The 115,343-nt window shown below is 47.8% G+C and carries 97 protein-coding genes, 1 other RNA gene and 11 pseudogenes (1 of these 109 running past the window's edge); 55 read left to right on the top strand and 54 right to left on the bottom strand.

Annotated features, from left to right (window positions below; translation table 11 throughout):
* Positions 1 to 352 carry the 5' end (the start) of a nucleotidyltransferase domain-containing protein gene (locus tag Q3H59_RS20915; RefSeq protein WP_309836973.1) on the bottom strand. The gene continues 422 nt to the left of window position 1, outside the view, so 352 of the gene's 774 nt are visible here — the first part of the coding sequence; it begins with the start codon at positions 350 to 352; the stop codon falls past the left edge of the window.
* A 956-nt stretch (positions 353 to 1,308) separates the two neighbouring features.
* Here Q3H59_RS20915 and Q3H59_RS20910 point away from each other — a divergent pair.
* Positions 1,309 to 1,749, top strand: coding sequence for a GNAT family N-acetyltransferase (locus Q3H59_RS20910; RefSeq protein WP_309836971.1), 441 nt, complete (start codon positions 1,309 to 1,311; stop codon positions 1,747 to 1,749).
* A gap of 164 nt (positions 1,750 to 1,913) precedes the next feature.
* Here Q3H59_RS20910 and Q3H59_RS20905 read toward each other — a convergent pair whose 3' ends face one another.
* Positions 1,914 to 2,663, bottom strand: coding sequence for an alpha/beta hydrolase (locus tag Q3H59_RS20905; protein ID WP_309836969.1), 750 nt, complete (start codon positions 2,661 to 2,663; stop codon positions 1,914 to 1,916).
* A 330-nt stretch (positions 2,664 to 2,993) separates the two neighbouring features.
* Here Q3H59_RS20905 and Q3H59_RS20900 point away from each other — a divergent pair, with 330 nt between their 5' ends.
* From Q3H59_RS20900 to Q3H59_RS20870, 7 genes are all read left to right on the top strand, one after another.
* Positions 2,994 to 3,320 (top strand): gamma-glutamylcyclotransferase family protein, encoded by a 327-nt coding sequence (locus Q3H59_RS20900; RefSeq protein WP_309836967.1) that lies wholly within the window; start codon positions 2,994 to 2,996, stop codon positions 3,318 to 3,320.
* A 207-nt stretch (positions 3,321 to 3,527) separates the two neighbouring features.
* Positions 3,528 to 3,905 carry a RidA family protein gene (locus Q3H59_RS20895; protein ID WP_309836965.1) on the top strand — a complete coding sequence of 126 codons (378 nt, stop codon included), beginning with the start codon at positions 3,528 to 3,530 and terminating at the stop codon, positions 3,903 to 3,905.
* A 1,363-nt stretch (positions 3,906 to 5,268) separates the two neighbouring features.
* Positions 5,269 to 6,747 (top strand): alpha-amylase, encoded by a 1,479-nt coding sequence (gene amyA, locus Q3H59_RS20890; RefSeq protein WP_309836964.1) that lies wholly within the window; start codon positions 5,269 to 5,271, stop codon positions 6,745 to 6,747.
* Positions 6,748 to 6,829: 82 nt separating this feature from the next.
* Entirely contained in the window at positions 6,830 to 6,952 is a 123-nt protein-coding gene (locus Q3H59_RS20885; protein WP_309836962.1) for a hypothetical protein, read from the top strand.
* A 539-nt stretch (positions 6,953 to 7,491) separates the two neighbouring features.
* Entirely contained in the window at positions 7,492 to 7,734 is a 243-nt protein-coding gene (ycgZ, locus tag Q3H59_RS20880; protein ID WP_309836960.1) for a regulatory protein YcgZ, read from the top strand.
* 510 nt (positions 7,735 to 8,244) lie between these two features.
* Positions 8,245 to 8,499 carry a biofilm development regulator YmgB/AriR family protein gene (locus tag Q3H59_RS20875; RefSeq protein ID WP_309836958.1) on the top strand — a complete coding sequence of 85 codons (255 nt, stop codon included), beginning with the start codon at positions 8,245 to 8,247 and terminating at the stop codon, positions 8,497 to 8,499.
* A 1,060-nt stretch (positions 8,500 to 9,559) separates the two neighbouring features.
* Positions 9,560 to 9,862, top strand: a complete 303-nt coding sequence (locus Q3H59_RS20870) for a hypothetical protein (protein WP_309836956.1) — start codon at positions 9,560 to 9,562, stop codon at positions 9,860 to 9,862.
* A gap of 39 nt (positions 9,863 to 9,901) precedes the next feature.
* Here Q3H59_RS20870 and Q3H59_RS20865 read toward each other — a convergent pair whose 3' ends face one another.
* The gene (locus tag Q3H59_RS20865; RefSeq protein WP_309836954.1) at positions 9,902 to 11,068 is read right to left on the bottom strand and encodes a diguanylate phosphodiesterase; all 1,167 of its coding nucleotides are present in this window, start codon (positions 11,066 to 11,068) and stop codon (positions 9,902 to 9,904) included.
* Between the two features lie 274 nt (positions 11,069 to 11,342).
* On the opposite strand from Q3H59_RS20865, the gene Q3H59_RS20860 reads away from it, so the two are divergent.
* A complete protein-coding gene (locus Q3H59_RS20860; protein ID WP_309836952.1) occupies positions 11,343 to 11,603 on the top strand; it encodes a hypothetical protein in 261 nt (86 codons plus the stop codon).
* A gap of 893 nt (positions 11,604 to 12,496) precedes the next feature.
* On the opposite strand, the gene Q3H59_RS20855 is transcribed toward Q3H59_RS20860, so the two are convergent.
* Positions 12,497 to 12,808: a hypothetical protein gene (locus Q3H59_RS20855; protein WP_309836950.1), complete on the bottom strand. Its 312-nt coding sequence runs from the start codon at positions 12,806 to 12,808 to the stop codon at positions 12,497 to 12,499.
* Between the two features lie 544 nt (positions 12,809 to 13,352).
* Complete coding sequence (locus tag Q3H59_RS20850; RefSeq protein WP_309836948.1) at positions 13,353 to 13,592, bottom strand: hypothetical protein; 240 nt, start codon at positions 13,590 to 13,592, stop codon at positions 13,353 to 13,355.
* Positions 13,593 to 14,564: 972 nt separating this feature from the next.
* Between Q3H59_RS20850 and Q3H59_RS20845 the strand changes: the two genes are divergently transcribed.
* From Q3H59_RS20845 to Q3H59_RS20835, 3 genes are all read left to right on the top strand, one after another.
* The gene (locus Q3H59_RS20845; protein WP_309836945.1) at positions 14,565 to 14,822 is read left to right on the top strand and encodes a hypothetical protein; all 258 of its coding nucleotides are present in this window, start codon (positions 14,565 to 14,567) and stop codon (positions 14,820 to 14,822) included.
* A gap of 281 nt (positions 14,823 to 15,103) precedes the next feature.
* Complete coding sequence (gene ycgZ / locus Q3H59_RS20840) at positions 15,104 to 15,346, top strand: regulatory protein YcgZ (protein ID WP_309836944.1); 243 nt, start codon at positions 15,104 to 15,106, stop codon at positions 15,344 to 15,346.
* Between the two features lie 107 nt (positions 15,347 to 15,453).
* The gene (locus Q3H59_RS20835; RefSeq protein WP_309836942.1) at positions 15,454 to 15,726 is read left to right on the top strand and encodes a hypothetical protein; all 273 of its coding nucleotides are present in this window, start codon (positions 15,454 to 15,456) and stop codon (positions 15,724 to 15,726) included.
* Positions 15,727 to 16,224: 498 nt separating this feature from the next.
* Here Q3H59_RS20835 and Q3H59_RS20830 read toward each other — a convergent pair whose 3' ends face one another.
* The 4 genes from Q3H59_RS20830 to Q3H59_RS20815 all read right to left on the bottom strand — a co-directional run bounded on the left by Q3H59_RS20830 (position 16,225) and on the right by Q3H59_RS20815 (position 19,446).
* Positions 16,225 to 16,422, bottom strand: a complete 198-nt coding sequence (locus Q3H59_RS20830; protein ID WP_309836940.1) for a hypothetical protein — start codon at positions 16,420 to 16,422, stop codon at positions 16,225 to 16,227.
* A gap of 72 nt (positions 16,423 to 16,494) precedes the next feature.
* The gene (locus Q3H59_RS20825) at positions 16,495 to 16,755 is read right to left on the bottom strand and encodes a hypothetical protein (RefSeq protein WP_309836938.1); all 261 of its coding nucleotides are present in this window, start codon (positions 16,753 to 16,755) and stop codon (positions 16,495 to 16,497) included.
* A 268-nt stretch (positions 16,756 to 17,023) separates the two neighbouring features.
* A complete protein-coding gene (locus Q3H59_RS20820; RefSeq protein ID WP_309837037.1) occupies positions 17,024 to 18,052 on the bottom strand; it encodes a tyrosine-type recombinase/integrase in 1,029 nt (342 codons plus the stop codon).
* Between the two features lie 932 nt (positions 18,053 to 18,984).
* On the bottom strand, positions 18,985 to 19,446 hold the full coding sequence (locus Q3H59_RS20815) for a hypothetical protein (RefSeq protein ID WP_309836937.1): 462 nt from the start codon (positions 19,444 to 19,446) through the stop codon (positions 18,985 to 18,987).
* A 1,371-nt stretch (positions 19,447 to 20,817) separates the two neighbouring features.
* On the opposite strand from Q3H59_RS20815, the gene Q3H59_RS20810 reads away from it, so the two are divergent.
* The 3 genes from Q3H59_RS20810 (at position 20,818) to Q3H59_RS20800 (ending at position 23,145) form a co-directional block, all read left to right on the top strand.
* Complete coding sequence (locus tag Q3H59_RS20810) at positions 20,818 to 21,159, top strand: type II toxin-antitoxin system PrlF family antitoxin (protein WP_309836935.1); 342 nt, start codon at positions 20,818 to 20,820, stop codon at positions 21,157 to 21,159.
* A gap of 17 nt (positions 21,160 to 21,176) precedes the next feature.
* The gene (locus Q3H59_RS20805; protein ID WP_309836933.1) at positions 21,177 to 21,665 is read left to right on the top strand and encodes a type II toxin-antitoxin system YhaV family toxin; all 489 of its coding nucleotides are present in this window, start codon (positions 21,177 to 21,179) and stop codon (positions 21,663 to 21,665) included.
* Between the two features lie 841 nt (positions 21,666 to 22,506).
* A complete protein-coding gene (locus Q3H59_RS20800; protein ID WP_309836931.1) occupies positions 22,507 to 23,145 on the top strand; it encodes a DNA-binding protein in 639 nt (212 codons plus the stop codon).
* Between the two features lie 33 nt (positions 23,146 to 23,178).
* On the opposite strand, the gene Q3H59_RS20795 is transcribed toward Q3H59_RS20800, so the two are convergent.
* Positions 23,179 to 23,874: an RES domain-containing protein gene (locus tag Q3H59_RS20795; RefSeq protein ID WP_309836929.1), complete on the bottom strand. Its 696-nt coding sequence runs from the start codon at positions 23,872 to 23,874 to the stop codon at positions 23,179 to 23,181.
* A 392-nt stretch (positions 23,875 to 24,266) separates the two neighbouring features.
* Between Q3H59_RS20795 and Q3H59_RS20790 the strand changes: the two genes are divergently transcribed.
* Both Q3H59_RS20790 and Q3H59_RS20785 read left to right on the top strand, forming a co-directional pair.
* The gene (locus tag Q3H59_RS20790; protein ID WP_309836927.1) at positions 24,267 to 24,425 is read left to right on the top strand and encodes a hypothetical protein; all 159 of its coding nucleotides are present in this window, start codon (positions 24,267 to 24,269) and stop codon (positions 24,423 to 24,425) included.
* Between the two features lie 464 nt (positions 24,426 to 24,889).
* Positions 24,890 to 25,420 (top strand): annotated as a pseudogene (locus Q3H59_RS20785) (helix-turn-helix domain-containing protein); the annotation flags it as partial.
* 11 nt (positions 25,421 to 25,431) lie between these two features.
* On the opposite strand, the pseudogene Q3H59_RS20780 reads toward Q3H59_RS20785, so the two are convergent.
* Positions 25,432 to 25,818 (bottom strand): annotated as a pseudogene (locus tag Q3H59_RS20780) (hypothetical protein); the annotation flags it as partial.
* Positions 25,819 to 26,100: 282 nt separating this feature from the next.
* On the opposite strand from Q3H59_RS20780, the gene ssrA reads away from it, so the two are divergent.
* Positions 26,101 to 26,481: a transfer-messenger RNA gene (ssrA, locus tag Q3H59_RS20775) on the top strand.
* 457 nt (positions 26,482 to 26,938) lie between these two features.
* Here the strand turns inward: ssrA and Q3H59_RS20770 are convergent.
* From Q3H59_RS20770 to Q3H59_RS20675, 20 genes and pseudogenes are all read right to left on the bottom strand, one after another.
* On the bottom strand, positions 26,939 to 27,256 hold the full coding sequence (locus Q3H59_RS20770) for an acyl carrier protein (RefSeq protein ID WP_309836926.1): 318 nt from the start codon (positions 27,254 to 27,256) through the stop codon (positions 26,939 to 26,941).
* A gap of 81 nt (positions 27,257 to 27,337) precedes the next feature.
* Complete coding sequence (locus Q3H59_RS20765) at positions 27,338 to 29,053, bottom strand: hypothetical protein (protein ID WP_309836924.1); 1,716 nt, start codon at positions 29,051 to 29,053, stop codon at positions 27,338 to 27,340.
* Between the two features lie 229 nt (positions 29,054 to 29,282).
* A complete protein-coding gene (locus Q3H59_RS20760) occupies positions 29,283 to 30,326 on the bottom strand; it encodes an IpaD/SipD/SspD family type III secretion system needle tip protein (protein WP_309836922.1) in 1,044 nt (347 codons plus the stop codon).
* A 44-nt stretch (positions 30,327 to 30,370) separates the two neighbouring features.
* Positions 30,371 to 31,444, bottom strand: coding sequence for a hypothetical protein (locus Q3H59_RS20755; protein ID WP_309836920.1), 1,074 nt, complete (start codon positions 31,442 to 31,444; stop codon positions 30,371 to 30,373).
* A gap of 12 nt (positions 31,445 to 31,456) precedes the next feature.
* Positions 31,457 to 33,214, bottom strand: a complete 1,758-nt coding sequence (sctE, locus tag Q3H59_RS20750; protein WP_309836917.1) for a type III secretion system translocon subunit SctE — start codon at positions 33,212 to 33,214, stop codon at positions 31,457 to 31,459.
* A 30-nt stretch (positions 33,215 to 33,244) separates the two neighbouring features.
* The gene (sicA, locus tag Q3H59_RS20745; protein ID WP_309836915.1) at positions 33,245 to 33,769 is read right to left on the bottom strand and encodes a type III secretion system translocator chaperone SicA; all 525 of its coding nucleotides are present in this window, start codon (positions 33,767 to 33,769) and stop codon (positions 33,245 to 33,247) included.
* Between the two features lie 60 nt (positions 33,770 to 33,829).
* Positions 33,830 to 34,963 carry an EscU/YscU/HrcU family type III secretion system export apparatus switch protein gene (locus Q3H59_RS20740; protein WP_309836913.1) on the bottom strand — a complete coding sequence of 378 codons (1,134 nt, stop codon included), beginning with the start codon at positions 34,961 to 34,963 and terminating at the stop codon, positions 33,830 to 33,832.
* Positions 34,964 to 34,989: 26 nt separating this feature from the next.
* Positions 34,990 to 35,742, bottom strand: coding sequence for a type III secretion system export apparatus subunit SctT (sctT, locus tag Q3H59_RS20735; protein ID WP_309836912.1), 753 nt, complete (start codon positions 35,740 to 35,742; stop codon positions 34,990 to 34,992).
* A gap of 6 nt (positions 35,743 to 35,748) precedes the next feature.
* Positions 35,749 to 36,006: an EscS/YscS/HrcS family type III secretion system export apparatus protein gene (locus tag Q3H59_RS20730; protein ID WP_309836911.1), complete on the bottom strand. Its 258-nt coding sequence runs from the start codon at positions 36,004 to 36,006 to the stop codon at positions 35,749 to 35,751.
* Positions 36,007 to 36,016: 10 nt separating this feature from the next.
* On the bottom strand, positions 36,017 to 36,676 hold the full coding sequence (locus Q3H59_RS20725) for an EscR/YscR/HrcR family type III secretion system export apparatus protein (RefSeq protein ID WP_309836909.1): 660 nt from the start codon (positions 36,674 to 36,676) through the stop codon (positions 36,017 to 36,019).
* Positions 36,666 to 37,607 (bottom strand): FliM/FliN family flagellar motor switch protein, encoded by a 942-nt coding sequence (locus Q3H59_RS20720; RefSeq protein ID WP_309836908.1) that lies wholly within the window; start codon positions 37,605 to 37,607, stop codon positions 36,666 to 36,668. Before Q3H59_RS20720 ends, Q3H59_RS20725 begins: the two co-directional genes overlap by 11 nt.
* Positions 37,604 to 38,587 carry a hypothetical protein gene (locus Q3H59_RS20715; RefSeq protein WP_309836906.1) on the bottom strand — a complete coding sequence of 328 codons (984 nt, stop codon included), beginning with the start codon at positions 38,585 to 38,587 and terminating at the stop codon, positions 37,604 to 37,606. The genes Q3H59_RS20720 and Q3H59_RS20715 overlap by 4 nt, the downstream gene beginning before the upstream one ends.
* Entirely contained in the window at positions 38,566 to 39,027 is a 462-nt protein-coding gene (locus Q3H59_RS20710; RefSeq protein WP_309836904.1) for a hypothetical protein, read from the bottom strand. Before Q3H59_RS20710 ends, Q3H59_RS20715 begins: the two co-directional genes overlap by 22 nt.
* A pseudogene (sctN, locus tag Q3H59_RS20705) lies at positions 39,011 to 40,304 on the bottom strand (type III secretion system ATPase SctN). The gene Q3H59_RS20710 and the pseudogene sctN overlap by 17 nt, the downstream one beginning before the upstream one ends.
* Positions 40,304 to 40,696 (bottom strand): hypothetical protein, encoded by a 393-nt coding sequence (locus Q3H59_RS20700; RefSeq protein WP_309836903.1) that lies wholly within the window; start codon positions 40,694 to 40,696, stop codon positions 40,304 to 40,306. Before Q3H59_RS20700 ends, sctN begins: the two are co-directional and overlap by 1 nt.
* A gap of 6 nt (positions 40,697 to 40,702) precedes the next feature.
* A pseudogene (locus Q3H59_RS20695) lies at positions 40,703 to 42,785 on the bottom strand (EscV/YscV/HrcV family type III secretion system export apparatus protein).
* A 23-nt stretch (positions 42,786 to 42,808) separates the two neighbouring features.
* The gene (sctW, locus tag Q3H59_RS20690) at positions 42,809 to 43,936 is read right to left on the bottom strand and encodes a type III secretion system gatekeeper subunit SctW (protein WP_309836901.1); all 1,128 of its coding nucleotides are present in this window, start codon (positions 43,934 to 43,936) and stop codon (positions 42,809 to 42,811) included.
* A complete protein-coding gene (gene sctC, locus Q3H59_RS20685) occupies positions 43,933 to 45,594 on the bottom strand; it encodes a type III secretion system outer membrane ring subunit SctC (protein ID WP_309836899.1) in 1,662 nt (553 codons plus the stop codon). Before sctC ends, sctW begins: the two co-directional genes overlap by 4 nt.
* Complete coding sequence (locus Q3H59_RS20680; RefSeq protein WP_309836897.1) at positions 45,587 to 46,351, bottom strand: helix-turn-helix domain-containing protein; 765 nt, start codon at positions 46,349 to 46,351, stop codon at positions 45,587 to 45,589. Before Q3H59_RS20680 ends, sctC begins: the two co-directional genes overlap by 8 nt.
* Before the next feature lie 25 nt (positions 46,352 to 46,376).
* Positions 46,377 to 46,820, bottom strand: a complete 444-nt coding sequence (locus Q3H59_RS20675) for a lytic transglycosylase domain-containing protein (protein WP_309836896.1) — start codon at positions 46,818 to 46,820, stop codon at positions 46,377 to 46,379.
* Positions 46,821 to 47,148: 328 nt separating this feature from the next.
* On the opposite strand from Q3H59_RS20675, the gene Q3H59_RS20670 reads away from it, so the two are divergent.
* The 15 genes from Q3H59_RS20670 to Q3H59_RS20600 all read left to right on the top strand — a co-directional run bounded on the left by Q3H59_RS20670 (position 47,149) and on the right by Q3H59_RS20600 (position 59,693).
* Positions 47,149 to 47,808 carry a winged helix-turn-helix domain-containing protein gene (locus tag Q3H59_RS20670; RefSeq protein ID WP_309836894.1) on the top strand — a complete coding sequence of 220 codons (660 nt, stop codon included), beginning with the start codon at positions 47,149 to 47,151 and terminating at the stop codon, positions 47,806 to 47,808.
* Between the two features lie 656 nt (positions 47,809 to 48,464).
* A complete protein-coding gene (locus Q3H59_RS20665) occupies positions 48,465 to 49,067 on the top strand; it encodes a LuxR C-terminal-related transcriptional regulator (RefSeq protein WP_309836892.1) in 603 nt (200 codons plus the stop codon).
* A 226-nt stretch (positions 49,068 to 49,293) separates the two neighbouring features.
* Complete coding sequence (locus Q3H59_RS20660) at positions 49,294 to 49,926, top strand: DsbA family protein (protein WP_309836890.1); 633 nt, start codon at positions 49,294 to 49,296, stop codon at positions 49,924 to 49,926.
* A 100-nt stretch (positions 49,927 to 50,026) separates the two neighbouring features.
* Positions 50,027 to 51,262 (top strand): PrgH/EprH family type III secretion apparatus protein, encoded by a 1,236-nt coding sequence (locus tag Q3H59_RS20655; RefSeq protein ID WP_309836888.1) that lies wholly within the window; start codon positions 50,027 to 50,029, stop codon positions 51,260 to 51,262.
* Positions 51,263 to 51,547: 285 nt separating this feature from the next.
* Positions 51,548 to 51,805, top strand: a complete 258-nt coding sequence (gene sctF / locus Q3H59_RS20650; protein WP_309836886.1) for a type III secretion system needle filament subunit SctF — start codon at positions 51,548 to 51,550, stop codon at positions 51,803 to 51,805.
* Between the two features lie 16 nt (positions 51,806 to 51,821).
* A complete protein-coding gene (sctI, locus tag Q3H59_RS20645; RefSeq protein ID WP_309836884.1) occupies positions 51,822 to 52,112 on the top strand; it encodes a type III secretion system inner rod subunit SctI in 291 nt (96 codons plus the stop codon).
* A 1-nt stretch (position 52,113) separates the two neighbouring features.
* Positions 52,114 to 52,839 carry a type III secretion system inner membrane ring lipoprotein SctJ gene (gene sctJ, locus Q3H59_RS20640; RefSeq protein ID WP_309836883.1) on the top strand — a complete coding sequence of 242 codons (726 nt, stop codon included), beginning with the start codon at positions 52,114 to 52,116 and terminating at the stop codon, positions 52,837 to 52,839.
* Positions 52,836 to 53,381, top strand: coding sequence for a hypothetical protein (locus Q3H59_RS20635; protein WP_309836881.1), 546 nt, complete (start codon positions 52,836 to 52,838; stop codon positions 53,379 to 53,381). The genes sctJ and Q3H59_RS20635 overlap by 4 nt, the downstream gene beginning before the upstream one ends.
* Complete coding sequence (locus Q3H59_RS20630; protein ID WP_309836879.1) at positions 53,365 to 54,036, top strand: hypothetical protein; 672 nt, start codon at positions 53,365 to 53,367, stop codon at positions 54,034 to 54,036. The genes Q3H59_RS20635 and Q3H59_RS20630 overlap by 17 nt, the downstream gene beginning before the upstream one ends.
* Positions 54,037 to 54,278: 242 nt before the next feature.
* A complete protein-coding gene (locus tag Q3H59_RS20625; protein ID WP_309836877.1) occupies positions 54,279 to 54,803 on the top strand; it encodes a hypothetical protein in 525 nt (174 codons plus the stop codon).
* Positions 54,804 to 55,027: 224 nt separating this feature from the next.
* The gene (locus tag Q3H59_RS20620) at positions 55,028 to 56,563 is read left to right on the top strand and encodes a winged helix-turn-helix domain-containing protein (RefSeq protein ID WP_309836869.1); all 1,536 of its coding nucleotides are present in this window, start codon (positions 55,028 to 55,030) and stop codon (positions 56,561 to 56,563) included.
* A 166-nt stretch (positions 56,564 to 56,729) separates the two neighbouring features.
* Positions 56,730 to 57,533 (top strand): winged helix-turn-helix domain-containing protein, encoded by an 804-nt coding sequence (locus Q3H59_RS20615; RefSeq protein WP_309836867.1) that lies wholly within the window; start codon positions 56,730 to 56,732, stop codon positions 57,531 to 57,533.
* Positions 57,530 to 58,030: a hypothetical protein gene (locus Q3H59_RS20610; RefSeq protein ID WP_309836866.1), complete on the top strand. Its 501-nt coding sequence runs from the start codon at positions 57,530 to 57,532 to the stop codon at positions 58,028 to 58,030. The genes Q3H59_RS20615 and Q3H59_RS20610 overlap by 4 nt, the downstream gene beginning before the upstream one ends.
* 318 nt (positions 58,031 to 58,348) lie before the next feature.
* Positions 58,349 to 58,822, top strand: a complete 474-nt coding sequence (locus Q3H59_RS20605) for a hypothetical protein (RefSeq protein ID WP_309836864.1) — start codon at positions 58,349 to 58,351, stop codon at positions 58,820 to 58,822.
* Positions 58,823 to 59,219: 397 nt separating this feature from the next.
* Complete coding sequence (locus tag Q3H59_RS20600) at positions 59,220 to 59,693, top strand: hypothetical protein (protein WP_309836861.1); 474 nt, start codon at positions 59,220 to 59,222, stop codon at positions 59,691 to 59,693.
* Positions 59,694 to 60,688: 995 nt separating this feature from the next.
* Here Q3H59_RS20600 and gbpA read toward each other — a convergent pair.
* Complete coding sequence (gbpA, locus tag Q3H59_RS20595) at positions 60,689 to 62,104, bottom strand: N-acetylglucosamine-binding protein GbpA (protein ID WP_309836859.1); 1,416 nt, start codon at positions 62,102 to 62,104, stop codon at positions 60,689 to 60,691.
* Positions 62,105 to 62,424: 320 nt separating this feature from the next.
* Here gbpA and Q3H59_RS20590 point away from each other — a divergent pair, with 320 nt between their 5' ends.
* Positions 62,425 to 62,808, top strand: coding sequence for a hypothetical protein (locus tag Q3H59_RS20590; RefSeq protein WP_309836855.1), 384 nt, complete (start codon positions 62,425 to 62,427; stop codon positions 62,806 to 62,808).
* Here Q3H59_RS20590 and Q3H59_RS20585 read toward each other — a convergent pair.
* The 15 genes from Q3H59_RS20585 to Q3H59_RS20515 form a co-directional block, all read right to left on the bottom strand.
* On the bottom strand, positions 62,793 to 63,566 hold the full coding sequence (locus Q3H59_RS20585) for an A24 family peptidase (protein WP_309836853.1): 774 nt from the start codon (positions 63,564 to 63,566) through the stop codon (positions 62,793 to 62,795). The genes Q3H59_RS20590 and Q3H59_RS20585 overlap by 16 nt on opposite strands.
* A complete protein-coding gene (locus Q3H59_RS20580) occupies positions 63,556 to 63,996 on the bottom strand; it encodes a hypothetical protein (protein ID WP_309836851.1) in 441 nt (146 codons plus the stop codon). Before Q3H59_RS20580 ends, Q3H59_RS20585 begins: the two co-directional genes overlap by 11 nt.
* On the bottom strand, positions 63,996 to 65,042 hold the full coding sequence (gene gspL / locus Q3H59_RS20575) for a type II secretion system protein GspL (protein WP_309836849.1): 1,047 nt from the start codon (positions 65,040 to 65,042) through the stop codon (positions 63,996 to 63,998). The genes Q3H59_RS20580 and gspL overlap by 1 nt, the downstream gene beginning before the upstream one ends.
* Positions 65,043 to 65,048: 6 nt before the next feature.
* The gene (locus Q3H59_RS20570; RefSeq protein WP_309836847.1) at positions 65,049 to 65,939 is read right to left on the bottom strand and encodes a type II secretion system protein GspK; all 891 of its coding nucleotides are present in this window, start codon (positions 65,937 to 65,939) and stop codon (positions 65,049 to 65,051) included.
* Positions 65,936 to 66,502 (bottom strand): type II secretion system protein GspJ, encoded by a 567-nt coding sequence (locus Q3H59_RS20565; protein ID WP_309836845.1) that lies wholly within the window; start codon positions 66,500 to 66,502, stop codon positions 65,936 to 65,938. The genes Q3H59_RS20570 and Q3H59_RS20565 overlap by 4 nt, the downstream gene beginning before the upstream one ends.
* Positions 66,495 to 66,860, bottom strand: a complete 366-nt coding sequence (gene gspI / locus Q3H59_RS20560; protein ID WP_309836843.1) for a type II secretion system minor pseudopilin GspI — start codon at positions 66,858 to 66,860, stop codon at positions 66,495 to 66,497. The genes Q3H59_RS20565 and gspI overlap by 8 nt, the downstream gene beginning before the upstream one ends.
* Positions 66,857 to 67,342 (bottom strand): prepilin-type N-terminal cleavage/methylation domain-containing protein, encoded by a 486-nt coding sequence (locus Q3H59_RS20555; RefSeq protein WP_309836839.1) that lies wholly within the window; start codon positions 67,340 to 67,342, stop codon positions 66,857 to 66,859. Before Q3H59_RS20555 ends, gspI begins: the two co-directional genes overlap by 4 nt.
* Positions 67,339 to 67,779 (bottom strand): type II secretion system major pseudopilin GspG, encoded by a 441-nt coding sequence (gspG, locus tag Q3H59_RS20550; RefSeq protein WP_405042263.1) that lies wholly within the window; start codon positions 67,777 to 67,779, stop codon positions 67,339 to 67,341. The genes Q3H59_RS20555 and gspG overlap by 4 nt, the downstream gene beginning before the upstream one ends.
* Before the next feature lie 24 nt (positions 67,780 to 67,803).
* Complete coding sequence (gene gspF / locus Q3H59_RS20545) at positions 67,804 to 69,000, bottom strand: type II secretion system inner membrane protein GspF (protein ID WP_309836837.1); 1,197 nt, start codon at positions 68,998 to 69,000, stop codon at positions 67,804 to 67,806.
* Entirely contained in the window at positions 68,990 to 70,459 is a 1,470-nt protein-coding gene (gspE, locus tag Q3H59_RS20540; protein ID WP_309836835.1) for a type II secretion system ATPase GspE, read from the bottom strand. Before gspE ends, gspF begins: the two co-directional genes overlap by 11 nt.
* Complete coding sequence (gspD, locus tag Q3H59_RS20535) at positions 70,456 to 72,393, bottom strand: type II secretion system secretin GspD (protein ID WP_405042299.1); 1,938 nt, start codon at positions 72,391 to 72,393, stop codon at positions 70,456 to 70,458. Before gspD ends, gspE begins: the two co-directional genes overlap by 4 nt.
* A gap of 28 nt (positions 72,394 to 72,421) precedes the next feature.
* Positions 72,422 to 72,973 carry a type II secretion system protein N gene (locus Q3H59_RS20530; protein ID WP_309836831.1) on the bottom strand — a complete coding sequence of 184 codons (552 nt, stop codon included), beginning with the start codon at positions 72,971 to 72,973 and terminating at the stop codon, positions 72,422 to 72,424.
* Between the two features lie 831 nt (positions 72,974 to 73,804).
* Positions 73,805 to 74,680 carry a hypothetical protein gene (locus Q3H59_RS20525; RefSeq protein ID WP_309836828.1) on the bottom strand — a complete coding sequence of 292 codons (876 nt, stop codon included), beginning with the start codon at positions 74,678 to 74,680 and terminating at the stop codon, positions 73,805 to 73,807.
* Positions 74,681 to 74,953: 273 nt separating this feature from the next.
* Positions 74,954 to 75,472: a cytochrome b/b6 domain-containing protein gene (locus Q3H59_RS20520; protein WP_309836826.1), complete on the bottom strand. Its 519-nt coding sequence runs from the start codon at positions 75,470 to 75,472 to the stop codon at positions 74,954 to 74,956.
* Positions 75,473 to 75,939: 467 nt separating this feature from the next.
* Positions 75,940 to 77,901: a hypothetical protein gene (locus Q3H59_RS20515; protein WP_309836824.1), complete on the bottom strand. Its 1,962-nt coding sequence runs from the start codon at positions 77,899 to 77,901 to the stop codon at positions 75,940 to 75,942.
* A 206-nt stretch (positions 77,902 to 78,107) separates the two neighbouring features.
* Here Q3H59_RS20515 and Q3H59_RS20510 point away from each other — a divergent pair.
* From Q3H59_RS20510 to Q3H59_RS20490, 4 genes and pseudogenes are all read left to right on the top strand, one after another.
* A pseudogene (locus tag Q3H59_RS20510) lies at positions 78,108 to 78,449 on the top strand (IS110 family transposase); the annotation flags it as partial.
* 253 nt (positions 78,450 to 78,702) lie between these two features.
* Entirely contained in the window at positions 78,703 to 79,311 is a 609-nt protein-coding gene (locus Q3H59_RS20505) for a GNAT family N-acetyltransferase (protein ID WP_309836822.1), read from the top strand.
* Between the two features lie 197 nt (positions 79,312 to 79,508).
* Positions 79,509 to 79,776 (top strand): annotated as a pseudogene (locus Q3H59_RS20500) (IS3 family transposase); the annotation flags it as partial.
* Positions 79,777 to 80,444: 668 nt separating this feature from the next.
* On the top strand, positions 80,445 to 81,224 hold the full coding sequence (locus Q3H59_RS20490) for a hypothetical protein (RefSeq protein WP_309836820.1): 780 nt from the start codon (positions 80,445 to 80,447) through the stop codon (positions 81,222 to 81,224).
* A gap of 644 nt (positions 81,225 to 81,868) precedes the next feature.
* On the opposite strand, the gene Q3H59_RS20485 is transcribed toward Q3H59_RS20490, so the two are convergent.
* Positions 81,869 to 86,464 (bottom strand): dermonecrotic toxin domain-containing protein, encoded by a 4,596-nt coding sequence (locus Q3H59_RS20485; protein WP_309836818.1) that lies wholly within the window; start codon positions 86,462 to 86,464, stop codon positions 81,869 to 81,871.
* A gap of 557 nt (positions 86,465 to 87,021) precedes the next feature.
* Here Q3H59_RS20485 and Q3H59_RS20480 point away from each other — a divergent pair.
* Both Q3H59_RS20480 and Q3H59_RS20475 read left to right on the top strand, forming a co-directional pair.
* Positions 87,022 to 87,339: a transposase DNA-binding-containing protein gene (locus tag Q3H59_RS20480; protein ID WP_309836816.1), complete on the top strand. Its 318-nt coding sequence runs from the start codon at positions 87,022 to 87,024 to the stop codon at positions 87,337 to 87,339.
* Between the two features lie 995 nt (positions 87,340 to 88,334).
* Positions 88,335 to 88,550: a hypothetical protein gene (locus Q3H59_RS20475; RefSeq protein ID WP_309837043.1), complete on the top strand. Its 216-nt coding sequence runs from the start codon at positions 88,335 to 88,337 to the stop codon at positions 88,548 to 88,550.
* A 63-nt stretch (positions 88,551 to 88,613) separates the two neighbouring features.
* Here the strand turns inward: Q3H59_RS20475 and Q3H59_RS20470 are convergent, their stop codons facing one another.
* Positions 88,614 to 88,742, bottom strand: a complete 129-nt coding sequence (locus Q3H59_RS20470; RefSeq protein ID WP_309836813.1) for a hypothetical protein — start codon at positions 88,740 to 88,742, stop codon at positions 88,614 to 88,616.
* Between the two features lie 678 nt (positions 88,743 to 89,420).
* On the opposite strand from Q3H59_RS20470, the gene Q3H59_RS20465 reads away from it, so the two are divergent.
* From Q3H59_RS20465 to Q3H59_RS20440, 6 genes and pseudogenes are all read left to right on the top strand, one after another.
* Positions 89,421 to 89,714: a helix-turn-helix transcriptional regulator gene (locus Q3H59_RS20465; protein ID WP_309837033.1), complete on the top strand. Its 294-nt coding sequence runs from the start codon at positions 89,421 to 89,423 to the stop codon at positions 89,712 to 89,714.
* A 515-nt stretch (positions 89,715 to 90,229) separates the two neighbouring features.
* Positions 90,230 to 90,379, top strand: a pseudogene (locus Q3H59_RS24765) (transposase domain-containing protein); the annotation flags it as partial.
* A gap of 1,126 nt (positions 90,380 to 91,505) precedes the next feature.
* Positions 91,506 to 92,671 (top strand): annotated as a pseudogene (locus tag Q3H59_RS20455) (IS3 family transposase).
* Positions 92,672 to 93,533: 862 nt separating this feature from the next.
* The gene (locus Q3H59_RS20450) at positions 93,534 to 94,742 is read left to right on the top strand and encodes an AAA family ATPase (protein WP_309836811.1); all 1,209 of its coding nucleotides are present in this window, start codon (positions 93,534 to 93,536) and stop codon (positions 94,740 to 94,742) included.
* Positions 94,739 to 95,725, top strand: a complete 987-nt coding sequence (locus Q3H59_RS20445) for a ParB/RepB/Spo0J family partition protein (protein ID WP_309836809.1) — start codon at positions 94,739 to 94,741, stop codon at positions 95,723 to 95,725. The genes Q3H59_RS20450 and Q3H59_RS20445 overlap by 4 nt, the downstream gene beginning before the upstream one ends.
* Positions 95,726 to 96,235: 510 nt before the next feature.
* On the top strand, positions 96,236 to 96,394 hold the full coding sequence (locus tag Q3H59_RS20440) for a Hok/Gef family protein (RefSeq protein WP_309837031.1): 159 nt from the start codon (positions 96,236 to 96,238) through the stop codon (positions 96,392 to 96,394).
* Positions 96,395 to 97,212: 818 nt separating this feature from the next.
* Here Q3H59_RS20440 and Q3H59_RS20435 read toward each other — a convergent pair.
* Together Q3H59_RS20435 and Q3H59_RS20430 are read right to left on the bottom strand one after the other, a co-directional pair.
* Positions 97,213 to 99,183: an autotransporter outer membrane beta-barrel domain-containing protein gene (locus Q3H59_RS20435; protein WP_309836807.1), complete on the bottom strand. Its 1,971-nt coding sequence runs from the start codon at positions 99,181 to 99,183 to the stop codon at positions 97,213 to 97,215.
* A 1,065-nt stretch (positions 99,184 to 100,248) separates the two neighbouring features.
* Positions 100,249 to 100,623, bottom strand: a complete 375-nt coding sequence (locus tag Q3H59_RS20430) for a hypothetical protein (RefSeq protein ID WP_309836805.1) — start codon at positions 100,621 to 100,623, stop codon at positions 100,249 to 100,251.
* A gap of 1,170 nt (positions 100,624 to 101,793) precedes the next feature.
* On the opposite strand from Q3H59_RS20430, the pseudogene Q3H59_RS20425 reads away from it, so the two are divergent.
* A pseudogene (locus tag Q3H59_RS20425) lies at positions 101,794 to 102,333 on the top strand (transposase); the annotation flags it as partial.
* A gap of 12 nt (positions 102,334 to 102,345) precedes the next feature.
* Here the strand turns inward: Q3H59_RS20425 and Q3H59_RS24760 are convergent.
* Positions 102,346 to 102,417: pseudogene (locus tag Q3H59_RS24760) on the bottom strand (transposase); the annotation flags it as partial.
* Positions 102,418 to 102,996: 579 nt separating this feature from the next.
* On the opposite strand from Q3H59_RS24760, the gene Q3H59_RS20420 reads away from it, so the two are divergent.
* The 8 genes and pseudogenes from Q3H59_RS20420 to Q3H59_RS20385 all read left to right on the top strand — a co-directional run.
* Complete coding sequence (locus tag Q3H59_RS20420; protein WP_309836804.1) at positions 102,997 to 103,185, top strand: hypothetical protein; 189 nt, start codon at positions 102,997 to 102,999, stop codon at positions 103,183 to 103,185.
* Positions 103,170 to 104,099, top strand: coding sequence for a fimbrial protein (locus Q3H59_RS20415; protein WP_309836802.1), 930 nt, complete (start codon positions 103,170 to 103,172; stop codon positions 104,097 to 104,099). The genes Q3H59_RS20420 and Q3H59_RS20415 overlap by 16 nt, the downstream gene beginning before the upstream one ends.
* Before the next feature lie 1,017 nt (positions 104,100 to 105,116).
* On the top strand, positions 105,117 to 105,305 hold the full coding sequence (locus Q3H59_RS20410) for a hypothetical protein (RefSeq protein ID WP_309836800.1): 189 nt from the start codon (positions 105,117 to 105,119) through the stop codon (positions 105,303 to 105,305).
* On the top strand, positions 105,302 to 106,210 hold the full coding sequence (locus Q3H59_RS20405; RefSeq protein WP_309836798.1) for a fimbrial protein: 909 nt from the start codon (positions 105,302 to 105,304) through the stop codon (positions 106,208 to 106,210). Before Q3H59_RS20410 ends, Q3H59_RS20405 begins: the two co-directional genes overlap by 4 nt.
* A gap of 1,037 nt (positions 106,211 to 107,247) precedes the next feature.
* Positions 107,248 to 107,760, top strand: coding sequence for a fimbrial protein (locus Q3H59_RS20400; protein WP_309836797.1), 513 nt, complete (start codon positions 107,248 to 107,250; stop codon positions 107,758 to 107,760).
* A gap of 62 nt (positions 107,761 to 107,822) precedes the next feature.
* A complete protein-coding gene (locus Q3H59_RS20395; RefSeq protein ID WP_309836795.1) occupies positions 107,823 to 108,497 on the top strand; it encodes a molecular chaperone in 675 nt (224 codons plus the stop codon).
* Positions 108,498 to 108,532: 35 nt separating this feature from the next.
* On the top strand, positions 108,533 to 111,139 hold the full coding sequence (locus Q3H59_RS20390) for a fimbria/pilus outer membrane usher protein (RefSeq protein ID WP_309836793.1): 2,607 nt from the start codon (positions 108,533 to 108,535) through the stop codon (positions 111,137 to 111,139).
* Positions 111,140 to 111,655: 516 nt separating this feature from the next.
* Positions 111,656 to 111,975 (top strand): annotated as a pseudogene (locus Q3H59_RS20385) (DDE-type integrase/transposase/recombinase); the annotation flags it as partial.
* 706 nt (positions 111,976 to 112,681) lie between these two features.
* Here Q3H59_RS20385 and Q3H59_RS20380 read toward each other — a convergent pair.
* Both Q3H59_RS20380 and Q3H59_RS20375 read right to left on the bottom strand, forming a co-directional pair.
* Complete coding sequence (locus tag Q3H59_RS20380; protein WP_309836791.1) at positions 112,682 to 112,954, bottom strand: DUF3945 domain-containing protein; 273 nt, start codon at positions 112,952 to 112,954, stop codon at positions 112,682 to 112,684.
* A gap of 1,033 nt (positions 112,955 to 113,987) precedes the next feature.
* Positions 113,988 to 115,343 (bottom strand): Tn3 family transposase (locus tag Q3H59_RS20375; RefSeq protein ID WP_309836789.1); only part of this gene is annotated, 1,356 nt, incomplete at its 5' end.

The following is a 115,343-nucleotide window of genomic DNA, read 5'->3' as shown; positions in this document are numbered from 1 at the left end:
AATAGCCCCATCGCTCTCCATTAGCAGGCAGCATAACGGTATCCAGAACGCCAGGGTCGATATCAATCTTACTGATGATCGGGTAATGCTGCTCAAGGCTGGACACGATTGCCGTAATTTCATTGGTCGCTTGGTCATCCGGCTCACGGCTGTATATCACCGTGAGGTCGAGATCAGACACCGACTCCTTTGCTTTGCCTTCAGCCAGACTGCCATATACATAAACGCTGTGGATCAGGTCTGACATTGTGGAACCCAGTTTCTGCACTACGTCAGCTATCAGCGGTGAAAAAGCTGGCTGAAAGCCGGTAAAGGCAGGCAGCGGGATAAATCCGTTTTTATCGATGACCATATGTTTTCCTTCGCATCATGCATGATTTCATCAGGTTAATTCAGGCAGCCGCACAAAACACCTATGTTACAGCAGCAGGGGTACTCTTCCGTTTAGATACTCACCAGTCAGACACCGCAAACATGATCTGCGTGATGAATACACCTTTTCTGGCTTATATCCTGCGCGGCGCCGACGCGCGCGCTGTGGGCGCTCCAGCTGGCGTAACGCCCTTATAGGTTTCAGGGCGGGAAGTCTGGGCAGCATGCCGACTTGCCCGGAGCCAGATGTCTTCCAGGCTTGGCGCACTCATGGGCACAGTTGGGACCCCGTTCACCTTATTTAACCGGTAAACGGAGCAGAACAGGACGGCATCAGGCTCGTCAGTCAGGCCCGCCGCGCGGATCCACTCTACCAGCCGCTCTGAAGCGCGCGCGCTCAGCGCCTTGACGATTCCGCCGGACTGCAGGATGGTTTTGGTCCAGCCCACGTCAAGGATAACGCGGCCGTCACTTTAAGTTGTGAGGCCCCCTAAGCGTCAGCAGCAAGCTGCCGTCGCTAAGACCCCGGAAATTACGTCCTTCACGTCGCAAGCGCCATAAAGCCGTTAAAAGGGGTTACATGAACTTAATCCTTGCTGAAAGCTGGTTTCGGCTAATCAGGGCAGGGGATGGATTCGTAGTAAATATCGGTCAGAAACCGGCTACGCCGGGCGTACGGCGCCGATTTGCTTTTGATTCATAAATTACATTTGCCCCTGAATGCCGTTCACGCGGCATTCAGGGGCAGGCTGCGCACGCCCGCTAGAGTCACATCAAGCAGTTATTTGTCCGCTTTGTGCCAACAGCGGAAGTAGAGGTGCGGGTGGTGTATAAAAAAAGGAGAGTGAAATTTTCATATGAAAATACGCGACAAAAGTTGATTACCCGAAGCTATTAATTAGTATCAGGTATACTCACCGGAATCAGGAATACAGAATGGCCATTGAAGTCCGTGAAGTTAATGCCGAAGATTATGAAGGCTGGATGTTACTCTGGAAACAATACCTCGCGTATGCCGGATGTGAGCTTGATATCACTATCACTCAGTCAACCTGGAACCGGGCCCTGTCAGCAGAATCTCCACTGATGTGCAGGGTTGCTGAGATGAATGGAAAAATTGTCGGTTTTGCCATTATCGTTTTACACGAGGGTGCCTGGGTCACGCAGCCGCTATGTTACTTAGAAGATCTCTATGTGGATGAAAAAAATAGAGGTTTTGGGGCGGGGAAATCACTTATAGAAGCAATCCGCAAAGAAGCTGAGAAAAAATCCTGGGCAAAGGTTTACTGGGTTACACGTGAATCCAACCCAGCCCGTGCGCTTTACGATAGGCTGGCAGTACTGGAAGACTTTGTCCGTTATAGCATCAAATTATGAGTTTCCAGCAGTTTATAGGGCTGATGCCCACAACTCCCTCACAGCTGACCTTACCGAGCGCGCATTTCCGATCCGTGCCATGAACAGCCCTCCGTTATCGCCCGGCTCTGAGTATGGTGTTGGGCACCAAGCCGCGAAACTCAATTGAGTGCTGAATTTTACGGCTACTCACCGACAAAATTTGACAGTGCAAGAGAAAGATAACCCGGTTGTTCCCATGACATGCAATGCCCACAATCATCAAGGATTACCGTTGAAACCCCTGACTTGACTAAATAATCGACATCGTCGTCAGGTAATGACCATTCACCGAAGATCAGCTGTTTACGCACTGGCAATTTAATAAATCGCTCAAGCCAGTCACCGCCTGCTATCAGACTTGAAGCACCTCGCCAGACCGCCCAAGGGGCATCAACAGCGAGGCTTCCCGCCCAGGGGCCTGATTCGTTTTCAATCATTCGTTTCCAGTGTTTGTTTATGAACTCTTCTTCACTGTGACTGCATATCTGCCGACTGAAAAAACCGCCCCCGGGCCTAAAATTAGGTTCAGATACCACAAGTCCCTCCATGCGATTTGTGATTAAGCCTGCCGCTTCAATACTGATACTCCCCCCCATACTGTGCCCGTAAATAAAACATTTATTCAGCCCTAAATACCGTACTAACTCTGCTACCACACTGGCCTGGTCAGTGATTGAATAGCTGTAATCACGAGGCTTTTCACTGTAGCCACACCCTGGCAAATCTATAAGAATCGCACGTCTTTTATTTAAACGAGTGTCTGTGGCTATAAGTGGATATTCGTACGAGGAAGCACACCCTAGTCCGTGCACAAATATCAGGGGTGTTCCGCTGCCGGGCAGATCCTGCCAGCGGACGAGACAATTTGCAGTGGATGAAAAGAAAGATTCCATGGAGTCATCAATACTGGCTGAGTTTAAAGACGTCAGTATCTTTGCATTGAAGCCCGCAGACAAGGCTCAGATGTATAGGTTTCTGTTATTTAATGACCATCGATGGTCGTGTTTAGATCTGATCCCTTTTAATGAATACACGACTATTCAAGCAAATTCTCTCAGAGTAATGACAGCTTCGGATGTCCGCTTCTCGCTCATAGCGGACATTGGTCTGCTCAACGTCCGCTTTGTGCCAGAAGCGGACGTTGATGGATTTGCTACGCATCTACTCTGGAAGAAAAAGTTGATAGTGAGATATTCTGATTATTGCTTTTAACAGGAGGATGCATGGAAAGTCTGTTTGTTTACGGAACATTGGGGCCAGGTCGGCCTAACGCTCATATTCTCGAAAAGATAGGTGGTGCATGGTGCGAAGGGCATGTCGCAGGCTCTCTTATCAATGAGGGATGGGGAGCCGAAATGGGCTATCCCGGTATTATTTTGGATAACTCAGGCAATCGCGTGCAAGGATTTCTTTTTACGTCAGAGAATTTGCAGCGTCACTGGGATGTACTTGACGAATTTGAAGGTAGTCAATACGAGCGCGTGCCCGTCACAGTTACTACGGATGATGGGGATACCGTCAGTTCCTGCATATACATGTTAAAAAAATAATGGCCTTGAGCCCGCTAATTAGCGGGCTTACTACTCCAAAATACATATGATTAAGGTCCGCTTTTCGCTCATGGCAGACATAAGCCTTATGTCAGTCCGTTTTGTGACAGAAGCAGAGGTTGTGCGTTTCATTATCAAAAAGCAAGATTGAACATTCAAAGGAGGATGATAAGGTCATTGTTTGCTCATTACCAAAATGGATCTTATATGAACAATGTGTTACGGAAGAATTATCCCGAGTTAGGTGAAGTAATGGCTCCTTATGTTCATTCTGTAAAACATGGCGGTACGCTCTACATTTCCGGATTGACTGCTTTTGGCACGGTTGCTCAACATAAAGGCATTGCTGAGCAGGCTGAAGAAATATTTTGCCAAATCAGGAAAATAATCAGCACAGAAGGCTCAGATTTTTCAGCCCTGATCAAAGTGACGATATTCATTACCTCTTTTAAAGAGATAGACGAGCTACGCAAAGTATTGTACCGAAATTACGGTGATCACTTGCCAGCCAGTTCGCTTGTAGAAGTTAGCCGCCTTTTTTCACCTGACCTCTCGATTGAAATTGAGGCTATATTCGGCCTTTAATTTATTGCTCATAACCGGATAGCGATAACTGTTCGGTTCTTACGCCGTTTTATTAAACCCTCTCTAAGACATAGCGTCCGCTCCTCGCTCATAGCGGACCTTACTTCCGTGTCCGCTTCGTGCCTTAACCGGAGGTTTTCTCCATCAGCATGCACTAACCGGTGGAAAACAGATCTTACTGCAAAGCCATTCAGGCTCGCTGGAATCATCAGGGGCATTTTTTAGGGTATGAGCAGGGAATAAAGTGTCAGAAACTCCCCTGAGACATCAAAGTCGAGCTGAGCCCCCTGTAATGAATGGCCGCATGCTGAACTTCTGGAAGGGATGCGTGAACACTACCCGCACATCGAGATGGATCCCGAGGTAGTGGTCATCCACCATTTACCTCCGGAGGAGTAAGTCAGGGGCAGGGTTGTTACGTTTAATGCGGTAGAACCTCCCTGTGGCCATCATTTGACGTACGCTTATCACGCATAGCAGACCTTATTTCTGCGTCCACTTCATGCCATTAGCAGCCATTCTGACGTGAAAGCTGGATAAAATCGTGGAAAGGGTTTGTTTTCCTATTTCATCCAGAGTAATGGCATTCTGTCACGGCAAAAATTGCCCTAAAGCACGTGAATCCGAAGCTACTCCCGCGTTGCGGTCAAATTTAGAATCCGGATTTTGAACAGGCCGCATTGCGCTTTTTTGCTTCACGCCCATTTTATTTTTATAAGGAAATATCGCGGGCCGTTTTTTTTAAGGATATCACCTGGCAAAAATGGAAGAGACTGTGCGCGGAGTCTGCGCGCAGTTTGAGGTCGGATAAGCGAAAACTAACGGTGAATAAGATCGCATTTACATGCTGATAAAACTCCTGCAGAAAGTGGCGTCCCATAAAAAAGTTAGTAGCCTGAAAGGGGTTAACAGCCGCAAGATGAAATTATATTTATTCGAACTACCTTAACCCGCGTGTATATCAGACACGCTTCTGTCGTCGTCATATTTTGCTGGTAGCGTGGGCGGTGCGCCCCCTGAGGTGCTAAAGCGGTATATTGATCAACGTGTTCGCACTTATCAGTCCGCTTGCGCGGGCTTTGTTTTGTCTCCCCCTTCGAAAGGAAGAGGTCATCCGCAATAATAATGGTGAACAGGAGGGGAAATATCGGATGATGTGCGTTCCACATCAGCAAATTGCAGGACTCAGGGAGGGTCAACATATAAAAAAAGCGGCTGCAAAGCGGATGGCATTTTTTTAAGAGTAATACACATCCCTGCCGGTTCTGCTATCGCAGCAGCAAAAAGTGCGGTAGCTGCTTAATATCCGCGCGCTTTTCCATTCCCGCTCCATAATTCTTTTGACTATAAACGGAGCCCGCCGATGAAAAACCCAACCCTGTTACAGGCATTTCACTGGTATTACCCCGTAGGCGGCCAGCTCTGGCCTGAGCTGGCCGAGCGGGCAGCGCATATGAGCGAATCAGGTATCAATATGATCTGGCTGCCACCGGCCTATAAAGGCGCTTCAGGTGGCAGTTCAGTGGGCTATGACACTTACGATCTGTTTGACCTGGGGGAGTTTGATCAGAAAGGCAGCCTTGCCACAAAATATGGCGACAAAGCGCAACTGCATACGGCTATTGAAGCGTTACATCATCATCAGATTGCGGTACTGATGGATGTGGTCGTTAATCATAAAATGGGCGCGGATGAGAAAGAACGCATTCTTGTAAACCGGGTTGACGAGCAGGATCGCTCACTAATCCACGAAGAGGTGGTTGAGTGTGATGCCTGGACGCGCTACACCTTCCCGGCTCGCGCAGGACAGTATTCAGAGTTTATCTGGGACTATAAGTGCTTTAGCGGCGTTGATCACATCGAAAATCCCGATGAAGACGGCGTGTTCAAGATCGTGAACGATTATACCGGCGAGGGCTGGAACGACCAGGTTGATAACGAACTGGGTAATTTTGATTATCTGATGGGGTCCAATATAGATTTCCGCAATCGCTCGGCGACGGAAGAGATCAAGTACTGGGCACGCTGGATGATGGAAACCACCCAGTGCGACGGATTCCGCCTGGATGCGGTTAAACACATTCCGGCCTGGTTCTACAGAGAGTGGATTGACCATGTTCAGGAGGTCTCTGAAAAACCGCTGTTTATCGTGGCGGAGTACTGGTCGTTTGAGCTGGATAAGCTGCAGCAGTATATCAGTCAGGTTGAGGGCAAAACGCTGCTGTTCGATGCACCCCTGCATATGAAGTTTCACGAAGCCTCTAAACAGGGCAGCAGCTATGACATGAGCCAGATTTTCTCCGGCACGCTGGTAGAATCCGATCCGTTTCACGCCGTCACTATCGTTGCTAACCACGATACTCAGCCGCTGCAGGCGCTTGAAGCACCGGTTGAAGCCTGGTTTAAGCCGCTCGCCTACGCGCTGATTTTACTGCGCGAAAACGGTGTGCCGTGCGTGTTCTATCCGGATCTCTATGGTGCAAGCTATGAGGACATCGGCAGCGATGGTGAAACGCATAAGGTTGAGATGCCGGTAATTGATAAGCTAGATCGACTCATGGTTGCGCGCCAGCGTTTTGCACATGGGGTGCAGACGCTGTGGTTTGATCATTCCAGTTGCATCGCGTTCAGCCGCAGCGGCACGCAGGATGAGCCAGGCTGCGTCGTGGTCATGTCTAACGGCGAATACGGAGAGAAAACGCTGACGCTGGGAGAGAATTACGCTGGCAAAAACTGGCGCGATTTTCTTGAAAATCGCGACGAGACGATCACCACCAACGAACAGGGTGAAGCGGTATTCACTTGCAACGGCGGCAGCGTCAGCGTCTGGGTCATTGATTGATATCTGTGCGGGCGGCGCCTCTGGCAGCCCGCGTTTTGCACTCTGTAGCAACTGTTTTCTGAAGAGGGGTGCGCAGATCATAATGAAAGAGGCCACGCTGCTGGTATCTGATGTTTACGAAACGCTGCCCGACCTGAATAGTCTGAATGATTTTATGCCGGGCACGTCTGGCGATACGCAGGTGAACTGGCGGCTACCTCATTGAAAATGTTATCAACCGTCCGCAGTACAGCGCCCGCTTCAGCACACATAATACGCTTCACTGGGAGAAAGCGAAGTCACCAGTTCATCCACGGTGCCCGCGCCAGAAAAATTTGTGCTGCGGACGTTGAGAAGATGATCCCTGTGAAATTTTCCGTATCAATTACGCCGGATGCCGCACCTTCTTTTGCCCTGCCCGGTTAAAACCCGATTTAACCGGATGCGGCGCGCGGCGGCACTGAAGACTGCATGTTGTGCCTCAGTCAGAGGGGATACAGATACAACGTGCAACGGGCAGCCCGCGCCGGTTCACCTGCTGCGTCGACGGGTAAAACTCACCATGCTGACTGCGGTACAACCTTTTCACTATCGGACTCATCGTTCGCGCGCTGACATTAACCTGAGTCACTGTTTATTAACAACCAGCATTTTTTGCACAAAAAGATAAGTTGTACAACATCGCAATTGCTGTACAAGTTTTATTTAGTCGTATAACTTTACGACCAGACAGCGCGACTATCTTTTAACCATTGAGGACTTCCCATGCGTCAGCACGTTACGAAATTCCCGGACACCGCGAGCGACATTGCACACTACTTCAGCAAGGTGCCGGCGCCGACTCAGCAGGAAACCCTGGGGCAGATTGTCGTCGAAATCCTCCGCGCGGGCAGTCACCTCAACCGTAAGGCCATTTGCACCAGACTGCTGCGCCGCCTTGAGGTATCTTCGACTCCTGAGGAAGAGCGTCACTACCAGACGCTTATCGGCATGCTGTTTGAACGCTGAGTTACCCCGTCTTCATGAGCCCGAAGCGCGTACTCAGGGCGGCCCGGAACGGCCGTTCTGTCACCCTGCCCGGAGGGGCACGTTCCGGAAGATGCGGGCAGGAAGAACGCAGATTTAAAACGCTTCGCTGACGTTGTGCCGGGCACGTCCGTGGCCGCACTGCTGCGTAACGAAGACAGCATCAGTGCAGACAGCCCTGCGCAACACCTCCTCGCCCCGGTCGGCAGCGGTATAAATCCGGATAGACGCAAAGCCTCGCTCTGGCACCGTCGCCGCGTGAGGTGCGTTCAGCGTTCATTCAGTCCCGCGATGACCGCGAGGCAGCCGTGCCCGCGTCAGGTGCCATTACGCCCCCGGACAGCAATAATAAGAAATAAGATGAAGGACAAAATTTTCCTGCGCAGCTGAAAGCAGCAGGACGCCAGAAATATGCGGCGCTCACAGGGCGTCCGTTTGTAATTCAGGCAACAGGCCGACCACTTTTGCCCGCATGGCCTGACGGATAACATAATGCAGCTTAGCGAACCGCACGTTACCGCCGAAGCAGACATCATTAAGCACTTCCGCAGTCTCCGCGGCGCGCTTGCCGCGGAGACTGCCGTAATCCGGGACATTGTCGTACATGGCAAAAAGGTAACCCGCAAAGCGATTATTCTTTACCTGATTGCCGAGCTTGAAAGCACATCAGACGTGGCCGGGCCTGACGTGCTGCGCTGCGCGCCGGAAATTGTGGTGGGTAAAACGCCCGACGATGTAGGCTTCTGATCTCACTTCTGCTGCGCAGCCTGGGCGGCATTCAGCGCAGTCACATAATCAAATCCCCCCTGAGAAGCCCACACGGAGCAGCTGACTGCGGCGGTGAGGGTAATGGCAATCCAGACTTTCACAGGCATCTCCCGGCTAAAATGACTTCACTCTTCACAGTGTGGCACCTTACCGCCATGGCGCGAAGGAAATGCGTCAGAACGGGATAAATCCCAAGGTCAGTGCATCTGCGGAGCCGGCAGCCTGACCGCGCGCTCGCAATTTTCGCGCATAGCGGCAGCGCTGGCCGTCTCGCCCATGCTGTGCAGCGCGCTGGTGATTGAGGGTAGGGTGAGGTGCTGGTCCGTCATAAGGAGGCGCGCCACGACCGTTCCGGTAACGGCGTAGATATCTTCGGCGGTGATGTCATCGCTCAGCCGACTGCAGGCGATCCGTGAGGGCCTCCCGGCTGATGACCACGCCCTCGTCCGGCTACGCGGTTACGACCTCGCCAGTCATGATGTCGGCCTTTTTTTCGTCAACGTCATATTTATGGGGTTATCCGTTAACAGGTTTTGGGCGCAGAGCTTCCCGCAGCACAACTGATCGGAACATGAACGGGGAAGCTGTCCGGCATAAACTTTTCCGCCGCAGTGTAAATACGCGTCACGGTGGCACTGCCAGGGGAGAGGTATCATGCTTTCACAGTGGCGCGCTCCGCAAAACTTACCGGCCAGATCATGGCCGCATTTACGTCCTCCACGTACCGCTCGCCCGGCGACTGCACTACGGCCTTTGCGTCATGATTTTCCGGACTACAGGCGATTTGACTGAGCCTGTCTTCGCTGAGCATTGCTGCGCATCCTGCGCGTTATTGCCTGTTGCAGCGATAGCCCGCCGGCGGATTGCCGGACGCGTCCCGCTTGCGCATGCTGCGTTTACCTACGGCGCTGGAAACAGGGGGCTTACGCATTCTTTACGCTTAATGTCGTGCTGGTCACTTGAATAGTCCGCAACCAGTTCTACACTGGGCGGACCAGTGAAAAAAGTACCGGTTTTAAAACAATAAAAGGCGAAAAAAATGATTTTAAGTGAGTTTATGCTCAGGGTTAACCGCTGGCCTCAGATGCATTTCACAGCAATTGAAAGCGAGCAGCGCGACGCCATCATAGAAATTTACGCCATCGACTGCACAAACCAGACCAAAAGCCGGCTGCTGATATACCGCACGCCGGACGCGCAGCACGCGGCGACCATGATGACGCATTTCCGCACCTGGCTTGAAAAGGCCAACCGCGGCAGAACCCTGCGGCAGGAAAAGGCTGAAGCGCCGGCGGCCGTAATGGCCGCGCAGCACCCGCCTCAGCGTGCCGCAGCCTGTTAGTCATCCGGGGCCCGCGGGCCCTTTTTCTGTTCAGGTGCCTCAGACGGCTTCCCGTGTTTCCGGCCAGGCGACGGCCGCGCCTTCAGCGGTGAACAGCGCGCCCTGGAAATCAGTGACCCCCGCCGCCTCCAGCCACATCCACTCCTCCGGCTGCTCAATGCCCGCCGCGATCACGTTAATTTCCAGCGCCGAACAGCAGCGCAGCACGGCGTGTACCACCGCCTGACGGGGGCCGCTGCGGTGAATATTGCGAACGATCCCGGCGCCGATGCGCACGCGATCAGGCTGCACGTGCGCCAGCAGCGACAGTCCGGCTGAGCCGTCACCAAAGTTATCGATGGACAGGCTGATGCCGGCCTGCTTCAGCTGGCGCACCGCCTGAGAAAATGCTTCCAGCTGAGAGATAATCTCCGTCTCGCTGACGCCCAGGATTATCTGCTGCGGCACCATCCCGGCGCTGTCAATGGCGCTGATGAGCCGGCTGACGGCGTCCGGCACATAAACCAGCGTCATAGGCAGAATGCTGAGGTACAGCATGATGTCGTCAGGGCACGACCTGCCGGCCCTGTGCAGCGCCCCGGTAACCGCATTGAGATTGTGCTCGTACAGCGCCACGCCGGAGAGCCCCGCCGGCGCGTTATCGGGCAGGGCCTCTAGGGCCGTGACCTCACGGCCGAGCGGATCGACCACCGGGCGGAAGGTGACGCCCGCTGCCGCTGCCGGAGCCGGTGACCCGTTGTCGTCCGGCACGAAGTCCCAGTAGTCGGCGGGCAGGACCTCAAAGTAGTTTTCTTTCTCACGTGCTTCCACGAAGGTTCGCAGGAACTGCAGGCCGCGGTCGTCATAGGTCAGACGATATTTAGACGTGCCGCGGTCAAGCACCGCCTGCAGCACGCTGCCGCCGTCGTGATGGCGCAGGTCGAACAGCTCCATGCCGTGGTTGCCAAAGCGGCGCGACGGTGAATAGTCGCGCATCAGCTCAACCACGTTATGGTGGCGCCGGTCGGCGCAGATGCGGCCGTAAATGTCCAGTACGCCTTCCTCCGGTCCCTCCAGAATCTGAAAGAAGTGCGTGCCGTTAAACAGCAGGATCCCCGTGACCTGATGCCGGGCGTTCAGCTGGCTGGCCTTCTCCACCATGCCCGGCAGAACGCTGACGGGTACCTCATCGGCGAGGTGGCTCCGGTAAATTATTGTTGTAAGCATTTCAGGCTCCTTATTGCCGCAGATTGTCACGGGCACCATAGCAGCCAGCCGCCTTTTCTCAAACCGGACCGGCAACGGTCATGGTGACATGCCGAATGAACAACAAGGAATGCCTGAAACGATAAATTCTGACGCGCGCAGGGCCCTGTAATGATACTGGCTGAAATAATTATTACGGAATAAGGATTTTTCAGAACATCCTCCGGGCGCTTTCTTAAGCTGCGGCTACAGTGTGACGTGAGGCTCTCATCAACGTAAAACGGAGGTAGTAAATTTGTCTATTCAACACGACGGGAAAGGGCACGTCATTATTGGCGAAGCGGCACTGAGCCTGGCGCTGGGCGAAAAGGCAATAAGCGTGCGATCGCTTATTGCCGAGCTCGGACACATGGCGCAGGCCGGCGGCAGCGATAAACGGCTCGCAGAAATCTCTGAAGCCAGAAGCTGGCTGAAGAGCCTGCACGAGCCGGAGCAGGCCGTCCGGCGGGTGCCGTACCTGCGCACTCTGGCAGACCTGAACGACGAGAAGAACTGACGGCAAAGGACGTAGTCCGGCTCCGGCCGGAAGACGACGAAGATGACCTCACCGGTCGCGCGTAAGCGTGTACCGGCCGGAGAAACTGTCAGGGACGACACCCTCCGTAACCCCATTTAACCGCTCAGGCCTCCTCACTGAAATGTATAACGCCGCACACACTCCCGGCCGCTTCCGCCCGGCTGTCGTTTTTTTCAGGCGAGCCTGCGCCGCCCGGCATCACAGGGGAATTATCAGCGCCAGTCGGAGTCCATGTGCGGTGCCCCGGGCTCAGGCGTGAACTGCTCCGCGGTAAAAGAGAGACAGCTTTAAGCGAAGAGTTGATCGCGATATACTGTATGTATCCCCAATAAGCGGAGCGTATCCGATAAACGAAGAGAAAGCCGGGTCAGAGCTGGTTAATGAGGTACTGGGCAGGGTGGTGAAAGAACTCCTTCGTCCGGGAGAGAAACTCCACGTTCACGAACTCATCGCCAGGCTGTGGCGGCTGCAGCAGGCCAGCCCCGAGCCTGCGGTGCGTGACGCCTGCGGGCAGGCAATACGGCTGCTCGCGCGCAAGCTCAACTGACTGCAGTTTCAGGCGGTCTTCTCTGCGGGCATTGCGGCTGCCGCTTCGGCCATCACTGAAGCTGTGCCGGCGCGGCTTCGCTGCACAACCGTCCGGACGGGTTTGTGTCAGAGACGCATGGTCACGGCATCGTTGCCAGTCGCCTGACTGAAGCTTTTAGTCCGCTGGCGGTGCGCTCCACTCATGCGCCGGGCCCATTCCCCGTAGCCATTGTCAACCTGCCGCCAGTTTATTCCTGCCGGCGGCGCGGTCCGGCGCCGGCGCATGCCGTCGGATGCCCCCACGGCGTCAGGGGCATGCTTTATGATCCGCTCCGCCAGGGCGACTATCCTGGATCGTTTTCATTCTCATCCGGTCGCAGCCGGATAATGCCGTCACTGCCCGGGTCCTCAACTCCGGAGGACGCGCTCATCCAGCGCGGCATTTCTGCGTCCCGTTTGCTGAGCGGGCGAATGTCTTTCAGCCACCCGATGGCTGCGCTTAACATACGGACACGTTCCGGAAGACATTCTGATTGCAGCATGCTGCTGAGTTCGCTGGTCAGGTTATCTACAGTAATATCCTGCTTGCGAACGGCAAGATTAACTGCGGCTTCACCGATAATGGCGTGATCTGTCATACCTTCAGTGTGCAACACGCTATGACCTCCATCAGATAATGGTGTGCGGGTTTTCCTGAGTCTCTGAATTATAATAAACAGCGGGCGGCGCAGATAAATAAAAGGATTTGTTGATCCTATTAATGAAAGTGGAGAGGCCAGTTGAACTTTTTTCAGGTGCAGGGCTGCAGTATATTTTATTTAAATTAAAAAAATCTAAGTCTGTTGTTTTACGGTAAATATTCCGACGTAATTTTATCGCGTCAGGATAAGATAAAAATATCTCACGGCCAGAATTTATATACCGCGTGATTGTCACTGTCAGGAAAATATATCCTGTCGCAATTTCTGCAGGTATTAACGCCGGGGCTGCAGCCGTATAAGACGGTCCGTTGCTGTGGCAGGCACGGAGTCAGGCGCCGGGAGAAGCGGGGGCAGGGCAATATCGTTCACGTGAAGCGGGAAATTCAGGACAGGGCCGATGCGGGGAAACAGCTCTGCACCACGCTGACAGGAGCCGAACGGTAACAGGTCGGCGCTATGTTCCCCACGACCCGTCAGCCTGCGCCGTTTCCCTGTCTGCTCAGCGATTGAAAAGGATTTTTATCAGGGCCGTGATGTGTGCGGCTTCATCTTCATCATCGGTGGCATCGAGAAGGCCTATCAGCTTGAGGCACAGCGCTGTGCGCGTTACCCGTCGATCCTGTCTGATGATATCAACGGTGATCAAGCCCAGCAGCTCAATCTGACGGGGATGCGTTACCTGGCTGAAATAGCCTGTCAGCCCGCTGGATTTGTCTGGGGGGAGTCCGTTCTGACGCATGAAGTTACCTGCTTATATTTGAGGGCCGTGTGCAAAATAACCGATGCAGACAGGCGTGTATAGTGATGATGATTTAAGGGTGACAAATACAGCACCGCCCCCCAAGTGGGTTTACAGCCGGCCCGCGGTTACAGGCGTAAATAGGCACGCACCGCAATCCTGGAAAGTCCCCCCTGAATCGTCGGCTGATGAGCACCCGGCCTGATAGGTGCATAAAGGGATGGGGAGCGGGGCGCTGGCGCGGAACGACGCGGGTGCAGAACAGCTTCCCGGGGAGGATGTAACGCGCCGTTCCGCGCGCTAAGCATGGTACATATTACCGGTTATGCAACGAACTGATTTCATGTGGCTGCTATTTAACCGCGCTCAGGCGCATCTGCATGGTACATGCTGTGCCACGTCCACGCTGGCCTGATGAAGGCGGCAGTTGTTCAGACATCATCAGCCCGTGGCATTGTCACCCTTCATCACGGGCAACAGCATTTTCCACCGGCATACAGCCATGCCTGAAACCGGATCCCTGTGGGGTAATAAATATAGTAAATGAACCTTTCCTGTATCAGGTGCGTATGGAATTATTCTTTTCCCTTCTTCGCTGAAAAAATTCCCGCCTCAGGTTTCTTAAAATTCCTGCTCTGAACACTGTGATGAAATCAGACTTCATTTACGGCGTGTTAAATTTCCGGGCCTTTTAAAAAGCCCCGTGGTGTGACGCAGGCCCCGGGATACGCGCCAGCAGGGGGTGAAATCGATTTCACCTTAAATATAATTTTAATTTAGCATTTTTATGAACGGAAATGCTCTATCATCCGTAAGTGATATGCTTCAATCTTCTGAATTCAGATGTATCCAGCATTAATTAAAATATCAGGCAAACAGAAGATGAATGCTGGATTTGCCCTCAGGTTCAGTGCGCGTTCTGAAGGAAAATGAACCTCAGAACGACTGAACCTGCGCTACCGGAGAAGACACGTGCTGAACCAGAATGACGAAGAATGCCACAACATTATCGGCGAGGCCGTCCTGCATATTGCCCTGAATGACGGAGAAATCTGCGTAAGGTCGCTGCTTGATGAACTCAATAGTATGGCGAAGCAGGAAGAGAGCGCTGCTCGTCTGGCGCTGATTAACGAGGCGACGCTCTGGCTGAAAGGGTTTCTTAAGGCAGAGCACGCTCACCGCTCCGAGCTTCGCTGGATAGTTCATTCAGCCCGGGACTCTGAACACTGAAACCCGCCAGAAGCCACGCCGCGCAGAGGGGCGGGCGGGCAGTCTGCTGACGGAGTTGCCCGAAGCCGGCTTCCCCGATGTTATTGATGCGTTCTGAACCCCACCCGGCGGGCAATCAGCCTGTCCTGCCAGAGAACGCCTGCGCACGCCGTTAAAAACGGCACTTTTTGCACAAAAACCCAACCTGTACAATAAAATAATTGTTGTACAGGTTGGGTTTTTTTTTGTAAATTTGCGCACAGACCGGACCGGCCGCATTCAACCATTTTGTGAGGTTTGCCATGCGTCAGAACGTAAAAAAATATCCCGACAGCGAGAGCGGTATCTCTGCCTGTCTCAGTGAGGCTACTGCGACGACTCAGCAGGAAACGCTGGGGCTGATTGTCGTCGACATTCTGCGTGCGGGCAAGATCCTCAACCGAAAGTCTATCTGTGCCAGCCTGCTGCGTCGTATTGAAACAGCCGCTGACCCGGAAGAAAAGCGCCACTACCATACGCTCATTGGCCTGTTATCAGAAGCGTGACCTGTGCGGCGCGATGTAAGACGTAACTGCTGCGCTTGTACGCAGCCGCCCGGAGAGGCGGCGCTGCCATTCTGCCCGGAGGGGCTCAGGTACCGGATTGTAAGGGTATGAATAAAAGTAAAATTGAGCGCCTGGCCGACGTTGCGCTGGGTGAGGCTGTCGCCCGCCTGCTCGGCAGCAGCGACCACGTCAGCGCCGGCGATATCGTGCGGCAGCTTCGGGACATGGCTGAGGGCGAGCAGCACCCGGAGCGCCTTGAGGCTATCGCCATGGCTCTGGGGGAGGTGCAGTCAGAATTTACCCAGTCGCGTGAACGCCGGGAAGCTGACGTTCTTTCTTCTGCAGGGCGGAACGGTTCCGGAAGCAGCCGGAAGCAGTGACGATCTCAGCGAAAGGCCGGAGGCACAGCGCTGCACCTCTGCCATCACGCAGGGGTGATCCGGCCCCTGGCGGCCGTAATACCGGCGCCCGGCATTCCTGAATTACAGCCCCTCACGGGCATGTACCGGAAGTGTCACACACTCATCATCCCCGACGATCCACGTCTGAAGCAGGCCTCCTCTTCTGTCTTCATTACGGCGGTGAAAAGTCCGCGGCGGAGACGGCAATATTGCTGCGGTCATTCGCTCAATCCTCATCACCGGTAAAAAGGTGACTGCTGCGGCCATCCTTCTCTGGCTGATTGCCGGGATCAAGAGCATCTCCGGCCTGGTGATGCAGGAGGGGCTGCGTAACGGGCCGGAGACAGCGGTGGGGCGAAGGCCCGACGGGGAAAGATCCTGAGCGTTCATCGTTACCGGGCGTGCCGGGGAACGGCGTACTTCATCAGGGCAGGAGCACCGGTGCGCGGTCAGTCCGCCGGTTATCAGGCCCGTCAGCTAATGCATCTGCTGTGACAGCATCCTGATCGCGCGCGCGCAGCAGGCCCGGGTAGCCGGCGCATGCGGGTCTTCACCCATTGCGTGAAGCGCACTGATAATCTCATGAAGCGTGAGGTGCTGATCCGGCTTCAGGAGGCGCGCCACGATGATCCCGATAGCGGCGAAAATATCCTCAGCGGTGATGTCATCGTTCACACGACCTCCGTCCGACCGGGATCACCGTATAACATGGCAGGCGGGTGCGCTGAAACCTTCTGCTGATCGGGTTCAGTGGCGTGTTTCCTGATGCACGTGTACCTGTGAACCGCCGGTTTTGCCTTTATCCTTCTGCGCGTTCATCTCACGACGCACTTCCTCTACAGCGCGCATCCCGGCCCTGATCCGATCTTCATCCGTTTCACCCTCGATTGCAGCCATCAGACGCTGCGTCAGCGCGGTCCAGCTGATGGCCTCATCCTCATCCAGCAGCGCCGTCACGGCCTCACCGATCATGATTTCCGTCATTTTGTCGTCAAAGGTGTTTTTCATCAGGTCTTTCCGGCTTCATCGTCGGGGCTGAGCTTATCACACAGCAGCACGCCGGAAAATCAGGCGGGTGGGTAAAAAAATCCCCGCAGGAGCGGGGAGAAGGGAAACTTGCAGACTCCTGAGAAAAGAACAATCACTTTTCATAGTAGTCACCGTTCAGGCTTGCGGGGACGCTCATGATAAATTTAACTTACTGCCTGAGGTTCAGAATGCCGTACGGGGGACTGACGGGCCTGAACGCGGTGGCGTAAGGGCGCGCTGACGCGGCTCAGGTGCTGAGATGATTATCCATGAAATCGACCATAGCACCGGCATGCGCATCAACGTGCCGGATGTAGCGCATGACCGTCTCCGGCTTCTTCCAGGTACCTTCCTGCATAATCTGCGCAATGCTGTATTTTTTTGTGGCCATATCGACCGCCGCGCCAACGCGCGCGCTGTGCCCCGTCCATTCCCGGTAGCGATTTTTATTCGGCAGAGCCTGCTGGCAGGGACATGCCTCGCGCCACGCGCGGGCAAAAATATCCTCCAGGGCGCGCGTTGACATCGGCTTCAGCGTCACTGCCGCGGCCGTGTTGGTGCGGTGAACGGGTCCGAAGATAAAGGCATCCGGCTCGTCGATCAGGCCTGACTTTGTCAGCCATTCCGCCAGCCTCAGCGATGACAGGTCTCCAAGCGCCTTGATCAGGCCGCCGGTCATCACAATGGTTTTCGTCCAGGCCACGTCCAGAACGATCCGGCCATCCGGCGCGCGCGTAATATCCCGCACGCGTAGCCGTCCCAGTTCGCTCACCCGCAGCAGGGTGGCGTAGGCCACGTGTAAAAATGCCAGATCGCGAACCTGCTGCAGCCGGCCGGAGCCTGACCACCTGCCGTCGAGCGTCAGCAGATCGCCGATCCGGAAGGGAATGGCCTGGCCCGCACGTTCGCCGCCGATGACCGCCGAGCGGTTTATCTTTTTTAACGCCCTGAAAACCAGCGGTGACGCGTTGGGCGGCACCAGTCCGGCGTTACGGTGTAACATAGAGATAAGGGAGGCGTGCGCGGACACGGTTGAGGAGGCGCGCCCCGACGCCTGAAGCCACAGAAGATAATCCCGCAGGTCGGCCGCCGCCATGGGCAGAAAACGTCGACCGTTCTCTTCCGCCCACCGGCAGCCGATCCGCATCACGCTCAGCAGCTGGTCCCAGGTGTTTTGCGAAAACGCGTCCCGGTCACGCACGAATTCCCGCAGGCGTTCGGCGATGTCGCTGTTGTCAGCTGCCCGCAGCAGGGAAGAGGGCGAAATTTCAGTCATAGTGTCTGGTTTTTGTCCGTAAACGCGTCCGGCGCTGCTACGTGAATTCTGACCGATCGGCAGGGGGGCAACCCTGCAGAATTCACGTAGCGCCGCCTGATTTATGTACAGGTTTGGCATGATGGCTCAGGATCTGCATTGTACCCGGATACTTTCACGGATCCTAACTTCATATAACTCCCATTATATGAAGTTAGGATCCGTGATTTGCATTCAACCTATCTGGATGAAAACATCAAACCTACGCAGCTGAATACGGTATAAACATAATTATATAGGGTCATAAGTTAAGAAGAATTCGGTCAGCATGTTGTGCAAGAGTTTCGAGGCTAATATAGCTCCCATTGAATGAAGCTATAAATCTTAATTATCATAAATAACTGTCAGCCCATATAAAACTTAATTTCACTTGAGGGCTGATGCCATTAAAGCCTGACCCACTGACGTAATGGCGCATCATGAAGGGAAGACACGACAGCGGCTCTGCACTGAATGCTGAGAGCCGCGAAATACTCCTGACAGTATCGAATATACATGATCATCTGACGGCTTGGGTAATGTGTTTAACGTGAAATCAGCACATACGTTCACATCCGTATGGATGGTGCTTTACCGTGAAAAAACACTAAATATGTGCATGCCTCAATTAATAACGGCATGGCAATCATTGAAATTGCCACTGAGTTGATAGCGGGTGTGGAATAAATTCCTTTGTGTGATCGCGGAAATCAGTAGTGACGGATCTGAGCTAAACCGACAAGGCCGCCTGGAATTACCCGTTAAAAAATCTGCAGGGAAGTTTCTGGTGCGGCGTTGTTTCATGATAAGTGAAATTGACCGGATAAAGTCGCAAAGAACGTGTGGACTAAGGCTGACCGCACAACTTGCAGCAGAACGTCTGTGTATTTCAGGCAGGCGCTCTATATTGCCTTTTAATATGAAAAGATTAATGAATCGCTGTTTTCCGATTTTTCAGTGAATCCGACTTTACTGATAACGCGTCTGGCGACATGCATTTCAGGGTGAAGATGAATTTCACAACCATTTATCGGGCCTGAGGAAATACGCAGGATTTCCATCATCCGGCTGAAAATGTCATTTCCCCGCCATTCTGGCCATACACCTGCCAGGTATAGAATAAAGGGATTTAATGACACAGAACACGCCATAAACATGTACGGCTCATCATTATGAGACCTTGCCAGTAGCAGTTGCTGTTCAGTGCTGGTAAATGCATGCATCAGGCGGACTTTAAGGTCTGCTTCAACATCGGACGGAAATCGCTGTGAGGGATAAGGCACTAAATTTCGATTGGTAAATGCCCAGACGATAGAATCTATATCGTTGCAGGTTGCCTCTATAAAAGTATGACCCGGAAATGTAATTTTTGCCATCGCTTACGTACCAGAAAATATAACTCATACATAATGTATCTGAAATGATATTGATGTTCAGTATGAGAGGACCAGGAATGACCAGGCCAGCCATAAGTTCAGTTTATCATACAACATAAAAAAACTTCATTTTCAGACTGTATGGCAGATTAGTTATTCACGTACACATGCAATTCATAATTTCAAATTCACAGAAAAGATCCCCCGCGTTTCAGGATAGCCAGATAAACCATGACGCATCAGAGCTTAATAAGCTATAATATTTTTTTATCATGAATGATACCATTTAATAATCATCATTTTACTTACAATGAAATTTATATTATCCTCGTGCGATATGCAACATTGGAATTCATATTTTTTATATCTCCCCGTGGTAATCCTAGTAAGCACGGCTGAAAGATGCCTTTAAAATTCATTATTTATAACAGGCCACCGCGCCGTCACTTTTTATAAAATTTTTTCAAAAAACTTTTCTCTATAATTAAATGGCACTTTTATTATGTCATCAGATAACCTATGTTCTTGACAGCTTCAATATAAGAGCATTACTGAAATACTGGACCTGGAAATGACAGTTCGCCTCCATAAGGCTAAGAAATATGAAGAGCGCGCGCATCTCATACACATAAGAAATGATATTCTGTGGTTTGTGCCGCAGCGTATCCAGTGTTATTGCGGGTTACGAATTATTGGTGACGGAGGTAAAAGAAGGCAGGTGATGAGCGGATAATGGTTGAAGGGCGCAATGAGTTCGTTCATTTGGCATATTTAAGATGATTTGCCTCGGCATATTCGATTACTGCGGGGCACCTGCTGTTACCATGGAACGGTTGCTGCCTACCTTAAATCAGCATGGGCCATTTCCAGTTCGAGTTTGTGCTTCAGCCCATATAACTCATCAGTGCACGCCGGATATCGTAGCGGTTCACAGTTCGCCTTAATATCCGGCGCAGTAGATCCTGCCTGAAGCAATACGGCATGCTCACAAGTAGCGTCACATCGTTTGAGGCGCTGCGCGCATTGTGCAAAAACAATACCCTAAGCCATCCGCCTTGAAGGCCGCTGTTTAAACAGTGAAATGTTTAGATAGGCCAGCTGAGACGTATAAGCGCGACTGTAAATTGAACGTAGCTAAGCCTTTCTGTTTGTGGACCCGCACTCTGTTCACGTGAATTTCTGTTGCAATGCACTTGCATTGCATAATGCAAGTGCATTATTACTTTCCTGTTCGAACATAAAATCACCGACAATGTGTAAATCCTGGCGGATTGGTAATCCAGGCACTGTGCTGGGTAGCGATGGAATAAATCTTCCGGCGAAGCATATTCGCCCCCTCACGCTGAGGGATGGAAGAAAAGAGGTACACCGATGGCGACTAACTTAAATATGGCGGACGTATCACTGCGCGCTGAGTCACGGCTCACCGAACGCAGCCAGACCACGATCCCGGCAGCAATACGCGATGCCCTGCATCTTAAGCCAGGTGAGTATATCCACTACACACTCCTGGCTGGCGGAAAAGTCATCATGTCCCGGCAAGAAGAAGAGCAGGACGATGCTGTAATCTCACAGTTTCTCACTTTTCTTGAAAACGACATGAAAAAAAATCCGCAGAATATTCATCAGGTGCCGAAAGCGTTCTGGGCGGGTATTAAAGCGCTGACTGCCGGAGTTGAAGTCGATTTAGATGCGCCGCTTACAGACGACTAAAGTGTAAGTGAGGTTGCATGGATGTTTTAGAGATTAACGGCTGGAAAATATGCTTTCATAACTGCTTTCTAGAGCAAATTGGTCAGCTTGCGCAAATTGTGACCGAGCTAAAGGCATCTAAACCGGATGAGTATCAGCGGAAGAAAGAAACAAAGCTCCTGAAAGCTATCGGGCAAGTCATTGAAGAGCGTATCGTTGCCGATCCTCTTCACGCGCAGTTCCGTCAGGGTAGTACGCTTGGTAATGAGTACAAACACTGGTTTCATGCAAAATTTTTGCAGCAATTTCGCCTGTTTTATCGCTGCAGTGCTGAACACAAAATGATTGTGATTGGCTGGGTAAATGGCTTTGACACGCTACGTGCCTATGGTTCTAAAACGGATGCTTATAAGGTGTTTACCGGGATGCTGAACGCTGGCCATCCTCCGGATGACTGGGATGAGCTTCTCCGTGAGGCAAAATCTGCAACTGCAGGATCGTCAATTTCTGGCTTTCTCGCAGAGTAATTGACCCGACTCGTTTAATCGGACCTTATTTGAATTTCGGTTTAAAAAGTTGGCATTGTAAAAAAATCCGTTGCCAGATTTAACGCTGATTACGAATTGATGCGGAATCAGTTGATAGCGGGAGGTGACAGGCTTATGGTGATTTTGTGCGCGGTTAGACACTTCATTTAACATAATAAGTATTTAGCGAACTTTTTAACCAGTTGATACTTAGAGTTAAATTTTGGCGATTCACTTCCTATGCGTACTACTTGATGATGACACCGGTAGCCGGTTCATGGCGTCATGAACATAGGCGGCACGCTTACTTTCATGGAAATATCTGCATACGTTGAGAAAATGTGCCGCAGTCTGGAAAAGTAATAAAAGCAGGTGTCACTACAGACAAAATGCCCGTATGTTAGTGAAGTAACTATCTGATATATCGAAATATAATAGACATTAAAAATTGTCCTCCAAATGACGTCTTTTTAATCGAAAAAGGCATTTATCCGACTAATATGTTTACCAATCGATGTTTCAGACGTCCATTTTTCGCTTACCGTACGTTTTCGTACCTTCGGCCCTCAGACCCCCTTTTAAAGGCTGCGCACTGTTCGCCAGCCTCAGATTAACGTCCGCTTTGTGCTAAAAGCATATAAAAGGACAGGGCTTTAAGTAATCTGTTAAGCCTGCTGTAATCCCAAATTCTGCTCAAGGGTAAAAAAGGCCCCGAATAATCGGGCATTTTCAGGCACCTCTACACATCACGCGATGGTGTCTTGTGAACAAAAAGCCATCAGGCATTTGACGATTTACGAATTATTGATATATCATATCGTAAAAGAGAGGTGCCTATACTATGAATGCTGTTGAAAAAAACACCTATAAAGTCTCCTGGACTCCTGGCCTTTCAAGTGAGAGAAAAGCCCTGCAGGAGCGCATGTTCCATCTTGTTGAAGCCATCGCAGATAACATGGCCAAGGACAAATCCTTAACCAGCGCGCTGAAACTCAATGATGGCGATCTTGCTAAGCTTATTTTCGAAAAACAGCTTGAGCGTGATGCCCATGTTCCTGAACGTGAACTACGAGTTATCCAGCGCATTAATGAGGGTACGCGTAAATTCATTAACCGGCTTTCAGATCTGGGTGGGACGCTCAAAGCTGGCGAGGTCGCAAAACTGACTGGTATAAGCCGACAGGCTGTTCATCATCAGCATAAAACCGGAAAGCTATTAGCCGTAAGGCCAGGCAACGATTACCTTTTCCCTGCGTTTCAGTTTCAGGGAAAAAAAGTCGTTAATGGTTTCGAGGAAGTCATGTCTCTGCTGGGTCATGATATGAGTCCGGTTACGAAAGTCTCATTTTTTACTGCCATGTATTATTTTGAAGACACGGAACTCAATGTGATTGATGCTATGAAGCTGCCAGATTCAGATTGCTATATTAATGAGATAAAACGTCAGGCCGCACTGTTTGGCCGCCATATTGCAAAATAAAGAAGCCTGGCTTAACAGGCCAGGCTTTCCGATTTAGCTGTTGTTACTACTGATTTCATAATTCATAGAAAACAACAGAATTTCCTTTCCGTAGATATTTTCGTCTGTCCAGAACTCAGGGAAATTGCTCTGGTCTGCGCTGCAGTACTCTGCAACTGACGTCATATCTGAGGTCGAAAGCGGATCGTCAGCCCCCTTTCGAACCCACCATGCAGTACACGTTTTGTCGTTCAGATGTCTTGACTGATATGTGATACCGTCAAAAGGCAATCCTGGCGTGTTTGCTGCCCACTCAGTAATGCTCTGAGTGATGCTATAGTCCGGTCCCATAACTTTATCTGCCGTAAGATGGAGCAATGGCAATAAGCGGGAAAGATTTACTGTGACAGTCTGCCGTGTAGTCTTCAAAGTACATAATTGAGCGATGTGAAGCGAGTCATCGCCAATGAAGAAATTGGAGGGATCAGCCTCACGCTTTCTTCCATACGACTCAGCCACTGCGATGCACGCATTGTCAGCGGTATAGCAAATCCCCGCTTTAAATGACGGATCGTTGAAACGACCCAGATTTGTAGTAGGCACCCCGTAAAATACTGCGGAAGGGTGTGGTTTTTCCTGCCAGCGAACCTGTTCAACTTCATCGCGAGCTAACTGTGGAATACGGCCTTCTTGAAACAATTTGTTTAGCGTGTCATGGAGATTGTCCCCATTCAATTTGAATAATGCCATTATTATTAACCTCTACTAAGTACTTGATTATATCCATAAAATCACCATTTCGGTTATTATGGTTGAGTGAATGACCCGTTTTCTCTGACGGATGTTCTACAGCCACTGACATGCTTGCCTGTCAGCAAGAACAACGTTTTGAGAGCCTGGGTCTCATGCCTATTTAGGCGTTTTCATCATAGGAGGGAGCGGGACATTTCAACAAGCATTGTTAGCTGTATTACAACAAAAATTGCTGGAGCTCAGCTGTAACTTGCTTGGGAGCTTTTTTGAAAAGGCGCCTTCTTGCGCTTCGCGCATAAACCTTGATTGCGAGCGGGAGATCTCATGATGCAGAAAGCTAAGATGACGCAATTGAATCGACTTACTGAAAAGCCTGCTGGGTTACTGGCATGATCTGTCTAAGCAGAGCCGCAGATGGTCAAGAAATCAGCCGCAAGATGATTAAAGACGAACTCGTGCTTTTGCTTAATGAAAAGGTTAATCGAACAAAGGAAGCTGAGCCGGCGCTCATCTTTGCAATCGAACAGTTGATGGAGCCGCCAGTTTAATATTGCAAAAGGAAATCAGGGAACGCACAGCTGGAAGAAGATGGGAGCATCAAATCAAACGTTGTGATCTAACAGCAGTTTGTTTATCTCTTTTCCCTGCCGGGGTTTGAGGGCCAATGGACCGAAATCGTACGTTAGTGAAGTAACTATCTGATATATCAGAATATAATAGACATGAAAATTGTCCTCCAAATGACGTCTTTTTAATCGAAAAAGGCATTTTTCGGACTATTATGTTTACCAATCGATGTTTCAGACGTCCATTTTTCGCTAACCGTACGTTTTCGTACGGTCGGCCCTCAGACCCCGGATCCGATAATGTCAGAAAAAATAGAATTTACGGAAGACTAATTAAGTTGTAGCACCCCAATAGTAATGTCCGTCTGTGGCTCAATTAACATGACGCGTTATGGTATCTCTCACAGCGTCGTTTTTAGTCAGTAAAAACTACCGGGAGACATGCCGTGATCGCAGACAGCTCAGGGGTATTTACGTTGAAAGAGATTAACCGCGTTAAAGTCATTCAGGATGTTGTCGAGCGCCGCCTTACCACGCACCGCGCGGCAGAATTGCTTGAGATCAGCGACAGGCAGTGTCGCCGGCTTCTGGTGCGCTACCGTGGAGAAGGCCCGCTCGGTATGGGACACAGACGGCGCGGCATGCGCGGCAACCGGCAACTGATGCCGGGTCTTGCCGAACTGGCTCTGGAGCTCATCAGGACGCGATACGCTGATTTCGGCCCCACGCTGGCGTGCGAAAAACTCCATGAACTTCACGGCCTGCACCTTGGCAAAGAGACCGTGCGCCGCATCATGACGCGGGCCGGTCTCTGGATCCCTCGCAAGCAAAGAGCCGCCAGGATAGCGCAGCCCCGGTATCGTCGGCCGTGCACCGGCGAGCTGATACAGATTGATGGCTGCGATCATGACTGGTTTGAAGGCCGCGGTCCCGCTTGCACGGCTTTGGTGTACGTTGATGATGCGACCAGCCGGATCCGCTGACCTTAGGCTTCCTGTTCGTCCTGCTTTTCCAGTGCCAGCCTCAGAACCGCACCCAGTCGCTTGTTATCAACGATCGCACCCTGATCCACACAGGCAAGACGATCAAAGACCTGATAGCGCAGCAGCCTGTGCGCATACCGGAAGGCGATCCTGCCGTCCGGGTACTCGTAAACTGTAACTCTTTCACCGGCGATGCGAGTGTTCTCATCTGTCGGATCAATGAGATATATCATTTTATCATATTGAAATGTCAGCGCTTTTGAGAGCTTGCGCAGGTCCTGCCAAGCAAAGACATCATCGAGTTCTTCCGGCGCTAAATCCGCCGGACGGTGCAAATCCTTCGGATATTTGGATGATAGGTGGAATGAGAAAGTGTAATCCAGCCATGCGGATTGCAGACCGATAGTGAACGTCACAGGATAGTGCCCATAAAACGGTCGTTTACTGGAACGGGGCACGACTGGTTTCTCCGATTGTTTTCAGTTGCATTGTTATGGTATTTTATAGGGGAAGTAATTTTCGTCAGTTGCCGCTTCTGTCGTGCTTTGTTTCATAAAGCCAGAACAGTTAAGCGAACTGTAGGGTGTGTGTCGTCCCCGAATCCTAATCGACCGGACTGTGATGAGTCTGATTACCGGAACATCCGAACCCACTGCGTCAGTGTGGGATCTCAGGGGGCTGATTCTGGATTCGACGGGATTATGAAGCCTTAGGAGCATGCCGAGGGGCGGTTTGCCTCGTAAAAAGCCGCAAAAAAAATAGTCGCAAACGACGACCAATTAGCACCTGCTGCTTTCGCAGCTTAATCAGCCTAAGAAACTGAAGGTGTCCTCTCTCCCCAGCCTCCGCTCTTAGGACGGGGATAAAGAGAGGTCAAACCCAAAAGAGATCGCGTGGATATCCTGCCTGGGGTTGAAGCGTTAAATCCAATCAGGCTAGTTTGTCAGTGGCGTGTCCGTCCGCAGCTGGCAGGCGAATGTAAAGACAAGACTAAGCATGTAGTGCCAACGGTGTATTAATTTCGGACGCGGGTTCAACTCCCGCCAGCTCCACCAAACATATTGACGGTGATACCAGATAGACCCGGCAATAACTGCAAAAAGCCCGCGATGAAAATTGCGGGCTTTTTGCATATATGCGCAACCATCGCATCTGGTTTTCATTTTCAGTGATTGTGGGTTCGCCAAAATGAAATGCAGGTCGGTGCGGATAAATGCAGGTTCATTTGCAGGTATTGTGGGTTTGGGGCCCACGCTGGTTGCAGCTAATGTGGGCTGAGAATCAGGGGTAAATGCAGGTTTGTGAATTTATAAACGCAGGTCGCTACAGGTATGTTCGTTAGATTTCTTCACGTGATTAAGCCCCCACATTCGACGAAAAACGGGCTCAGCAAAGGGAGGCAGCAATACGTGATCAGCGACTTAACGTTTTACATTTATAGCAGAAGGTAAAACAGTCTAAAACGGACAGGCAATTTAATATTTGATTGATGAGCTAAAGTGTCTGGCTGTATCAGGCCCCCTGCTCTGGAGCGATAAGTAATGCTGCAGATACTTTCTGGCGCTTTCTGGCAAGTTTTTCGTGGACTAACGTCGCTATATCGCCTACTGAGACAAAGTCTTCTGCTTCATCTGTGGTTATATCAATCTCAAAAAAATCCTCAATGGAAACCACTATCTCTGTAAGTACCATTGAATCAACATGGAGATCGTAAACTAACGAATCATTCACGGAAATATTTTCAACGGGCTTGAAAAGGCAGTCACTGATGATTTTAGATAGATGACAAGTATCAGCGCTGAATTCAGTACTGAGGGTTGAGGGTGACATTCTGGAGTCCTTAAAAGGTATAAGACACTTTCAATTGTGTCAGATTACCGATGCAATCTGACACAGGAAGTTGGTTAATGATTAGTTATTGGACTGATGTTTTATGGGAGCCAGTGTCCGGGGTTGGCTCGGGACAGGCTTCCCGGGAAACTGACTTTGAAACTTGCTGACTGTCAGATAAACCTCAGAGGTATTGGTTGAAGAAGCCTGCTTTACACCATAACTTTTTTGTATGCCGCTGGAAGAATACATGTTGTAGGGGTATTCGACGTCTTGATTTTCCCTTTTATTACTCCCTGACAAGTCTCTGCGTACATTTTTATCTGGCACATGAATAAATTTTTCACGGGTTGCAGGGGGGATTGAGGATGAAGTTTCGGTCTGCATATTCTTACGTGTTTTCTTTATTGCATCAGAAGAATCTACTTTATGTAAAAACAGGTCAGGTTTATTCGGGCTTACGGGCTCAGGTTTTGTCAGAGCGCTATCTTTATTTACTGGAGGACGAGCATCCTCTGTTGTGGTCATTTGCTTTAACGTAGCAGACTTCACTTTTACTGCGTTATCCCTCTCTTTTTTAGCCTGCCTTTCTCCTTTTTCATCAACAGTCGACGAATCTGATTCTACCCCCTTTGGTATCTCATTCAGTTTATGTGAAGAGGACCGTTTAACATCCTTCTGGCCAGCATCATCAGCCTGGTGGTTTAATTCGGAGTGGACTGTCGCGGGTGAAAGATGGTTATTTGTGTTCACCTCAATCTTAGGAAGCGAAATGTTTATCGCAGGTGAAAAATTTGGGGACTCGGTCACTGGTGCGCGTCTGACTGGCTCCTGTTTTTGTACGGTGTTCTCAGGTCGAGTAGCTGGCTCTGGTTGTGGATCTGAAGCCAGATTTTCAAAAAATGAATAAATCTCTGCAATTCTTGAAAGCATGTCCGACGCGTTAATGCTTTTCTCCACTGGTGACATGAATGCTTTAACCGCGTCGTCAAATATGCCAAATTTACCCCGGGTATCAATATTCAGACGGCTAAGGTCTGGTAATTTCACCTGATTATATACATCACTTAGGACAGAAGTGACCTTTTTTTCAAAACCAATAAGGGTAATTGCTGGCATCGCATTACTGATTTTTTTATCCAGTTCATTTGTTTTTTCAGGTCCAGAGTTGAGTAAATTGACATGCATGTTCAATAACTTTTCAATTTTGTCAATGTTGGTCTTATTGAAAAATTCGGGGCAAAGGGCAACGCGTGAATATAACTCATTGCATCGTTCTTGGAGGAAAAAAGGCATGTTTTTTTTTTTGTGCTCTTCTAGTTTATTCAGCAAATTTCTGCAATTATCACTTATATTTGACAACGTGTTTTTTGACTCATCAATCCAATTGACTAATTTATCTGAGCCCTGAAGATTTGTATTTGCTTTTAACGAAAGATCGTGCCCCAGAAGCATCGACTCAATGCGGGCCTGCGTACTGGTTGAACTTTTCTTGCCAATTGCAGAAGCCTTTACGCAACGGCTAACAAGACTTTGTTTTCCAGCAGAGAGTTTATCTACTTCTTCTGTACGAGTTGCGGGTAAGCCGGATTGCAACATTAAGCCTTTTGTTAAACTTTCTTTCGCAGAAGGCTTTAAGGATGCTGACGGCGCAAGATATTGTGGCTCAACAGCCGCGTTGCGGGCAAATGTAATATTTCGGCTCAAATCTTTTTCGGTAACGTTGACAAAATTGTTCGCTGTGGATGAAATATGATTTAACGTATTATTGAAACTGTGATCAAGGCCGATAGTCATATTTTTTCTCCTGCTGATGAAAATGATGCTTAAACCATGTTTATGCGATATGTTGTTTTAATCGTCAATTAAATGAAAATGAAAGATTCTCGTTAGACTCAATTTTTTCATTTCAACCTTTAGTATCACCATTATGATGGTTTATTGTCTTTTGATTGAGACGGACTTATAAAACCGTTAGATGGCTTTTTTTGACATACAGGCCCCTCTTTTCAGAGGGCCCTGTAAATTAAATCCTCCAGAACTGCTGTGAAGTTTGTAATGCCTGGGCTATAAATGATGACAGGATTTCAGTAACGCGCTGGTACGTTGCATTGGCATTAGAGAGTTTGTTTGAAAACAAGTTGGCGATTGTATTTGCTGATTCATACGCGGCATTCATTGCGCTATTGGCAGTGTTAAACATATGTAGGTAGATAGTGTCATACTCGATTATCCACCCGAAAAAAATACTAGGTTGTGCGTTGACACTGGTTTTGGCCGACTCAAATATCTTCGACAGAGCGCTGGTGTCCATCCGGACACTCCATGAGCCATCTTGTGCCTTAGTAACCGTTCCTGAGCCAAATTTTTCGCACCACGCTTTTGCTTCCTCTTCAGTGCCCAGCCCGCTGATCAGTTCACCTTTTTCTCCTTCGTATTCTTTAATTGCGCTCATCATCTCATTTAAAAATTTTTTAAATTCTAGCTTATCAAATTGCAATTCGTCGTCATCTTTAACAGAGAATATATTGGTAAAAATGCTTTTAAATTTACTCAGTAACGCATTGAATGCCTGGATTTTATCGAAAGCATCTACAAACGGTTCGAGATATTCACTTTCAATATCCTTCATTGCTGCCGCGATGAGTTCGGCAATCTCTCTATCAGAAAGCGGCGGTGAATCGGCGTCATTGATTTCACTTTTCGCCGATGAGAATAGTTCACGCCCGCATGTTTTTAAATGCTGCTCCAGATTGACGTAATTGTCGTGCAGTTGGGATTCTGCCTGATTGTAAAGCGAGTAAACCTTGTTAAACAGTGCTGATGCTCTGTTATTAGCTGCTGGCGACATCGACTCTTGCTTAAGCGAAGTTGTCTCCACGATGTTGTCGTTGAAAAGCATCTCTGTTTTTTTTTGGATGTCAGCCGCGGAAAGATGGCGTCGTGGTGCTTTATCCTGCGTTTTTTCTTCATTTTCCGCCGAACGATTGAATGGACTTTGATTTTTCGGCGATTCTGTCAGGTATCGTGTCAGCGCAGGACCGTGTTGTGTTGGAACAATTGCAGTCATTTTTATTTCTCCCTGAGAGGGCGTGAAGCCCTCTTAACTAAGCATTACATACGGCCAATATTGCCTTTCTGATTTTGCTGTTCGGCTTCCAGCAGCTGTTTCAGGGTATCGGCATACTTATGTTGCAACTCGCTGGCGCGCTGTTCAGATTTATCCATGGTATTGCGTAAACTTTCCTGCAGACGAGCGTTGGCTTCGACGCGTTTTGCTTCCTGCTCTTGTTTTACAACATCAACATTCATTGTGGCATTCATTGCCTGAGTACCGGCTGTAACCGCCGTTCTGGCGGCAACAATGTTCCCCATTGAGTTGTTATAAGTATTGGTCAGGCTACTGGTATTACTCATCAGTTCGGCACGGCGGGTATCGATGCCAGTGTTTTTATGGATCGCGTCAGCAGCATGTTTACGTGACGCCGCATCAGCACCACCTTTGCGGTTCATCACGTTATTCACTTCGCTGTTCAGCTTCGCCTTCTGTTTGTCCAGCGCCGCTAATTGATTATTGTTCCAGTTAAGCTGTTTATTCATTTTATTTGTTTTAAAGGTAGAAACCCCAGCTGATGCCACACCCATACCGATATTCAGGGTGGCTGTGGTAATGGCGTTCGTCGCATTGGTTTTAGCTGCCTGCACAGAAATTTTGCCCGCCTTTACTACTGCGGCAATCATTTGCTCAGAGAGCTTAGCGGAAGCGGACTGCATGACAGCCGCAGCTTGCTGCATTTCAATTTGAAACTTTTCGAGAATGCTACGTAGCTGACGGTTGTGTTGGTCGAAGGACGTAATATCGAACCCCGCCCGCGCAATATGATTATCCAGGCTGTCAGCCGGGTTTTCGGTAATGGCTTTTTCAACACGCAGCTGGACGTCACTTTTTGGTGCGTTATTTGTCTCAATGTTTTCCGGTGTTGCCGGATCAAAACAGCCCGTTCCGGGGTCAGGTATCATGCCAGCCATGATAGCGTCCCGGTCCTGCTTTTTATTCAGGGCATCCAGCAGTGCAGGTGAAACTGACGCACGCGTGCTTTCGTTACCGGTGACTTTTTTTGTAAAGACAGTCACATCGCCTGGATGATTAAGGGAGATATGAGAAGGCATTCCAATAGATGTTGTCATTTTTTTTTCCTTTTAGACGCTTAGGCTCATATTCTTCATAATTTTCTTGCCTGTTTCATAGTTGCTCTGAATCAGGCTTGAGTTTGTATCGTTAAGCGATCCAATAAATTCCATCTGCTCGCTGTTTGATTTCACGCTCTCCTTCATCATTCTGCTGAGCAGTTCCATCAGGGCTTCAATTTGCTTCATAATGCTCTCAATTTCGGCCATGGCCACCTGAAGCTGAGCAGTGACAATATCCCCTGCCCCTTTGGCAGTGGCTGACGTAAGCATCGCCAGTTCAGTCGCAACATGCCCATAGCGAGCGATATTTTGTGCACTGGTATTTTGGGTTATTTTACTCATTGAGTTTCGTACGCTCTGGCTGGCGTTCTTCAGCATTTGTGGCATGGTACTGGTGATTTTGGACACAACAGACTTCAGGTTAAGCATCAGACCCTGCACCATATTTTGGGCGAACTTTTCAAACAGTTTCTTACCGGCACTTTTTGCCACATAGGCCACAGCAATCACCAGGGCGATAGTCAGCACCATTGAGATAGCCGTACGCACGCTATCCGGTAGCAGATTGCCAAAAATTTTATCAACGGCCGTGGCGATCAGGTTCATTAACGGGGTGAACACGTGATCCATAAGAGGCTGCATCGCTTTGCCAATAAGCGACTCCCCGGTAACAGCCTTATAAATTTCATCACCAACGAGCATCGTCAGGCCAATGGCCATGATAACGGCCCCTGCACCGCCAAACACCATAGTCAGTGCGCCAATGGCGGTCGCCAGCGCCCCAAAGATTTTAGAAATGCAGTTGCTCATTTTCTGAGACTCTTCGGCTTTTCTCATTTTTTCCAGAAACTCGGCATTCTTTTCGTCCATGGTATTGACATGGTTTTCTGACATCTGCCGATTAATCTCATTCATCGCTTCAAGTTTTCTTACGTTGGCTTCCTGCAGTGCCTTAATGAGCGAGTTGATACGTTCAGAAATACGTTGAATTAAGCTCATTGATTCCTGCGTGGCGCTGTTAATTTCTTTTACGTTATGGATCACTGAGCCTGAGGCATTAGTCGAACCGTCACGGAATTGCTGCAGTTTCTGTTCATATTGGTTTTTGAGGCTATCCAGCTGTTCCGTCAGGACCATGACTTTAGACTCAAGCTGGGTTGATTGAGACTTCATAGTGTTAATTTCGGTCCCAAGATTTTCTGCGCGGGCCGCAAGCGCCAAATATTCTGCATCATCCGCAGGGACGCCATTTTGCGCCATCTGTTCCATTTTCTTAAGGATTTCAGTGCGTTCGCTATTTTTACTGGCCAATGTGTCGATTAACTGGCTCAGCAGCTCACTGGTATTACCCAGCTCGGAATCGGTACCATCAAACTGTGTTTTAATGTCTTCAAGCACCTTACGGTACTCTTCACTTAATGCTGAGTTATGTGCGGCAAGCGCATTCATCCTCTCAAGCAAACTTCCGATGCCGGCATCTGCCGTTTCAGTACGAAACTTACTGAAGTTCAACTGACTGATTAGAATGCGTGCTGCAGTGGACAATGGCTTATCGCCCGAGGTGGTCTGACGTAATTCAGGCATGTTAGCCAGTTCAGAAAACTCCTCATCTTCCAGGGAGCTGATGCTGGCAGCAATAATACTGCTTGCCCGCTGGTCATACTCCTTTGGGCGTACCAGTCGATCTGTGGTAACATTTTCGGCCGGGATTTTTGTCTGGAAATAATTTTGTGAAATCTTGGTGGCTGTATTAATACTGGTTGTCATCAAACGTCTCCTTCATGTTTTTTTTTCAACTTATTCAGGCGTCGCAGCAGGTGTATTTTTATCTTCCCTGCCTTTATTTTTGTTCGCCTTAATGGTTTCGAGATAAATTTTTGCTTTATTCCTGAGTTTTTCATCTGAGCAGTTATGAATGACTAGCTCAAAACATTGCAATGCTTTACCAATAAAACCCATCAGGAGGTTACACTGGCCGCTGTAAAATACCGGACGGTAGTCCTCTTTTCCCAAAACGTAAGCGACGGAATACAGGTCACAGGCTTTTTGATAATTCTTTTTAAGCTGATGAACTGCACCAAGCCCTGTATAGTAATCGCTATTATTCAGGTCAAACATACAAAGTGATTTGAATAGCTCTTCGGCTTCGTCGAGTTTCCCCTGCTGATAAAAATGGTAGGCGTGAGCATAAACCTCTTCCATTGTTTCATCAGCGACATTCTCAATCTCCCGTAACGTTACGCCCTCCTGTATATAATCCATAAGCATGGATACCAGTTGAGCCATTTTATCATCATGAGCATTTTCATCATTGAATAACATAATTTACCTCTTATAATCCTCATGACAGGTTGAATTAAACCATGTCCGGGACTGTTTTTCTCACAAAGAACGCTCATCAGATTTCTGATCGTTAGCATTCCCTTCTTCGCTTTGTTTCAGAGCCTGTTCGTCTGTTGGTTTGTTCTGATCAGCTTCTGCCGTCAGCCAGTTAACTTCTACCGCTTCGAGCCAGACAAGCAAATCCATTACCCTGATAAAGTATTCCATGCTGATAAAGGAATATTTTCTATGCGTATGAAAAATTGCGCGAGCCAGTGAAATATCTTCGACTACAGGTACACCTATCTTCATTGCGTAACGTTTCACTGCCTGTGCTCGCCCATCTTTTTCCATGACGGAGATGAAGGGAACAATACAGACATCCATATCGATATAAATTCCCACGGCTATGTGCGTTGGGTTAGCAATTATTACCTTAGATTTTCTGACATTTTCTTTAACTTCATCATTTAATATCTCGTTGTGGAGCTCTTTACGTTTCGATTTTATTTCAGGATTACCATCCGATTCTTTACGCTCCTTTTTCACCTCTTCCTTGTCCATCTTTAGCTCTTTAAGGTAAAGCAGCATTTCGCATAAGCAGTCGAAAAGAATAATGATGAAAATGCAGGCGAGGAAAAGCATTAGCAGAGACTGTAAAAGTTGGCTCCATACCGCATATTCATAGACGGGATGAGCATGAATCAGGCTTATAATTGTGCCGTGATGCTTATCCCAGAATAGCAGCGTAGCCACTGAGAACGAGATAAGGTAAAGAAGTGCCTTGATGAGTTCTTTTACCGTGCGCAAATTAAAAATTTTTTTGATTCCCTTGACTGGATTCAGTGAATCAAATTTAAGTTTTAACGCTTTAGTGGCAAGCTGTGCGCCTGTCTGTATGATACCAGGTACCACCGTTGCTATAATCCCCATGGCAAGCACCGGTGCCAGGATTTTCAAGCCATACAATAAGCAGCTAATTGCATATTCATGCGGAGCAATATTATATTGGTGGGCAATGATGTTTGTGAAGATGAGTTGAAGGTCATTGAGTGAAACGGCGTTAACAATGACGGGAATAACCAGCAGTAATAAACAGGATGTAATCAGATCTTTGCTCTTAAATGTTTGTCCGTCTTTTGCCGCATCCCTTTTCTTTTTTGTTGTGGCTTTTTCTGTTTTGTTACCAGCCATAGATTATGTGTCCATCACAATGAGCATCAGAGTCCGTGAAGTACAGGAAGCTGCAGCTTCAAAACTTCGTCGGGTAAAATTGGTGAGAAGTAGACCAGCAGGACAAGGAACCCCACTAAACTTTTGATCGTCAACGCTATTGAAAAAGGGTTCAGCTGCGGGGTATATCGGGCCAGCAGGCCAAGCAGTAATTCCGTAACCAAAAAAATGGTTACTACCGGGCTGGCGAATCGAAAAGATTCAGCCGTAAGCCGGCCAAGCAGGAACATGACCTCGGTGAGGTCCGGTAAGGAGAAGGATAATGGGGTAAACAGCTGATAGCTCTGGTGTAGCATAGCAATAAAGATGTTCATTCCGCCTGCCTGCAAGATGAGGGCCACCGCAGTCATCTGGAAAAAGTTAGCGAGTTCCGAAGTATCAAGCCCGCTAAGAGGACTTAGCGTACTGCTGATGGTCGCGCCACGCTGGTTATCGATAAGGCTGCCTGTTGCATGCATTACCCAGAACGGGAAACAGAGAAAAAGAGCAATGACCCCGCCAATAACAGCCTCCTTACAGAGCAAACCAGCCATAGTAGAGATGCTGAGCACCGCAATCGCGTTTTGTCCTTCTAAAGGCCCGAGCGCAATGGCCATCAAAAACACCAGTGGAAATTTGAATACACCGGTCACCACCGAGTTGCTCAAAAAGGGGAGCATTAAAAAAGACGGTAATATTCTGACGGATGCCAACAAAGTGCCCATCATCCAGTTATAGATATCCAGAGAAAGTACTGTCATAGCCGATTATTTTTTGAGCGCAAAATGGAAGATTTCACGGGTATAAGATACCAGGGTTTCCCCTATCCAGCCCGATATCAGAAACAGGCAGATACACACCCCCAATAACTTGATACCAAAGGGCAGCGTCTGCTCCTGTAGCTGCGTCACCGTCTGAAACAGACCGACCAGCAGGCCAATCGTTGTCGCCACCGTAACAGGCAGCGCGGTTAAAATCAGGATCAACCAGATTGCTTTGTTGGCTGCAAAGATGATTTCGTTCAAGGGTAGTCCTCTATAGGGGTATCGAGAGGTATTGTTCAATTAATCCTTTGGAAACCAGCGTCCAGCCGTCTAACACTACAAACAGCAGCAATTTAATCGGGACAGAGATGGTTACCGGACTCATCATCATCATGCCAAGCGTCAGAAGGATACTAGAGACCAGTAAGTCAATGACCACAAACGGCAGATAGATATAGAAGCCGATGCGGAAGGCCTCTTTGATTTCCGTCAGGGCATAGGCCGGAAGCAGCGAAAACAATGATGGCGTGCGGGCTTCATCTTCGGCGTCGTGATCCTCATCGGGTTCACGCCCCTGCGCTTTTTCGAAATAGCTCACTAATGATTTATCGGCATATTTGTTGAGGTAGTCACGATAGCCGCTGAAGCCATCATTTATATAGGTCTCTATCGATTCTGCCGTGGTGAAATTGCCCTCATGTGACTGCATATAGTTATATCCCTGCTTTACCACCGGCATCATAACGAACACGGATACGATAAAAGCGATGCTGTTAAGGGTCAGATTAGACGGGGTCTGCTGTAACCCGATAGCATTGCGGATCATGACGAATACAATGGAAAATTTTATATAGCAGGTTCCACTGGCAATCAGGAAAGGCGCCAGAGAAGCCAGCGCCAGTACTGATATGAGGGAAATATCATTTTCCATCAACGGCATCCCGATTCAGTTCCAGTATTTCAACCGCTATTCTGCCGTTGAGGTCAACCAGTTCCCCCTTGCCGATAATAACGCCATTGGCTTTGATCAACACACCGGATTCCGCATTATTAACCGGTAAGATGTCATGCTCGCTCCAGTGCGCAAGGTTGCCAAACGTCATTATTTTTTCGTGGATCACAAACTCAAGCCTCACCGGAATCTGGGCAATATTGACGGCTGTGGCATTAGGGTCTGACACACTTTGCTCATGCATATCAAGCTCGGTTGCGGGATGTTCATACAGTTCGTCAATCACTACATATTCCTCCTGGTATCGATACTGGCCGAGACGATAACCGCCCGTTTTCAGTACATTTAAATATTTTTCAATGAGCAGCACATCGCCGGGGTTCACCCTGCGCAGATATCGCCATTCAATCTTACTTTCCCCAATAACCAGCGACACGGGCAAGGGGATAAATAACGGCGTATAGCGGTGACATTGACCCTTTATCTGCCTAATGAACGTGTCGCTTATTTCGGTTATCCAGACTGGACCCCATTCAGTATCCAGACTAAGCATGGCGGTGTAGTTATGCAGCGGGCTGTGCACCACCTCATTGCAGACGTACAGCTTCTCCTGCAGAGGTGTGCCGCTAAAAATATCCAGAGTGCTGTTGGAATATTGAAAAAGATGGCGAATATCGTCGGCGCTGAGATAGCCGTCAGCGAAACTACTCAATTCTTTCATCTCGTGGTAACACCAGGCGCGCAGATCGATCAATACCTGAGCGCCACTCGCGGTTTGCGCCCTGCTTAACACCGTCATTGCTGGAGGGTGACTTTCAGAGACCGGGTAGCCCATACTGTTTAAATGGTGTTTCAACTGGTATAGCCGGTGTCGCGCTTGATCAAGATGGCGCAAAGGTAAGCCTTTCATGCGTCCTCATCCTCAACGATATCTTGCCGGGAGTGCTGACGCTGTTGGTGCTGTTCCCCTTGTTCATCGCGCATAAGCAACGTAGGCGCATCAGGCATCACAAGTGAAGCGGAGAGGCGCTGGCTGACCAGCGGATCGGAGGGCACGATCACTGCAGGCAACGTACCGGTTTGCTGCATCGATATTTTTACCGAATGTATTGTGCCTTCACCCCAACGACGGAAAGTAAAGTTCATACGCGTTTCACCCGCCTCAACAGTCCCATGCCTATCAGTAATTTGCTGATAGGCATGGGTAATTTTGTCACTCATTGCTTTTACAGGCCGAAGGTGTCGGGAATCTGCCAGTCCTGCTATACGCTTGTCACCGTTGCTGCTGAGGTTTTGCAGTAGTGACGTCAGCGAGGTGGGCGACTTCTCCTCGCCCTTGACTAAGAAAGCTTTTCCTTCATCTTCACCCGTTTTTCCCAGTCCTGATACCCCCCGGTTGGTGGTATCAGCGGCATTTTCTGCCATCGGCGATGTTCCGTACAACGCGGCTGTATTCTGCTGAGCATCGGACGTGCTCATCGCTGATGTTGGCGTAACATTCGTTAACATCGGCACCCGGCTACTATTGATGCGGGCATCACCCTCTGCTTTTTTCTGCACTGACATGGGGGGAGACACTGTGTCATTTTCGGCAGGCTGGCGGCGTGCCTGACTGGAGCCGACAGGCATGCTGGTCTTCATCAGCGCTGCTTTGCGGTTTGTTGGGTTCAGGATTGACTTTTCCGCAAGGCCGGCTGCCAGCGTGAAATCGGAAGCCACGCTTTCTGGTATCCCTGCCGTTATCGGTAGCATGGCTAACTGAGCGAGATACGTGTCAATATTGAGTTCTTCACTGGCCCGCTTGTGGTTGCGATCGCGCCAAAATGTATCGTTTGCAAATTCGTCACCGTTAAGGACTGCGGCAGACATTATTTTGATATTTGTTTCCAATTCGTTAGCTCCTCGGTTTCCTCGTCTGCCTGGTTCAATTCCTGTGAAAGGCGGTCTTTTTTACTTTTGCTGAGGCGCTGCCTGAATTTATCGAGCCGTCGATCGAGCACACTTTTTTCTTTTATTACCTGCTGCAGCTCCTCAATCAATTGTTGACGGCGCAGTAGCAGGGTTTGCAGCGTCATATCAAACGTCCCAAGCTTGCGGCGCACCGTTGCCGATCGAGCCCGGACTTCGAGTATATCGACCAGCTGCATCTCGCCAGCCAGAGCAAAGGAGCGCAGGTGTGCACGAAGCGTCGTAATGATATTTTGCGTCTCATCAATTTTTTGTTCTGTAGTTTCTCTCTCCTGGCGTAGCATGCGGGCCGTGTGATCAAGCGTTGCTCCCCGCTGATCCAGTCGACGGATAATGAGTCTGATATCAGGAAACGATGGCATGCATATACTCCAGCGTGGTGTCCAGCGTGGTCTTATCGTAGAGCTCCTGACAGAGAAGCTGATTAATCTGTTGTCCACAGGTAAAGACTGCGTCATTAACGGGATCCTGGCCTGGCACATACTCGCCAAAATCGATCAACACCTGCAGCTCTTCTGCTTTTGCAAGGGTCTGTCGCAAACAACCGGCAACCGCCAGATGTTCCTGGCCGATGACTCTGTTACAGACCCTGCTGATGCTCTTCAGGACATCAATGGCGGGGTAATGGTTTTTTGCCGCAAGTTTTCGGCTCAAAATGATATGACCATCCAGAATTTGAGCGGATCTCCTCTGCAATGGGGTCTGATTCATCGTCGCCTTCATACAGAATGGTGAAAAAGGCCGTGATGCTACCGGAGGTGGTCAGGCCCGGGCGCTCCAGAAGCGCGGGTAGACGTTCAAATACGGAAGCCGGATAACCGCGGCGTGCCGGCGGTTCACCGGCCAGTAATGCCACATCGCGTAGTGCCCGTGCATAACGCGTGACAGAATCAAGGAAAAACACGACATCCAGCCCCTGATCGCGAAAATATTCCGCAACGGTCATGGCCACCAGTGCCGCATTACTGCGGTCGAGGGCTGAAAAATCGGACGTGGCATAAACAATGATGCATTTATCGCGCTGTTCACTGTTTTTTACCTCTTCGACAAATTCAGTGACCTCGCGTCCGCGCTCTCCGATTAAAGCGATGACGAAGATATCGGCATCGGCATTATTGATAATCATCTGCATCAGGGTTGTTTTTCCGCATCCTGCTGAGGCGAAAATTCCCATTCGCTGCCCTTTGCCACAGGTGATCAAACCATCAATGGCACGCACGCCAGTGATAAAAGGATCGGAAATGCCGACGCGCTCATCGTAACGTGGGGGCGGAGCATTTATCTGGCGCTGTTCATCGGGGTAGGTATCAGCCGCATAACTGCCGATTTTTTCGGCAACTTTGCCACTCGGATTGAGTACGCTGCCGGCTAATGAAGCAGAAAGCGACAGCATAAAGGGACGCCCGGTGGGGCTGATAACCATATTACGGGACAGTCCCTCAACAGAACCGATCAGGCTCATCAAGGTTGTGTTTCCTTTAAACCCCAGTACCTGTGCACGCGCAAGGACGGTCTGATCCTGCCAGTTCGGATAGATTTCACAGAGCTCGCCAATTTTAACCTTCGTTAACGGTGCTTCAATCAATGGGCCGTTAACATTAAGCGGGTGTGCCTGATAGCGAATGAACGGGTGCAACATCAGCGAATAACCTGTAAATATTGTTTGAGGCGGGTATAAAAATCTTCCATGGCATCCCCAAAATCATTGGTATTAAGAACATCTTCCTTGATCAGGCAGCGTAAAACGGTGGAGCGATCGTCTTCGCAAAGATAGAGATAATTGGTCGCTGAAAAGGCGGACGGTTCCAGCAACAATTCTATAATTTGCCCGGCCCGCTGTGAGAGCGTATACGGGTTATGTTCACAGAGCTGACTCCAGAGGATAATCTGGTCATCCACCTTTGAAATCAGTACTGGCGTAGTGTCATTGAACTCAAGTTGAATAGTGCTGTGTGCATCAAAGGAGTGAGTCAGTTCATCCGGGCACCCTTTGGCCAGTAATGCTTCACGTACAAGAACTTGCAAATCCATAGTCAATTACCCTTCCATATTTATGGTTGTGATTACTTCAACATCTACGCTGTCAGTGATTTCACCGAATGACAGGACTTCCAGATTGCGAAATTTATCGCCAAGAAATCGCTTCACAAACCGGCGAACATCAATGGAGGTTAAAACCACGTAATCTTTCTGTGACATGTAGATTTTTGAAGTCGAGACCTCAAAGCAGTCCATTAATCTCTCTGCTTCATCAGGCTCTAAATTCAGGAAGGCGCCACCAGAGGTATTGCGTGTGGCTTTACGAAAAATCTCTTCAATGCCTGACGAAAGAAGCACCACGCGCACGGTATTTCCACTGGCGAACTTATGTGTGATATAACGGCTGAGAGTGCCACGGACATGCTCAACCAGTGTGATGACATCTTTTTCGCGCGGCGACCAGTGAGCGATGGATTCTGCAATTAATCGGGCATTTCGCACCGAAATGCGTTCACTGAGCAAGCGCTGAAAAATTTCAGCGACGCGCTGTACAGTAATATTACGCGTCACTTCTTTAATTAGATCCGGGTAATCTTTTTCCAGTTTATCAAGGTGCGATTTTGTTTCCTGAATACCAAAATATTCATTCACATTGCGTACCAACGTAGGGGCAATGCAATAATAAAGTTCATCAACCGGCGTACGGGTAAAGAAGCCAAGTTCGCGTAATGTCTTGCGGTTTGAAGAATCAGTCCAGAGAACATTATTATGGTTAATGCAATCAATGCCCAACTGTTCGATTTCTTCATTGCCGTTAATAATGGCGACCTTGTCGAAGAATAAGGTGTACTCATCGGCCCGAATTTCGTTGATAAGCATGACGACCTTGTTATCCTCGATTGCCTCTCCCACCGTCAGGTGCATATCGGGCAGGTGAATACCATAATCGACAAAAAATTCACTTCTGAAACGCTCAATGGCGTTCAATCTTTTGAGGTATTCATAGGCTGTTCGGCTGACGCGTAAAATCAGCGGGACGGTTACCGGCGTGACGTTATTAAGATCTGGGATTAACCCCAGCGCCGTATCGGCATCGTTATTCGCATGCAGCTCATTTTCACGTTGCAGGGAGGAAGACACGGCATCGGAAGAAGCCGCCTCTTCAGTTTTCTGCTTCCTCGTTTTTAACCAATGAGAACAAGAACAGTCCGCCGGGAAGTAGCGACAAAAGGAAGAAGATAAATAAAGGGAATCCGGGCAAGCTACCAATGCAGAGGGCCAGGAAAGTGGCAATGATCAGAACCGTAGGTTTGGTTAGCAGCTGATCGACAATAGTGACGCCCATATTATTGCCTTCACCACTGACGCGGGTGACAATAAAACCGGCACTAATGGCAATCAGCAGCGAAGGGATCTGCGCAACCAACCCGTCCCCGATGGTCAGCATGGTATATGTTGAGAGCGCCGTTGACATATCCATGCCATGCTGGCTGATCCCCACGCTGATGCCGCCAATAAAGTTAATGAAAATAACCAGGATACCAGCAATGGCATCACCCTTGATAAATTTCATCGCGCCATCGAATGAGCCGTACAACTGGCTCTCTTTTTCAAGCACGGTGCGTTTATCTGAGGCGTCCTGCGCCTCAATATTTCCTGCCCGCAGGTCCGCATCAATACTCATCTGCTTACCGGGCATGCCATCCAGGGAAAAACGCGCCGCGACTTCAGCGACGCGCTCTGCCCCTTTTGTGATCACCAGGAACTGAACAATGGTCACGATGGCAAAAATCACGAATCCAACGACAAGGTTATCGCCGATAACAAACTGACCAAAGGTGGCGATAATTTCACCGGCATCAGCATCATTAAGGATAAGTCGGCTAGTGCTGATAGAAAGTGATAACCTGAATAAGGTTGTTATCAAAAGTACGGCAGGAAATGAGGAAAAGTTGAGGATCCGCTCAATATAGAAAGATGAGAGGAAAACCAGCGCAGACAGAATAATATTCAGGCCGATAAGAAAATCTACCAAATATGTTGGCAGAGGTATAACGAGCATAGTGATGATAATAAAAACAAGCAGAAGGATAAATAATTCCGGGTGCTGCCTGATTTTGCTTAAAAAATGGTTGATCAAAATACCTCCACTATACCCCTGATCTAATGGCTTGATGAATTCTCCCTGTTACGCCCTTCGCTAAGGATTTCCAGGAAATAGGTCATCAACTCCTCCCGGCTATCGTTGTCTGTAAATATTTCAATGGGACACAATCTACAATAACGATATAACGTTTGGATGAATTCGACTTTTTTAGTGGGGCTGGCCGCAGTGAATGCTACACCGCCCGTTTCTTTCAGTGATGTAAAAAGGCTCTCTGGATTCCGTAAAATGCAAAAGAAGAAATAGAGCCATTCATCTTCGCTATTATTAAATGAACTGAGTAATTTGTTACGTTTTATCTTCTGAATAAAGATGAAATCAGATGAACGGATATTTTTTATTTGTGTGAGGTGCCCCCGCAGATAGCCAAACTCTGATAAAGAGCAGCTGGGGTCATTCGCATCTATATCGGTAACCAGTGCATTTTCCATAAAATCGGTGATGATAACGCGCTTCCTTGCACCATAATCCGCTACCCAGTCCTCATAATTGTCCAGAGCGGTCCCCTCACCCCGCAGAAATTTCCGATAGGTGTCGCGCAGGCGCCCTGGACTGGTATCCATTTTTTTACCAAATATTCGCGCTTTAAGGGCAATATTCAGACCGGCGCGCATCGAGCGGACTTTTTCATTGTCCTCGTCTTCCAATGTTTCCAGCGATTCTTCCAGTAACTTAAGTTCTGATTTACTTAACGTACTGTTACGCAGTAACCCCCTCAATGCGGCATAAAGGTCGCTGGGATCGGCAAACAGTGTACGGGCGTATTCCAGTAACTGTTTAACCGAGAGCACTTTTTCGTTTCTCAATACCCCAATAAGGTTTTGCAATTTTTGCGGCGATTCTTCGTCGAGTATGTAGTCGAGCGCTGAGTCAGATATGATTTCATCACGCTTTTCTGTCAGTCGACGAAACCGTACCCACGCTAATGCTGACATTTCATCCAGTGAGTCGAGAATTTTTTGTGCGGTAACGACAATGCCTTCGTTGTCGTCTGCGCCATCAGAGGCCGAGGTCTGTGCTGCCGGGTCGTCGGATACTTTCTGTTTTGCTTCCTGCTCTTCAGTTTTTTTTTGAATGACGGCCTGAGGGAGAGGTGCTGCTCGCCCGCTTGAAATAGGCGATGTCACCGTGAACCATCCAGAAAATTATTCATCCAGTCCTGCAATCCTTCGGCACTGACATCTCTACGGACAGAGGTCAGGGTGGCTGTAGCATCCAGCGTGGTGGCACTGTCAATTTCTCTCGGCTGGATCAGAAAGACACGTACCATATTGGACGCACGGTTCTGGTGATAGCTGAATATCCGCCCCACCCAGGGGATATCTTTCAGAACCGGTATGCCGCTTTCTTGCTGCTTGTTTTCATTACGCGTATACCCGCCGATGAGCAAACTTTTACCATGAGGAACCCTGGCGATTGTGCTGATGTTTGTGCGGCCAACCTCAGGCAGGACGGCGTCATCGGTATTGGCACGCACTTCATTCCCATCCTCCACGCTTAGCATCATTTCGATTTCGTTATTACCGGTAAAGCGCGGTAACACATTCAGTGACGTTCCGTATGTGACGTGTTCGAGGCTCGTTGTACGTTCGCCCACGAGGCGGGTGTAGAACGTTCGATTGTTATCGAATAAAGCCGGTACATTTTCCTGAGTCAGGAGCATGGGGCGTGACACGATATTAGCTTTATCTTTTTGCGCCAGAGCCATGACGGAAGCCATAAAGCTCGCGCCATCAACGGTGCTGGATAAACCACCGTTCAGCGAGACAATACCTTGGGTGCCAATTGAGAGCTGGCCTTTCCAGTTCACACCGAGCTGCTCTAATTCCTCTTTCTGTAGGTCGATAATCCACACAGACATCTCAATATGGCGTTTCTTAATATCCAGCAATGAAACCAGTTTACGGATATTGCTGACCTGCTCCTGGTCTCCCCTCACCAGCAAACTGTTACTGCCGGGATTCGAAACCACAGTCAGCGCAGTATTATCATTTCCCCGTGCATGAATACGTATATTTTCAAGCAATGGTGCAGGTACTGAATGTCTCTGCTCCACCAACTCCGCAGTGCTCGTCTCCTGAGCCGTGGCATCGTTCAGGGCCGGGGCTGGGATGGTTTGCTGATTTTTCTCCTCGCCCTCTTTAATCAAACCATTAATAATCGAAGCCATCCCTGGAATGGTAAGTGCCTGTCCACGGTAAGCATACTGGCGATCCTCTGCAAAAGTGTTATAGAGGGGGATGACATTTAGCCCCGCACCGGATCGGTTCGAAGCATCAAGCTTATCCAGATAGCTGGCGGTTTCTTTAATCAGTGAGATATAAACCGGGGGTCCTGATACATAAAATGTCTGATTAATGTCGTCCCCGCGAATGGGATAGCGTGAATCGGACAAAGAAGAGGATTCCAGGAAGCGTTTCACTGACGCTACCGGGATGTTTTCCAGCTTTATGATAGCGTTTTTCTGTTCACTGGCATCGTAGACGTAGACGCTTTGTCCATCGTCATACCAAATCAGACTCATCTTTTGCGCCACTTTGATCAGAACGTCGCGCGGATTTGACAGATCAAAATTGCCGCTGATGCGCTTCTTCGATGCCAGATTACTGACGATGACCGGTTTATTGAGACTGACTGAAAGCGCCTCGAAGAAAATGCGCATGTTTTCCTTTTCGGCAACAAAACCGGATTTTTCCATCCCCTCTGGCTCTGCTGCAATGGTGGGTACAGCTAACAAAGAAGACATACACAAAAAGAGAGCTTTAACTTTTAACCAGTTATTCATTTTTTAAATCACTATCGATGACGCTTTTAAGCGCTTTAGGAGAAAAACCAAAAGTGTTTTTTACATCGTTTGAGAAATGAGAAAGCGAAGCGTAGCCATGTTTGAGGGCTATTTCAGTTATACTCAGATTATCATCGACCAACTCCAGCACCGCTGCCACGAGGCGCCAGTTGCACAGTTCGACTTTCGTGGTATTGCCTAACGCCATTTTTGCCAGACGTCGAAAGTGTGAAACCGACAGTCCATAGCGTTTACCCAGATCGCGTAGTGAAGCCTCATCGGCTGCATGTGACAGTAAATAATTCACCACCCAATACCATTCTGTCTCACGTAGAATAGATATAATTCTAATCATATCAGGTGTTTGCCTAAGCGTTTGACTGATTAGCCAGTATTCAAATATTCTATGGCTGGGTTCACCTTTATAGTGATAGTGTGCAAAACCATAGTGTGCTTTTCCACCGGCTTTAACCGGCACTGCCTTATTTCGGTCGATAAAAGCCTGAAGCTTAACCAGCGTGGTGAATACCGATGGCATAATAGCAATCTGCCCATGGCAAACGGTTAACCGGCGGGCATTGATTCCCAGAATGCCGCTGTCTGCTGGATGCAGCAGCAGCGTTTCAGATCCTGAGTTATGTTCAATAACGATTTTTGCCCCTTTCACTTCATCGGGTATGACCCACCAGATCTGTGGTGAGCTGAAATAGTGCGCTTCATTTTCCGATAATGTGAAAGGCCCAGCTTGAGTGCTCATCTCCATTTCATGGGTCTCATCATGTCTAATCGAATTCAACTTTCCTGCTGAAATAAACTTTTTTGACTTTATCAGCATATTTTTTACGTAAGCTGCTGCGTGAGGATGATAAACCGGCGTTATACGCACCGACTGCTTCCCAGTTATAACCATACTTGCCAATCATCTCGTTAAGAATATAAGCGCCAACCATTAATGAAACGCATGGGTCGTTTTGTAACAACTGCTTACTAACACCCAGTTTTTTTAATCGTGGCAAATGCATACTGTTAATCTGCATCAGACCAATATCGGTTGTGCCATTCTTATTGGTATTACGGGCTGTAGGATCAAGGTTTGATTCAACCATTGCGATGGCTTTCAGCAAGCGTGTTTCAATACCATAAGTGTGGGACGCCAGTTTCCAGCAAGTTGCGTGACTGGTGGTTGCGATTAGCATCAGAATCACACCCATAATAACTTTTTTCATTGCCGCACTGGTGCTCCTGTAATACATACGGTAGGGTAGTTTAACGGTGAAACGCATCAAAAACATGATGAGATTTGATTAAAAACGTTTAAGAAAAATCATATTTGTCATCTTTGCTGTTAGTAACACGTCAGCACGTGCGCTATGTCATAAAAAATAAGGAGAGATGACTATGATTATTAGGCAGTTATAGGATCAACAGAAATCACTGACTATGACACCCCTCTTAAAATGTTATTTATACGCGGGAGGTTTTACTTCACCATCTATCAGAGTTAATAATGTGTTGTATATATCATTTACGACACATATCGTGTATTGAGGAAAAATGTATCTGATAGCCGGTAGTATCTATTTTGACCCTATCACCGGAAAACTGAGTAAAGGTGATAAAGAACTTTATTTAGGTCATAACGCTAAAGAGTGCCTGATGCTGTTGATTACTAATAAGGGCATGATCATCTCTAAAGAAGAGATAATTTCTCAGGTATGGAATTCAAAAGGAGTTGTTGTCTCCGACAATGCCCTGCGTCAGACTATGTATACCATCAGGAAGTCACTGAAGTATCTTTCCAGAGAGCATGAAATCATCACAACTATTCCCAGAAAGGGATATCGCATTGAACTGGTCAGACAGTTAACTGAAAGTGAGGCTGTGCGATTTCACCAAGCTGAAGCGTCGCGGCTTTCGGTGAATGATAAAACGTCGTATAAACAATGGGCTACTAAAGCCGGGCCTGCTTTAAGGATACTGACGGTGGTCGCCGGCATATCAGCGGCTTTTAATCTCTTTTATCTGCCGTTCTCTCAAGAGAATGTTAATCAAAACGCGGCTTCCGAGAAAATTGTGGCACGGGAAACTCAATCCGCCCCGCCTTTTAAAAATAATATGCTGGAGGGAGCGCCGGGCGGACTGATCTCAGATGAAGAAACATTGGTTGACACCGTTTCTGACAAGCAGTTCCAGCCGGTCAACAAAAAAAGTTAGCTCCTGGCGGGTACGCTTTGCCGAATTAATTTAACCTTTCAGGCCCTCTAAACGACCTCGCCTGGGGCCGTTAAGCGACAAGGCTATCAGCCAATTATGCTGTTCAGGGGGAGATTCTGACCAATGAATTCAGACAGGTTATGAGATAAAAACTGTCGCAGTAGCCTTCTGTTTCTAATTAACCATAAGGACTGTTTTCAACCATCTATTAAGAGGATGTACTGCTTTAATCATGGCCTGACAGTTTCTGTTATTTTTAATGCTTTCCGGGGGCGGCAGGAGGCGCTTCTACGGCGTTATATTCTACAGGCTCAGAGCAAGCTAGTTGTATGATCACCTATGAAATCACCAACGCGAAGCTGAGGTCTGGGTTAGACTGAAAGAGGGCATAATGAATTTGTGCCATTATACGCCTTCTTTTCACGCTTAAAGGAGCGTAATACCGGCGGTCAATTTTAATCATTTGCAACTTAAAAACCCTCATTTTCATGATAAAAACATCGTGAGTAAATTATAACGGCAGAATGACAAATCGCATTAATTCCGGGTTGGAAAAATCGGCCTGTAAGGCGTTATCATGAAATATAAGTTGTGATGATTTGGTCATTATCATGTTTGGTGATACTTATGATGACTAATTTTCAGGAGCCAGAGTAATGCCTCTTTTTTATATTGTCAGCCAAGATAAGTATTTCATAAAGGGACTTGAAGAAAAAATAAAGTTAACCGTAAATGGCGCTTCATTTGTACACCACTATGCAAATGACTGGGAGCATCTGGAGAAAATAGTGAGGCTTGACGACCCGGCGGTGATTATTTACCAGCTCAGACGTCATACGCCTCTGAATGGATTTTTTTTTCAAATCAGGAGAATCAAAAGAAGATTGCGTGCAGTCAGGCAGCTCGTCATTACTGACGAGATGATAACATCATATCAAACGCTAGGCGAAAACATACCAGGCTGCTATGTGATGGATTATAAACATGCCAATTTATCAACGGTAAGTCAGCTTTTGCAGGCGTGCCTGGAACCGAAATTATCTTTTACGCCTAAACAGCCCGCCTTATCTTATATACAGCACAGGGTATTGAATGCATTGGCCATCGGCATGAGCGCGAAAAAGATTGCCGCCTATTACGGACTGAGCCCTAAAACAATTTATACGCATAAATACAACAGCTTAAATACGCTGGGTATTAATAACAACTATGAGTACTATCGGATGCTTACCTTATACCGCGATGCCTTCAGGGACTAATGTTACTGAACAGCGTAAAAATAAAGTCTTATTTAGCATGAAGGATGCGGTCATGTCCTGTCATCCATGAGAGAAAGATTAATGCAAGCACTGTGCGTGCTACAGATGATCAAACCATGTCGATATTATATCTAAGTCTTTTTAAGTCAGGTTAAGTCTTGTTCACTACCCAAATAAAGCAGCGCTGTGCTGAAATAAGCTCAGCATAGATTACGGAACTTTGTGTATGAAAAGCGTTTTTCTTTTTGTCGTACTGACGCTCGCTGCAGCGCTGTTTTGGTGCTCCTCTGAACTCTCAGCTGAAGTTGAGAAACTTGACGCGCCTGTTGCCGGCATGGCAGATATTACAGAGGTCTTTTCATTTCATTGTCCCCACTGCAGGGCATTTTCGCAAAGGGCTAAGGTCTCATCGGCTCTTGCTCAGCTAGCGAGGGTTAATGACATCAGCTACGAAAAGTACCATGTTGACTGGGGCGATTCCGGTAAAGCCCTCAGTGAAGCCTGGGCAGTGGCCGTTACACTGCACCTCCAGGAGGAAATCAGCGAGGCGTTATTTACCGCCGTGCAGGACAGTAAGTCAATAAAAACGCAGAATGATATTTATACGCTATTCAGTAATTTTCAGGTATCGCGAGAAAAGTATACAGAAACACTTAATCACCCGGATACGCAGTCATTCCTGGACAGACAGAGCCGTGCGATTAAGGCGCTTAACGTGACGTCTGTTCCCGCTGTTTATATCGCTGGAATGCTAAAAATAAACAACGGTATCATTGGGAAAGACAGTGGACCCGAGGCGGATTATGTGAGGGAATATATTGAGGTTGTATCTAAACTGTTAAAAATAGGCTTGACGTAAAATATAGCAGAATAATTAAAATTGTCGTTTATTTTATCATATCCCCCGCTTAGGAAGATGATGTGATGATATTTATCAGCAGCCATGGTATTAATAATTTATGTCCAGTAAATCTCTCCAGAATGAAAATACGTGCCGGTATATTATTAAATTTATTAATACACATCTTGAAGGCTGTGAATATCCAATCACAACAAATGAATTAAAGTGTATTATTGGAAAACCCGATTCCATTTTTACTGAGCAGGAACTGGGAGAGGATGTGCTGCTCATCCCTGATGAAAAAATTACAGCCGAATTTTATCTTGATTTCATCAATAAATGTATTGTTGTACATCATGATAATGAGAAAGAATATTACAAGGAACTTGATTTTAATACCGTGATAACATGCGGCGACGTTTTTTTTGCGGTGAAATCAATTACTGAAGAGAGCTGGAGTGACGAGGTGCTTGGTTTCTCGTTTTCCCAGCCTGCCACACAGGCAATGTCAGAAAAAGATGCGGATAACGTAAATGTTGAGCCAGCTAAATCACAACTTTCAACGCCCTTTTCCTCGTCTCGCATTGTGATTGCTCTGTTTCTTAGCCTGATTTTTTTAGGCGGTGGGCTGTTTATTTATCAGCTGGCAGCCGAGCGACAGAATGCGCAGCTTCTGGATTTCATTGGAGGAAACCGATCTGATTATCGTATTTTTAACGGTAACGATAACAAACAGTACGTTATTGCGCGGTCAAGTCATGCCAGAGTTTGGGCAGAACGTTCACTGCTTGCGTCTGGACGATTCAGCACCGTGACATTGTTATCAGAGCCTGAGGAGTCTGAAAAGACAGCGTCCTATTTAGGCACATATTTTCAGGATATTAAATTTCATTTAATTCGTTTCGAAGATCCCTTAAATCCTGAAATCGTCCTCAGTCGGGAACGCAATCAAATCAATGAAGATATGAAGAAAAATGTCATTGCAGCATTAAAAAAACGCATGCCATGGATAGTGAGCGTTCGCTTTTCTTCGCTCAGTGACAACATTGTAGAAAATGCTGCCACAACGGGGCTGAAAAAGCTTGGCCTCTCGTATAAGCCGCACCGTTCAAATAATGCCTTAACCTTTATCTTTCGTGGCGAAGTAAACGATGCAGAACTGAATAAGCTAAAGAATTTTATCCGTGAGTTTGACCAACAATGGCAGGGCCATTTTGTCAGATTTAACATCCAGCTTGAGAATAATTTTCTGGCGGGTAAATCTTATCAGTATGGGCCAGAGGGTTACATTAAAATAAATAGCCGACACTGGTTTTTTGCTGAGCCACAGAGCAAGGCTTTAAACCTTGAATGAAATAAAAAATGAGGTCGGATATTAATTATTACATTATCAGGGAGGGCTTGTTCAGTGAGTTGCGCTGAGAAAAATTGCTTTCATGATGGTATTGATACCATGCTGACATAAGGAGGAGAATAACTGAAGTGTGATCTGATAGTTGAATGGCAGCGTTTGTTATCCTACTGCCCTTTAAATTGGGTGTGAATCACTCTGTGTTTTTTATTAATCTCGTTATTTGACACAACAATATTGTATTAAAGGTTTTTTAATTATTTCTCGAAACTTATAAGGCTATTTACCATGAATGAACCACGATCTATTAATGGCTGGGATGGGTTTTTGACCCATCAATCGAATCAGTTTACAGAAGGTGTTGAAGAATTAAATAAAAAACTGGAGGAAGCTTTAGTCCTACTCACAGCAGATCCTGGCAGCCCGGAGAAGCTGGCGCAATACCAGTCGTTGATGTCTGAATATACGCTTTACCGTAATGCGCAGAGCAACGTGACTAAGGCCTATAAGGATGTCGCCTCTTCAATTATCTCCAACTTCCGTTAATCTGGAAACTACGACCATGGATCTTTCTTTAAATACGCAGCTCGCGGTGAGCGCATTGAGCACCGAGCAGGATGATGCTTTACCGCTGGAGGAACTGATGCGTCATGCGGTATCCCATAACGCGGTTGAACTCTCTCAACAGAAAGCACTTGTACTTGAAATGGCAAACGATCCTGCGTATACGTCAAACCCAGAAATGTTGTCACGTATTCAGGAAGGGGTGTCGCAGTATAACCTGACCCTTTCATTATACTCAGCCCTGTCGCGTAAAGCGGTAAATGCTATTGATACGTTGCTCCGTGCCTGAAATGAACTTTTTAAAAGTCAGCGCCCTTATTTTCACCCTATTGTTAACCGGTTGCAGGGAAGAATCCCTGCTTACCGGGCTGGATCAAAATCAAGCCAATGAAGTGGTTTCACTTCTGCAAAAAAACAATATTGCAGCAGTTAAGAAAGATCTGGTCAAAGCCGGTTTTAGCGTAAGCGTAGCCAAAACGGATTTTGCTTCAGCTGTTGACCTGATTACGCTTTATGATTTGCCATCAGCAAAGCGCGTTGAAATTGCAGATATGTTTCCTGCGGATGCACTGATCTCCTCTCCACGAGCCGAGGTGGCGAGGATTTATTCTGCCATTGAACAACGTCTGGAACAGACTCTCAATCAAATCCAGGGCGTGGTATCAAGCCGGGTTCATGTCAGCTATGACATGAACAATACCGATGCAGAAAAAGCCAGCCAGCCGGTTCATATTTCCGCGTTACTGCGCGTCAGGGAAGTTGGCCCGGAGCAAGATGCCCTTATCGCCGATGCGAAACGCTTGCTGAAAAATAGTTTCAGCAAAGTAAGTTATGACGATGTCTCGGTAATTTTGTCACCTGTACCGGAATACCAGCAACAGGCACCGGTTCAGGCAACGGTTACTGGCGTTTCTCTGACGTTTTATCTCGCGCTGGGCTCCCTTTTCGTTGCTGTCGGACTGATTATCCTGATGGTTATGCGGAGCTTGCTTAAGGGCAGAGGGAAGAAGCAATGAGGGTTTCTTGTATTCAGCGGGTCACATGGGACCCGGTATCGTGGTGCCATCCCTCACGGTTGCCATCCAGTGTTAAAAGTACTGACGGCGTCAAAAGAAGCATGATGAATAAGTATTTTAATCTGCGTTTTGAGCTTACGCCTATTACACCGGAGATGGTCTCGTTGCCCTTTAATAGTTGGTTACTGCAAAACTGGTTTTATCTCCATGATGCTGGCTGGTATATGGCCTGCCAGCGCTACCGACGTTGCCTGTGTAATGAAGATCTGCTCAGTGATGGGATGAAACGGTTTAGCCGGTTAGACCTGGTTACGCCCGTTGTTTTTCCTCATGGATGGGTTAATAGGGAAACGTTAAATATGCTTGCTGCCAGAGAGGTGCTCTGTCTGGCTGATGAGCTTCCTGCGGCGATAAGTCAGCGGCTACCTCTACTGTTTAGGGAACAGGTCGGAACGCTGCCTGGCTCGTCGTCTTTCAATAAATCTTTTTTTATGATGGCCGTAAACCATGCACGAGGTTACCCACTTGACCTTTACGCCTGAACCGGTTGGCAATGTTCTTTATAGTCACCATTATCTCAAACGTTTAAGAAAAGCAACGACGCTGGAATCGCAGGCTAAAGAGGCCGCTCGTCGCATTATCCGAGATGCGAATAGCCAGGCAGACGTTCTGTTTGAGCGAGCGCAGCAGGACGGATTTCAGCAGGGGCTCCTGCTGTGGATGGACACGATAGCTGAACATATTACCATTGCGGATTATCAGCATCAGCTAATCACTGCCCGGTTACAGGAGCAACTGGCTGAACGCCTGCGCATTTTCTTCGATGAATCGCAGGTCATATTGCAGATTATAAAAAAATGGCTTGATGATAATGACATCTCAGCAGAGCATAAACTCATGGTTTCACTTCCGCAGAGCCGGAAGCATCTGGCACCTGTAATTACTACAGCGCTCAAAGAAAAAGCGGCGATTACGTCTGAAATTCTGTTCAATGAAGAAAAGGATATTCTGGTGAAATCGGGTAGTTATGTTCTGTCATTCCGTGCCGACCTGTTGATTGATAAATTAACCCGGGAAGTCGTTAATGGTTCAGCAGATCTACAAAATAAAGTAAAGCTCATGAATACTCACCTTCTCAGTAAAATGAAGGAAAAGCTGGAAATAATTGAAAAGGAGATGAAAGACAATGCATGTTAGTAATCAATCTGTAAAATCGAATATTTCGCACCAGGCTTCTGCTACCATGAGCCTTGAAGATATTTACAGGTCGAAAATCCCATCCATCCGGGATGACCGCGTGATACCCGATACTACGGACTCAGCGGAAAGGGATGGATCTAAAGAGTACCCCGCTCACTCACCTTATATGGTGAATTTTATTCGGCAATTTGCTGTATCTATAACACAAATGAATGAAGAGACATTGGGCAGCGACCGCTATGATGCTGACTGGTAATGATAAATACGTGAACTGGAAGGCGATTGTACTTTGCTTCACCACTATTATAGTGAGTGGTTGTGCCAAAAACACAGCTCCACCCTCCTCGCTACAAACGTCCTGCATGATGCCTGATGCTGCCACTGCAGCAGCCATGGCAGCAGAGGATCACTATCATTTAATGATGCAATGCTATAGCGCAGGTCAGCGCACTCAGGTAACAACACATTACGCGCTGGCGGGTGTCAAAACCTGGTTAAACGCGCATCGGCAGGGGGATCAGCACAGTCAGCAACAGCATCAGGAACTTTTGCAGCAAACCCTCCACAAGATTCCCCCTTCTGAGCGTAAAAAGCTCTGGACCGTTCTGCATAACGATCTTAGTAATCCAATAATAAAGCGCCGCATATGTGCTGAAGTCGAACAGACAGGTAAAATGAGCACCATTAATGATCAGGTTGCTCAATGGGACTGGCAAAATGCAATGGACGGCTATCTGCACTGTGGTGGAAGCATCACATTATAACCTCGCGAAATATCTTAATTTGATTATTCATTATAATTATATTGATGCCATTACTATGGCATCAATATTCCTCAATATTAATCTTAACTCCTGAACGCTTAGAGCTGCTGAATGTTGCGATGCCGCATATATGATATCGTTATTTCATGTAAGTTTTTGTCTGACAGATGTTATTGATAACGCTGCGGATACCCCAGAATACTCTGTAAGATGGAACCAGTGGCATGGAAATTTTTCAATTCGGTAATTTTACAATTCGTAATGCAAAGATACTCTATAGGGATGAGCAGGTCGTTCATATTCCCCCTAAAGAAATGGCGGTATTACAACTGCTGGTCTTGCGAGCTGGGGAGATCGTTCCGAAAGAGTTGCTCATTAAAGAGATTTGGTGTGGCGCACAAGTTTCTGATGAATCCCTTACTCGCTGTGTTTATGTGATAAGAAAAATATTGGGGGAAACACCTGATAACCGATACATCGATACGGTATACGGTAAAGGTTATCGTTTTATTAAGCCTGTTAGCACCAGTAATGCGTTGCATCTGAAAGAAACGACAGGCTGCGAAGGGATATCGCTGATTGCATTATTCCCCTTTGAGCTCACTGATAAAAAGCAAAGTCAGTCCATCTTTGACTATATCCTCAATCAGGATGAAATTCTCTCCGGGCTAATGTTGCGTTTCCTGCCAGCCGCGCTGACGGCATCTACGCATAATTTCGCTGAAAGCTTTAGCAATCTCAGGGCTAGCGGAGTGGCCTATTTTATAACCGGCGGTGAATTTCATGTCGGTAAAACCGCGATTGTACGTATCGAACTGACTGAAAGCCGAACACTACGCGTTCTGCAACGTCAAAGCGTAGTGATTGACAGCGATCCGGTCCTGAATCTTATCCGGTTTAGCCGGGCCGTTAGTACCCTGTTACAGGCGATATCGGCCATAAAGGAGCCCGCCCTCGCTGACGATGTTGTTATGGTCAAAAATCATGTGCCAGGGACGAGGTATGATCAAAATATCGCCACTCTCGAGTTCGAAAAGTACCGCCGGCGTCCCTTTGCTAACGGACTGATCGATTCTGACCAGATCATGGCATTGACAAATATGGCAGGTTGCTATTTTGCTCTTGGCATGCTGAAGGTTATACCGGAGAAAAAAGCTGACGAGATCATTTCAACCATCACCGAAAGGATCCTCGAGATCCAACCAGGAAATGTGCTGGCGATGTTCTTAAATTTTATTTCAACTAGTCAGACGGCAGAGCAGTCAGAAGCCGATTTCCATCTTGCCATGGTCATGTCTCCCCTCTCATCTGAGGTCTACTATTATTATGCTTGTCACCTGGTTACAAAACATGAGTATAGCAGGGCAGAAAAAGTTGTATCGATGGCGCTTGGTTTGAACCCTCATTTTTTTGCTGCACATATTCTCAAAATTACCAATTGTGCGCTTAGAGGGGACGATGAGAGCGCTATTAATGAGGCGCTGGAACTCACGGGTAAAAAGACAATGTTTGATGTTGTTGTCTATGCTTTTCTCGCTGTACTGTATCGCCGGGTAAATGACACTGCCGCTTCAGATGCGTGCCTTGAAAGCATCATGGCTTACCGTACCCGTAACCATCTCATTGACAGTATATTTACGTTTTTGCTGGATACGGGAAACCCTGTGGGTAAGAATTTACTGGCCCTGGGCAATGTTTCTGTCATCCCCGTCAGTGATATAGCAGGGGACTATTTCCTGTTTACTGATAACAGTCATTAACGCATACCCATCAAGGTCATAAATGATGTTGTGTGCGTCAACAAAATGTGAAATTCAGGATGAAACGGGAATGAGTCTTAACCAATAACGTGATAATGTATAAATATTATCATCTTTCGGCCTGAAATGATCCGGGTCAGTTACAGACCAGAAGATCAGGCATAGCATGTTTATCATTAACAATGACATCACATTTGAACCCGAACAAAGACGCTTATCCTTTCAGGATAAAAGCGTATCACTTACTGAAAACATGAGCCGTTGCTTACTGGTACTCCTGCTTAATAAAGGCCATGTGGTCAGTAAGCAAACCTTACTGCGTGAGGTCTGGGAGCGTAACGGTGTCATTGTCACCGAGACATCAATTCGACAGACGTTATCTCAACTGAGAAAAAGCTTTATTAGTCTGGGTATCAGTTATGATGTGATCATAACGTTCCCGCGACAGGGTTATAAAATAGCCACAGTATCTTGCCCAGGCCCTTCCCCCCTTGCTGAGCAAAATGATCAAGTGACAATGTCTGAAACGGAAACGGTGCGAATTACTGAAGGGGCAACGTCGGCCGTCTGTGTGGCAGAGAAGGTCAATGTGCAAGCCAAAAAGAAGCGAGGTTCTTTATGGTGGCTATACTGCGCGTTAATCTTTACTTCAGTCCTGTCAATAGGAATATTTTGCTATATTAAATTTTTCTTTGTTTCTCAGATACATTATTCACTCGTTTCTGAAAATAGTGTTCGACGTTTATGGGTACCGGATACAATGAAAGGAAATGAGTCTCAGATTTTGAAAGCGATGGATACGTTTGATCAATACATCCAGCGTGGCATCATCGATCCTCCGGCAGTATATGATGTGTATGTAAATCGCACTATCAAACAAGATAACTATTCCTTCTTTGTCTGTAATCGAAAAAGCAATCAGGAAAGAGAGTGTGAATCTGTTTATATTTACAAACGTTCTTCATCATGATTAGAAAAATTCTGATTGGCATTTTCTGTATTGCCATGTTGTTGGCGAGTTTCCAGTTAACTTCTCCTTTAATACTGGCTGTTATGCCTTCGTGTGAGTTCACCTTCACCCTTATAACTGCTGGTAAGGATGTGGATGTGGTAACCCGATCTACCATGACATTGCGCAATGGATTTGGCAGGAGTGTTGGTATTTATCATGGCTCATTAAAAAATTATGATAAGACTAATAAAAAGTTGATATCCGAGAAGGATATGAGCTTTCACTTTGAGCTCAGTAACGAGATCAGAGGCAATGCTGTTAAGGTTTCATTGTTGAGTTTTACTCCCACGTTTGGCAACGAAGTCAGTAAAGAGGATATCTTCCGCTATGCGTTTCCCAGTGTCTCTCCTGGAAAAGCGCAGTATTATCGTTTATTGCAGATAAACAAGGGCATGCTGGTAAGCGGGGAAACTAAAGCATTTCCGAGAAGCGTCTGTACCAAGATAATCAGATAATATTTCTTATCATTCTATGCTTAAATTTTTAATAATGCTTCTTCCTTTCCTGACGTTTTATTGCAACTTTTTAAAAAAACATGGAATATAATAATTGCGTAATACAAAAATTGAATCTCACGATAGTATTCATTTTTTGCCATTAGTATACGTTTTTTATATTATACTTTTCATTAAACGAAGTCTTGAGGAAATGTTATTCAGATACTTTTCGCAAATATATCGATAAAGCGAATTCACTCCAGATTAAAAATCGCTAATTTTCGTAAAATATCAGGTCAGTCTTACAATGATTGTTTTTTATTTGTATTTCATCTTATGAAAGTGACCGTTTATACGATTATGGCTTTTTCAGTTATTTTCTACACTCTACTTCTTGTTGAGCTGGATCTCTTTTATATTTCTTGTAATGCCAGAACAACCTTCATTTTCATTGAAGATCACAGAGTAGTTGCCGGCAAGGGACGTTGGGAAATATACAGCCATTTTCATAAGACCGTGGGTCATTTCGAAGGTGGAGTTTTTTATTATGAGACCGAATATGAACCATCAAAAACTGAAGAGGTGAATGTTGCTTTTGAAACTGAAAACATTCTTATTGGCAGAGTATTTCGTCTGTTTACTCGCTTTGTTTCAGAAGGTATTACAAACACAAGCACCCCCAGTCAACGCATAAATTTCATATCCCCCGTTCTGTCCGAAGGTGAAGTTAGTTATCGTACCATTAATTATTCAGATGCTATTGGGTTTACAATAGGCATTGGTGAAAGCTACAGAATGATTTGCAGCTAATTACTTCAAGTCATGATACAGGTTCCTGCCCTTTTTTATGTTTTCAATATAAAAATTATTCCTACTCATCGTACTGCTTTTCATATGCGGTGCAGCCCTCCTCCCTTCATAAAATTTCTATCGAATCCCATTTCATTATTCAGTAAAAACGCCATAAATACAGAAATCAATCTTATTTTGCGTTGTGAATAATGAATGAATACATAGTTTCTTTGTGATTACTTGTTAAACATGGTACGCAATAAACGAATTGAAATGACGACATAATCAATAAAATCAACAAGTTGACAGGTTGTCACTTGTCATTGTGACATAAGTGCTATTGTCTGACCCTGCTCTAATGAATAGTATTATTCACATCGAAAAATGATTGTTTCATTAACTGGAATCTTAGGTCATGAGTGATAAGAATGTTAGTAACTATGAACATGCTTTACTTGATACGGAACACTATCAAGTTGATAGTTATTTGTCTCTTGATTGCAGAATGAATCTTCTTTACAACAAGGCGACAGGTGAAAAAATATGTCTTTCTGAATCACAAAAAAGACTTATGGTCTGTCTTATCAATAACATTCATTGTAAAAGGGCAATTATCAGAATTGTCTGGCATGAATGTCATCAACGTATCAGAGACAATAACTATCATCAACTCGTTTATCAGTTAAGAAACATCCTGACTAAACATGGCTTTCCAGCCGATACAATCGTCACGATACCTCATCGGGGAATTGTGCTAAATAAAGAGGCGTTAAGGAATTTGCATGAAGATGAGTCTATTTTAAGTGAGAAAAAAGATAAAAAACCTGCCAGCGGGTTCATGTCCAATCTTCGCCGTATATTTTCTTTGCGTGTGAGCTCCGTTAATTAATACAGCTGAATTTTAATTTGTGCCCCGCCCCTTGTTAGTTTCCATCAAAAACTAACCTTTCCCTCGTTTGAGGGTTTTTTTTTGCCCAGATTTTACGTTAAAGTCATGCTCTGTTCACAGTTGCCTGTATAAACAGCGTTAATTCTAAAACCTGATGAAATCTGGACGTGATGGGTACACATTATCGTGTCGGATGCCCTGTTCAGGAGTGCATTATTTCGGTTGAAAGGGAATGAAATTGAAAGCCTGCGGACCTCACGGTTTACTTATAAAGTGTACGACGCGTTAATTATGTCTCCGAGATATCCGAAATTTACGAGAGAGGCGTTATTGTGCTGATCTTGATTCTACTTTTATTATCCGCCATGCTCTGCCATTAAATGTATTGTTCACTGGCACTTTAAAGTGCACGTAGCCCAAGGTGTCCAGAGTCGTTCTATTGTTCTGATTTGTTTTCGCAGGAGCGTTATGTATTTATGTCTCTTTCCTCTGTTTCCCCTGTCCTGCCCAGATAATATCTCCACATCCGGACTCACCATTCCGACTTTTAACATCTAATCTCCAACCGCTCTAAAATATCAGACTATTTTTTCAGAAAACCTGTTGAAACATGTTCATGCATTACAAGTGAATGTTATCGAATTTCTTCCCCCTGTATTCTATTTCGGCAATCTTTATCTGTCTAACCCCACCTTGTCTTTAGGTATTCAGCCTATTCCCTTTTTCCTTCTTACAACACCTGCCTTAGCCATCTCGTTAAGAATAAAATCAAAAGCTTCGCTCTTCCTGAAATTTTACGCATAGCCGTTGTTTAGATTGCCTTTTATTTTTATAACAAATAGCAAGGTGTAAAAAATTAACGGGTATTTCAGTCAACTGATTCATAGCTTTTAACATTGTCTAAATGTGGAAGATAAAAAAACGCAGCCCTGAGGCCGCGTTTTAACCGTATCTTTTACCCTACCTCCTCATCAGGAGGATGGGTTACCTGTTACTTATTTTTTACTCCAGGCATCCTGCCAGGCTAAACCTGTACCAGGCTTGTAGTATTGCTCACTGGTTGAATTACACCAGCCCGTCGCTGGCCATGGTTTACACTCATATACGGCGTTATCATCCGGGTTAATAACCAGCATGCCTGCGGTATAGGAACCGCGCCCCTCTGGATAGACAGGGTAAGTCGCATCTGACAGGGTGATGTCGTATGAATACGGTTCACTTCTGTCATCACTGGTGGCGGTGATCACCATTTTATAGGTGCCGATAGGTGCAGTTAGCCCTAAGGATACATCTTCATCCCCGCCATTTGGGTAGGAACGCAGATCGCTGGCAACCTGAGTACCGTCCTTATTATAAATAGTGGTCTTAACGCTGGTATTTTTCTGTGCCTTAAAATGATAATTGATAGTAGAAACGCCAGATCCATCTACTTTATACATTGACTGAACGCCAGAAACTTCCAGCAAATGCTCTTCCTGATACGCTTGGTAATCGATGATTACGCTGGTGATCTCATTGCCTTCTTTGGTGTAAATGGTGTTTGCACCCTCGACCGGATTCACTTCGCCTTTGGTATTCATCTGACCGGCGCGGAGGTCATTTTCCTGACCGTTGATTTTCTCAGCAATAGCCTTGGCCCATTTGTTCTTCTGGCCGGCTTCGTCTGAATCAATCGTCATATCGATCTGTTTACCGGTCAGTTCACCGCCTTTGTTAAAGAATCGCGCTGACACAACTGAGCCTGCTTTCAGATCGCTATCTGGGCGGATCTGGCCTACTCGCTTTTTCCATTCGCTGCTGATGGTGTCTTCATACTCCATGTCGATGACTTTATGGAAACTGGCTGCGGTGTCAGCCACATCCCAGACAGCCAGAACTGCCTGATACCCTGAACGGGCTGGCAATTCGCAATTATGGGTGACAAGCTCGGGTTCACGCGGGGGTACCACGCCGTTACCGTCAATAGTACAGAATGGTACTGACTCGAACGCTTCGCGGGTCAGCGGAGAGTTAGTATCCCAGTCTTGTTTGGTGATGTAGTACTTAGTATCAGTCGTACTGTGTGGCGCGGTGTAGGCCCATTTGAACTCTACCGGACCTGCTTCAGCCTTATTTTTTACCCAACGATCGATGGATTGCTCATTCATGGCGGTGAAACGCGTGGAGCCGCCGTTGGCGATCATGCCATCTTGTGGTCCGGTGTCATTCGCATCCAGGAATCCATCAGGGCCTTCACCAACGCTCTGTGGCTCATATTCAGCTCCGGCGCAATTCGCGTTTGTTTCACCATTCACGTTGGCTTTTAAACACAACGCCGCTCGTTCAGGAGGGCTGATAATATAACCATGCGCCAGTGCGCCACCGGCAACTGACATCATTGCTACAGCAAGAGCAATTTTATTCAATTTCATAGCTTACTTTCCCTTTTTTTCATTTTTTGAAAAGGTTTATTTAACTTTGAGGATTACTTTTCCTGACCTGGAAAAGTTGTTGCATATTAATCAGCCCGGGTGCGTTATTTCCATGCTTTATTTATTAAAGTTATTAAATTCAGATGCCCGATTTAGAAAAGTGACACTCATTTTGTAGAGTTAATGATTTCTTGATTTCTTAATTTACATGAATGGTGATTAATTCCTTAGTCGCTAATTACAACTTTTTAAAAAAAGGTTTTATTTATTGCCTTGGTGAGGGTTGAACACTATTCTCTGGATTTTTACCAGAGGTTATTTTGAAGAAATCGATTATTCACATCGGGGTTGCTTGTTCTCTCCTTTTTCTTACCGCCTGCAGTTCCACGGAAAAATCTGCATCAGCCTTTAAAGAAAACGAGGGTATGGTTTCGCTATTAGCCGCTACGATGTTTGTTCGTGAGCATTGCCAGACGGTTGATGTTCCTTCGGATTCGTACCTGACAGAAACCCTGAGCAAAATGAGTATTGCTTATGGACATCCGCTTACGTCACAAGGCAAGTCACTTTTATCAGCTAAAGCAGGTGCACGCTATGTGGCATTAATGAGGGACGAAGCCTCTCTTGACAAAAAATGTAATCAGCTTGTTCCCCTGACGGAGACCTTTATCAGGCAGGCGAGGCAAGTTCATACAGACAAATAGACAAAAAGGCCTGCGCCGGCGACGGCCAGGAAAGGGCCAAAGGGGAGCGCAATGGAGAGGCTACGCCCCCAGATCACCCGCGCAATCAGCGTGTACGCAATCCCACCTCCGGCGCTGAGCAGCAGCAATTCAGGCAGGGCCTGGATACCTAACCAGCCGCTCAATGCCGCACACAGTTTTACATCCCCCATGCCGAGTGATTCACGGTGAGTCAACGTTAAAAATAGCGTTCTGAGCGACCATAATGCGATATAGCTTGCCACGACCCCATAAAGACTGTCGCTGAGACTGGCATGAGGCCAGAGATCGCCTGCGCTCAACAGTAACCCTCCCCACAGCAGGGGCATGGTCAGTGCATCAGGTAAAAGCAGATGGCGAATATCAATTATCACCAATGCAGTCAGGAGTGATAACAGCAGAAACGTCGCTGTCTGTAACAGACCGGGCGGATAGATTGCGCATATCAGCAGCGCGACGACCATTGTGCTAAATTCTGTCAACGGATAATAATAAGGGATGGTGCGAGCACAGTGACGACAGCGGCCCGCCAGTATTATCCAGCTGATGACGGGAATATTATCGCGTAGCAGAATTTGGTGCCCACATTGAGGACAGCGCGAGCGGGCTGCAAAGAAGAAACCGGGATTATTTGTCGAGATACAGACCGGCAACCTGTAAATGATCACGTTGAGAAAGCTACCGACACTGAGGCCCCCTAAGGCGGCCATTAGCCATGAAAAGTGAGGCTCAATGGACATAATCTGACTCTATTGATAGCTGGAGTTTTTCATTCACCCACTCAACCTCAAGTATGGATGGGCAATTGATGCGCGCAAGGCCTGGCCGTGTCAGGACGCTGGCCATTTCCGAAAATCCGTTAAAGGTCGTTCGTATTATACGTATGCCATCAACGCTGGTATCAGTGATCGGTTCCGGCAGATGACTAACTAATCCGGACAGACAGGATCCGCTGTCTTCCTTAATGGACATGAGATCGCGGTTTTTCTCAATCCATCTCAGAGTTTGTTCACTTACTGTGTGGCGAACGCGCATGTCATCTCGCCAGTCAACAGCCCCTTTTTTTAGCAGCAGAATAGCGGCAATAAAACTTCCCAGCATAACCAGCTTGAGCATATTACGTTCCCGAATAGAACGTGATACCCAATAACGCGCCAATATCGTTTTCATCAAGGATACACCACCGTCAGGGTTCTGTTATTATCGGAGAGTGACCAGACACCTCGGGTCTTTTGTGGCAGATCGCTGATATCCACGGCCTGGTTTAGCTCTAATTTAAGTGCGTGGCTGGCTGCTTCCCAGCGCATTTTTTTAATAAATGGAGCAAAATGGCGGAAATTCACTTCATCTGCTGACAGAGTGTAGAATACGTTGCTGTTTCTCATCCGCTGGCCGTAATCCTCTACTGCTTTGCGTAACGCCGGTAATATCGCCTCATCAGGCACACTGCCAAAACATTCCTTATAAAGCTTTTCAGCCAGTCGCTCATTTTCTGCAATTTTATATTGGCTGATCATCCCTTCAGCCATGGGGGGAGCCACCATCCCTGCCAAAAAGGCGGTAAAGCAGAACATAAGAAAATGCTTGCGATACGAGCGTTTTCGTTGCTGCCTGAATTCACCATGCAGCAGGTCAGGATTTTTGCGACTATAGCCCTGTGCAAGGGTGAGTATGCTTGATGATAATTCTGTTACCGGTGCTTCAGGTCCACGTCTGTGCTGCATCATTTCTCTGTAGCGGGTCTCTATGGCAAAGCCCTGCCAAAGGCGGTCACGCACGATCCACTCAGCCCCGAGCGTAACAGCATGGAATGGGGGTAATGTCAGTATGTCGGGCCACATACAGTGCGGAATGATATTCATACTCTTCAATAAGCTGAGGTATTCCTCCATTTTGCATTTTGCTATAGCGGCAATATGACACGTGTTACCTTCCCGGCTAAGCAAAGTGATATGGAGGTCCTGAGGTTCATCCAGCGCAAATTCCTCCAACTCCCATTCAATGGTTTGCCTATTAATGCGTGGTGGTGTGGCAGCCATGAAGATGAAACAGCTGGCAGGGACAAGCACCCATACCTCTTGGGAGCCATCTGATGCCGGTAAATTATCGAGGGTGCCTTCACTGTGTTTGCCGTGACTGTCGGTCAGGCACCAAAGCAGTGGGTTGGTTGCTGAAGGCAGACGAATGATCAGCCTGCTTTTGCATGCTTTAAACATGGCTTTTTATACTCCAAAAGTTTTCCAGTGCCGTTGTTGAACGACATAGCTGCCATTTTTCTCTGACAGCTGACTATGCAGTGCGACCCGTGTGGTATCGTCCGTCTCAAGCATCAATAGCCAATTCTGGCTTTTAAAGGTCAAAAAAGGCTGTAAACCCGCCAGACCTGAGTGACTGGCGTCAGGCGTCTGTTGTGTAAGTTGTTCGAAGTGTTGCCAGCCCTGAGCGGGGCGGTTGCTGATCAAAAGTGTGGCGGCTTCGACCGGCAGCTTTCCTTCCGTTAAAGCAGAAAGTAACGAGGCCTGATTAGGCATCAGTCCGTTAATGCTGACCTGGATCCTGTCGCCGCCATCAAGGCACAATAACGGCTTGAGCGTGTTTATCAGCGCAGGGTCCATCACGGGCAACGCCCAGATCTGTGCCAGCGAGACAAAGCGCTTATTTTTTTTTGTAGCCACATCCGGCTTAATGGTTTCAGCCAGCATCTTTGTGATCGTCTCGCTGTTTTCGGCACTTATCCCTTGCTGTGATAACAGGTTTTGAAAAATGCGGTGGCTTTCGGGATGATAGAGACTGCCATCCTCAAGCGATTTAGGTTGCGTCGCGAGACTGTTAAGGTTAAAGCACGCCTGAATATCCACGGTTCGCCAGCGAACACGCGTGGTGCCCAGTTCAATGACCCCTGACTGCCCTGATAAAAAGGGGGCACTACTAAGCTGGTGGAGCAGGTGTTTTTCTGCCCCTAAGAGATCCTGGCGCATCTGGCTTTCACTCTGCAATGTCATGGCCTGGTTAATGTATGACCGCCAGAGAGCCGAGTTATTGTGAACAATAATCGCCAGGGCTGCGATGGTCAGCATGACTACCAGCAGTGCCATACCTTGCTGTCCTTTCACGAGCTCTCTCCTCCCATCAATACTATTTTGCGCACTTCTCCCCATTGCGGATGGATAAGGGTAATTTCCGCTGCGGTTGGCATGGCATCGCGATGATCCCAGCCCATCCTCCATTTTTGCCCCTGCCAGAACCGCAATTTCATCGGTACGGAAAAGCGCTGGGTAACTAAAGGTGAGGTATCTGAGGTCGACAGGCCTTGCCGCCATTGGAGGCGACGCAGCACGCCAGCTTCCGTTTTCCACACGATGCGCACGGGTGCGCGGGCATCAGGATCCAGCGGATCACGCAGCAGGTTGAGCAGCACAGTGTGCCCATCGGCACGAAACCAGACATCGGGCGGTACACTTCCCGCCATAGCAGGAACGGCAATGGCAGCCTGCAAATCGTTTTCCAGTGCAGCAAAAAGACGCTGCAGCTCAGTAGCGTGATGGATATGTTTTGTAACGCTGTGCTGGGTATTACTTCCGCTCTCCAGCACCTGCCAGCTAAGCAGACCAGTAATGGCAAATACGCTTAATGCCACCATCATCTCAAGCAGCGTGAATCCGTTTTGTCTATGCATCTTCTTTTATTCTCCAGCCACGTAACCTCACCAGAGGAGGTGAATGTTCCGTTTCACTGATATTTACCTCAACGGCTCTGATTGCCGGGTCCGAGGTGAGATGGACATTCCATTGCCAGAACCAGGTTTTACCAGCGAGCGTTTCCTGACCTCTTGCCTGTTGTGGCCAGGTATGATGTAACGTCATCATGGCCAGCTGGTTATCAGCCACGAGGCTGGCAAGGTATTTCTTCTCGACGATGCTCAGATTGGTGAGCTGCTCCGTGCCGCTACGAATCACACTCAGACTGACCAGTGCAAGAATTACAAGCGCAACCATGACTTCAGTCAGTGTCATGCCGCGTTCGGTGTTGGTCATGACATCTCCTGATATTCACCATCCTGAAAGGCAAGTCTTTTTACCGGCTGGTTGTTTTGTAGCAAGGTGATTACCGGCAAACTATTACTGTTGTCTGGCAGAAGCAGAATGCCGTTAGTCGCAGCGGGCATTCCCTCTGGAGTAGTCAGTACTATCGACATTCCTGCAGGTAGCACCCGCGACGGACGCGATGGCACGCCCCTCCATGTCGAACCTGGCCAAGGCGATGGCTGGCCATCAACTTGTGGTTGCAGCGCCATCATTTTCCAGCCTTTTTCACTAAACGCTATTAACCAGGGGCGCTTTTCTGTTTGCGCCCGCTGACTCGCCAGCTGGATATCCATTAGTAAAAGGGCTTCAGGTTTTTCCGGGGATGAGGACGACACCAGTGGCAAAACAAATGTGGCACTGAGCCCGAGCACAAACAGAGCAATCATCAGTTCTGTCAGGGTGAAACCTGCATCACGATTAACCAGATTCATGGCGACATGGCATCCAGCTGCCAGAGGTTAATATCGTCAGGTGTGCCGGCCATGCCGTCAGGGCCTGACGAGGAGAGATCAATACTGCCGTTTTTACCGGGACTGCGCAGGATGTAGTCCTGGCCCCAGGGATCTTTGGGTAAGCGACGAATATAGCCCTCTTCCCGGTAATTTTTTGGCAGAGGATCTAATGTGGGGGCCCGTACCAGCGCCTTAAGTCCCTGCTCCGTGGTTGGGTAACGACCATTATCCAACCGGTACATATCGAGCGCGTTTTCCAGTGCAATCAGATCGCTTTGTGCTTTTTGCCCGTCAGCCTTATCTTTATTGCCCATCAGCGAGGGGATAACCAGGCTTGCAAGCACGCCCAGAATAACGATAACGACCATCAGCTCAAGCAAGGTAAATCCTCGCTGACGTTGGATGTGATTCATCATGTGCATAACTTCCTTTAGTGATTTTCAGCCAATCAGGCTATTAAGTTGAAGAATGGGCTGCAAAATGGCGAGAATGATAAAAAGCACCACTCCGGCCATCGTTATGACCAGCAACGGTTCTGAAACAGCCATCAGAATCGTCATCTGGCCGGCAAACTGCGTTTCCTGAAGCTCAGCCGCCCGATTCATTAACGTCTGCAACTCGCCGCTTTTTTCGCCACTGCCGATCATGTGTTGCATCATGGGTGAAAAAAGCCCGGTTTCGCTCAGCGCCTGAGTGAGGGTGCTTCCTTCCCGAACTCGCTCTACCGCTTTATCCAGCGCTTCGCGCAGATAGAGGTTAGTGATGACGGCGGCGCTGATACCCATGGCATGGAGCAGAGGAACGGCACCGGCAGTGAGGATACTTAGCGTTCTGGCGTAGCGGGCGATAGCCAAATCCCGCACCACCGTTCCTATTAAGGGAAGGCGAGTCAGTAAGCGATGCCAGGTCTTTTTTCGGTCTGGCGAGCGTATGGCCAGGGCCACGCAAAGCGTGGTGACACTGATTACGCCAAGAAAATAAGGGCCAACGTCTCTCATACCGTCACTGATCGCTATCAGCAAACGTGTCGCGAAAGGAAGCTCATGGCCCATATTGATAAATTGCGAGGTAATTTGAGGGACGACAGCAGTCAGCAGTACGGACACCACCACGATCGCCACCATCATTAACAGTGCCGGATAGATCATCGCCTGTGTCATCTTGCTTTTCAGTGCCCAGGAACGTTCGGTGTGATCCGCCAGCTGAACCAGGACAACATCCAGTTTACCTGCAGCTTCGCCCGCCTGAACGGTCGCCCGATAAACAGGGGAAAAGATGGCAGGATAAAGGGTCAGGGCATCTGCAAAGCTAGTACCCTCACGGATCTTTTGGTGTAAAGCTGAAAGCATGTCGCGGACCGCCGTTTTCTGCGCCTGCCGCATGAGTGCCAGCAGGCACTCATCCAGAGGCAGCGCCGCGGAGGTGAGCGTGGCCAGCTGGCGGGTTAACAGCACCAGCTCCCGGGGAGCCACTGCGCTACGACAGCGTTTTGCTCCGGTCAGATGGACTGATTTAAGTTTGACTGGCGTGAGCGCATTTTTACGTAAAGCACTGCGTGCGCTCCGCTCGCTTGCAGCATCGATCCGTCCGCGAACCTGCCGACCGCTCCGGTCTGTTGCGACATAATCAAACTCCATGAGCGTCGCCTTCCCGCGTGACCCGATAAATCTCTTCGAGGCTGGTGATCCCTTCCGCCACTTTTAGCAGGCCGTCCTGCCAGAGTGTGGCAGGAATTTCATTACAGTTCTGCAGGCATAACCTCAGAGCCGTTTCATCGGCACCCTGGCTTATGGCATCACGGAGCTCAGGAGTAATACTTATCAATTCATGTATGCCGGTGCGTCCGCGATAACCAGTCTGGTGACAGGCAGCGCAACCGGCTGCACGCCAGAGACTTGCGTTGCTGATAGAGGGATGCCGTGCTTTTTCAATTTCGCCAAGGATGGCAGGCTCGCGGCACTGCGTACACAGTTTGCGCACAAGACGTTGCGCTATCACCCCGGTTAATGAAGAGGCCAGCAGAAACGGTTCAATGCCCATGTCACGCAAGCGTGAAAGCGCGCCGACGGCCGTATTAGTGTGCAGTGTGGAGAGGACGAGGTGACCGGTTAAAGAAGCCTGAACGGCAATGGTGGCGGTTTCACTGTCACGAATTTCGCCAATCATAACGACATCCGGATCCTGACGGAGTATCGCGCGCAAACCGCGGGCAAAGGTCATATCGACTCGAGGATTTACCTGAGTCTGACCTATACCCTCAAGCTCATACTCCACTGGATCCTCAACGGTCAGAATATTTCTTTCGCGACTATTAATGCTGTTAAGAGCTGCATAGAGCGTGGTGCTTTTACCTGAGCCTGTCGGCCCGGTTACCAGCAGAATGCCATGCGGTTGTGCCAGCAATGCATTGAAGCGGGTCTGCAAAGAAGGGATCATCCCGAGATTGTTAAGATCGAGGCTCACGGCATTTTTATCCAGCACGCGCATGACTACGCGTTCGCCGTTCCCCGCAGGAAGGGTGGAGACGCGCACATCAACATTACGCCCCCCCAGACGCAGAGAAATTCGGCCATCCTGCGGCAGACGTTTTTCGGCAATATCCAGACGTGCCATCACCTTAACGCGTGACACCAGCACCGGTGCGATAGCGGCTGGAGGCGACAGGATTTCACGCAGCATGCCATCAATACGAAAGCGCACCCGCAGAGAAGCCTCAAAGGGTTCAATGTGTATATCGGATGCCCCAACCTGAATTGCTTCGCTCAATAAGGCGTTGAGGAGACGAATAATGGGCGCATCATCTTCACTGTTAAGAAGATCTTGCTGAGGCAAGGCGTGAAAGATATCTGTCAGCGCCATCTCATTGCCTATATCAGCCATCCTCTGACGCGATTGCTCTGCGCGCTGATAGTGTTCTGACAGTGCTGATGAAAACGTAACATCATCAAGGGGGGCCAGTTCTGCGGCAGGAGAGCATCTGAGTGCCTCGAGTATCGCATCGCCACTGGCGTTGCTTTCGTGATACCAGAGTTTGCCCTCAGAATAAAAGACTCCCTGAGTATGTGCCCATCTGAAGGGAATGCTGTGCTGACTCAAAGCGGTTTTCCTTCATAAAAAGCACTGATGTCACGAATAGTGGCTTCCAGCGCATTGACGTCATCATCGGCAGCTGCAAGTTGCTGATCCAACGCAGTTAACATCTTTTCGTTGCCGGGCTGGTTACCAACAATGTTGTGATAGCGTCCGGTCTGCGTTGACGTTACTGCGTTGAAGCGCCCACCGTCACGGATAATGGTGGGACGCAGAAACAGCATGAGATTGCGTTTACTGGCTTTTTCCGAACTGTAACGAAACAGCGACCCGATCCATGGAATATCGCCCAGTAAGGGAACGCTGCTTTTCAACTCCGTTGTCGTGTTATCGAGTAATCCCCCTACCACCACGGTATTGCCACTGTTCACAAGCACAGCATTTTTTACCGTTCGGGTATTAAAGCTGGCACCGAGGTTATCTTTAGTGGAGTCCTCTGCAACACTGGACACTTCCTGCTCGACCTCCATCAGTACCGTGTTGCCCTCGTTGATCTGCGGTTTAACCTTCAGCTTGATGCCGACACTTTTGCGGGCCACGGTATTGTAAATATTGTCCCCGGTCTGACTTGCCTGGGAGCCGGTAAGAATGGGCACATCTTTACCCACAGTAAATTCTGCTTCCATATTGTCGAGGGTGACGATGCTGGGGGTTGCCAGAATATTATTCAGGCTGTCGTTTTGCAGGGCGGTGAAAAGGCCAGACCACTCGCCTTGGTAAAAGCCCGCAGCCAGTCCGGAGAGGTTTTTCAGGACATCCGATGTGTCACCTGTGGGAAACTGACTTACTGCAGACCCGCTCTCCGGAAACTGAGTGCCGCCATGACGCTGGTTAAACCACTGCACGCCAAGCGCGAGGCCTTTGGCATCCTGTATTTCTACAATGATCGCTTCAACAAGAACTTGCGCCCTGCTGATATCAAGCCGGGCGATAACCGCTTCGAGTTCATCCATCGCCTCTTGTGGTGCGCTAATAATCAGTGAGTTAGTGTGTTCGTCGGCTTTAATAACAACATCTTTCATTACGGAGACTGATGGGACGGTCCCCTCGCCTTCCTGTAGCGATTTATTACCGATGCCGGTCAAGACATCGAGCAGGTTTTTCGCTTTGGCGTGCTGGAGGTAGATGACCCGCGCTGCAGGATGGGAGGGTTTAACTTCGTCGAGCGAGCTGGCAAGGGCGCGTAATTTTTTTCTGGAGGATGCATCGCCAGTGATCAGCAGAGAATTGGTACGGTCATCAGCAACCAGTTTCGTCTGCGGGTTCTGCGAGACGCCTGATTTGCCACCGGCAATCAGGTTGTTCAGTGTTTCCACGACTTGAGAGGCGGAAGCATGACCAAGCCTGACGTGTTCCACCGACTGATCTTCCGACTTATCCACGCTCTGAATGATCTCTGTCAGGCGTTCCAGTACGCCTGCACGACCTGTCATTAGCAATAAATCGTCAGAGACGGCATGGATAACCGCCCCGCCCGTGGATTCTGCGACAGGACGGAGTTGTACCGCGAGGTTTTTTGCTAGAGAGTGCTCCAGTTTGTACATTTTGGTCAGGACTTCATCACTACTTTTTACGGCATCAGGTCTGGCGGTCGGGGTTGCCGGGCTCAGGGCATTACGCGCAGGCACCACTTTCAGTAGATGCTTGTCACCCTCAACAACGGCGAAACCATAAACTTCAAGTACGCTCAAGAAAAACTGATAATACTGTTCGTTATTGAGGGTTTCGTAACTCCGGACACTTACCTGCCCTTTTACCGCGGGGTCAATAATGATGGTCTTATTAAGATTTTGACTGACCGTATTGATAAATTCCACAATGTCCGTGTTACGAAAACTCGCCTGATAGCCCTGAGCTTCGACCGCATTCGCGGCAGGCTGGCTGGTCAAAAGGAACAGGCTAATCAGGCTCTGAGCAATAAATTTTCTAAAGTTTTTAATTATCACAGTGGTTGCCAGTAAAAAAATATTAATTTCGGGAAGCAAGACGAACAGAGGCATATTCTCCACGCGTGAGAATAATAACCATGTCAGTGAAAATACGTCTTATCTGAGCGGGTTGACCTTTAATGTTATTTCCTTCCTTGAGCGTAATCTGCCCACCGGCCTGTTCAAAAATGGCGAGCCGCTTTGTCGCATCAGCGCTATAAAGAATGCCGGTAAGTTTGAGTGGCAATGAGGTGGCCGGTGCTAGTTTAAGCGCCGGATCGTCTTCCGCAACCAGACCTTGCCGCCATGGGTTTTGAGCAGCTAATGCCATCTTCCCAGGTTGCGAAAAGAAACCGATATGCTGTAACTGCTGTAGTTGCTTATCGTCATCTTCAGTGACGGATATAAAATTACGCACCGGGATATTCTCTTCGCTGGGTGAGGCGTTATCGTAAGTCGCAGAGAAGAACATTATCGCGACCAGCAGTATTGTTGCGCATATCACATCCCATTCCGACCGTAATGGAGAGCCCTGGATGCGTAATACGCTTATATGGAATGCGATTGATTTAAAATAAAACATGTTTTTCATCGTGATTTTACACGGGACAGTAAACGCACCATCCGCTTAAAAATTAAAATAAGGGGGCTCCAGCCTGACCGCTTGCGCGGAATATCTTTATGCGAGCAGGTAAAAATATTTTCGTTAAGTTTTACGCCATAATAATGAAGAGTAATCAGCGTATTATCTGGGAATCCATTTCGCGCAAGTACCGCGCGAGTTTGAAAGATAAGCTGATGGTAGTTATTATCCTTAATACGGTCGTGTATTTCATGCCAGACAATGTTTATAATTTTTCTTTTACAGTTTATTCTTTTGAAAAGACAGACCAGTAGTCGCTTTTGAGATTCGCTCAATGGAATTTCCTCACCCGAGGTGCGCACAAATAAAATATTTTTGCCGACAATGCAGCTCAAGAGATGTACCGAAACAAATTTTATCCTCTTTGAGCAATTCAACGCACTCGGCTGTACTCAACATTGTTTTGTCCATTAAAAGAAAAGTGTAGGCGAGGGAATTATACGGGTGTGACAACCTGTGTAATATCTATTTAACTCAATCAGGATTAATTACCCTTAAAAGTTCTAACCTGCACCATTAACTCTCATCATCATGCCTTAGCAAGGTGGTAAAAAATGAATGCGGAATGAATTGCTGTAATAAATCGATATTGATGACGGCTTATCAAGATATCATGCGACATTAGAAGGGCGGCCTCCTACATCACTAGCAGAACCATAGTCTTAAAGGAATAATGAAATTTGTGGTCCTGCATGACAGGAGGCTATTTTGCAAAGAAAGGAATAGAAACATAAAGCGTCAGGAATGAGTAAGAACATTGGCAGTCAGTAGCGGAAATAATTATTGTTGGCAATGCAATCCGCTCTGAGATAGACGGTATTTTCTTAAAGATGATGGATGAAGAGAAGCTGAAATACCATCAGGTGAGAGAAAAAGTGCCTCTGATGGAACCAGATAAAAAATATCGTCCAGTAAAAAAGCGTAATCCTTGTTTACCAAATGGGGGTTACGACAGCTGCCAGTGGGGCCATTTTTCTGGCATCGGATGCAAACTTGTCGATCAAAGTGGATTTGATTATGTGAAGATTCGACATTCGCATTGTGAATGCGAAAGCGGTTAAACGGATTCAATATCATATCCGGGACAATGCTGCGCAGACTGTTGCTTTCCGAATCTGAAAAAGTATAGACCACCTTTTCAAGTTTGCGATAGGCGTTTAGCATTATGATACGGTGATAATAATTCGCTTCACCAAACCTGGCATTGTAAAATATAATATAATTTATGATTTCAATAGCTTCTGTTCGCATGCAAAGTTCGACATTCTTGTCGACGAATGTAATGACACCCTTGTCTCCTGAACAAAAAAAAGAGCCTTTTATAACACAACCCTTCATTACATGTATGATTTTTTTAATTTCATGCATTATCTGTTGATATCGTTGATCACAGACAGAAGAACCTTCGTCTATGTGGGTGCGTGGAGATGAATTTTCTAACTCCCCCTGCTTTTCAATCAATTCTGAAAGGAGAAAAAATACACTTTGTCTGGCGATAAAATTGGCCTGCCCGGTTTTACTGACAGGCCTGTAACGTTCCGGAACAATGACGATATCACCGTTATTAATATGGCAATGTTTTATCCCCAATAGAGTTGAACCTGTCCCTTGAGCACAAATGTATTTCAGTAAACTGCTAATAAGAGATTTATGCATGGGGGCCTCTTTTGATTCGCCGTGATGTTACAGACTTTTCAGTCGAATAGAGTCCATGTTAACCTTAAAGTAATTAAAGAGTTGTTTTATTGTCGTCAGAAATTTGTTTGTGACTTAAGGATTGCAATTTATCTCGTAGCAAACAGTAAATGTTGTCAACGATGTCTGAACTGCTTAGTTCACACGAAAGGCTGAAGAAATATAAACTTTCAGCCTTGAGGTTCATGTAGGCTTAGGTGTGCAATCTTTGATGGTGGCCCACTTCGAACGGTCTCAGTACTTCATACGTGCCAGAACGTTTTTACCCGTGAACTGATGCTTGATCACGGCAAGAATATGCAGAGCGACCAGAAGGAGCAATAACAGGCTGGTGACAACATGAATCTGAGTAAAAAGTGATGTCAGTGATGGGTCATCCAACGGTGCCGGCAATGTGACTATATCAAAAACGTTAATGTCACGTTTCATCATGAGTACACCCGTGATCAGTTCAACACTGATCACGGTGTAAAGGAGCAGATGCGCCGCATGAGCCACTTTTTGGTTTAAGCGATTAAGCGAAGGTTCGGGTGAAACCGGTAACATAAGGGCTGCGACCACGCGTATTACAAAAACAGGAATAAAGAGCGTTGTCATGGACACGTTAATAAAGCTAATAAGCTCTTCCCATGCATCGGGAAGGCTCATTAAATAGACTGTAAATCCAGTTAATAAAGACCAGATAATAATGATTGCGGACAACCAGTGAAGTGTAACCCTTAACGGGTGATATTTTAGAATATCCGATGTCATGTGTCTCATCCTGACATTAGTGTCATTGTCAATACAAATAAACACTGTATGTGAATTTGAAAAAAAGGAAGTATGGATTTTAAGGTGATGCTTTATTTTTTCGCTGTTTTTTTCATTATTGAACGTTAACGTATATTCATAAGCCTTATCAGTACCCTGAGCTATGATCTTGATTGTTTATATCTGAATGATTATTGATGAACTGCTGGGAGTGACTTTTGTATAAGGGATTTATGGCGCGGTTAGGGTAGATGAAAGAAAGAGAGACATTAATCATTCAATAGTAAAAATAAGTTGTGGTAGGTTTTTTATTAAATGCAAAAAAAAGCCCCTGGCAGGGGCATAAAAGAGGAATGCAATTAATCAATAGTCTTATTTGTAGGAAAAGCCATCAGGCCTCATGTGCATAATTCAGGAAAAATAGTACCTGACAAAGTTGACTTTCCTGCGCTTCATGAAAAAGTAGCTTACCAGTTTATTGCCATTTTTCTTAGTCCCCAGGCAATATTTTTGTTGTTGTGGTAATCTACAAAACCCACAAGAGTGAACGTTCCCCCTTCCCTTTTAAATGCGGCGCGCCATGGACCGCGGCCGCCATTTCCGAGCTGCGTTAAATCTACGTAAACAAAGTCTCCGATTTTTTTTCTGCTAACACGGCCTGCTGCAATATCATTCATAATCTCGTCCACCTTTAATCTTGCTGCCTCAGGAAATTCATCAAGTTCCATCTGACACTTGGCAACGGGCCCTAATTTAACAACGTATTGTTTCGTGAGTGGTCCTGACATGGAGTCAGCAATATGTGTTTTCCGAGAGAGTGGCTTTGTTTCTCGCTTCTCCATTTTATGGGTCTGGACTTTTACTGTGTTCTCGATTTCCAGCTCGCTGGAAAGTTTAGGAAGCGCTTCTTCAAAAGCACTGATTTCACTTTCATTAACTACGATGGCAGGACGCGTTATTTTTTCTCTAAAGATTACTATGTCGACAAAGTTATGTTTTTTTATCTCATTGTGTAAGTTAAATTTATTATTTTTAAGTATCTCTTTTAGTCCGGCCCTGTAGTCGTGATAGAATTCATCACCCAAGGATTCCTGATCAATCCAGTTGAACACGGATGCGATATTTTTTTCAACTTCAGCTCCTTCCTCAATTAAAGTTGGTAAACCGGCCTTTTCAAGATACTTATTTGTTACAAATTTAAGTGCTTCATCCATATACTCTTCAAACTTCGAACGTATCCCCTCCAACGCTTTCTTTTTTTCTTTAAGGCAAAAAATTATTTTTTTTGACTGCGTGTAAGGGTCGCTAAAAACAATAAACTCAATAGCAATTTCAGGTTTATTGTTATTTTTAAGCCACTGAGATAAGAGATGGTAGATTTTCACCGATTGCTCATGCTCAAAAGGCATGTCGGGAAACTCCTTAAGTATTTCAGTGCGGATTTGACTTACAAACTGCCAGATTTGTATGCGTTTACCTACACTGCTACAGGATTTCCTGATAGCTTTTACGCCATCCAAATCAACTTTTAACGCACCTTTTTTCAAGTCTGAAAAAATTTTCCTAAAGTCATCTAAGCTTTCAATTTCAAGTTCTTGACGTAATTCATTAACGATATACATTTTTTCCTGATTACTCAGTATGTTGGCGCACTCCTTTGCTTTAGTTTCAATGTCAGGATCTTGTTGGCCAATTGCGGTAATCATTAGAATAAAATCTTTATCCGGTTGTTCATCTCGTCTGTAAAAAAAGCTAAGAACAGGGCCTCCACCTTTTAAACCGACATGATGTGGCTGCCAGCGGCCATCTCTAAAAATAATTCTCGGATCCTGACTCACAGGGTATTGCGGACAACGCAAACGAATGCTGTCAGCCGACGGGTCATAATAGACTTCATAAAGATGCGCATTATTTTTGATGAAGTATTTATTATCCTTATAGTACAAGTCTCCTGCTAACCGTTGTTGTGGCTTAAGGGCTATGAGTTCCTCTGAATTGACGTCAGTTACAACAGCTAATGCCGGATTCAGAGTCCCGTCCGGCATGAATGCCGTTGGCTGTACAGCGGTCGTTCGTAAGACATATCCAGAAGGCCCTTCCCTTTTATCTGCGTGACTTAACTGAGTTGCACTTCCTTTCGTCTCTGACGGCAATCTGGTACCAACTCCAGTCCTTATCAATGACTCATCGATCACCCCCAAATCGCTGTCGAAACTCTGAACATTCTCTGCAGTGTCATGCAGTATTACTTTTGAAAGTCTGACCGCATTCTGCTGAGGCGTGCAGTGACGGTGAACGTTACTGGGGGCAACTGAGTTATTACATACGGGTTTGTTGACAGGCAAGCTTTGTGGAGTGTTACATGTGGTCACTTTAGCGTCTATACGGGAGGGGGGAGAAGCAGCAATATCTAAATAATTCTTAGGCATGTTCGTCATCTCACTATAGAAAGGAGATGAGGATTATCCGCATAGAAATGCTAAAAATAGTTTAACAAAACGCCCTATGTAGCACCAACAATAATGATGTATCTCGAGCCTGTACCCGAGATTATGTAATTGCCTGATAATGAGATGGTCACCTCCACCCAGTGAGCAGTAGGCTGACAGGGTGCAATTCTTCGGAGGGTTCCATCATGCAAAGCGCGACGCTTACTGGAATCGGACTTAAACATTCATTTCATGTTCATTGTCAGGATCGGCAAGGCACTGCACTGCTAGTTAAGAAATTTCGCGCTCTCAACTTGCCACCTTTCCTGCAACCAGCCCGACGTGTACCTTATCTCAGCTGGGCCACCAGATGAAGTTGATCGCGCCAAAATTTGTCCGGCTGTTTGTCAATAGTAACAAGAACGATTTTATTGATGTTGAAACTATCTGCGAGACAGCTTCCCGACTTTCTATCTATACGTTTTGTCACTCCCAGAACAGAAGACCAGCAGGCCATGTCAGCTCTGCACCGCGTCAGGAGTTCCCTCTAGAGCTCACTGAACTTAATTTGATAGTAATCCCTTTAAATGGCCAATTTTCGTATAATAAATTGATTGTGTTTTCATCCGCGTGGTATTGAAAAAACAACATTCATCTGTGAGAACGAAAATCCTGATGAAATGCAGCAAAAAAGATACTCATAGTCCGATATAAATAAAACCATGGTTAATCGTTTTATGAAAGCAATATTATTTCCACGCGTGACATTGTTAACTATCTTTAAATTAAGGGTTCATGTTAATGAAAATAGGCGCAAATCTTCACAACTTTAAGAATGAGGGTTTTTCTAATCGTTTTGACCTTGAAAAAAAAAGCTTTATTCGCGACATTGAGCCTCATGAAGTTAAAAACAAGGTTGAAAAAATTAAAGATGATATCAAAAACAACTGGCATTTGACGGAAACAGGAGAAAATGACATTTTCCTTTGGAACAAAAAAGCTGCAGCAGCGTGGCAAGTTGCCGATTTCATATCAGATACTGCAGTTGAAGTAGCAAATGGTGAATCAGATAATCAATTTACCGCATGCTTCATAAATGATGAAGTGATTGGAGTAATGGCTTGGTCGAAAGAACCAGGAACTCCAGGATTATATATTGACTATATTTTCAGTCATCCCGGAGTACGCGGGGCTGGTACTGCCATGATTGAACACCTGGTGAATATGTCTGAGTACCTAGGAGAAAAAGGAATAATAAATCTCGATGTCATGGATCCTGATGCAGCAAATGTATACGCTAAATTAGGATTCACTGTATCCGGCTCAATTCTCGACATGCAGCTTTGCCCTGAAAGAACTAAAGAACTCTGGAGGAAAACATCTGAAGGGGAATGGAAGTTCAAAGGTTAATCCATTTCAGTGTAAAGTAGGGTTGTCCCAACACATGTGCTGACTTTATATGCATAACAGTATGCTAACTGTTATTGTATTTCTGTACCACAGCATTGATGCACCAGCTGAGAGGGCCCCGTGAAAAACAAGGCAGTAGATGCCGCTTAATTAAAGATATAGGCAGTCTAACACTGCCTCTACTTATAAGATGAATGGAATACGGCATGTCTGTGTCACACGTTGCCCGACTGCACAGTATTTAAACCAGCCTGCGGTTTAAATGGAAAAAACAGTGTCTGGCAAGCAGTCTGCCAGCCGTCGCTGCGGGTGAGGAAGTGGTTCCGGCCCTGAGCTATCCGCAGCCATGAAGCAGATCAGGTAATACCAGCGCCATCTGGGCAAAAAGACGATGGAGAACGAGAACCTGAAAGAAGCGGTGGAGTACGGACAGTCGCGAAAATGGATAGCGCATGCGCCCTTATTGCCAAAGTGCGTCAGCTGGCCATACGAGCCGGACTCTTAATCCATCGGAAAATGCGTGCGGCGAGAATCCAGTAGCCGCGAGGTCGTCGCGCCTGCGTTAGCGAGCCGATGCAGATTGGCAGCTGCGATCACCATTGGTTTGAGGGACGTGGACCGGCCTGCACGTGATAGGTCTATGATGACGACGCGACCTGTAGACCAATGTAGCTCTACTTCGTAAAAATCCGAGTCGACGCTCACCTATTATTACGCCACACGCTGCTACTTGGTGCCGCACGGTTAACCGCTGGCATTCTGCAGCGACAAGGCCTGCATGTTTCGCATTAACAGCAAAAATGCGGTCTGGGATGATGGTGAGACGCCGTTCGGGCGCGCGATGAATAAGCTAAATATCCCAGGCATTTGCGGCAACACCCGTTCAGGCAAGGGGGCCGTGTTGAGCATGCACATCTGATGCTTCATGACCGGCTGGTCAGAGAGCTGAGACGGCATAAAATCATCACGCCGGAAGCAGCCAACGCATTTTTCTCAGATTTCATGGCAGACTAACCCGGCGTTTTGCGAAAGAATCGCGATATTATTTGTACTAACATATTAATCCCTATGGGCACGTTGAACTGGATATAAGTAGTCGCCTGCAATAGGTAACATATAATTGGAAGAACATCATGCCAATCACTCCCGTTACACAACAACCGACATCCTCCCTCTCTAAAAAAGGGAGCCAATCACTTAGAAACGAATTTATTGGTGTAGTTCATTACATACAGGATGCATTCCCCGGGAAAGTGTCACCTTGTTATCTCCGTGGTGCTATGCAAGGTGAAGGAGTTATATCTTCCTATAATAGCAGTAAAAATGATAACTATCTTTATTCGTTAAATGCACAAACTTGTGTTATCGCCACCTTATACAATCATGATAATCGAACTGGCGCGGTTATTCATTTTGATCATAATATATCCCGCCTTATTGACGATGCTATTAATGCTGCGATATCTAAGTTAAAACCTAATGGTAATGGAACAATAAGTTCAACTCTTTCAGGTGGGGTCTGGTTTATGGGTGGGGAAAATATAGGAGAACCTGTAAGGAATTCGTTGACTAAAAATGGCATTGATCCCTCATGGGATCAGTGGTCATTCTCTCCCTGCATAGAGCATAATTACGGCGTGGTAATGAATCTGGAAAATGGGAAGGTTGATGTTTTTGAACACTCACTGGAACTGGTTGAAAAATTTCAGACGCCACTATTGATGCACGCAACAAAATATAAAGATGATGAAAACCCCGAATATAAAAGAGCCAGAGATTTTATGCGCCGTTTTAAACAAGCAGCAATCGCCGAAAAAGGAAATGAACTAAGATTTGTTGATGCAGTCATAAATAAAACAATAACGCATAATGATATTAATAAATTTCGCTTCCCTATCCATTATATTATATGACGATGATAGTTTAAAATGGTATGTACAGAATCGAACGGTTTCGTACATGTTTTATCATGTCGCACTCCCATTTTGTACGTAAAGTTTCACAATGTGACGAATTTTGCCTATAACCAAGTCTCTACACAGGAGCAAAGCGTCGCAAATCAGAAGCGGCAAGTCGAATTCAGGTCTCAGAGACTTTTGAGGAGCAACTCAGCTGTAAAGTGGCCGCCAGTGAATTCCGTTGTTTTGCCAGGCTGCTTGACCGTATGTAAAATAGTAACGTATTAGTCGTCCCAACACTGGGGTGTCTCGGTCAAAATGCCATTGACGTCAGAAAAGTAGTGGAACGACTGGCTACTCTCTCCACTGCGCCCCTTGTATAAGGAGGTTACATGCATCAATAAAATATGTACGCATTATATAGCTTAAAAAACCGACAAATACCGCTGCGTATGATGGTGACTAATGGCCATATTGTGTAAGGATTGCAGATGCCGTCAGCGTTACGGATGTCATTGCCACGGTCGGTGATGCCGTTGCGGAGATTGCGGGGAGCGTGTTTATGATGTGAATTCCATTACAGTTCCGGCTACGTCGCGACCATCACACGTTATTCTGCCCGGGGATTTACCCCCGGGTGATTCTATCATTTGGAAAAACTATTTATTTTCGAAATAAAATGCGTGGGATGGGAAATAATCGCTATCAAATACAGTTTTACTATACATAAAATCTTCTAATGTAAGTTCTCTAATGTCGACCTCACCAGCATCCTCATCAACTACATTTTCTTTAGCTGGTGCCAGATCTCTTATTTCAAAGTCTTCACCATTTTCTCCTAGCCAGTGATTTTTAATAAATTTTTCCTCATTCATTGAAGCGCAGGAATCTTTGCCACCAATGTAAGGGTCAATGATAAGTCTTTCATTGTTAATATTTACTGTAAGGTATACATGATAATCACCTTGCCATCTCGCTTCTTCCTCACCTTTAGGATGAAGAATAATCTCTTTTCCTGAATTTCGCTCTTTTACCTTAATTACACGTACCACTAGTTTATCTTTAATGCTTCCCCACAGCTCGCCATCCTCCTTTATTGTTCTGAGAACTTCCTGCGTTTTAGCATCACAGACATCAAATTTTGAAGTCCTATTTTCGAACAGTACTTTTTTGCCCATTAACCTCTTAATAATTTCAGTATTTGACATTCCGCCGCCGCCTTTAAGGCCCGAAATATCCTTGACCCACTGCTTGCCATTCCATCTGATTTTCTCTGCAGAAACGTTCGGATGGTTAGGGTTAACTACACGCACCCCCCCCCCATTTTCGATTTTAACTTCATAAACTAAAGATGATTCGCCAATATATCCACTCTCAAGGATATACCACTTTCCATCTTGTTCGAAAAATTCGCCCTCTGGCTGCCCACGAGGTCTCCCCTTTTTGGCGTTGCTCACGTCAATATTCATTGCCCATCCGCGTTTCAGCCATCCTGCATCAAACGCAGATGTGTGCCTCTCGATAGCTTTTTTTGAGTCAGCAACGTCAGCAACGCTGCGCATCACGGTGCGGCCGCTCTGTTTGAGTAACCCCTGTGCTCCTCCTGATACCCCTTTCAGAACATCGGGTACCCGTTTTGCCACGAAACTCGCTGCCCTTCCTACACCTACCGCACGAGCGGTCAATTTAACGCCTGTCGTAATGTCACTTAGGTCATAAGCGCCTATAAGGCCGGTTAATAATGCCGAGTTACGGTCGCCTCTGCGCCATAAGTCGGCGGCATTCACTATATCGTCAGCCAGCGTTATTCCCGTAAGCACGGTACAACCTACCGCTGCAACCGGGCCAGAAATAATGCATGTTGGTAAGGCCATTAACCCCACGCCAAACACGGACGCATCACGGATGACCTCCCACATGCTGATTGTCCGCTCATCAGCGTCACCGATATGTTTTTCCAGCATCTCGATATACAGGTCGAAATCAGACACGACTTTATAGCCCGCACTGGCACCATTACTGGCTGCGGCCTTAAATGCGGTTTCAATATTTTGAACGTCAATAAGCGCCACACGTGATTGAATTACGCTACGGGCTTTAGAGGAGCGCTGTATCAAAGTATTAAATTCATTGGTCGTGAACAGATGTCTGCCATATATCGCTTCTGGAGTGAAAACATATTGTTTTACATTGAATTTATTTCGCCCTACAGGCGATAGGCGATCGCGGAGCGTAAACATCACCATTCCGGGCACGTGGACATCACCGACGGTTAGGGGAGCGATAAAGTCATATCCTGAACTGGATCTCCCTGGATATGCTTCCAGCAGCTGGTTGAGGCGCAAGGCAACGTTGCGTGGGAGCGCCTTACTCAGAGCCGATGTTGCATTCTGCGTCGCCATTTTCAGTGCCCACTGCATCTTTGCAACCTCAGCCGCATTCCAGGCATCCCGCAGCTCACGGTTTTGCGGTTTTCTGAGATCTTTTTTCTCTCTGAGTAGCTGCTGATAGGCTGTGCCAGGATAGCCAGATCTCAACGCCTCGTCCAAGCCTCTTTTAACGTCATCCTGATTCAGCTTTTTATACATTTTCAGCGCTTCGTTAAGGCGTAATTGTTCCTCTCTTACCAAGGTGGCAATGTACCGTCCATCCGCCGAAGTAGATATTTCTGTTGCCGTATTTTGATTGCTAACAATGCGCTGCAGTCTGGCCGCGAAAGCGGATTTCTCACGTATTGTCAGGGCGCTAACATAGGCGTCTTCTGCCACTACTTTTGGCAGGATCTCCATGCCATCCGCGAAACCATCCCCCCCCTGTTCCTTACGACGTCGATAGGCAGCAAACTCGGTTATCGTACCGATCTCTCCGCCATACGGCGGTTTAATTATTACCTCATCCGGATCAAAGTCTTCAGCCAGAGGTACTACACCTTTCTCCTGCAAAAACTTTCCATATTCATCCCGGTTTTTAATCCACTGCTGCGTAAACTCAAGAAGCGATGGCATTTCAGCGCCGCCTATGGCGCGATGCCAGTTATATTGCAGACGCATGGTTCGGCCAGCTGCTTCTCGGATTGTCTTATCCTGCTGCAGAATGGCAGTATTCCTGACCAGCAAACCTGCAGCAAATGATGCCATTGCTCCTTCAAAGGTTCCGTCAGAATTAGGTGTGAAATGCAGCATAGCATTGCGATCTGACCAAATATTTGCATTCTCCTTCAGCTCGTTGAAAAACTCGGCCAAGGGCAAGGCATCGGCAGAATGCTCGGCCAGTACGGCCAACTCAAGACGTCCCACCGCCACCATATCCCGCATACCTCTTTCACTGACAAATTGCAGCATTTTGCTTTCACCGCTGGCATCTGCGTCGTAAAGCACGCAGCGTCCACTTTTGTCACGCAATACCAACCAGCCAGAGAGCGGGGTCTGGAATGTCTTGCCGTTCTGGTCACACGCGCTAAATGTAAACTGACCTGCTTCGACGTCGGTCACTCCTGAGCGAAACTTATTCACGATCTCCAGTCCACGAATGTGGTCGTTGCTGCGCAGTTCACCTTTAAGCTCCGCTTCCAGCGTACTCAGCTCAAAGCGAGCATTAGTCAGTAGGCGAAACGCGTGCTGAACGCGAGCATTTTTCGCTATTATCGTAACCTCTGGTGGGGGAGTAATACCGGTGAACTGAGTTCGAAAAGCGCTCAGCCTTTTCTTTTTGAGATATCGCCGCTGAGATTGAATATCCACGACCAGATCGTCTGCCATCAGAATTTTGTCCAGCATCCCTGTCTGCCAGGCCTCATTCAGCGAAAGATCAATAGCGCTAGCTGCAGAGAGGCTGCCAGCGCAATCTGTTATATGAGCTCGAAGGCGAATGAGCTCCGGTTCGGCGGGCAGATGCAGCGCGCGCAGCTTTCGTACTATCTGCATCTGGGCAGGTTGCTCAGACAGTGCCTGATTCGATGCTGTCTTCATCATGTCGGTATTGGTGGCGACAAAATCTAACAGCTTTTTGTATGCCTGCTGCCGATCCAAAGGGGCGTTGCGTAGCCAGGCAAAATTTTCCCCACGCGGCAGCTTGGCCCGCCACTCGTTGAAGTAGTTACTCTCACTATCCGTGATGTCATCTCCGAGTGGGGCGATAATACGATTCAGTATGTCCAGCTGGGCTGTATAACGTGAACTCTGAGCAGTTTGCAGCATCCTCCTGTCAGATACACTCCGTCGGTTGCGTTGCTGACGCGGCGGCTCAGAGGTCATTTCCGGCAGGACCTGAGAAATCAGCTGGTCTAACGCGGTTAGCAGCCCATGCTCTTCAAGGAGTGCTCTGGCAGCCTCAATGAATGTCGTGCTGTCACCGTTGCAACGATGTAGCTCTCGCAAATCATCGCCTAGGGAACGTACATTGAGATGACCATTCGCATCGACCACTACAGTGGAAAGTTCCGTTTCAAGCCCATACTGCAGTGCAGTAATATCAGAGGTTCGTAATGCGTACTGTGTTAGGGGAGCAGCGATCGGCATATCGGGGCCGTTAACTGGTTGCTGGATGCTATCCATGCCTGAATAAAGATTTTGGATACCTTTCCATGCGACATAACTGCCCCCCACCCCAATTCCAACCAACGCAGCTAAGGGACCCCTAGGCCGTATACCCGTTGAGACTGTGGCTGCAGCCGCTGTTGTAGTTGCTACAAACGGCAGTAGGGGAACCTTGCTTTGGGTTCCCGAGGTAGCTGCTAACGTCGAGGGCTGAGGCTCACTTGGGTGCACATATAAATCATCTCGTTTACTCGCCTTTTCCATGAACTGTGTAGTATGTGAAGTTTCTCCGACAGTGACATAATCTTCCCCCCGGGAATGTGATGGCATAACTTGCTGATTTTTATCAACCGGGCAAAAGCCCATTTCAGGGGCTACACCATTGCGGTTCGTGCGGAGAGCTTTATTGAAATCGTCGCGGCCGATATAACGAATCTTACCCGGTCTGGTTGGCAATACCATGTTATTCGCCACTACAAGCAGGCTCACCATGGATTGTGCTATTAATTGCTGTGATGCATTGCCAAAGTGCAGCCCCGGTTTTTCAGCCAGATTTCGGATCCGCTTTGATTGCTCTTTATGAGTGTAGGTATTGATTGTGCCCGAGCTATGCGCATTTTTATTATATTTCGGCGTGTTAACGCTCAATCTCTGATTGAACATCTCTGTTTTTTCATTAAGGAGGCGATATTGTGATAAACTGGTGTTACTTATTGGCATTTTTCAATTCCCAAAGGACTGAGATGATTAATCAATTTTCATCATCTATTATTTCAATTCGGATAATTTTAATTGTATTGCCGCTTGGTTTTAAAAATTATATCAGTGGTGCTTTATTTTAACTTTTAAAAAATGAACTATGATTATGATGTAAAAGAAAAGATGAGGCTTTAGCAGTATTGTACAATTGTGCGAATTTCGATGGCCCTTATAATAGAACGTAACCTTCTTCGGAAAATGATTAAAGTGCAGGCAGACCATCGTCTGACAACTTACTCATAATCACATATTCGGCCATTTGAGCTCTGATTAACATCCGCATTTTCTGGACTCATTAGAAGCATTACTTATGACTGGGGGAATATTTGGCAGGTTCAGAGAGAGTCCGTATGGCCAGTAAGTACATAAAACTGAGGACTTCTTAACAAAAACAGTGCACTGCTCCATGAATAAGCAACCCCCACCGCAGAGAACTGCTCCAATGTTTTGCTGTACACAATTATATTAAGGTAATCATTAAGATAGTGAGTTAACCTGATTGTCAGGGAGAGATGCATATGGCTAATCAGGTACTGGATTCTCTCTCATGGCTCGATGACGAAATTGATGCTTCTGTTTTTAACGATCGCCACCATGCCACTCGCTTCAGGTCTCTCATGCAAAAACTCTGGCTCGGGATGGGCAACAGTCTTCCCTTTGCCTGCCAGGATCGGGCGGCGACAAAAACGGCTTATCGTCTTCTTTCCAGTGACGGAATTGATGAGCAGACTCTGTTTCAGGGCATGCTGAAGCGACCTCCCAGCGGATACTTACGCTGGAAAAAGACACTGTTCTGCTTCCAGGATACCACGGCTTCAGGGTTATCGCCGGGATAATCCTGAAGCCGTGGGGTTTGCGAGCAGCCATACAGCCAGGCTAATCAAAACATGTGAGGATTCAGGTATCAACTAACTGTGGGATCCTGATGCATTCCAGTCTGGCAGTGACAACACAGGAACTCCCACTTGGCCTGACAGCGGTTAAATTCTGGACCCGGAAAAAGTTCAGAGGAACAAATGCGCTAAAAAGGAAAATTAATCCCCCCGCGTCCCCATTGAGGAAAAAGAAAGTTACCGGTGGCTGGATAATTTACGACAATCAACGGATTTACTGCAATGTCCGGAGCGATGCGTACATATTGGCGACTGTGATAGTGATATTTACGAACCGTATTGTCTGGCATCAGAGTTAAATACACACTTCCTGGTCAGAACGTGTGTCAATCGTCTGCCTGAAAATACCACCTTTGGACGAGGAAATGAAAAATGTGCCTTCTGAATGGCAGGGACATCACCGGATACTTTTTCGACAGGGCAAAGAAAGTCTGCGCGAGATAATACTGAATGTCCGATGGAAAACACTCACGTTATATTCCCTGATCGGTAAGGAAAAAAATATCCTTATCTACAGCTGACGGTAATTATCGCGACAGAAGAACGACTGGAGAATAAAAATACCAGAGTTGAATGGAAATTGTTGATTGGCCTGCCAGTGATAAACCTGTCGGAAGCAACGGAAAAAACCTGGAGACGGGTACGGGGATGACTCCGCATAATACCGCGAAGCCAGGCTCAGACTGAAGCCGTAGAGGGTTATCACCGGCTGTGATCAGCAACTGCGAAGCCGATGATGTCCGAATGGTTCACTCTGGTGCCTCCTGAAGTGATGAAAGGAGAAGCCCCGTGATCGGCCTGCCATCCGCTACGCGGATATGGCTGGTCGTCGACATTAACGACCTGCGCAACGGCTCCACGGCCTGTCAGCTAAAGTGCAGACCGCCCTCTTCTGTAGCGGCAGTCAGGTCAAACTGCTCTGGCCCACTGGCGACGGAGTGTGCCTGCTGACAACGCGACTGGAGCGCAACGGAAAAGTGTTCCAGGTCCCGGTGCAGCTGGCCATGCTGCTGGAAGGCTGGCTGCGGGAAAAGTTAAAAACGCTGTCACGGCACTCAGAAACGGCAAAAGCGTTCAGCTATGGCCTGAATCATTGGGCGGCGCCGGATAACAACATCGCGGAAATGCGCTATGGTGAGTCCTGGGCGAACTAGCCTTGCACAGCAAGGCGAAGTGATTTTTGTTTTGAAGGGGGGAATTGCTGGAGTGTATTTTGCTTAGGGTAGCCGTTCATCCAGCCGAGAAGTCGGCCACAATGGCAGTTCTTCCAGCATGTGACGCAGCCACAACCTCTGTGCCAAACTGTTCAGCCGCGCCTTTTCAACCAGGTTCATCAGGCCCGCCATCCGCTCACCTGCCCGCAGCGACCCCGCGAACAGCCAAGCTTTCCTTCCCATCGCCATCGGCTGTATCGCCAACGTCCTTAAGGTAGATGTGCAGCGACAGCTACTCCTTCAGCACGCATTCGTTATAGCCTTATGCAGCGCGCCGCCTGGCGCTTAACACCTCTCCTTCTCCGTCAAGAAGACACGGAACACTGTCCACGCCGTGGATTTTCAACACGCATCACGCTCTGTTAAACAAATGAATCCGCACGCGTGCAGCCGATGTGATGGTGAAATCACGCAATCGTGTTTGAACAGCCCAGGGTGAGCCGATTTGCCAGGAGATGCAGAACACCCAGCGCATTAATTTTCATGCGAATATTAATTGTTATTAGTAAAACAGTAAGTTAACATTTTCTCGCCACTGGAAGAACCAGAGGCAGGGATTTGCACCCCTTAACGATAACTTGTCAGCTGTAAAGCTGACAGGCACAGACTCGCCTGTTCAATGGCGGGTCGGGCCGGGGAGCCGAAAAGGCTCGCCAGTTGTTATAGTCTGGTAGTGCAAACCCTGTTCGATCCGCCACCCAATCAGGTAAGGAGTCATCTATGAATGATTGCGATCCCCTGCGTGCGTCTGAACAGGTGTTTGTGACCGGAAGTGATAATTATGAATCACGTATTGAACGTCAATACGTGATACCGCCGTCAGCCCCCACACAGGACTGGCACCGCGCGGACATTATCGCTGCGATCAGAAAAACTGGTACCACGCTTTCCGCACTGTCCCGTCAAAACGGGCTATCCTCCATCACGCTCGCCAATGCACTGGCCCGAAAATGGCCGCGCGCAGAGCACATCATTGCTTTGCATCTGGGCATTCCCCCCTGGGAAATCTGGCCGTCGCGTTATCCTGGCAAACTGTGTCAACGGTGTTCGCCGGGAACTGAACCTGTTGTGCAGACTGACCAGTACCGGCCGTTAGCGGGTTAGTGCGGCCAGCTCCGTTCATGAAAGTGTGAATAAGACCCTTACAGCCGGTGACCGGACGGCGTGCTTAACATTGCACCGGTCATACTTCCGGTCTAAAAGGCCCGGGTTCGTCACTTAGCGGACCCGGGCCTTTCGCCTACAGGCTGATCCACCGGTTGATCCTGAAGTATTAGTCAGCTGCGCAGACATTTGATATGCCCCAGCATAAGGCCTGAGCGACCAGCTTCCCTGCGTGACGAAGGACCGGTTCAGGTCCCCATTCGTTGTCAACGAATCACACTGTTCACGGATGCAGCCTGAGCGTTCGGGGGAACGCATATTGTGAAACACCCCAACGATAAGCAGGCCTCTGGCCTCACCGGATGCTCACCCTTCTTAAAATTACCTGAGCGTTAAGTAAGTTTCACCCCACTCAGTAATCCTAACCCTGACTTGTTATCCGGCAGGTAACCACATGCCAGGAATGCCAGCACAGACTAAAACCGTTCTGTCAGTGCGAGTTCGCCAGAGGCTTACGCAAAAACTGGCTGTTATTCTGCACAGACCTCGGCGGCGACCATGGTGCCCTGCTGTATAGCCTTATCGGGACGCGCAAACTGAATAACGTGGATCCGGAAAGTTACCTGCGGCAGGTGCTGAAGGTAATCGCCGACTGGCCGGTCAATTGGCTCGGTGCTGTCACTGTGCAACTTGTCGAATTTGCATACGTTTCGTGCGCTTTTGCCCGCCCGCGGTGCTGCGTCAGATCTTCTAATTTTAGCGTCCGGTAAAAACTCAATTCAGACGCGATGTAAATCCCCCTGTCCGCCAGCGCCGGGACGATATAGCTCGGTGCTGCCGGGCACCGCCTCTAACGGCTTCATCGATAAGACTTACCACGTACAGCCGCTCTGGAAGGGAGGTCTTATCTGTCCTTAAGAGTTTGTCGGCTTGTGCAAGGCGGCGATTATCGGACTGATTCGCGGCAATGTAGTTATGCTTCCACTCTTTTACCTGCTTAACTACATTCCTTTTCCGGGACAGTACTCAGCCAGCTCTTGCTCAGACAGGGCGGCCTTTTCCAGCAGGATGCTGCAGCTTTGCTTATGGGAACGGATGCGGACCAGGTTGTGTTTCTGTGCGATAAGGCCCTCCATTTCGATCTGTTTACGCCACTGCTGCTCGGTGGGGATACCGGCTCCGATGTCATCGGCAACCTGACGATGTGACCAATTATATGGCGGTATCCGCAACCTAATGGCGCGCTCCCGCAGTTAAGGAGCAATCCGCGTATCAGTCATCACAAACCTCACCCCCTCTGATTAAAAATTGAGGCGATAACTACTCTGACATAGAGGGAGAATCAGAGTTTACGTTAAGCCAGAATGGCCGTTCACGATGAGCCAGAATACGCTGTATGAGAGACTCAGCAAAAATGAAGCACCTCAGAGGAGGCGTAATAGAAAAGAAATCAAAACGTGCACATTCCCTATTCGTTTTATTCATTGCTGATGGGCGTTTTTACGGGTAGCAGAGCGAAGGAGTATTATGTAACTCTGTAACTACGCGCGAGGTAACCGTTGTCTTACAAATAAGATTTCCGCGTCATATTGACGAACCTCATTTTTTACAAAATGTTTTTCCACCCACTCAGGACTTATACCTTCTGTAACGGTCCTGAGTGCGCCCCCGTGAAAAGCCAGACAGTAGAAGTCTCTTAACTTGAGAAACAGGCTTGAATATATGGCTAACACTAACGCTAATTTTGAAATGTCCGGAATATTGTTAGGTTAGGAAGCCCGTCGGCGTAAAATGCTCCAGGAAAAGATCGCCATTATTCAGCAGTCGATGAATACGAAAATGTCGGTATCCCATGTCGCCCGTCTGCATGGCATTCAGCCCAGCCTGCTCTTTAAGTTGAAAAAACAGTATCAGGAAGGCAGCCTCGCCGCAGTGGCTGCCGGAGAAGAGGTCGTTCCGGCTTCAGAACTCTCCGCCGCGCTGAAACAAATCAGGGAGCTTCAGCGTCTTCTGGGTAAGAAGACGATGGAGAATGAGATCCTGAAAGAAGCGGTGGAGTGCGGCCAGTCGCGAAAATGGATAGCGTATGCGCCCTTGTTGCCAAAGAACAAGGAATAGCACAGGTCAGACGGGCTTCAGGCGTGTCGCGTGCGCAGTTATCCCTTCGGGTCAATCGTCCCGTCGACTGGCAGGACAGGCGCGGTATCAGACGGAATGAGGAAGCCGATGCAGAGCTGCTGCCGCGTATCCTTGCGATAATCAGCGATATGCCAGGCTGTGGCTATCGACGGGTATGGGCGATACTGCGGAAACAGTCGCACAATGAAGGGCTTCCCCCCGTGAATGCCAAACGGGTTTATCGTGTGATGAGCGAGAACAGCCTGTTGCTGCTGCATGGCAAACCGCAACGTTCGCAGCGTGAGCATAAGGGTAAAGTCGCCGTAGCAGAAAGCGATCTGCGGTGGTGTTCAGATGGCTTAGAGTTCGGCTGTGATGACGGCGAAGAGCTGCGGTTGACGTTCGCGCTGGACTGCTGCGACAGAGGAGCCATAGAGTGGGCTGCCAGTACAGGGGGTTACGACAGCAGCACGGTACAGGATGTGATGCCGGGAGCAGTGGAAAAGCGGTTCGGTAATCACTGACCGGAAAAATCAATCCAGTGGCTGACGGACAACGGTTCGGCTTATGTATCGCATGGCACCCGCGGGTTCGCGAGGGAACAGAGTCTGGAGCCGTGCACAATCGCAGTGAGCAGTCCGCAGAGCAATGGCATGGCTGAACGGTTCGTGAACACGATGAAAAGTGACTACATCACCTTCATGGCAAAACCGAATGTGAGAACGGGGTTGATAAACCTTGCAGCGGCGTTCGGGCATGACAATGAAAACCATCCGCACAGTGCACAGGGATACCTCTCGCCGGGGGAATACCGGAGCCGAAGGATAACGCTAACTTAGAGACAGAAGCTGTCTGGATATAGCGTGACAAGATCACCTTCTGCAACGGTCTCTCAAGATTAAAATTTGCCGACAACCTCGTATTACCTTTTTAAACCGGCTGCATTAGATAAGTATCGGCTGCAGCCTGTTGAAAATAGAGCCTGAATGAACTCACTGAACGTTCAGCTACGAAGAGTGGCAAGCTTGTTGTGTCACAGCCAGATTCAACCTCACTGAAGTTTCAACAATCATTAGCTGCTACACAACAGAGATGCCATAAAAATCTGTTTACTTCAAGGCTGCGCTGTCCACTGCTGTTGAATAGTTTTGGTATTTACATGCAGTCACCACCGAGCGGGAGTTACCACATCGGTCAATACGTATCAATCCCGTCAAAACCCAATAGCAAGTTTCATAATGCGTCACTTAATTTATATAACACTCTTACATCGCAGCCCATCACAAGACCTTTGAAGGCAAACGGCCACACAAAATTTTCAATGTTAAAATGGGGGAGAGTGCATGGATGTCATTGCATCAAAAAAAACTAAAAACATGGGGAATTTCAGCCTGAAATTTCTCATTAAAATCATTAAATAACAATGAATTAGCGTTGAAATGGTATTGGGTTTTTTTAATGAATTCGGAATTTTTATTTTTCGGTTAGGTGTACACCGCATCGGACAAAAAGCTAAATGTCTGAAAGATAATTGTCCTCTTTGCCGCTTTTAAAGAGGGCAGAAGAGGGCAGAAGAGGGCAGAAGAGGGCAGTGAACAAAAAAATTGCGTGGCGTACAACATTAAATGAATTAGCGGAAATTATTGCACGATTCAAAACATTAAGTACAATCGCAACATTGATTGCCAGCGGAGCGTAGTGATGAAGAGTAATTACGGTGGGCTAGATGAAACGGCGCGCAGGGCCAATGCCATGCTTCGTAGCATGAGCGATGATATTACTGACAGACGTAATGAGTACGGTCTGGACCAATACTATCAGACGTTCACCCGCAACTCGGTGGCAAACCTGCCTAAACTAAGCCGTCGCGCCGTTGAGCAGGCGGTAGAGGAAATGGAATCAAACGGGCATGTGTTTGGCAAAAAAGACGCAGGGAATGCTAAGCATTACGCTCTGACGATTCAGGACGTGGTGGATATTTATGCACACCGCAACGTACCAAAATACCGCGATATTCATGCAGGTGAAGGTCCCTTTGTGGTTTTTGTGGTTAATCTTAAAGGCGGAGTATCTAAGACGGTCACTACCGTGACTCTGGCCCATGGTTTGCGCGTTCACCCAGATTTACTTCAGTATGATCTGCGTACTCTTGTCATAGATCTCGACCCGCAGGCATCAAGTACGATGTTCCTGAACCATACTAACAGCATCGGCTCCATTGTTGAAACTGCGGCTCAGGCCATGCTGAACGATCTGGGTGCCGAACAGATTAAAGAAGACATCATTAAGCCCACAATCATACCGGGTGTCGACATTATCCCAGCCTCCATAGATGATGGTTTTATAGCCAGTCAGTGGAATGACCTTGTTAATCAGCACCTTCCCGACTTGCTTCCCTCAGAAGTGCTACGCCGCAATATCATCGACCGCGTAGGTCAGGATTATGACTTCATCTTTATTGACACCGGTCCACATCTGGATGCGTTTATGCTCAATGCTATAGCCGCGAGCGACCTTCTATTGACGCCAACGCCACCTGCTCAGGTTGATTTTCACTCCACGCTTAAATATCTGACACGTCTACCTGAAATGGTTGAGCAATTGGAAGAAGAGGGGATCACCCCCCGCATTAAGGGTAACATTGGTTTTATGTCAAAAATGACATCAAAGCGGGACCATGAGATGACGCATGGTTTGGCGCGTGATGTTTTTACTTCATATATTCTCGATGCGTCGTTACCGCGACTTGACGGCTTTGAGCGGTGTGGAGAAAGCTTTGATACCATCATCAGTGCCGATCCGCACTCCTATCCGGGCAGCACAGAAGCCCTCAAAAATGCGAAGCGTGAAGCAGAGCGTTTTACGCAGGCAGTGTTTAAGCGTATTGAGTTCGTAAGAGGTATGAAGTGAAAAAAGAAATGGTAAAGCTTGGACGACAGCTGGGTAACTCAAGCTTCTCAAAAACGTTGAGCGAAACGGAAGGCGAGCGTTCATTTACGCTAAAATCAGGCGCGGAAGCGCGTTTCACCCTTATGAAGATTCTGCATGACAATATTGAAAAACAGACTTACGTGGATCCTTCCGTAAACGGACGAGACCAGTCATTTCTGACGGAAGAATCTGTTAGCGATTTATCCCGAACCATCAAGTTACAACAGTTCTTTCCAGCGATTGGCCGCGAAGTAGCAGGGCGGATAGAGATTCTTGACGGTTCGCGACGCCGCGCAGCTTGTATCTTTAACGATACGTCCTTTGAAGTTCTTGTTACAAGAGACGAGCTAACGCTTTCAGATGCACGCCAGCTGGCAATTGACATTCAGACAGCCAGAGAGCATACGCTTCGAGAGTTGGGTAAGCGCCTGAAGCTTATGTACCCAGACAGTATGAACCAGTCCGAAATTGCTGCAGCAGAAGGTCTGTCTACAGCAAAAGTGACACGTGCGTTTCAGGCAGCCTCTGTGCCGGATGAAATGATTGCAGTCTTTCCTTCAGTGAGTGAGCTTTCCATCACTGACTATCAGACGTTACTGGATATTGCTGATAAGGCTCGAGCAAAGCATATCAATATTGAGAAGCTCGCTGCGGCGGTACGTGAGCGCATCGGAAGTGGCAGAGCTTCCTTATCGGATGATACAACCGTTAAAGCAAAGATTATCGCCTATTTCCGGGCCGAAAATGCCGATGCAAAGACTGCGCGCGGTGATAAAAAGGTCATGATAGAAAAAATTGCTGAATTTACGGATAAGAAGCAGTTTGCTCGCAAGAAGATTGATTCGGAAAAACGTCTGATCACCTATGAGTTCTCCCGTCTGCCTGCTGCTTACCAGGCGGAGTTAGACGCAGCAGTCCGGGCAGTCATTGAGCGCATGCAAGCTGAAACTAAAAAAGGCTGAATTCCATTTGTCTTCTAAGGGGTGCCACTTTACCGGCTTCGGCAAAAGCGCCTCTTTCTTCACAAAAATCGCTAAAGCGTCACAAACCCCCTTCCAAAACATCCCCTAACTCTTTGTAATTTATTAATTATTTTAAATAATTTCACACTGAAATTCCCACGTCTTTATTTTGAATAAAAGAAGCCGATTCTACTAACATACCGTTGTATCTAATTCTGGGGGCAGGTCAACCTTCAATTACTCACGGAAAGTCTGAGTACACTTTTCTGAATGAATTTTTCCTTGATGTGCCGGGCATAATTATTCAAGTTAATGGTTTTGTAATTGCGGACTCCTCAGCTTTTATCCTTATTATCTAATTTGCGGACAACTCATTATTATTGAGTTCGTTTTAGCCAGATCGAGGCCGGTGATTTTCATTTCAGACATAGTATCCCTCTTACTTTTCATCTAATTATAGTGTATTCATGATGGCGGAAAATGATTCTGCCGTGAAGGAGGGAGAAAACAATCTCATCGCTTACGACGAAATTGCCACGCATTCCCCCCATCCGGTGCGAACTCATAGTGCACTTTACACTACTGATGTTCTCTTTTATGGCACGGAAATCGCTGTGCGAAATTCGTTATAGGGACGGAGCAAGGGAGGTGGCGGCTTTTATGGCCTAAGAATCCAGGTTGCTGATAATGTTAAGGAACCACTAGCGCCTTTATGAAGGCTCCCCTGAGTCACCGCGAAGCCTTCCACATTCTGGTAATCTGTATCAGCACCTGCCGATGATAAGGTAGTGGGGTGTTTCAGTTATACCTTTCCATATTCCATTGCATTCAACCATGCATTCTCATAGCTACTCGAACATCGTCTCGCCAAATCAGTGATAAGGCCAAACACGTTAAGACTGAGACCTCAACCATTTTGCGGAAAGCCATTTCTACAAATTGCACCGTATTTTTGCTGATTAAGCAAGTTGTACAAAAAACAAACACTCCGCGTGAAGCGGCTCACCGAGAGGGATTCATGGATCTATCCACAGCTTTGAACATACCCTTTTCAACTGGAATGTGGATAAATAAAGTAATTGAAGAGTATGATGAAGGTATTTTTAATATGCTTAAAATGTTCACAAAATATATATTTTCGCTAACTTTCAAGATGGCTATCGTGTTTCTTAAGTCATTCAACATTCTTTTTCCGGGTTCAGCGGTACCTTTATTTCTCCAGTCGGGTTGATTGCAGCAGCGCGGCGGTATACTGACCCGACTCCACCTCCTCCTCATGGCCCCCGGCACCCACCACCTTGTGGCTAGACATGTCGATTATCCCGATATGCCCACTTGTTAGTAGCAATGTTCTATTTGCATGTCAGCAAACATTGATATCACACCGAAGCTCATCTTTGTAACTGCTCTCCTGAATCGAAGTTGTAACATATCAAATGAGAATACATTGAAGGGGCACAAAAATTCTTTAGTACCCCTTCCATCCATCAAAAGACGTATTTTACCCCGATCATCGCGGCAGTGTTGCTGTACCCACCCCCGCCGACATCCTGCGCCACGTTGCCCCAGAGCTGAACGGTGCGGGTTAACTGGCCCTCGACGCCGAGTTTCACTTCCCCCACGTTGGTAGCCCCGGCCTGTTCAACCACCACGCCGTTCATGTCCACGCCACTGCGCTTCGTGTTGTGCAGCCAGTTAACCTCCACAAACGGCTGGAATGAGCGTTCGGTTCCGTTATCAACGTGGCTGTGCCCCTGCATGAAGGCCCTTACCCCCAGACGGGTCTGGATATTGTTATCCCCCCGGCTGCTGATTTTTGTGCCGTTGGTTTCGGTCAGGTCATCGGCTTTGACGCCCATCCATGTCACCTGCGCCTGCGGCTCGATGAAGTAAAGGGTTGGATTATCCTGCGCACCGGACTGGCCCAGAGCAAAGGTGTAACCCGTCTCTGCGGATGCGGTCAGGCCCTTCGATTTGTAGGACTCTCCGCTGATGTCGTCACCGTTTACCTTGTTGTTAAACCAGCTGTACATCAGCTGACTATCCACATACGCCCCGGTTTTGTCTTTGTCGTTCTGGTACCACGTGCCGTACATGCCCACGCTGTAGCCATTCACCGAGCCTTTTGAACCGTGTCCGGAAACCGTCGAGTGGGTGCTGTTCTGGTTATTGCCGTAGCCTGCCATCAGCCCCAGATGGTAGCGGTCGTTGTCGCTGCTGCTCCACTGCGCCAGGTCGCCGCCGAGCTGGGCCACCCAGGTGTTGCCGGTCGTTTTCAGCTGGCCGCTGCCGTCGCGGAACCGGTTGTGCACGCCCACCTGACGCAGCCACAGGCTTGTAGCCTCACCGTCACTGTTCATGGCATTCATGTAGCGGTTTTCACCGGCCCGGTCATGCAGGGTAGTCAGAAACATGGATGATGCGGCCTGGTTGGCAATATACGAACCGGCTTCCGGGCGCACCACGTGCTGAGCCGGTACTGGCGCAGGCCCTGGCAGGGGTGCAGGCACTAACAGGGGTACAGGCCCTGGCAGGGGTGCAGGCACTGGCCCCGGAGCTGGGCTGTAGCTGTCCAGATACCAGTTACTGCCTTTCTGCGTCAGGGTGTAATCGTATGCCCCGGCCACAATACGGCCCTGCTGCTTAAAGGCACCCGGTGCCGAAGTACCGCCCACGCCAATTAACGGAATGCCATCAAGGGTTTTCGCTCCGCTGCCACCCGCGTTGGTAACAGATACGTTTGTGGTGCCGCTGGCGTTGCCGGTGATGAACAGCCTGTCGGTGGCCGACGCATCGTCGCCCAGCGCGGTGTTGAACAGCAGGTTGCCGTTGTTGCCGGTGTAGTTACCGTTAATAGTCAGGGTATTGCCCGCCAGGTTCCCGCGCGCAAGCGACAGCGTCCCGCCGTTGGTTACGTCACCCTGCACTACTGAGCTGTCCGTCACGTCCCAGCGCCCGCCGGTATTCAGCTGCACCTGTGAAAGGGTCTGCGTACTGCCCTGCCACACGCCGCCGCTGTCGAGGGTCAGCGCAGTGGTGCCGTTGTTGTCGATGCTCCCGGTGATGAGGTCATTCTGCACGGAGACATTTACCGTACTGCCACTTCCTACACTCAGCGCCGTGCCGGTATCGCTGGCCAGCGTGGTGTTATCCTTCAGCAGCAGGGAGACCACGCCGGCATTTTCACCAATGCCGACAGAAGCCAGCTTTCCTGACACTTGCGTCCCCGTGAGCGTAATGGATGACGTTGCCAGCGCGTTATCCTGTGGGATCACGCCGACGCCATACGTTTCGCCTGTAAGAACGGAATCACTCACGCTGACGTTGATATTTTGCATGGTATCACTGCCCAGACGGGGCACCAGTGCCAGTGCTGCTCCGCTGGTTGACGTGACCTGCGCACCCTGCTCAATGGTGGCCGTCGCGTAAGCGTCAGGGCCGGTGGTTGAAACCTGCACTCCCGCCGTGCTGCCTGAAATACTGCCGCCCCGGATAAACAAGTCTGAATCGTCTTCTACCCAGACCCCAGAGCCCAGTGTGCCACTGACGGTTGCGTTGATGAGATCAACAACCGGCCGCTGCGGTGAGCCGGGGGCAATCACGTCCCTTTCTCCGTTCAGAAAAATGCCAGCCTCACCACCTGTAACACGCGTGCCGGTAAATGTAGCGGTGCCGCTCTCCACCATATTCACCCCATATAATGCCCCGGTGATGTCAGTCATGTTATCAAAGGTAAACACAGAGCCCGTTGGAGGGGGAGTGCCGGTGTTGAGGCTTACGCCTATACCACCCACAGTGGTATCTGAAATCCGGGTGTTCAGGACCGCAACGTTGCCATCTTTCATATTCAGCGCACCTGCACCTACACCTGACCCTTTTTCAATCGTAACGGGGAGGCCAGAGTTATCACCAATGGTGCCATAAGCTCCCCTCAATGTGAGGCTGTCGGGAAACACTGTACCACCAGGTATAGACACACGGCCGCCGGGGATGGACACAGGAGCGGCGTGAACCAGGCAGGATGAGGACAGTAACGCCATTGTCGATGCTATTAAAGTCAAACGAGTATGGAAATACATATTGTGTACCTTTTCAGTGCAGCTGAAATAAAACTGTACAGCCCTGTTGAAAGTTTCAGGAACAGGGATCCCTGATGCAGGGGGCATCATATTTAAAACTGTACGGGCTGTGTGTAAATTCACAAGCGAGTCATTAAAAGTAATCAAGGAAAATCATAAAATCCTACAACATTAAAAAACAACCTCCTGATATATAATAAAGAAAGTCAGAGGAGTAATGAGTGAGACCCTTTCAGATATCCGGTATCGATTATCTCAACCATACTTCTGACGCGAAAATTTAATCTGATTCTTTTTATATTCACATTGAAAACACTGGGCGTACGGATGCGCCTTCAACGATCGTCGTTCCGCTGGCCCCCTAGAGAGAGAAATAAAAACTTTGTATTACTCTTTGGTGTGGGCCAAAGTATCCTGTACCTTTAATAGAAACTTTGGTGCGAATTAATAGTTGCGCACAATCTTTATGTTAGTTTCCTTAAGGTGAGAAAGAACAACTGGAAAAATATTTTTCAGCTTAAATTCAATCACATAGCTCTTGCCGCTATTGATATAGCTGATGCCGATTTTTTTGTGTGGGAAATGCCTTTCACATGCTGGATTGCGATATTTTGCCTTCCTTCCAAGGCATGCACGTAGCATTTGCGACAATAATGCGCTGCGGCAAGAAACTGAACTCATAGGCAAAAAAATCGTTAGCTGCAACACTACAACATTCCAGTCCCCAGAGCGGGCTAATATCCACCCCCAGTAATTCTTCGGATGACAGAGATACCTTTTCAGGATCCTCATTTCATTATCTCTTTTATTATTGGACATGATGAGATAACCCCACAAACGTTTACGATTCCAGATAGTAACATAGAGAAACTATAGTGCAACTCCCATACAAAATCCACGATTTTTAACAACCTAAATGGGAAATAAAATATTTCCGGGAGAATTATTTTCGGTTTTATCAGAATTAATGACGGGCGTAACTATTGGAGGATGTGCGTGTCATGTTCCGTGATTAATTTAGTTTTTTTTATTTATTTATTGCTTTATTACTTGCTTGCTATGCCTGTTTATACTGTACTTATTGTTTGTCATAAAACTGCCTTTCCTTCTGTCGTTCAGAATGGCTCTACATATCTGAAGATGGCCAATGCATCTGGTAACATTCACTTCAGATTACATCACTGAAGCGGGGAGGATGTTTCAAGTAAAGGCCCAAATATCACCGTGTTCGCGTTACCTAACAATTTGGATGGAGGCGAACTGACTTATCTTCGATACGTATGAGGCAAATATCTGGCAGGGCAGTACGCTGTTGGTTGAGTCGCAGAGAAATGAAGGCAGCATCCGCTGTCTTTATCAAACGCATAGTCAAGTTAACTTTCTAGCTGTACCGTTTTTTTGTTCAGTATAGCCCATGTAATGATCATGATTAGCGTCGTCAGTGAAAGTGTCATCCCGTGTATACTGGATTTCTGCGCAAACAATAACGAAACAGATTACCAGCTAGCGAAAGCTTGCAAACATAGCACAGAGAAAAGCGAGGCCGCAGCTTGGTGCGAAATTACTTATGGAGTCGAGGCGCAATGCCTTGCTTCAATGAATAATTCATTGTGGTTCCTTTCGGAACGTCAGCACATTTATCCTTAAAGCCCTGACCATTCACTCAGGCGCATAGTCATGCAGGCGGCTAAAACTTGTCATGGTGTGATTTCGTGTTTCCAGTCATGTAATAAAGATAGCCATAGTTTGTGCTTGAAGGCATCAGAATCGCTAAGGCCATTGCGGCTGAGCCGGTGATTACTGATGTGTTACCGGCGGGTACAAAAACCAGAAAGCTTTAAGCTACACCCTCATTTTATTTAGGATTTACTGGGCTTATCGTCATTCTCGAGCCTGTACGCGAGATAATGTAATTGTCTGATAATGAGACGGTCACCCACACCCCGTGAGCAGAACGCTGACTGGTGCAATTCTTCGGGGGGCTCCATCATGCAAAGCGCGACGCTTATTGGTATTGACCTTGGTAAACATTCTTTTCACGTTCATTGTCAGGATCAGCAATGCACTGCTACGTAAGAAATTTCGCGCTCTCAACTTGTCACCTTTCCTGCAACCTGCCTGACGTGTACCGTGGTAATGGCGTCCTGTGCAGGGGCGTATTACATAGTTCGAGCCATCAGGTAAAGTTAATCGCGCCAAAATTTGTCCGGCCGTTTGTCAAAAGTAACAAGAACGATTTTGTTGATGCTGAAGTTATCTGTGAGGCAGCTTCCCGATCTTCTATGCGTTTTGTAGCCCCCCAGAACAGAAGACCAGCAGGCCATGTCAGCTCTGAACCGCTTCAGGAGCTCACTGATACGGGAGCGCGAAAAAACGACGAATCAGATGCATACTTTCCTGCTGGAATCTGGAACCAGCGCACCACGCGGCAGTGCAGTGGTAAAACGCCTTCCCTCGGTACTGGTGGAAAATGATATTCCGCCTTTTCTAGAAAGGCTTCTTACAAGACTCCATACGCATTACGTCTATGATAGGTAGAAAGCTGCGTGCTATCTGTCGGTGGCTGAGTTGTGCGTCATTTTTGAGTCTGAGAATTTCTTTAAGTTTTCTCATGAAAAGTGGGCCCGACCTCAAAGCATGTTATTGGGTGATCTCAATCCATGAAAATACACACCAGTGTTTCTACATCCACTTCCTGCCGTTTTTTTTCCTGCTTTTAAGGTGTATCCCCTCGCTTTGGGTAGACCATTGATACTTTATGCCCTTGCGCTATCGTAGAAGTTGCTGTGCTGCCCGTCAATGTCGGCCACACCGCATCATGCATTCGCTGCGAGACATATCCCAGTCCATTATCTGAGTGATGGAGGGCTGACATGCCCGCATGTGTATCCCACTGTAATAACTGCCTGTTATCCTGAATAACAAAAAACAAAATTCTCAGTAGTCTGACAGAACTTAAAAACTGTCAATTTCTCTTAAGGCGAATTGCATCCTTTAAAAGACGTCCCTACGATGCTCTCCGTCTGACTGGCGCTGACGCGTATTATTGAATTGAACCCATTACTAATTGGCATCAGACGCAAAATCAACATCCATTGCCCTGATACTTGTTTTTAAATTGGTGGGTAGTGGGGCAATTGTTTTAACAGGGCCTGCCCGGGCGCGGACCGAATGAACTTTTAGGTGATAATAATGTTAAAGAAAACATTCGTTGCGGCAGCGCTCCTGCCAGCAGTATCAATGAACGGTGACCTTGCGGTAGATGAACAGATCAACATCACCGGTAATGTTATGGCTGCCAGCTTCAAGAACAATGGCATCAAAAATAAATTATCAGTCATTAACTGCTCATCCGGAACGGCTTCATGTCAGGGGGTATGACGGGGCTATGGCGCGCACTCGCAGCGCATACACTGCTCGTTGCCACGCTGGGCTCGCTTTCGGTCAGCGTTCATTCGGCTACGCTTGATTTTGGCGAACTCGGATTTGGGCCTACAGGGAGCATCCCTACTGCAAAAGAGGTGACCTTCAGCCTTGGAAATACCGAAAGCTATCCGGGAGGTGCCGGATATTCTTATCAATTTGATAGTCCTATTTATTATCCAGTCAATAATGGTCTTACTATTTTTCTTACATCCGAACCGGTGAAAATGTCTGCGTTGTATTATGTGGAATATCCGGGCTTACAAAATAAAAACATTATGAGCGCTGATGGACGACTTGTTTGGTACGCGATAGATTCCAAATTTTCCTTTGAGCCAAATCAGTCCATACGACTTTATGGAATAATACCAACTATAGAAAGTGCTGTTAAACCAAACCCCGGACCTTTTTCAGAAAAACTGGGAACCTTTAATATCAGACGTGATCCAAGTACGTTAGTATACAATGAGGACGTCTATGTTACAGGGACGTTTACGCTTAATACCTGCCAGGTGACCCCCACTCAAAACGTTTCATTTGGCCATATAAAGGCTGCGGGTGCAGGAGACGTTCTGTCAACAAAATCATTTGATATCGGCCTCACGTGCAATCCCATTTACGAGAGTGCTGCTGCGACCTCCATCACGTTCCAGTCATCTGTCACTGATGGCAACCTGTTCGCAGCCCCTGACTTTGCGGGTGCGGGAATAAGAATTTCGGATGAACATGGCACAACTATCGAACCAGGTAGGCCATACCGCTTTCCCACCCGTGGTAAGGCACCGTCCTTTAATGCGTCAGTAATACAGAGAGGCTCCACTGCCACCGGTCAGTTCAGCATTTCTGTTGATATGACGCTCTCCTATAATTAAGTCTGCAGACCGGGACCGTTCAAACGGACCCGGCGTGACGACAATGATGCCATCCCCTGTTTGATATATTTTTTATGACTGAAATGGCCTGCATCACGTAGGCCACATTAGTATGTTCACAATCCCGGAAAAAAATTAACCGCCCGGATAACCAGCTTTGAACGAAGACCTGACAGAAATAAACTCGATGTAATAAAGAGGTTACTACCGCAGTGACTGAAATGGCGCATGAAAGGGGAGCCAGAACAGCATTTAAATAAAGCAGACCAGTAAGCTTGAACAGTAAAATTTATACCGGCAGCAATCTGACGCGGTAAAATCATCAATTACACAATATAAGCTGAAACTAAAAATGCCACAATCAGCCAACGCTGAGATTTAATCCCGTTGCACGCTTCGTTTTACTTTACACACCTCTGCATGGCAGGTTCGCTGCTTATCCTCGAAGTAGCTCATTTCCGGTACAGGTACTTGTTCAAACCCGCATTCACGGCTTGTCCTCGCCAGTAACCATACTGTTGCATACCCCTGCATGTTTAAAGATGGAGGGCATCATCAGGCATGGCTACAAGATAACACACGCCATTAAGGGTAGTACCCGGCGACTTTCAGTCGACGGATTTCTAACTGCCTGGCCGGATCTGTCGCCAGCGCTGTATGCGACGCGGCTCATTGTTAATAAGGTCGAGTAAGATTTAATGATAAATGCACTTCTCCATTAACTTATTGTTAAATTTGATTAAAATAACAAATAAAAACAATGTCAGTGATTTATAAAATCTTAAAGCCTGTCAAATCTTCTCACAGCGAATTGAATCCTTTAAAAGACGGCCCTACGATGCTCTCCGTTTGACTGGCGCTGACGCGTATTATTGAATTGAACCCATTACTAATTGGCGTCAGACGCAAAATTAACTCCCATTGCCCTGATACTTTTTTTAAATTGGTGGGTAGTGGGTCAATTGTTTTAACAGGGCCTGCCCGGGCGCGGACCGAATGAACTTCCAGGTGATAATAATGTTAAAAAAAACATTCGTTGCGGCAGCGCTCCTGCCAGCAGTATCAATGAACGGTGACCTTGCGGTAGATGGACAGATCTACATCACCGGTAATGTTATGGCTGCCAGCTTTAAGAACAATGGCACCAAAAATAAATTATCAGTCATCAACTGCTCATCCGGAACGGCTTCATGTCAGGGGGTATGAAGGGGCTATGGCGCGCACTGGCAGCGCATACACTGCTCGTTGCCACGCTGGGCTCGCTTTCGGTCAGCGTTCATTCGGCTACGCTTGATCTTGGCGAACTCGGATTTGGGCCTACAGGGAGCACCCCAACTGAAAAAGAGGCGACTTTCAGACTTGGAAATACCAATAGCTATCCGGGAGGTGCCGGATATTATCATCAATTTGTTACTTCTCTTAGTTCTGGAGGCGGTAGTGTTTTCCTTGCATCCAAACCGGTTAGCATCCGGGATGGGTATCGTGTGGAACATCCGGGCATAAACTTCTTATCGTTCCGCATCTCATCTAATGATCAGTCATGGTCCTTGATAGATAAACGCTATTCTTTTGAGCAAAATCAGTCCATACGCATTGGTGGCATAAAAGCAACTATACAAAGTCCTGTTAAACCAGACCCCGGACCTTTTTCAGAAAAACTGGGAACCCTTAATATCAGACGTGATACAAGTACCCTAGTATACAGTGAGGACGTCTATGTTACAGGGACATTTACGCTTAATACCTGCCAGGTGACCCCCACTCAAAACGTCTCATTTGGTCATATTCAGGCTGCGCATGCAGGAGACGTTCTGTCAACAAAATCATTTGATATCGGCCTCACGTGCAATCCCATTTACCAGGGTGCTGCTGCGACCTCCATCACGTTCCAGTCATCTGTGACTGATGGAAACCTGTTCGCTGCCCCTGACTTTGCGGGTGCGGGAATAAGAATTTCGGATGAACATGGCACAACTATCGAACCAGGTAGGCCATACCGCTTTCCCACCCGTGGTAAGGCACCGTCCTTTAATGCTTCAGTAATACAGAGAGGCTCCACTGCCTCCGGTCAGTTCAGCATTTCTGTTGATATGACGCTCTCCTATAATTAAGTCTGCAGACCGGGACCGTTCAAACGGACCCGGCGTGACGACAGTGATGCCATCCCCTGTTTGATATATTTATTATGACCGAAATGGCCTGCGTCACGTAGGCCACATTAGTATGTTCACAATCCCGGAAAAAAATTAACCGCCCGGATAACCAGCTTTGAACGAAGACCTGACAGAAATAAACTCGATGTAATAAAGAGGTTACTACCGCAGTGACTGAAATGGCGCATGAAAGGGGAGCCAGAACAGCATTTAAATAAAGCAGACCAGTAAGCTTGAACAGTAAAATTTATACCGGCAGCAATCTGACGCGGTAAAATCATCAATTACACAATATAAGCTGAAACTAAAAATGCCACAATCAGCCAACGCTGAGATTTAATCCCGTTGCACGCTTCGTTTTACTTTATACACCTCTGCATGGCAGGTTCGCTGCTTATCCTCGAAGTAGCTCGTTTCCGGTACAGGTACTTGTTCAAACCCGCTTTCACGGCTTGTCCTCGCCAGTAACCATACTGTTGCATACCCCTGCATGTTTAAAGATGGAGGACATCATCAGGCATGGCTACTACAGGATAATACACGCCATTAATGGTAGTACCCAGCGACTTTCAGTCGACGGATTTCTAACTGCCTGGCCGGATCTGTCGCCAGCGCTGTATGCGACGCAGCTCATTGTTAATAAGGCCGAGTAAGATTTAAAAGGTAAACAAACCTACCCATTAACTGGTTGATTAATATAATTAAAATAAATAATAACAAATGAAATTAATGCCAGTGATTTATAAAATCTTAAAGCCTGTCAAATCTTCTTACAGCGAATTGCGCCCTGTCAGAATCGCCCCTACGATGCGTCCCGCATGGCGAACACCGCCCTGCATTATGACGTATAACCCACAGGCAAACGGAAGCTGATACAGAAAGAATATCCACTGTCCTGATACGTGTTTTTAACGTATTACAGCGCCTGTTACAGCGCCTGTGTAAAACGTCGCCAGCTTGGACCACGACCTGTAAATCTCTTTAAGGAAATAGTTATGTTTAAAAAAGCATTGGTTGCTGCTGCACTCCTGTCAATAGTTTCTGTGAATGCCGCTCATGCGGCAGACGGTAATCTCACGTTTACCGGCGAAATTTTAGCGGCCACCTGTACAATTAATGGTTCCGCACCGGGTAATATCAATATTCCCTTGGGCAATTTCAGCGTCAATGAATTTGGTTCTACGGGCACTACCGCTGGAAACGGGAAAATTGTAATGGAGCTGGCGGGCTGCCCAAATCAAATTTCTACCGTCAAAATTCAGTTCGAAGGAACACCTGATGACGATAATCCAAGCTTATTAAAAATTAATGGTTCAGCAACGGGGTTAGGCATCGGTATTTATGAAACAGACGGAACCCCGATCCCGATTGGCAATTCTTCACGTGATATCACCCTCACCAGTGGCGCAGCCAAAGCCGAGTTCGACGCTAAATTTATGTCAACAGCGAATACTGTTGGCGCAGGGTCTGCAAACGCAACGGCTACTTACACACTTCAGTACAGATAACCATTCAGGTACCCGCGCATTTTATAAGAAGCGGGTGCCTTTTACCCCCCTGGCGAGGCATCATGCGCATTTCTTCCTTTATTCTGACAGCACTCCTTTTCTTTACCGGTCTGCAGACAGCCTTTGCTGGCGTCATGCTGAGCGGCACACGCCTGATTTATCCGGAAAGTAACAGGGAGGTTTCCCTTACCGTACGCAATCCGGATAAAAGCACCGACTACCTCATTCAGTCCTGGCTCGAAAACAACGATAAAAGCAGCGACGCAAAAGTACCTTTTGTTATAACGCCACCGCTGTTTCGCCTTGACCGCGATACCGACAATATTTTACGCATCGCAAACACGGGCGGGAACTTGCCTTCAGACCGCGAAGCGCTTTACTGGCTGAACGTGCGCGCCATTGGTGCCACACCTAAAGGGCAAGCCGTCAACCGCCTGCAGCTGGTGCAACGCACGCGAATCAAGTTTATTTACCGCCCCGCGTCACTTAATAAAAACGAGGCCGCTGATGCGTATAAGTCGCTGACCTTTACGCAACTGGGTAAAGACCTCGTCGTCAAAAACCCGACACCCTACTACGTCTCATTTGCCTCGCTCAAAGTCGGCGGTAAGGACGTACCTGAGCCGGGTATGGTGGCTCCCCGCAGCGAGTTGCGCCTTAGTGCGCCGGGCAGCGGCACCATTGAATGGCAGGCCATTAACGATTATGGCGGCAAAACCCCGGCCGCACGTCAGTAAATTACCGCCCCTTCGCAATTTCGAAAGGAAAAAACATGCTCAGGTTTAATCAGGATACGCTGCGGCTTACGCCCCTTGCACGCTTCGTTGCCCTGCACTTCACACAAAGCTGCCTCCTCGGCACGCTGCTGTTCTCGGGCGTGACCCTTGCAGAACCGGAATTCTATTTTAACCCGCAGGCGCTGCACATACCTGGCAGTAACCAGACTATCGCAGACCTCAGCGTGTTTGAGGAGGGAGGACAGCTTCCGGGACAGTATCGTGTAGATATTTATCTGAACAATAACTTTCTTGAAGCGCGGGATGTCAACTTTGTCATTCATGGTAAACAACTTGTTCCCGTTTTCAGCGCGAAATACTGGCGTGAGCTGGGACTGAAAACTGGTGCATCGTCGGCCTTTGACGCACTGGCCGACGACGATACCGTCAGCCTGCCTGGTGAGTATATTCCCGACGCAGCTACACGCTTTAACATAAACCGCCTGCGCCTTGACCTGAGTATTCCTCAGGCCGCGCTGAATTTCCGCGCCCGCGACGAGGTCAGTCAGGACCTGTGGGACCCGGGGATGCCGGCGGCGATGCTGAGTTACGGGCTGAATTACAGCAGCAGCCAGCAGCATAATAACGACGGCGAGTATAGCAACCTGTTTCTGCGTGTGGACAGCGGCCTTAATTATGGCGCATGGCGCCTGCGCAATAACTCGACGTTCACGCGAAATTCAGGTGAGCAGTCGCGCTACGACTTTGACGGCAACCGCACTACTGAGACCCACGCAGAATCCCGCTGGAAAAGCCTCAGAACCTCCCTGCAGCGAGATATTCATAGCCTCGGCGCCCGGCTGACCCTCGGAGACAGCAATACGCCTGGCAGCCTGATGGACAGCATCTCCTTCCGTGGTGTCCAGCTGGCAAGCGATGACAGCCAGCTTCCGGATAGCATGCGCGGCTTTGCGCCGGTTGTTCAGGGCATCGCCCGCTCAAATGCGCAGGTAACGGTGCAGCAAAACGGCGTTGTGATTTATCAGACCTCCGTCGCGCCGGGCGCGTTCGAAATCCGGGACCTGTATCCTACAGCAAGCAGCGGTAACCTTGACGTCACGGTGCGAGAATCCGACGGCACTGAAACCCGATTCGTGCAGCCTTTCTCCGCTGTCCCGGGGATGCAGCGCGAAGGCCGGCTAAGTTATACCGTTGCCGGGGGTAAATATCGCGGCTGGTCTGATAACATGCGTGAGCCTGATTTTCTGACGGGTACACTTCAGTATGGCCTCAGCAGCGCCACCACCCTGTATGGGGGCGCCCTCGCCTCAGCGAACTATACCGCCGGCATTCTGGGCGTGGGGCAGGGTCTTGGCACGTTTGGCTCGCTGTCGTTTGACGTCACGCATACCAGCACGCAGTTTGACAACGGGCCCTCGCACTCAGGTCAGGCCTATCGCGCGCAGTACGCCAAGGACATCCTGCAAAGCGGCACCTCTTTCGTGCTTGCCAGCTATCAGTATTCGACGGCGGGCTATTTCGACTTTAACGAGGCGAACACTCGGCTTCAACGGGGTGAAGCGCATAATGAGGGTGACGAGCTGGACTACTGGCGCCGCACACATAGCAAACGCAGCCGTTTACAGGCACGAGTCTCGCAGCATCTGGGCGACTTTGGGGCACTGAGTCTGAACGCATATCAGCAAAGTTACTGGGGCGAGTCCGGTAACGAAAGGACGCTGATGCTGGGTTACGGCTTTAACCACGCCGGCATCAATTACAGCCTTAACCTTAGTGATACCCGCTACCCGGCACGCGAGGCTAACCGCAGTCTATACTTCGGCGTTTCCGTTCCACTGGATACGTGGCTTGCTGGCAGTCGTGCAAACTACAGCCTCAGCTCCGATAGCCACAATCGCGTCCGTCATCAGGCTGGCGTGAGCGGACTGGCCATGGATAACCGTCTGAGTTACAGCCTGAGTGAAGGTTATACCACTAAAGGTGAAGGCAACAGCGGTAACTTCAATACCGTATATCGCGGCACCTACGGCAATGTAAACGGGGGGTACAGCTATAACTTTGACGGCCAGACGGTAAGCGGCGGCATCAGCGGCGCTGTGGTCGCTCATCCCTATGGCGTCACCCTCTCGCAGCCACTCGGCGATACGCTGGCTCTGGTCCGCGTACCAGACGCACAGGGGGTCGGAATTAAAAATCAGCATGGCGTGAGCACCGACTGGCGGGGCTATGCTGTGGTGCCTTACCTGACCCCATACCGTAGAAATGGGTTAAGCCTCAGAACCGAGACGCTTCCTGACAACGTTGAACTTCAGGATGCGGTCAAAACGGTCGTTCCCACACATGGCGCACTTGTGCTGGCCGATTACAAAACCAACGTCGGAGCCCGCGTCATGGCCAGCATCACGCATCAGGGTAAACCCATTCCGTTCGGCGCCACCGCAAACCTGATTGTGGATGGCAAGACCACCTCCAGCAGCTTTGTGGGCGATAACGGGGATTTATACCTGAGCGGCGTGCCTGAGAAGAGCCTGGTGCGCGTGCAGTGGGGTAAGGCTGAAAACCAGCAGTGCCGGGGTGACTTAAATCTGGCACTGGCCGAAGCGGGCAGCCGCTTCCGTAAGGCAACTATTAATTGCAGGTAACGTCAATGAATCATACACAATCAGGCAGCGTCACCGCCGTGCGTACTGCCACGCAGTCTGTACAAACGCTTACTCGAAAGGGCTTCTGGTCAGGATTGATGGCCGGACGATGGTCTGCGCGTGCAACATAAATGGTTCTCATCACCACGCTGAGGGCGCGTTAGATGTGCGCACATTCGGTTTTTATTTAACCTGGCGAAGTCCAGTCCGGGACAGTGAGAAGTAACGCGTGGCAAAAAAACGGGTCTCAGCTTCAATCTGCAAAATCAAGACAGTTACATTGACAATGACGGTTATCAGGTTAAATTTGATGTAAGTCGTCCCTTTGATATTTATCAAGATAATGATTTAAATACCGTTACTTTAACACTCTCATCTTCATTCGATATGTAAGCGTCTCAATTAGGCTGTCTGTCCTCCAGACTCCGGTTCAGGGAAATAGTGTCCATTATTTTTAATGGGCACTATTTCCTGAAACAACGGACATGGCTCCCTCAGGGGCTTCGCCTCTATAATAATTTTCTTGCCAGAAATTTTCGATCCCGCAGGCCAAATGAAAAGTGGCTGCCCGATATAACCGAGTCCCAGATCCCAGCAGGCAAAGTCTATCTGTCCCCAGTTATTGAATGTTTTGATGGCAAAGTGGTGAGCTGGACGGTCGAAACGCAACCGGACGCGAACTGGTGAATACCATGCTGGATGATGCAATCGATACGCTCAGAGAAAATGAAAAGCCGGTAATATATAGCGACAGAGGCAGTCATTATCGATGGCCGGGCTGGCTTAATCGTATCAACGCGTCAGGACTTAAAAGGTCCATGTCGAGCAAAGGTTGCTTAGTAATCATCCGGCGAACTGGTCATCAGGCTTCTCACTCATATATAGAAGAGAGAACAGCTTGCCGTCATAAACTCTGTTCAACAATGCGCGTTCCCCGGATGTTTACGCTGCTTCTGGCCAACTGGGACTAATCGAACGACAGCTTGCTCAATAAATTTTATTTAAGACCGGATTAGCAGGCTTACGGTATGACTGAGAGATCATGCATTTCATCGTGGCAAGTTCATTAACAACGTCACTCGACTCACACGTGAAATCGTCGAGTAAAAAGTAGCACGGTGGGCATCTTTGTTGATACGAGAATAAATCCCCCTCCATAGAAGAGGCCGATGTAAATTCTCTGCTATTGATTTTATTTGTCTAATGGTTCAAAACAGCTTTATTGCGAAGCTATGGCGCTGCGTGCAAGGACCATCTTCCGGCGGCACCATCAGCGCTTCGGTAACCGGTAACGTGCGCCGGTGTTCCACTGAAAATTAAATGCCATACTCTGACGTTCATCTTCAAACAAATTCAGGTACACCGTAACTTCCGGCACCTTCCGGCACCAGCAGGTGTTTGGGCAGATCAGGGTGAAGCAGCGCCTAAAATACATTTATCCCACCTTTATCAGCATCTCTGTCTAAAACCTGATATAAATGAGTATTTCATATGTAATACATATGTATTTCTTTTGCATGACGTCAGCCATACATTTATGACTTACCTCGGCTCAGGATGGGAGCCGCGCGCTTTAATATGAGCACTCGAACTGAAGAGCTTATTAACCTCATCAGCGATCGCGTTCATGGTCTCATAGCTGGCTTTCACTCTGCGGTGCGTAACTTCACCCGCGGCACCACAAATATCGAGACAGGTGTTACCGTCGATTTCAATAACGACCGTCTGGCCACTGGCCAGCTTTGCGCGCTGTGCTTCAGTCAGCGTAAAGCCATCAACTTCATACGGAATGCTTTCCGGAATGTCCTGACTCATTTTTGACTCCCTGTTGATAGAAACCCATACATTCACTGTAATCAGTGCGCTATTCACGTAAATATAATCACGGTGCGTGGACTGCAAAGCGCTGTATGCTTTTCGTCCGGCAGCGCTACGTGAATTCTTTTCTGTCTGCGGGGACAAACTCCGCCAGATTTCAAAATCCGCAAACAGGCCTTCTGACGACTATTCTGACGCCGACACAGCTGCTGCGCCACCGGAATAAATCGCGGGCGTGAAAAGGGAAGGGTAACAAAACCCGGTGTATTACGGTATCTGTTACGCACTAAAAACAGGCCTACGCAGCCGATCGCACGGGATTAATTCGCGGAACGGGCGCGCAGGCCGCGCGGCAAAAGGCTTTCCGGGAAATTAGACGGGGAGGGGAGGCTGGTAAACGTATTCCTGTTCTGTTAACTGAGTGGAATTTACAGGAGGTAAACGTTATCTCCTGACTGACATTGGGAAAAATATGATGCGTTCTTGCTAAGTGAAATATATTTCAGAATGATTGCCGGGTCTGAACGTATGTCAGAACAGAGAAAATGTTATCTTGGCCATTGCTGATAATAATGAAAGCGACTGGAGCAGTCCGCTCCTCTGAACAGGGAGATAAAAATCGACAAGTGGCATACTTTTGAGCATCAGGGGGAGTCATACGTACGGTCTCACCTGAACGATATTGATGTCACCTTCCTGCAGGACGCGGTTCCCGGACGACCGGAGAAAAGTTACCTCTTTGACGTCAGCTTTGGGCTGCACTGTTTTACCCGGGGAGCTAATCCTCGCAACGGTAAAAGCCTCTCAAATTTTGAAAAGTCTTCATTATTCTGACCATCGGAAAACCCGTATATTCTGCTTCGAACGTTACAGGTACTCATTGCGGCTGCAACATATTGCCCGGGAGATCAGCCAGCAGAAGTGCTTCAATACCGGGAAAAGCAATTTTTTTAACAATTGAACTTGTTGATTCAGATGGGGTACAGCGTGAGTATTAGGGGTGTGACGCTCAGTGGAACGAAAACTCACGTTAAGCAATGTTTTCTTCCTCCGACGCCTCTTTTAATGGCCGCAGATGCCCTTTCGTCACCAGTTCTGCCAGCGTGAAGGAATAATGGCCGAGCATATTGATGTGTCCGTAGCAAAGCGGTGAGAGACGTGCGATATCTTCATCATTCACGGTTTCACCCTGTTCCCGAAGATGATCCAGAGCAGCCTGCATATAAATAGTGTTCCATAATACGACGGCGTTAGTCACCAGGCCCAGTGCTCCCAGTTGATCTTCCTGACCGTCGGTATATCGCTTTCTTATCTCACCTTTCTGTCCGTGGCAGATCGCTCTGGCAACCGCATGGCGGCTTTCTCCCCGGTTAAGTTGGGTCAGAATGCGTCTTCGGTAATCTTCATCATCAATGTAATTAAGCAGATACAGCGTTTTGTTAATGCGTCCCACTTCAATGATCGCCTGAGTCAGTCCGGAGGGGCGTTCACTTTTCAGTAATGAACGTACCAGCACCGAGGCCTGAACTTTTCCCAGCTTCAGGGAGCCAGCGGCCCGGATCATTTCGTCCCACTGAAGGACTATTTTTCGGGGATCTGACTGCCCTCTGGCAATATCGTTCAGCATTCCATAATCGGCGTCATTGTCCATACGCCAGAAAACTGAAGCACCGGCATCAGCCAGGCGCGGGGAAAACTGGTATCCCAGCAGCCAGAAAAGGCCAAAGATAAGATCGCTGGCCCCTGCGGTATCGGTCATAATTTCAGTGGGATTCAGGCCGGTCTCCTGTTCCAGAAGGCCTTCCAGTACAAAGATAGAGTCCCTCAATGTCCCCGGTATGACGATGCCATGAAAACCGGAATACTGATCGGATATAAAGTTGTACCAGGTGATCCCCCTGTTATGGCCAAAGTATTTGCGGTTCGGTCCGGCATTGATTGTTCTGACCGGCGTAACAAAGCGCATTCCGTCTGCAGAGGCCACTTCGCCACCACCCCAGACCTGCGCCAGTGGCAGTGTTGCCTGAAAATCAACCAGCCTGGCGTTCGCACTGGTGATAGTTTCAGCCCGCAGGTAATTTGCTTTTGTCCAGTTCAGTCGGTGTCGGGTCAGGGCAGGAACATTTGATCGTATCAGGGGCTCCAGGCCGATATTGCAGGCCTCGGCCATCAGTACGGCGCTGATGCTGACGGAGAGATCGTCAGCTCTGGCGCTGGCTTCGCTGGCGTGGAAAAACTCATCAGCAAATCCGGTATGGGCGTTGATTTCGAGCAACAGCTCTGTCAAATCGACAGTCGGGAGCAGAGCACTGACCTGTTTGCTCAGTCGTTTCAGACTGTCCGGTTCATCAAGACTGGCGAGGGGAGAAATTGTCAGCCTGGGCTT

Origin of the sequence: Pantoea sp. SORGH_AS_0659, assembly GCF_031453915.1 — a bacterium.
In the GTDB taxonomy this organism is placed as follows: Bacteria; Pseudomonadota; Gammaproteobacteria; order Enterobacterales; family Enterobacteriaceae; genus Pantoea; species Pantoea leporis.
Note: the sequence above shows the minus strand (reverse complement) of the source record. Positions and strands in the feature narration are given on the sequence as shown.

Coding starts and splice junctions, on each gene's coding strand:
- Q3H59_RS20910 (WP_309836971.1), top strand. CDS start 1,309: ATGGCCATTGAAGTCCGTGAAGTTAATGCCGAAGATTATGAAGGCTGG.
- Q3H59_RS20905 (WP_309836969.1), bottom strand. CDS start 2,663: ATGGAATCTTTCTTTTCATCCACTGCAAATTGTCTCGTCCGCTGGCAG.
- Q3H59_RS20900 (WP_309836967.1), top strand. CDS start 2,994: ATGGAAAGTCTGTTTGTTTACGGAACATTGGGGCCAGGTCGGCCTAAC.
- Q3H59_RS20895 (WP_309836965.1), top strand. CDS start 3,528: ATGAACAATGTGTTACGGAAGAATTATCCCGAGTTAGGTGAAGTAATG.
- amyA (WP_309836964.1), top strand. CDS start 5,269: ATGAAAAACCCAACCCTGTTACAGGCATTTCACTGGTATTACCCCGTA.
- Q3H59_RS20885 (WP_309836962.1), top strand. CDS start 6,830: ATGAAAGAGGCCACGCTGCTGGTATCTGATGTTTACGAAACGCTGCCC.
- ycgZ (WP_309836960.1), top strand. CDS start 7,492: ATGCGTCAGCACGTTACGAAATTCCCGGACACCGCGAGCGACATTGCA.
- Q3H59_RS20875 (WP_309836958.1), top strand. CDS start 8,245: ATGCAGCTTAGCGAACCGCACGTTACCGCCGAAGCAGACATCATTAAG.
- Q3H59_RS20870 (WP_309836956.1), top strand. CDS start 9,560: ATGATTTTAAGTGAGTTTATGCTCAGGGTTAACCGCTGGCCTCAGATG.
- Q3H59_RS20865 (WP_309836954.1), bottom strand. CDS start 11,068: ATGCTTACAACAATAATTTACCGGAGCCACCTCGCCGATGAGGTACCC.
- Q3H59_RS20850 (WP_309836948.1), bottom strand. CDS start 13,592: ATGCGTCAGAACGGACTCCCCCCAGACAAATCCAGCGGGCTGACAGGC.
- ycgZ (WP_309836944.1), top strand. CDS start 15,104: ATGCGTCAGAACGTAAAAAAATATCCCGACAGCGAGAGCGGTATCTCT.
- Q3H59_RS20835 (WP_309836942.1), top strand. CDS start 15,454: ATGAATAAAAGTAAAATTGAGCGCCTGGCCGACGTTGCGCTGGGTGAG.
- Q3H59_RS20825 (WP_309836938.1), bottom strand. CDS start 16,755: ATGAAAAACACCTTTGACGACAAAATGACGGAAATCATGATCGGTGAG.
- Q3H59_RS20820 (WP_309837037.1), bottom strand. CDS start 18,052: ATGACTGAAATTTCGCCCTCTTCCCTGCTGCGGGCAGCTGACAACAGC.
- Q3H59_RS20815 (WP_309836937.1), bottom strand. CDS start 19,446: ATGGCAAAAATTACATTTCCGGGTCATACTTTTATAGAGGCAACCTGC.
- Q3H59_RS20810 (WP_309836935.1), top strand. CDS start 20,818: ATGGCGACTAACTTAAATATGGCGGACGTATCACTGCGCGCTGAGTCA.
- Q3H59_RS20805 (WP_309836933.1), top strand. CDS start 21,177: ATGGATGTTTTAGAGATTAACGGCTGGAAAATATGCTTTCATAACTGC.
- Q3H59_RS20800 (WP_309836931.1), top strand. CDS start 22,507: ATGAATGCTGTTGAAAAAAACACCTATAAAGTCTCCTGGACTCCTGGC.
- Q3H59_RS20795 (WP_309836929.1), bottom strand. CDS start 23,874: ATGGCATTATTCAAATTGAATGGGGACAATCTCCATGACACGCTAAAC.
- Q3H59_RS20790 (WP_309836927.1), top strand. CDS start 24,267: ATGATCTGTCTAAGCAGAGCCGCAGATGGTCAAGAAATCAGCCGCAAG.
- Q3H59_RS20770 (WP_309836926.1), bottom strand. CDS start 27,256: ATGTCACCCTCAACCCTCAGTACTGAATTCAGCGCTGATACTTGTCAT.
- Q3H59_RS20765 (WP_309836924.1), bottom strand. CDS start 29,053: ATGACTATCGGCCTTGATCACAGTTTCAATAATACGTTAAATCATATT.
- Q3H59_RS20760 (WP_309836922.1), bottom strand. CDS start 30,326: ATGACTGCAATTGTTCCAACACAACACGGTCCTGCGCTGACACGATAC.
- Q3H59_RS20755 (WP_309836920.1), bottom strand. CDS start 31,444: ATGACAACATCTATTGGAATGCCTTCTCATATCTCCCTTAATCATCCA.
- sctE (WP_309836917.1), bottom strand. CDS start 33,214: ATGACAACCAGTATTAATACAGCCACCAAGATTTCACAAAATTATTTC.
- sicA (WP_309836915.1), bottom strand. CDS start 33,769: ATGTTATTCAATGATGAAAATGCTCATGATGATAAAATGGCTCAACTG.
- Q3H59_RS20740 (WP_309836913.1), bottom strand. CDS start 34,963: ATGGCTGGTAACAAAACAGAAAAAGCCACAACAAAAAAGAAAAGGGAT.
- sctT (WP_309836912.1), bottom strand. CDS start 35,742: ATGACAGTACTTTCTCTGGATATCTATAACTGGATGATGGGCACTTTG.
- Q3H59_RS20725 (WP_309836909.1), bottom strand. CDS start 36,676: ATGGAAAATGATATTTCCCTCATATCAGTACTGGCGCTGGCTTCTCTG.
- Q3H59_RS20720 (WP_309836908.1), bottom strand. CDS start 37,607: ATGAAAGGCTTACCTTTGCGCCATCTTGATCAAGCGCGACACCGGCTA.
- Q3H59_RS20710 (WP_309836904.1), bottom strand. CDS start 39,027: ATGCCATCGTTTCCTGATATCAGACTCATTATCCGTCGACTGGATCAG.
- Q3H59_RS20700 (WP_309836903.1), bottom strand. CDS start 40,696: ATGGATTTGCAAGTTCTTGTACGTGAAGCATTACTGGCCAAAGGGTGC.
- sctC (WP_309836899.1), bottom strand. CDS start 45,594: ATGAATAACTGGTTAAAAGTTAAAGCTCTCTTTTTGTGTATGTCTTCT.
- Q3H59_RS20680 (WP_309836897.1), bottom strand. CDS start 46,351: ATGAGCACTCAAGCTGGGCCTTTCACATTATCGGAAAATGAAGCGCAC.
- Q3H59_RS20675 (WP_309836896.1), bottom strand. CDS start 46,820: ATGAAAAAAGTTATTATGGGTGTGATTCTGATGCTAATCGCAACCACC.
- Q3H59_RS20670 (WP_309836894.1), top strand. CDS start 47,149: ATGTATCTGATAGCCGGTAGTATCTATTTTGACCCTATCACCGGAAAA.
- Q3H59_RS20665 (WP_309836892.1), top strand. CDS start 48,465: ATGCCTCTTTTTTATATTGTCAGCCAAGATAAGTATTTCATAAAGGGA.
- Q3H59_RS20660 (WP_309836890.1), top strand. CDS start 49,294: ATGAAAAGCGTTTTTCTTTTTGTCGTACTGACGCTCGCTGCAGCGCTG.
- Q3H59_RS20655 (WP_309836888.1), top strand. CDS start 50,027: ATGTCCAGTAAATCTCTCCAGAATGAAAATACGTGCCGGTATATTATT.
- sctF (WP_309836886.1), top strand. CDS start 51,548: ATGAATGAACCACGATCTATTAATGGCTGGGATGGGTTTTTGACCCAT.
- sctI (WP_309836884.1), top strand. CDS start 51,822: ATGGATCTTTCTTTAAATACGCAGCTCGCGGTGAGCGCATTGAGCACC.
- sctJ (WP_309836883.1), top strand. CDS start 52,114: ATGAACTTTTTAAAAGTCAGCGCCCTTATTTTCACCCTATTGTTAACC.
- Q3H59_RS20635 (WP_309836881.1), top strand. CDS start 52,836: ATGAGGGTTTCTTGTATTCAGCGGGTCACATGGGACCCGGTATCGTGG.
- Q3H59_RS20625 (WP_309836877.1), top strand. CDS start 54,279: ATGATGCTGACTGGTAATGATAAATACGTGAACTGGAAGGCGATTGTA.
- Q3H59_RS20620 (WP_309836869.1), top strand. CDS start 55,028: ATGGAAATTTTTCAATTCGGTAATTTTACAATTCGTAATGCAAAGATA.
- Q3H59_RS20615 (WP_309836867.1), top strand. CDS start 56,730: ATGTTTATCATTAACAATGACATCACATTTGAACCCGAACAAAGACGC.
- Q3H59_RS20610 (WP_309836866.1), top strand. CDS start 57,530: ATGATTAGAAAAATTCTGATTGGCATTTTCTGTATTGCCATGTTGTTG.
- Q3H59_RS20605 (WP_309836864.1), top strand. CDS start 58,349: ATGAAAGTGACCGTTTATACGATTATGGCTTTTTCAGTTATTTTCTAC.
- Q3H59_RS20600 (WP_309836861.1), top strand. CDS start 59,220: ATGAGTGATAAGAATGTTAGTAACTATGAACATGCTTTACTTGATACG.
- gbpA (WP_309836859.1), bottom strand. CDS start 62,104: ATGAAATTGAATAAAATTGCTCTTGCTGTAGCAATGATGTCAGTTGCC.
- Q3H59_RS20585 (WP_309836853.1), bottom strand. CDS start 63,566: ATGTCCATTGAGCCTCACTTTTCATGGCTAATGGCCGCCTTAGGGGGC.
- Q3H59_RS20580 (WP_309836851.1), bottom strand. CDS start 63,996: ATGAAAACGATATTGGCGCGTTATTGGGTATCACGTTCTATTCGGGAA.
- gspL (WP_309836849.1), bottom strand. CDS start 65,042: ATGTTTAAAGCATGCAAAAGCAGGCTGATCATTCGTCTGCCTTCAGCA.
- Q3H59_RS20565 (WP_309836845.1), bottom strand. CDS start 66,502: ATGCATAGACAAAACGGATTCACGCTGCTTGAGATGATGGTGGCATTA.
- gspI (WP_309836843.1), bottom strand. CDS start 66,860: ATGACCAACACCGAACGCGGCATGACACTGACTGAAGTCATGGTTGCG.
- Q3H59_RS20555 (WP_309836839.1), bottom strand. CDS start 67,342: ATGAATCTGGTTAATCGTGATGCAGGTTTCACCCTGACAGAACTGATG.
- gspG (WP_405042263.1), bottom strand. CDS start 67,779: ATGATGAATCACATCCAACGTCAGCGAGGATTTACCTTGCTTGAGCTG.
- gspF (WP_309836837.1), bottom strand. CDS start 69,000: ATGGAGTTTGATTATGTCGCAACAGACCGGAGCGGTCGGCAGGTTCGC.
- Q3H59_RS20530 (WP_309836831.1), bottom strand. CDS start 72,973: ATGAAAAACATGTTTTATTTTAAATCAATCGCATTCCATATAAGCGTA.
- Q3H59_RS20525 (WP_309836828.1), bottom strand. CDS start 74,680: ATGCATAAATCTCTTATTAGCAGTTTACTGAAATACATTTGTGCTCAA.
- Q3H59_RS20520 (WP_309836826.1), bottom strand. CDS start 75,472: ATGACATCGGATATTCTAAAATATCACCCGTTAAGGGTTACACTTCAC.
- Q3H59_RS20515 (WP_309836824.1), bottom strand. CDS start 77,901: ATGCCTAAGAATTATTTAGATATTGCTGCTTCTCCCCCCTCCCGTATA.
- Q3H59_RS20505 (WP_309836822.1), top strand. CDS start 78,703: ATGAAAATAGGCGCAAATCTTCACAACTTTAAGAATGAGGGTTTTTCT.
- Q3H59_RS20490 (WP_309836820.1), top strand. CDS start 80,445: ATGCCAATCACTCCCGTTACACAACAACCGACATCCTCCCTCTCTAAA.
- Q3H59_RS20485 (WP_309836818.1), bottom strand. CDS start 86,464: ATGCCAATAAGTAACACCAGTTTATCACAATATCGCCTCCTTAATGAA.
- Q3H59_RS20480 (WP_309836816.1), top strand. CDS start 87,022: ATGGCTAATCAGGTACTGGATTCTCTCTCATGGCTCGATGACGAAATT.
- Q3H59_RS20470 (WP_309836813.1), bottom strand. CDS start 88,742: ATGGCGGGCCTGATGAACCTGGTTGAAAAGGCGCGGCTGAACAGTTTG.
- Q3H59_RS20450 (WP_309836811.1), top strand. CDS start 93,534: ATGAAGAGTAATTACGGTGGGCTAGATGAAACGGCGCGCAGGGCCAAT.
- Q3H59_RS20430 (WP_309836805.1), bottom strand. CDS start 100,623: ATGTCCAATAATAAAAGAGATAATGAAATGAGGATCCTGAAAAGGTAT.
- Q3H59_RS20420 (WP_309836804.1), top strand. CDS start 102,997: ATGTTAAAGAAAACATTCGTTGCGGCAGCGCTCCTGCCAGCAGTATCA.
- Q3H59_RS20415 (WP_309836802.1), top strand. CDS start 103,170: ATGTCAGGGGGTATGACGGGGCTATGGCGCGCACTCGCAGCGCATACA.
- Q3H59_RS20410 (WP_309836800.1), top strand. CDS start 105,117: ATGTTAAAAAAAACATTCGTTGCGGCAGCGCTCCTGCCAGCAGTATCA.
- Q3H59_RS20405 (WP_309836798.1), top strand. CDS start 105,302: ATGAAGGGGCTATGGCGCGCACTGGCAGCGCATACACTGCTCGTTGCC.
- Q3H59_RS20400 (WP_309836797.1), top strand. CDS start 107,248: ATGTTTAAAAAAGCATTGGTTGCTGCTGCACTCCTGTCAATAGTTTCT.
- Q3H59_RS20395 (WP_309836795.1), top strand. CDS start 107,823: ATGCGCATTTCTTCCTTTATTCTGACAGCACTCCTTTTCTTTACCGGT.
- Q3H59_RS20390 (WP_309836793.1), top strand. CDS start 108,533: ATGCTCAGGTTTAATCAGGATACGCTGCGGCTTACGCCCCTTGCACGC.
- Q3H59_RS20380 (WP_309836791.1), bottom strand. CDS start 112,954: ATGAGTCAGGACATTCCGGAAAGCATTCCGTATGAAGTTGATGGCTTT.